107 protein-coding genes, 1 tRNA gene and 2 pseudogenes (2 of these 110 running past the window's edge) are annotated in these 115343 nt (G+C 37.0%); 30 read left to right on the forward strand and 80 right to left on the reverse strand.

Features of this window, described 5'->3' with window-relative positions:
• Both fabG and gpmI read right to left on the reverse strand, forming a co-directional pair.
• Positions 1 to 250 carry the 5' portion of a 3-oxoacyl-ACP reductase FabG gene (gene fabG, locus V7Q04_RS08635; RefSeq protein ID WP_333804596.1) on the reverse strand. Its footprint begins 494 nt before the window's first position, so 250 of the gene's 744 nt are visible here — the first part of the coding sequence; the start codon lies at positions 248 to 250; its stop codon lies off the left edge, out of view.
• A gap of 24 nt (positions 251 to 274) precedes the next feature.
• Positions 275 to 1771, reverse strand: a complete 1497-nt coding sequence (gene gpmI / locus V7Q04_RS08640) for a 2,3-bisphosphoglycerate-independent phosphoglycerate mutase (RefSeq protein WP_333804597.1) — start codon at positions 1769 to 1771, stop codon at positions 275 to 277.
• Between the two features lie 88 nt (positions 1772 to 1859).
• Here gpmI and mraY point away from each other — a divergent pair, with 88 nt between their 5' ends.
• The 4 genes from mraY (at position 1860) to V7Q04_RS08660 (ending at position 5982) form a co-directional block, all read left to right on the forward strand.
• Entirely contained in the window at positions 1860 to 2924 is a 1065-nt protein-coding gene (gene mraY, locus V7Q04_RS08645; RefSeq protein WP_333804598.1) for a phospho-N-acetylmuramoyl-pentapeptide-transferase, read from the forward strand.
• Entirely contained in the window at positions 2921 to 4114 is a 1194-nt protein-coding gene (gene murD, locus V7Q04_RS08650) for a UDP-N-acetylmuramoyl-L-alanine--D-glutamate ligase (protein ID WP_333804599.1), read from the forward strand. Before mraY ends, murD begins: the two co-directional genes overlap by 4 nt.
• A 53-nt stretch (positions 4115 to 4167) precedes the next feature.
• A tRNA-Phe gene (locus tag V7Q04_RS08655) sits at positions 4168 to 4243 on the forward strand.
• Positions 4244 to 5820: 1577 nt separating this feature from the next.
• Entirely contained in the window at positions 5821 to 5982 is a 162-nt protein-coding gene (locus V7Q04_RS08660; RefSeq protein ID WP_333804600.1) for a hypothetical protein, read from the forward strand.
• A gap of 159 nt (positions 5983 to 6141) precedes the next feature.
• Here V7Q04_RS08660 and V7Q04_RS08665 read toward each other — a convergent pair whose 3' ends face one another.
• The 40 genes and pseudogenes from V7Q04_RS08665 to ciaB form a co-directional block, all read right to left on the reverse strand.
• A complete protein-coding gene (locus V7Q04_RS08665; protein ID WP_333804601.1) occupies positions 6142 to 7500 on the reverse strand; it encodes an exopolysaccharide biosynthesis polyprenyl glycosylphosphotransferase in 1359 nt (452 codons plus the stop codon).
• 21 nt (positions 7501 to 7521) lie between these two features.
• On the reverse strand, positions 7522 to 8352 hold the full coding sequence (locus V7Q04_RS08670; RefSeq protein WP_333804602.1) for a glycosyltransferase family 2 protein: 831 nt from the start codon (positions 8350 to 8352) through the stop codon (positions 7522 to 7524).
• Positions 8349 to 9266 (reverse strand): glycosyltransferase family 2 protein, encoded by a 918-nt coding sequence (locus V7Q04_RS08675; RefSeq protein WP_333804603.1) that lies wholly within the window; start codon positions 9264 to 9266, stop codon positions 8349 to 8351. Before V7Q04_RS08675 ends, V7Q04_RS08670 begins: the two co-directional genes overlap by 4 nt.
• Positions 9263 to 10369 (reverse strand): hypothetical protein, encoded by a 1107-nt coding sequence (locus tag V7Q04_RS08680; RefSeq protein ID WP_333804604.1) that lies wholly within the window; start codon positions 10367 to 10369, stop codon positions 9263 to 9265. The genes V7Q04_RS08675 and V7Q04_RS08680 overlap by 4 nt, the downstream gene beginning before the upstream one ends.
• Entirely contained in the window at positions 10369 to 11505 is a 1137-nt protein-coding gene (wecB, locus tag V7Q04_RS08685; protein ID WP_333804605.1) for a non-hydrolyzing UDP-N-acetylglucosamine 2-epimerase, read from the reverse strand. The genes V7Q04_RS08680 and wecB overlap by 1 nt, the downstream gene beginning before the upstream one ends.
• Positions 11502 to 13754: a glycosyltransferase family 39 protein gene (locus V7Q04_RS08690; RefSeq protein ID WP_333804606.1), complete on the reverse strand. Its 2253-nt coding sequence runs from the start codon at positions 13752 to 13754 to the stop codon at positions 11502 to 11504. Before V7Q04_RS08690 ends, wecB begins: the two co-directional genes overlap by 4 nt.
• Positions 13755 to 13756: 2 nt before the next feature.
• A complete protein-coding gene (locus tag V7Q04_RS08695) occupies positions 13757 to 14593 on the reverse strand; it encodes an NAD-dependent epimerase/dehydratase family protein (RefSeq protein WP_333804607.1) in 837 nt (278 codons plus the stop codon).
• Positions 14590 to 16164, reverse strand: coding sequence for a hypothetical protein (locus V7Q04_RS08700; RefSeq protein WP_333804608.1), 1575 nt, complete (start codon positions 16162 to 16164; stop codon positions 14590 to 14592). The genes V7Q04_RS08695 and V7Q04_RS08700 overlap by 4 nt, the downstream gene beginning before the upstream one ends.
• The gene (locus tag V7Q04_RS08705) at positions 16157 to 16552 is read right to left on the reverse strand and encodes a hypothetical protein (RefSeq protein ID WP_333804609.1); all 396 of its coding nucleotides are present in this window, start codon (positions 16550 to 16552) and stop codon (positions 16157 to 16159) included. Before V7Q04_RS08705 ends, V7Q04_RS08700 begins: the two co-directional genes overlap by 8 nt.
• Before the next feature lie 20 nt (positions 16553 to 16572).
• Positions 16573 to 17148, reverse strand: coding sequence for an acyltransferase (locus V7Q04_RS08710; protein WP_333804610.1), 576 nt, complete (start codon positions 17146 to 17148; stop codon positions 16573 to 16575).
• Positions 17148 to 17519, reverse strand: coding sequence for an EamA family transporter (locus tag V7Q04_RS08715; RefSeq protein WP_333804611.1), 372 nt, complete (start codon positions 17517 to 17519; stop codon positions 17148 to 17150). Before V7Q04_RS08715 ends, V7Q04_RS08710 begins: the two co-directional genes overlap by 1 nt.
• Positions 17520 to 17523: 4 nt before the next feature.
• On the reverse strand, positions 17524 to 18459 hold the full coding sequence (locus V7Q04_RS08720; protein ID WP_333804612.1) for a glycosyltransferase family 2 protein: 936 nt from the start codon (positions 18457 to 18459) through the stop codon (positions 17524 to 17526).
• Between the two features lie 10 nt (positions 18460 to 18469).
• Positions 18470 to 18835 (reverse strand): GtrA family protein, encoded by a 366-nt coding sequence (locus tag V7Q04_RS13165; RefSeq protein ID WP_443070040.1) that lies wholly within the window; start codon positions 18833 to 18835, stop codon positions 18470 to 18472.
• A gap of 15 nt (positions 18836 to 18850) precedes the next feature.
• Positions 18851 to 19780, reverse strand: coding sequence for a glycosyltransferase family 2 protein (locus V7Q04_RS08725; RefSeq protein WP_333804613.1), 930 nt, complete (start codon positions 19778 to 19780; stop codon positions 18851 to 18853).
• An 8-nt stretch (positions 19781 to 19788) separates the two neighbouring features.
• Positions 19789 to 20886: a DegT/DnrJ/EryC1/StrS family aminotransferase gene (locus V7Q04_RS08730; protein ID WP_333804614.1), complete on the reverse strand. Its 1098-nt coding sequence runs from the start codon at positions 20884 to 20886 to the stop codon at positions 19789 to 19791.
• Positions 20883 to 21509, reverse strand: a complete 627-nt coding sequence (locus tag V7Q04_RS08735; RefSeq protein ID WP_333804615.1) for an HAD family hydrolase — start codon at positions 21507 to 21509, stop codon at positions 20883 to 20885. The genes V7Q04_RS08730 and V7Q04_RS08735 overlap by 4 nt, the downstream gene beginning before the upstream one ends.
• Before the next feature lie 2 nt (positions 21510 to 21511).
• Positions 21512 to 22213, reverse strand: coding sequence for a class I SAM-dependent methyltransferase (locus V7Q04_RS08740; protein WP_333804616.1), 702 nt, complete (start codon positions 22211 to 22213; stop codon positions 21512 to 21514).
• Positions 22200 to 23084 carry an NAD-dependent epimerase/dehydratase family protein gene (locus tag V7Q04_RS08745; protein WP_333804617.1) on the reverse strand — a complete coding sequence of 295 codons (885 nt, stop codon included), beginning with the start codon at positions 23082 to 23084 and terminating at the stop codon, positions 22200 to 22202. The genes V7Q04_RS08740 and V7Q04_RS08745 overlap by 14 nt, the downstream gene beginning before the upstream one ends.
• A complete protein-coding gene (locus V7Q04_RS08750) occupies positions 23081 to 24145 on the reverse strand; it encodes a hypothetical protein (protein WP_333804618.1) in 1065 nt (354 codons plus the stop codon). Before V7Q04_RS08750 ends, V7Q04_RS08745 begins: the two co-directional genes overlap by 4 nt.
• Positions 24138 to 24542 carry a sugar 3,4-ketoisomerase gene (locus V7Q04_RS08755; RefSeq protein WP_333804619.1) on the reverse strand — a complete coding sequence of 135 codons (405 nt, stop codon included), beginning with the start codon at positions 24540 to 24542 and terminating at the stop codon, positions 24138 to 24140. The genes V7Q04_RS08750 and V7Q04_RS08755 overlap by 8 nt, the downstream gene beginning before the upstream one ends.
• Positions 24535 to 26124 carry a hypothetical protein gene (locus tag V7Q04_RS08760; protein WP_333804620.1) on the reverse strand — a complete coding sequence of 530 codons (1590 nt, stop codon included), beginning with the start codon at positions 26122 to 26124 and terminating at the stop codon, positions 24535 to 24537. Before V7Q04_RS08760 ends, V7Q04_RS08755 begins: the two co-directional genes overlap by 8 nt.
• Before the next feature lie 129 nt (positions 26125 to 26253).
• A complete protein-coding gene (locus V7Q04_RS08765) occupies positions 26254 to 28437 on the reverse strand; it encodes a glycosyltransferase (protein WP_333804621.1) in 2184 nt (727 codons plus the stop codon).
• Positions 28434 to 30758: a glycosyltransferase gene (locus V7Q04_RS08770; RefSeq protein ID WP_333804622.1), complete on the reverse strand. Its 2325-nt coding sequence runs from the start codon at positions 30756 to 30758 to the stop codon at positions 28434 to 28436. Before V7Q04_RS08770 ends, V7Q04_RS08765 begins: the two co-directional genes overlap by 4 nt.
• 33 nt (positions 30759 to 30791) lie before the next feature.
• Positions 30792 to 32057, reverse strand: coding sequence for a hypothetical protein (locus V7Q04_RS08775; RefSeq protein WP_333804623.1), 1266 nt, complete (start codon positions 32055 to 32057; stop codon positions 30792 to 30794).
• Positions 32047 to 33744 carry a carbamoyltransferase family protein gene (locus V7Q04_RS08780; protein ID WP_333804624.1) on the reverse strand — a complete coding sequence of 566 codons (1698 nt, stop codon included), beginning with the start codon at positions 33742 to 33744 and terminating at the stop codon, positions 32047 to 32049. The genes V7Q04_RS08775 and V7Q04_RS08780 overlap by 11 nt, the downstream gene beginning before the upstream one ends.
• Before the next feature lie 64 nt (positions 33745 to 33808).
• Complete coding sequence (locus V7Q04_RS08785) at positions 33809 to 34603, reverse strand: sulfotransferase domain-containing protein (protein ID WP_333804625.1); 795 nt, start codon at positions 34601 to 34603, stop codon at positions 33809 to 33811.
• Positions 34603 to 35877: an ABC transporter ATP-binding protein gene (locus V7Q04_RS08790; protein ID WP_333804626.1), complete on the reverse strand. Its 1275-nt coding sequence runs from the start codon at positions 35875 to 35877 to the stop codon at positions 34603 to 34605. The genes V7Q04_RS08785 and V7Q04_RS08790 overlap by 1 nt, the downstream gene beginning before the upstream one ends.
• Positions 35877 to 36686: an ABC transporter permease gene (locus V7Q04_RS08795; RefSeq protein WP_333804627.1), complete on the reverse strand. Its 810-nt coding sequence runs from the start codon at positions 36684 to 36686 to the stop codon at positions 35877 to 35879. The genes V7Q04_RS08790 and V7Q04_RS08795 overlap by 1 nt, the downstream gene beginning before the upstream one ends.
• Positions 36683 to 37459, reverse strand: coding sequence for a 3'(2'),5'-bisphosphate nucleotidase CysQ (gene cysQ, locus V7Q04_RS08800; protein ID WP_333804628.1), 777 nt, complete (start codon positions 37457 to 37459; stop codon positions 36683 to 36685). The genes V7Q04_RS08795 and cysQ overlap by 4 nt, the downstream gene beginning before the upstream one ends.
• Positions 37449 to 38192, reverse strand: coding sequence for a hypothetical protein (locus V7Q04_RS08805; protein WP_333804629.1), 744 nt, complete (start codon positions 38190 to 38192; stop codon positions 37449 to 37451). Before V7Q04_RS08805 ends, cysQ begins: the two co-directional genes overlap by 11 nt.
• Positions 38189 to 38914, reverse strand: coding sequence for an adenylyl-sulfate kinase (gene cysC / locus V7Q04_RS08810; protein WP_333804630.1), 726 nt, complete (start codon positions 38912 to 38914; stop codon positions 38189 to 38191). Before cysC (V7Q04_RS08810) ends, V7Q04_RS08805 begins: the two co-directional genes overlap by 4 nt.
• Before the next feature lie 202 nt (positions 38915 to 39116).
• Positions 39117 to 39695, reverse strand: a pseudogene (cysC, locus tag V7Q04_RS08815) (adenylyl-sulfate kinase); the annotation flags it as partial.
• Between the two features lie 133 nt (positions 39696 to 39828).
• On the reverse strand, positions 39829 to 40683 hold the full coding sequence (gene rfbD, locus V7Q04_RS08820) for a dTDP-4-dehydrorhamnose reductase (protein ID WP_333804631.1): 855 nt from the start codon (positions 40681 to 40683) through the stop codon (positions 39829 to 39831).
• A complete protein-coding gene (gene rfbC, locus V7Q04_RS08825) occupies positions 40676 to 41251 on the reverse strand; it encodes a dTDP-4-dehydrorhamnose 3,5-epimerase (RefSeq protein WP_333804632.1) in 576 nt (191 codons plus the stop codon). Before rfbC ends, rfbD begins: the two co-directional genes overlap by 8 nt.
• A gap of 776 nt (positions 41252 to 42027) precedes the next feature.
• Positions 42028 to 43029: a UDP-glucose 4-epimerase GalE gene (gene galE / locus V7Q04_RS08830; RefSeq protein WP_333804633.1), complete on the reverse strand. Its 1002-nt coding sequence runs from the start codon at positions 43027 to 43029 to the stop codon at positions 42028 to 42030.
• A gap of 715 nt (positions 43030 to 43744) precedes the next feature.
• Positions 43745 to 45514 carry a GGDEF domain-containing protein gene (locus tag V7Q04_RS08835; RefSeq protein WP_333804634.1) on the reverse strand — a complete coding sequence of 590 codons (1770 nt, stop codon included), beginning with the start codon at positions 45512 to 45514 and terminating at the stop codon, positions 43745 to 43747.
• 74 nt (positions 45515 to 45588) lie between these two features.
• Positions 45589 to 46185 (reverse strand): hypothetical protein, encoded by a 597-nt coding sequence (locus V7Q04_RS08840; RefSeq protein ID WP_333804635.1) that lies wholly within the window; start codon positions 46183 to 46185, stop codon positions 45589 to 45591.
• A 100-nt stretch (positions 46186 to 46285) separates the two neighbouring features.
• Complete coding sequence (locus tag V7Q04_RS08845; RefSeq protein ID WP_333804636.1) at positions 46286 to 46978, reverse strand: ABC transporter permease; 693 nt, start codon at positions 46976 to 46978, stop codon at positions 46286 to 46288.
• A 56-nt stretch (positions 46979 to 47034) separates the two neighbouring features.
• Positions 47035 to 48480: an acetyl-CoA carboxylase biotin carboxylase subunit gene (locus V7Q04_RS08850; RefSeq protein ID WP_333804637.1), complete on the reverse strand. Its 1446-nt coding sequence runs from the start codon at positions 48478 to 48480 to the stop codon at positions 47035 to 47037.
• Positions 48481 to 48571: 91 nt separating this feature from the next.
• Positions 48572 to 50431, reverse strand: a complete 1860-nt coding sequence (ciaB, locus tag V7Q04_RS08855; RefSeq protein WP_333804638.1) for an invasion protein CiaB — start codon at positions 50429 to 50431, stop codon at positions 48572 to 48574.
• Between the two features lie 171 nt (positions 50432 to 50602).
• Between ciaB and V7Q04_RS08860 the strand changes: the two genes are divergently transcribed.
• From V7Q04_RS08860 to V7Q04_RS08870, 3 genes are all read left to right on the forward strand, one after another.
• On the forward strand, positions 50603 to 51730 hold the full coding sequence (locus V7Q04_RS08860) for a hypothetical protein (protein WP_333804639.1): 1128 nt from the start codon (positions 50603 to 50605) through the stop codon (positions 51728 to 51730).
• Positions 51731 to 51941: 211 nt separating this feature from the next.
• A complete protein-coding gene (locus V7Q04_RS08865) occupies positions 51942 to 53195 on the forward strand; it encodes a DEAD/DEAH box helicase (RefSeq protein ID WP_333804640.1) in 1254 nt (417 codons plus the stop codon).
• The gene (locus V7Q04_RS08870) at positions 53192 to 53650 is read left to right on the forward strand and encodes a YaiI/YqxD family protein (protein WP_333804641.1); all 459 of its coding nucleotides are present in this window, start codon (positions 53192 to 53194) and stop codon (positions 53648 to 53650) included. Before V7Q04_RS08865 ends, V7Q04_RS08870 begins: the two co-directional genes overlap by 4 nt.
• A 3-nt stretch (positions 53651 to 53653) precedes the next feature.
• Here the strand turns inward: V7Q04_RS08870 and V7Q04_RS08875 are convergent, their stop codons facing one another.
• The 6 genes and pseudogenes from V7Q04_RS08875 to V7Q04_RS08900 form a co-directional block, all read right to left on the reverse strand.
• Positions 53654 to 54283 carry a YkgJ family cysteine cluster protein gene (locus tag V7Q04_RS08875; RefSeq protein ID WP_333804642.1) on the reverse strand — a complete coding sequence of 210 codons (630 nt, stop codon included), beginning with the start codon at positions 54281 to 54283 and terminating at the stop codon, positions 53654 to 53656.
• Between the two features lie 153 nt (positions 54284 to 54436).
• Positions 54437 to 55225 carry a phosphate ABC transporter ATP-binding protein PstB gene (pstB, locus tag V7Q04_RS08880; protein WP_333804711.1) on the reverse strand — a complete coding sequence of 263 codons (789 nt, stop codon included), beginning with the start codon at positions 55223 to 55225 and terminating at the stop codon, positions 54437 to 54439.
• A gap of 35 nt (positions 55226 to 55260) precedes the next feature.
• Entirely contained in the window at positions 55261 to 56433 is a 1173-nt protein-coding gene (gene pstA / locus V7Q04_RS08885; RefSeq protein WP_333804643.1) for a phosphate ABC transporter permease PstA, read from the reverse strand.
• A 9-nt stretch (positions 56434 to 56442) separates the two neighbouring features.
• A complete protein-coding gene (gene pstC, locus V7Q04_RS08890) occupies positions 56443 to 57360 on the reverse strand; it encodes a phosphate ABC transporter permease subunit PstC (protein WP_333804712.1) in 918 nt (305 codons plus the stop codon).
• Between the two features lie 171 nt (positions 57361 to 57531).
• A pseudogene (locus V7Q04_RS08895) lies at positions 57532 to 57648 on the reverse strand (phosphate ABC transporter permease family protein); the annotation flags it as partial.
• 208 nt (positions 57649 to 57856) lie between these two features.
• Positions 57857 to 58897 carry a PstS family phosphate ABC transporter substrate-binding protein gene (locus V7Q04_RS08900; RefSeq protein ID WP_333804644.1) on the reverse strand — a complete coding sequence of 347 codons (1041 nt, stop codon included), beginning with the start codon at positions 58895 to 58897 and terminating at the stop codon, positions 57857 to 57859.
• 164 nt (positions 58898 to 59061) lie between these two features.
• On the opposite strand from V7Q04_RS08900, the gene V7Q04_RS08905 reads away from it, so the two are divergent.
• The 4 genes from V7Q04_RS08905 to V7Q04_RS08920 all read left to right on the forward strand — a co-directional run bounded on the left by V7Q04_RS08905 (position 59062) and on the right by V7Q04_RS08920 (position 64985).
• Positions 59062 to 60663 carry a methyl-accepting chemotaxis protein gene (locus V7Q04_RS08905; protein ID WP_333804645.1) on the forward strand — a complete coding sequence of 534 codons (1602 nt, stop codon included), beginning with the start codon at positions 59062 to 59064 and terminating at the stop codon, positions 60661 to 60663.
• A 172-nt stretch (positions 60664 to 60835) separates the two neighbouring features.
• Positions 60836 to 62437, forward strand: a complete 1602-nt coding sequence (locus tag V7Q04_RS08910) for a methyl-accepting chemotaxis protein (protein ID WP_333804646.1) — start codon at positions 60836 to 60838, stop codon at positions 62435 to 62437.
• A 9-nt stretch (positions 62438 to 62446) separates the two neighbouring features.
• Entirely contained in the window at positions 62447 to 63223 is a 777-nt protein-coding gene (locus V7Q04_RS08915; RefSeq protein ID WP_333804647.1) for a dioxygenase family protein, read from the forward strand.
• 157 nt (positions 63224 to 63380) lie between these two features.
• A complete protein-coding gene (locus V7Q04_RS08920; RefSeq protein ID WP_333804648.1) occupies positions 63381 to 64985 on the forward strand; it encodes a methyl-accepting chemotaxis protein in 1605 nt (534 codons plus the stop codon).
• 41 nt (positions 64986 to 65026) lie between these two features.
• On the opposite strand, the gene V7Q04_RS08925 is transcribed toward V7Q04_RS08920, so the two are convergent.
• Positions 65027 to 66742: a lysophospholipid acyltransferase family protein gene (locus V7Q04_RS08925; RefSeq protein ID WP_333804649.1), complete on the reverse strand. Its 1716-nt coding sequence runs from the start codon at positions 66740 to 66742 to the stop codon at positions 65027 to 65029.
• 136 nt (positions 66743 to 66878) lie between these two features.
• Between V7Q04_RS08925 and V7Q04_RS08930 the strand changes: the two genes are divergently transcribed.
• The 4 genes from V7Q04_RS08930 to V7Q04_RS08945 are packed head-to-tail and all read left to right on the forward strand — an operon-like array spanning position 66879 to position 70146.
• A complete protein-coding gene (locus tag V7Q04_RS08930) occupies positions 66879 to 67547 on the forward strand; it encodes a phosphate signaling complex PhoU family protein (protein WP_333804650.1) in 669 nt (222 codons plus the stop codon).
• A gap of 54 nt (positions 67548 to 67601) precedes the next feature.
• Entirely contained in the window at positions 67602 to 68273 is a 672-nt protein-coding gene (locus tag V7Q04_RS08935) for a response regulator transcription factor (RefSeq protein ID WP_333804651.1), read from the forward strand.
• Positions 68267 to 69667 carry an ATP-binding protein gene (locus tag V7Q04_RS08940; RefSeq protein ID WP_333804652.1) on the forward strand — a complete coding sequence of 467 codons (1401 nt, stop codon included), beginning with the start codon at positions 68267 to 68269 and terminating at the stop codon, positions 69665 to 69667. The genes V7Q04_RS08935 and V7Q04_RS08940 overlap by 7 nt, the downstream gene beginning before the upstream one ends.
• Positions 69668 to 69726: 59 nt before the next feature.
• Positions 69727 to 70146, forward strand: a complete 420-nt coding sequence (locus tag V7Q04_RS08945) for an acyl-CoA thioesterase (protein WP_333804653.1) — start codon at positions 69727 to 69729, stop codon at positions 70144 to 70146.
• A 5-nt stretch (positions 70147 to 70151) separates the two neighbouring features.
• Here V7Q04_RS08945 and V7Q04_RS08950 read toward each other — a convergent pair whose 3' ends face one another.
• The 7 genes from V7Q04_RS08950 to V7Q04_RS08980 are packed head-to-tail and all read right to left on the reverse strand — an operon-like array spanning position 70152 to position 74110.
• Positions 70152 to 70715: a GDYXXLXY domain-containing protein gene (locus V7Q04_RS08950; protein WP_333804654.1), complete on the reverse strand. Its 564-nt coding sequence runs from the start codon at positions 70713 to 70715 to the stop codon at positions 70152 to 70154.
• Positions 70712 to 72061, reverse strand: a complete 1350-nt coding sequence (locus V7Q04_RS08955) for a DUF2157 domain-containing protein (protein WP_333804655.1) — start codon at positions 72059 to 72061, stop codon at positions 70712 to 70714. The genes V7Q04_RS08950 and V7Q04_RS08955 overlap by 4 nt, the downstream gene beginning before the upstream one ends.
• Before the next feature lie 21 nt (positions 72062 to 72082).
• On the reverse strand, positions 72083 to 72412 hold the full coding sequence (locus V7Q04_RS08960) for a DHCW motif cupin fold protein (RefSeq protein ID WP_333804656.1): 330 nt from the start codon (positions 72410 to 72412) through the stop codon (positions 72083 to 72085).
• Between the two features lie 12 nt (positions 72413 to 72424).
• On the reverse strand, positions 72425 to 73054 hold the full coding sequence (locus tag V7Q04_RS08965; protein ID WP_333804657.1) for a hypothetical protein: 630 nt from the start codon (positions 73052 to 73054) through the stop codon (positions 72425 to 72427).
• On the reverse strand, positions 73026 to 73325 hold the full coding sequence (locus V7Q04_RS08970) for a nucleotidyltransferase family protein (RefSeq protein WP_333804714.1): 300 nt from the start codon (positions 73323 to 73325) through the stop codon (positions 73026 to 73028). Before V7Q04_RS08970 ends, V7Q04_RS08965 begins: the two co-directional genes overlap by 29 nt.
• Entirely contained in the window at positions 73325 to 73720 is a 396-nt protein-coding gene (locus V7Q04_RS08975) for a nucleotidyltransferase substrate binding protein (RefSeq protein ID WP_333804658.1), read from the reverse strand. Before V7Q04_RS08975 ends, V7Q04_RS08970 begins: the two co-directional genes overlap by 1 nt.
• Positions 73721 to 73762: 42 nt before the next feature.
• Complete coding sequence (locus V7Q04_RS08980) at positions 73763 to 74110, reverse strand: winged helix-turn-helix transcriptional regulator (RefSeq protein WP_333804659.1); 348 nt, start codon at positions 74108 to 74110, stop codon at positions 73763 to 73765.
• 125 nt (positions 74111 to 74235) lie between these two features.
• Between V7Q04_RS08980 and V7Q04_RS08985 the strand changes: the two genes are divergently transcribed.
• The gene (locus tag V7Q04_RS08985) at positions 74236 to 74799 is read left to right on the forward strand and encodes an NAD(P)H-dependent oxidoreductase (protein WP_333804660.1); all 564 of its coding nucleotides are present in this window, start codon (positions 74236 to 74238) and stop codon (positions 74797 to 74799) included.
• 20 nt (positions 74800 to 74819) lie between these two features.
• Here V7Q04_RS08985 and V7Q04_RS08990 read toward each other — a convergent pair whose 3' ends face one another.
• From V7Q04_RS08990 to V7Q04_RS09000, 3 genes are all read right to left on the reverse strand, one after another.
• The gene (locus V7Q04_RS08990; protein WP_333804661.1) at positions 74820 to 76538 is read right to left on the reverse strand and encodes an ATP-binding protein; all 1719 of its coding nucleotides are present in this window, start codon (positions 76536 to 76538) and stop codon (positions 74820 to 74822) included.
• Between the two features lie 63 nt (positions 76539 to 76601).
• The gene (gene queC, locus V7Q04_RS08995; protein WP_333804662.1) at positions 76602 to 77264 is read right to left on the reverse strand and encodes a 7-cyano-7-deazaguanine synthase QueC; all 663 of its coding nucleotides are present in this window, start codon (positions 77262 to 77264) and stop codon (positions 76602 to 76604) included.
• A 269-nt stretch (positions 77265 to 77533) separates the two neighbouring features.
• The gene (locus V7Q04_RS09000) at positions 77534 to 78112 is read right to left on the reverse strand and encodes a 7-carboxy-7-deazaguanine synthase QueE (RefSeq protein WP_333804663.1); all 579 of its coding nucleotides are present in this window, start codon (positions 78110 to 78112) and stop codon (positions 77534 to 77536) included.
• Between the two features lie 121 nt (positions 78113 to 78233).
• Here V7Q04_RS09000 and V7Q04_RS09005 point away from each other — a divergent pair, with 121 nt between their 5' ends.
• Positions 78234 to 78776, forward strand: a complete 543-nt coding sequence (locus V7Q04_RS09005; protein ID WP_333804664.1) for a 6-carboxytetrahydropterin synthase — start codon at positions 78234 to 78236, stop codon at positions 78774 to 78776.
• Between the two features lie 15 nt (positions 78777 to 78791).
• Here V7Q04_RS09005 and dut read toward each other — a convergent pair whose 3' ends face one another.
• From dut to V7Q04_RS09025, 4 genes are read right to left on the reverse strand one after another with little or no spacing between them, the layout of a single operon-like run.
• Entirely contained in the window at positions 78792 to 79490 is a 699-nt protein-coding gene (gene dut / locus V7Q04_RS09010; protein ID WP_333804665.1) for a dUTPase, read from the reverse strand.
• 15 nt (positions 79491 to 79505) lie between these two features.
• Positions 79506 to 80288, reverse strand: a complete 783-nt coding sequence (locus V7Q04_RS09015; RefSeq protein WP_333804666.1) for a patatin-like phospholipase family protein — start codon at positions 80286 to 80288, stop codon at positions 79506 to 79508.
• Positions 80273 to 81046, reverse strand: a complete 774-nt coding sequence (locus V7Q04_RS09020) for a UDP-2,3-diacylglucosamine diphosphatase (protein WP_333804667.1) — start codon at positions 81044 to 81046, stop codon at positions 80273 to 80275. Before V7Q04_RS09020 ends, V7Q04_RS09015 begins: the two co-directional genes overlap by 16 nt.
• The gene (locus V7Q04_RS09025; RefSeq protein ID WP_333804668.1) at positions 81043 to 82440 is read right to left on the reverse strand and encodes a PhoH family protein; all 1398 of its coding nucleotides are present in this window, start codon (positions 82438 to 82440) and stop codon (positions 81043 to 81045) included. The genes V7Q04_RS09020 and V7Q04_RS09025 overlap by 4 nt, the downstream gene beginning before the upstream one ends.
• Positions 82441 to 82615: 175 nt before the next feature.
• Between V7Q04_RS09025 and V7Q04_RS09030 the strand changes: the two genes are divergently transcribed.
• A complete protein-coding gene (locus tag V7Q04_RS09030; protein WP_333804669.1) occupies positions 82616 to 84124 on the forward strand; it encodes an MFS transporter in 1509 nt (502 codons plus the stop codon).
• Here V7Q04_RS09030 and V7Q04_RS09035 read toward each other — a convergent pair whose 3' ends face one another.
• Genes V7Q04_RS09035 through V7Q04_RS09045 form a run of 3 tightly spaced genes read right to left on the reverse strand, consistent with a single transcriptional unit; the run spans position 84125 to position 89800 of the window.
• Positions 84125 to 85537, reverse strand: a complete 1413-nt coding sequence (locus tag V7Q04_RS09035) for an efflux transporter outer membrane subunit (RefSeq protein ID WP_333804670.1) — start codon at positions 85535 to 85537, stop codon at positions 84125 to 84127.
• A 1-nt stretch (position 85538) separates the two neighbouring features.
• Positions 85539 to 88664 carry an efflux RND transporter permease subunit gene (locus V7Q04_RS09040; protein WP_333804671.1) on the reverse strand — a complete coding sequence of 1042 codons (3126 nt, stop codon included), beginning with the start codon at positions 88662 to 88664 and terminating at the stop codon, positions 85539 to 85541.
• Positions 88661 to 89800, reverse strand: coding sequence for an efflux RND transporter periplasmic adaptor subunit (locus V7Q04_RS09045; protein WP_333804672.1), 1140 nt, complete (start codon positions 89798 to 89800; stop codon positions 88661 to 88663). Before V7Q04_RS09045 ends, V7Q04_RS09040 begins: the two co-directional genes overlap by 4 nt.
• A gap of 114 nt (positions 89801 to 89914) precedes the next feature.
• On the opposite strand from V7Q04_RS09045, the gene V7Q04_RS09050 reads away from it, so the two are divergent.
• Positions 89915 to 90340 carry a bacteriohemerythrin gene (locus V7Q04_RS09050; protein ID WP_333804673.1) on the forward strand — a complete coding sequence of 142 codons (426 nt, stop codon included), beginning with the start codon at positions 89915 to 89917 and terminating at the stop codon, positions 90338 to 90340.
• A gap of 16 nt (positions 90341 to 90356) precedes the next feature.
• Here V7Q04_RS09050 and V7Q04_RS09055 read toward each other — a convergent pair whose 3' ends face one another.
• Positions 90357 to 91049 (reverse strand): rhodanese-like domain-containing protein, encoded by a 693-nt coding sequence (locus tag V7Q04_RS09055; protein ID WP_333804674.1) that lies wholly within the window; start codon positions 91047 to 91049, stop codon positions 90357 to 90359.
• Positions 91050 to 91143: 94 nt separating this feature from the next.
• Here V7Q04_RS09055 and V7Q04_RS09060 point away from each other — a divergent pair, with 94 nt between their 5' ends.
• On the forward strand, positions 91144 to 91560 hold the full coding sequence (locus V7Q04_RS09060; RefSeq protein ID WP_333804676.1) for a pyridoxamine 5'-phosphate oxidase family protein: 417 nt from the start codon (positions 91144 to 91146) through the stop codon (positions 91558 to 91560).
• A 23-nt stretch (positions 91561 to 91583) separates the two neighbouring features.
• Here the strand turns inward: V7Q04_RS09060 and sstT are convergent, their stop codons facing one another.
• Together sstT and luxS are read right to left on the reverse strand one after the other, a co-directional pair.
• A complete protein-coding gene (gene sstT, locus V7Q04_RS09065; RefSeq protein ID WP_333804677.1) occupies positions 91584 to 92792 on the reverse strand; it encodes a serine/threonine transporter SstT in 1209 nt (402 codons plus the stop codon).
• Positions 92793 to 93017: 225 nt separating this feature from the next.
• Positions 93018 to 93518, reverse strand: a complete 501-nt coding sequence (luxS, locus tag V7Q04_RS09070; RefSeq protein ID WP_333804678.1) for an S-ribosylhomocysteine lyase — start codon at positions 93516 to 93518, stop codon at positions 93018 to 93020.
• A gap of 83 nt (positions 93519 to 93601) precedes the next feature.
• Between luxS and V7Q04_RS09075 the strand changes: the two genes are divergently transcribed.
• The 4 genes from V7Q04_RS09075 (at position 93602) to V7Q04_RS09090 (ending at position 96850) form a co-directional block, all read left to right on the forward strand.
• On the forward strand, positions 93602 to 95425 hold the full coding sequence (locus V7Q04_RS09075; protein WP_333804679.1) for a Na/Pi cotransporter family protein: 1824 nt from the start codon (positions 93602 to 93604) through the stop codon (positions 95423 to 95425).
• On the forward strand, positions 95422 to 95661 hold the full coding sequence (locus V7Q04_RS09080) for a hypothetical protein (protein ID WP_333804680.1): 240 nt from the start codon (positions 95422 to 95424) through the stop codon (positions 95659 to 95661). The genes V7Q04_RS09075 and V7Q04_RS09080 overlap by 4 nt, the downstream gene beginning before the upstream one ends.
• The gene (locus V7Q04_RS09085) at positions 95654 to 96418 is read left to right on the forward strand and encodes a hypothetical protein (protein WP_333804682.1); all 765 of its coding nucleotides are present in this window, start codon (positions 95654 to 95656) and stop codon (positions 96416 to 96418) included. Before V7Q04_RS09080 ends, V7Q04_RS09085 begins: the two co-directional genes overlap by 8 nt.
• 237 nt (positions 96419 to 96655) lie before the next feature.
• On the forward strand, positions 96656 to 96850 hold the full coding sequence (locus V7Q04_RS09090) for a hypothetical protein (protein ID WP_333804684.1): 195 nt from the start codon (positions 96656 to 96658) through the stop codon (positions 96848 to 96850).
• Positions 96851 to 96964: 114 nt separating this feature from the next.
• Here the strand turns inward: V7Q04_RS09090 and nifJ are convergent, their stop codons facing one another.
• Together nifJ and V7Q04_RS09100 are read right to left on the reverse strand one after the other, a co-directional pair.
• Positions 96965 to 100531, reverse strand: a complete 3567-nt coding sequence (gene nifJ, locus V7Q04_RS09095) for a pyruvate:ferredoxin (flavodoxin) oxidoreductase (RefSeq protein ID WP_333804685.1) — start codon at positions 100529 to 100531, stop codon at positions 96965 to 96967.
• 174 nt (positions 100532 to 100705) lie between these two features.
• Positions 100706 to 101344: an HAD family hydrolase gene (locus tag V7Q04_RS09100; RefSeq protein ID WP_333804686.1), complete on the reverse strand. Its 639-nt coding sequence runs from the start codon at positions 101342 to 101344 to the stop codon at positions 100706 to 100708.
• Positions 101345 to 101458: 114 nt separating this feature from the next.
• Here V7Q04_RS09100 and V7Q04_RS09105 point away from each other — a divergent pair, with 114 nt between their 5' ends.
• Together V7Q04_RS09105 and V7Q04_RS09110 are read left to right on the forward strand one after the other, a co-directional pair.
• Positions 101459 to 102964 (forward strand): DASS family sodium-coupled anion symporter, encoded by a 1506-nt coding sequence (locus V7Q04_RS09105; RefSeq protein ID WP_333804687.1) that lies wholly within the window; start codon positions 101459 to 101461, stop codon positions 102962 to 102964.
• A gap of 130 nt (positions 102965 to 103094) precedes the next feature.
• Complete coding sequence (locus V7Q04_RS09110) at positions 103095 to 103898, forward strand: DUF4197 domain-containing protein (RefSeq protein ID WP_333804688.1); 804 nt, start codon at positions 103095 to 103097, stop codon at positions 103896 to 103898.
• Positions 103899 to 103901: 3 nt separating this feature from the next.
• Here the strand turns inward: V7Q04_RS09110 and V7Q04_RS09115 are convergent, their stop codons facing one another.
• From V7Q04_RS09115 to V7Q04_RS09135, 5 genes are all read right to left on the reverse strand, one after another.
• Positions 103902 to 104708 (reverse strand): mechanosensitive ion channel family protein, encoded by an 807-nt coding sequence (locus tag V7Q04_RS09115; protein WP_333804689.1) that lies wholly within the window; start codon positions 104706 to 104708, stop codon positions 103902 to 103904.
• Between the two features lie 12 nt (positions 104709 to 104720).
• On the reverse strand, positions 104721 to 105731 hold the full coding sequence (locus V7Q04_RS09120; RefSeq protein ID WP_333804691.1) for an OmpA family protein: 1011 nt from the start codon (positions 105729 to 105731) through the stop codon (positions 104721 to 104723).
• Positions 105732 to 105810: 79 nt separating this feature from the next.
• Complete coding sequence (locus tag V7Q04_RS09125; RefSeq protein ID WP_333804692.1) at positions 105811 to 107316, reverse strand: peptide-binding protein; 1506 nt, start codon at positions 107314 to 107316, stop codon at positions 105811 to 105813.
• A 250-nt stretch (positions 107317 to 107566) separates the two neighbouring features.
• Entirely contained in the window at positions 107567 to 108106 is a 540-nt protein-coding gene (locus V7Q04_RS09130; protein WP_333804693.1) for a YbhB/YbcL family Raf kinase inhibitor-like protein, read from the reverse strand.
• A gap of 73 nt (positions 108107 to 108179) precedes the next feature.
• On the reverse strand, positions 108180 to 109046 hold the full coding sequence (locus V7Q04_RS09135) for a helix-turn-helix transcriptional regulator (RefSeq protein ID WP_333804694.1): 867 nt from the start codon (positions 109044 to 109046) through the stop codon (positions 108180 to 108182).
• Positions 109047 to 109116: 70 nt separating this feature from the next.
• On the opposite strand from V7Q04_RS09135, the gene V7Q04_RS09140 reads away from it, so the two are divergent.
• From V7Q04_RS09140 to V7Q04_RS09150, 3 genes are read left to right on the forward strand one after another with little or no spacing between them, the layout of a single operon-like run.
• Positions 109117 to 109680: a DNA-3-methyladenine glycosylase I gene (locus tag V7Q04_RS09140; protein WP_333804695.1), complete on the forward strand. Its 564-nt coding sequence runs from the start codon at positions 109117 to 109119 to the stop codon at positions 109678 to 109680.
• Positions 109655 to 110038 carry an MmcQ/YjbR family DNA-binding protein gene (locus V7Q04_RS09145; protein WP_333804696.1) on the forward strand — a complete coding sequence of 128 codons (384 nt, stop codon included), beginning with the start codon at positions 109655 to 109657 and terminating at the stop codon, positions 110036 to 110038. Before V7Q04_RS09140 ends, V7Q04_RS09145 begins: the two co-directional genes overlap by 26 nt.
• A 10-nt stretch (positions 110039 to 110048) precedes the next feature.
• On the forward strand, positions 110049 to 110339 hold the full coding sequence (locus tag V7Q04_RS09150) for a YciI family protein (protein ID WP_333804697.1): 291 nt from the start codon (positions 110049 to 110051) through the stop codon (positions 110337 to 110339).
• Between the two features lie 102 nt (positions 110340 to 110441).
• On the opposite strand, the gene V7Q04_RS09155 is transcribed toward V7Q04_RS09150, so the two are convergent.
• Positions 110442 to 111356 (reverse strand): AraC family transcriptional regulator, encoded by a 915-nt coding sequence (locus tag V7Q04_RS09155; RefSeq protein WP_333804698.1) that lies wholly within the window; start codon positions 111354 to 111356, stop codon positions 110442 to 110444.
• Between the two features lie 141 nt (positions 111357 to 111497).
• Here V7Q04_RS09155 and V7Q04_RS09160 point away from each other — a divergent pair, with 141 nt between their 5' ends.
• Positions 111498 to 112643, forward strand: a complete 1146-nt coding sequence (locus tag V7Q04_RS09160) for an iron-containing alcohol dehydrogenase (RefSeq protein ID WP_333804699.1) — start codon at positions 111498 to 111500, stop codon at positions 112641 to 112643.
• 1 nt (position 112644) lies between these two features.
• Here the strand turns inward: V7Q04_RS09160 and V7Q04_RS09165 are convergent, their stop codons facing one another.
• From V7Q04_RS09165 to purT, 3 genes are all read right to left on the reverse strand, one after another.
• Positions 112645 to 113127 (reverse strand): DUF523 domain-containing protein, encoded by a 483-nt coding sequence (locus V7Q04_RS09165; RefSeq protein ID WP_333804700.1) that lies wholly within the window; start codon positions 113125 to 113127, stop codon positions 112645 to 112647.
• Positions 113124 to 114521, reverse strand: coding sequence for a chloride channel protein (locus tag V7Q04_RS09170; protein WP_333804701.1), 1398 nt, complete (start codon positions 114519 to 114521; stop codon positions 113124 to 113126). The genes V7Q04_RS09165 and V7Q04_RS09170 overlap by 4 nt, the downstream gene beginning before the upstream one ends.
• Before the next feature lie 70 nt (positions 114522 to 114591).
• Positions 114592 to 115343: the 3' portion of a formate-dependent phosphoribosylglycinamide formyltransferase gene (purT, locus tag V7Q04_RS09175; protein WP_333804702.1), read on the reverse strand. Its footprint extends 409 nt past the window's final position; the window shows 752 of its 1161 coding nt (coding positions 410-1161); the start codon falls outside the window, past its right edge; its stop codon occupies positions 114592 to 114594.

Below are 115343 nucleotides of genomic sequence, written 5' to 3' on the forward strand. Positions count from 1 at the left end.
GTTCTCCATCGGCATCAACAATCGTTTTAATACCTTCCACAAATGCCTCTTCATCAGCAACATCAAAACCAATCACAGCTGCAACACCACCATTTGCCTCTATCTCAGCTTTGATAGCATCCGCTTGTTCAGGGCGAGAGCGGTAATTTACCCATACTTTAAGGCCATAACTTGCAAGTGTTAACGCTATCTCTTTACCGATTCCGCTTGCTGCACCTGTGACTAAAACATTTTTTCCACTAAATTTCATTGTTTTCCTTTTACATTATTAAGTTTAAAATTCAACTATTGGTTGATCCATTTCGCGAGGAATTGGCAAACCCATCAGCTTTAATATTGTTGGAGCAATATTGTTCAATCCACCTTTTTGAACACTCTTCACACGCTTATCCATGACAAATCCATACACTTCAAATGTGGTGTGATTGGTTAGTTTTGAGCCATTTTCATTAAACATCTGCTCACAATTGCCATGATCACTGGTAAGGACAATGGAATAACCTCGCTCTTTAGCTTTTAAGAACAATCTTCCAACCTGTTCATCAACAGCCTCAACAGCTTGAATTGCAGCGTCTAAACTTCCTGTATGCCCTACCATATCGCCATTTGCAAAATTGACGACGATAAAATCATACGTCTCATCCATTGCCGTAAGAACGGCATCACCGACTTCAGGAGCACTCATTTGTGGCTGAAGGTCATATGTTTTGACTTTTGGACTGGGAACGAGCAATCTGGTTTCACCCACTTTTGGCTCTTCAATGCCACCATTAAAAAAGAAAGTGACATGCGCATACTTTTCTGTTTCTGCAGTATGAAATTGCGTAAGACCTGCACGCGAGACAACATCACAGAGTGTATTTTGAGGAGCATCCGCTTGAAACATAATAGGAAATGGATAACTGCTGTCATACTCTGTCATCGTAATACATGCAACACCATTGAGGGTACGTGAAAACTCTGCAAATTCAGAAAAGCCTATTGCGCGGGAAAGTTCACGCATACGATCGTTTCTAAAATTGGCAAAGATTACACCATCATCACTGTGCATTCCACTGTATGCTTCAAAAGCTACGGGTTCTACAAATTCATCGGTAATACCTTGATCGTACATACTTTGTAAATACTCTTTTACATGCATTATCGTTTTGGGCTTTGCATCAACCATAACACGGTACCCTTCTTTAACTCTTTCCCAGCGATTATCACGATCCATACTGAAGAAACGCCCCGATATTGAAGCAATAGTAATGTTTTCATTACAAATTGTTAAAAGCTGTTCTAAGAAAGTAATGCCCGAAGTTGGAGAAACATCGCGTCCATCGGTAATCACATGCAGATAAACTTTTTTACCTTCAGCTTCCACGATATGTGCAAGATCAATGATATGATCAATATGTGAATGCACCCCACCATCACTAACAAGTCCTATGATATGAATTGCGCCATTTACCTGTAAAAGCTCACGTAAAGCAGGATTGGATGCAAGCGAACCATCCTGCGCAGCTAAAGAGATTTTAACCAAGTTTTGGTACAAAATACGTCCACTTCCAATGCACATATGCCCTACTTCACTGTTGCCCATTTGACCTTCAGGAAGACCTACACTAAGACCTGAAGTTGCTATTAAATTGTAAGGAACTTCTTGAAAAAGCTTATCGTAGGTTGGTTTATGTGCCATTGCAAAGGCATTGGCAGTATTGCTCGTATTGTGTCCAATACCATCGGTGATAATCAGTAATGTTTTCTGAACTTCTGGTTTCAAAATCATTCCCTTTGTTATAAGCTTATAAGCAATATCTTACTAAAATGTTGCTTTTATAAAAATATATCCCTAATTACGCTGGAAACAACATACAATGTTATATGCTCTTTACAAACTTACCTCAATCAATCTGTTTCAATATATTACTGTTCGTGCAGGAATAGCCTTTTTCTTAGCCTTTGGCTTAACGATTTATTTGATGCCAAAGTTCATCAAATGGGCAAAATCCCGTAATGCAAATCAACCCATCTACTCACTAGCGCCTGAAACTCACCAAAAAAAATCCAAAACCCCAACAATGGGTGGTATAGTCTTTTTGTGTGCAGCAACGCTTTCTATCTTGATGTGCGCTCGCATGAACAATCTCTTTGTCCTCTCAGCACTAGCGTGTATTTTGCTCTTTGGACTTATTGGGATGAAAGATGATCTCTCTAAAATTTTGGGCAAAAGCAATACCGCAGGATTAACACCTCGTGGCAAACTCTTTCTACAAATTTTAGCTTCTTCGGTTGTTGCATTGATTTTATACATTGCAGTTGATCTTGACACTACTTTTTTTATTCCATTTTACAAATATCCTCTTTTTGACATGCATCTGCTTGCTCTTGGCTTTTGGGTCTTAGTGCTGATCTCTGCAAGCAATGCTGTAAACCTAACCGATGGACTTGATGGACTCGCGACTGTTCCGGCTATTTTATCCATTTTTTCTCTTGCAGTTTTTGTTTATGTCGGGGGCAATGCCTTTTTAAGTGGCTATTTACTCCTCCCAAAAGTAGGTGGTAGTGGTGAAGTAGTCATCGTGGCAACAGCCGTTATGGGCTCACTTGTCGGCTTTTTATGGTTTAACTGCTATCCAGCAGAAATCTTCATGGGTGATAGTGGAAGCCTTAGCATTGGGGCATTTATAGGTTATATGGCTATTATCTCTAAAAATGAAATTTTACTTCTTTTAATCGGTTTTGTATTTGTTTTAGAGACCGCTTCGGTTATTTTACAAGTTGGAAGTTTTAAAACACGCAAAAAGCGTATCTTCCTTATGGCGCCAATCCACCATCACTTTGAAGTGAAGGGCTGGCCAGAAAACAAGATTATCGTGAGATTTTGGATTATAGCTCTCATGTCAAATCTTTTAGCACTTACGGCATTGAAAATCAGATGATAACACTATTTGGACACGGAAAAACAACCACAGCGATCGCAAAACGCTTCGCAGGACAATGTCAAATTTTTGACGATGGATTTACAATTAATGATAAAGATGCTTTTGGCAATCTCTTATTGCCCCCATCAGAATTTGATCCAAACACAAGCGATGTAGAGATACCAAGCCCAGGATTTCCAGCACACCATCCTTTAATTCAAAAAGCACACAATGTGGTCAGTGAATATGACTTTTTTAAAGAGCAAATGCCTTTTAGCATTTGGATCAGCGGAACCAATGGCAAAACTACTACGACGCAAATGTGTGAGTTCCTCTTGCAAAAACAAGGCGCTCAAGCAGGTGGAAACATTGGTACACCCTTAGCAGAACTCAGTGAAAAAGCACCAATTTGGATTTTAGAGACCAGTTCTTTTACCTTTCACTATACGAAAGTGACTGCTCCTGATATTTATCTACTTCTTCCTATTAAACCAGACCATCTGACCTGGCATGGCAGTATGGAAGCATATATCGAGGCAAAACTTTCTCCACTAGCACGTATGAGAGAAGGAAGCGTTGCTATCTTGCCAAAAGCGCATGCCAACGTAAAAACACTCGCGCATGTAATCGCCTATGAAAATGAACATGATTTGGCACAACAAATGGGTATAGACATTACACAAGTAAGCTTTAAAACACCATTTTTACTCGATGCTGTCCTTGCAATGAGCGCGCAAAAAGTCCTTTTAGATACTATAGATTATGATCTTATTAACACCTTCAAAATCGATCATTATAAAATCGAAGAATTTAGAGATACCCAAGGTCGTCTTTGGGTCGATGACTCTAAAGGAACGAACGTTGACGCAACGATTGAAGCACTTAAACGCTATAAAGATGATGAAATTCTCATTGTATTAGGTGGTGATGACAAAGGTGTTGATCTGCAAGAACTCTTTGACTTTATGAGACCTTTAAACGTAACTATTTTCGCTATTGGTACCAATACAGATAGACTTGCATCTTTTGCGCTAAAAGAAAACATCAAACTTCATAAATGTTTTGTGATTGAAGAGGCAATGAAACAAATTCATGCCGTTCATACAACCAAAAGTGTAGCCCTACTTTCACCAGCAGCAGCGAGTTTAGACCAATTTAAATCCTATGCTCACAGAGGTGATCGATTCAAAGAATTAGCTTTAGCCTAGTTATAAGCTAGGCTTAAAGTTTTTAAGCTATAATTTCAACTCTTCAAAAGTGTGGCTGGATAGCTCAGTCGGTAGAGCAGGAGACTGAAAATCTCCGTGTCGGCGGTTCGATTCCGTCTCCAGCCACCACTCCACTAAAATCAATCAATCTTAAACACTCTCAAAACAACGATAAAATCGAAACTTTAAAGTTAATTCTAATACTAATCAACTTAAAACACTCTCAATGTATCTTATGCCTTTTGGTACATTCTATGGTACTATGTACCAAAGTATCAAAATAGCACCTAAAAAATGTACCAAAATAATCTTCAATCATTACTGCCCATTTAGGCGTTCACTTGTCTTCGCTAAGTACCTATTTATCGAGCTTTTACCGTTCATTTTTATTGCTGTTTTCTGTCGTACTCTTTTGCTGTTGATTTTTTGTTCCTTTTAGTGTTGTATTATGCTCATCAAGTAGCATTATATCGCTATTATAGTGTGTCCCCTTTTGCATTCCCAAAGTGTTGCATTTTGATGTGGATTTTTTCACAAAAAAACAAGCTTTAGCAAAATGGTTATGCTTGAAACTTTTATCAAAAGTGTAACTTTAGCTATCAGTATAACTTAATGTGCTACTTCGGATAAAATAAATCTTGCTTAATACTTCCAAAACATTGTATTTGTGGTCTGATTGAAAAAGTGTAACTTTAAGCTATTGGTATTATGGTAACGCTCTTGAGAACTTCCAAAAGAATGAAGCCAAAGAAACAAAGGGCGAAAAGAGATTTGATGATAACATAAACGGTTTTTCTATTAAGTTGAAGCACTTTTGAAAGTTCGGTAATGTTTGGCTTTCCATTTGCTTTTACATATAAATATAAACACTCTTTGACTCGTTGCATATTTTGGACGTGTTCGACTTTCTTTTGAAGTTCTCACCATCTCTTAATCTCTCTTTCACTTCGTTGGGGGGGGTGCAATGGCTTCGATATGTTTCCAGAAACAAACAGAAAAGCCCCTAAAGACTTCTTTAGCATTTCCAGACAAACACTAAGTTTATCTTTTAACACTTCGTTCATTTTAAGGGCTGTGGTGTTCATTATTTCACGATTTAAAAGCTCTTTTCTTTGTAATCACATACTGTACCAAACCAAACGCTTATAAACTTCTTTTTTGAGTGATGTAATACTCAGTCTAATATGGCTTTGGAATGACCCAAAATACTAGAGTTCAAATGGTCCATAATGGCCTTATAAAAGAGAACAAGAGAGGAAAGTGTTTCATGGAAAATCGAACAAGGTATAGTGAAAATTTAAGCAAGAGGCTGTAAATCAAGTTATTAAAAATGGCTATCCAAGAAAGACACTGCAAAAAGTTAGCAGTACATCCTGATTCGATGAACATGGATAACAATCTATAGTCATCCACAAAGTATCACACAACATCAAGCATCAAAAGACTTGGCTTCTGAAAATCGAAAGCTCAAAGTGGAACTAAAAATAGTTACGGAAGAGCGTGATATTCTAAAAAACGCAACGTACTTTGCCAAAAAACAAAAGTAAAGTACGCCTTTATCAAAGAGTATGAGCCATTCTAGCCTGTACGAAGAATGTATAAAACATTGCAAGTTTATTTTAGTGGTTATTAGGTATAGAATAAACACCTAGAATCAAACCGTGACATTGATAATAAAATTATATTTATAAATATTAAAGATAATTATGAGTACAGTAGCGTATCTATGGTTATCGGAAGTAGCTAAAGACTTGCTGACATTAGGTATGAGCGTTAATAAAAAAAGAGTCACCAGACTTATACTCATAGCCAAACTCTTTGGGGTAATGGCATTTTTACTCAATCTATCAGCTAAAACTTCTTTATGATCTTAATTTCACCTTTTTTTAACACTCAACTTCTTCCAAAAAATTGAAAATTGATTTTAACCAATTTAACTTGGTCTTTAAGGTTTTAAATCAAAATGTAACTCTCAAATTACATTTTAACTATCGAGTTTAGCACTTCGTCTGACACCAAAAATTATTCTAGTAACTTCCTTTTTTTTTCAATACTACCAGTACTGTTTTGATAAGAATTTGGATATCTAATTCTATAGACCAATTTCTTACATACCAAACGTCAAGTTGGACTCTTTCATCATATTCTATATCATTACGTCCACTTACTTGCCATAAGCCCGTAATACCTGGCGTTACTGCTGTAAAATATTCAAAATATTCTCCATACTTTTCTATTTCTTGCTCAACAATAGGTCTAGGTCCAACTAAAGACATTTCCCCCTTTAAAACATTCCATAGTTGAGGTAGTTCATCTAAAGATGTTTTTCGAAGAAACTGACCAATTTTTGTTATACGTGGATCATTTTTAAGTTTAAAATCACTTTCCCACTCTACCTTACTTTCTATGCATGAATCTAAAAGCCATTTTAATCGTTCATCTGCATCAAGATACATTGTTCGAAACTTATAGACTTTAAATTTACGACCTCTAAATCCTATACGTTCGTGCGAGAAGATAGGATGGCCTTTTGTGGCCGTATACACTAAGCTATAAAGCCAAATAAAAAAAGGAGACAAAAGGATAAGTCCTATAAAAGCGACACCGATATCAAATCCTCGTTTCATAATTTGATCCAGAGGACTTAAAAGGTTATTTTTAATATAAAAAGCCATACCTTTATGATGAATGGAACTAATCAAATCACCATTAATAATTGAAAGTCGTGTCATCTTTGGCAACACAATGACTTTTCTGACATAACGTTGTATATAATTTACCATTATATTGAGATCAAATAACTCATTGGATTCTAAATCAATCACTACGGAATTAAACTGTTTTTGATCAATAACTTTATCAATCATTCGATTCACTTCATCATTTGCTAGATCTGTAACATTAATAATTTCTTTTAGCTCATAACCAAAAGGGTTTCCTTTAGCAAACCAAGATGAAATATTTTTTAATCCCTCATCATCACAAATGGCAAATATAGGCTCTCGAAAATAATTAAATTTAAAAAAGAATTTTTTCAAATAATATGCCCACAAAGGATTAAAATTATTCAGAAAATAAAAAATAAAAATCGTTACCATGGATATAGAATCTGTCATTTTAGTAATAGCAGCAACAGTCAATGTCATAATAAGTGCAAGAATATTTGCTTTTAATGAAAGTGTAACTGCATTAACAGTTACGATTCGAGTTGTCATTAACTTTTGGTAAAAATAAGATGCCAAATAAACAAAAATCATCCAACTGTATGATGATATAATATCTAATGGCTCTATCTCAAAGAAAATATCTGCTAAAATTAATGTCAAATAAAGATTTACTATAAAATAGATTAAACTAATCGAAAATTTAAGAATAAAAAAACGCATCAGTACCCTTTACATTGATAATTATAAAAATTTATAAGCAATATATTTCATCAAAGAAAGAAGAATAGAACGTGGTATATCTAAAGGAGATTTTTTTAATAGATACATTAGTTCGGCAACTGCTTGTTTTATACCTGTAGATTCTACTTTTGTGTATTGACTTACTACATCTAAAATCCAACTATTATCTTTAAAAAAATTTCTTATTGTTCGATAACGTTTCCACACATCTTGATATGTAAAATTGTGGGAATGGTACACTTTGGCTTCTGCAATATAAGCCACCTTTTTACCATCCATAATAGCACGTGCTGCAAACTCCATATCTTCATTGGTACAAAGATCTTGTTTAAAACCACCCACTTCTTTAAAATAACTTGCTCTATACATTGCACAACTATCAGAATTAAAAAAAGTTTTGATACCCATCGTTGGTAAATCTTCTTTTGATTTCACTTTTGAAATAGCTGGGTAGTTGACAGTACGAGCAAACACTTCTATAGTATCAGCATTTTCATAAGGTATCTGCCTTGCATAAGCTACCATTATAGCAGGATCTTTAAAAGCTTTAAGAAGATTTTTCACCAGATGTCCATTGTGAGGCATAGCATCTTGTGTCATAAAAAGATAAAAGTCTGCTTCATAATTCAAGGCAAGATTTCGTGTATTAGAATGGTTAAATTCAAATTGTGATATCTCTATAATTTGACCATTTTCAACAGTTATACTCTTGCTTCCAGAATTTATCAAAATAAGTTCTAAAGACACACTCTGTTTCTGCAATAGAGGAATGATGGTATCCATAAATATTGCTTTAGGATTAAAAATGGGAATGAATATAACAATCTTCATGTGAACAAAATCAATCCAAGATTCCTCATAAAACCATTTTTCCAGATTTTATATTCGAACAGTACTTTTAGCTTTTGGTATTTATTTAACTTATCCAATGCTGAAAATTCATCTAACATTTTTCTATCACATTCATTTAGTTCTTTACCATATAGTTCTAAAAAAGCTTTGCTTTGTACTATGTATTTTTCAAATGAAGGCTTAGCAAAAATTTTTTTGACAAAATATTTAAGCCCATACTGTTTTGCGCCAGTATCATTTTTTTCATGTTGTCTATATAACATTAAAGGCTCATCAATATAAGCTATTTTTCCCAATGTAGAAGCCACCATAGCTATCCACCAGTCATGCATGATAGCCTCATCTGGTATCATTTTTACTTTTTCTGCTAAGGCTTGATTAATCATCATCGTACATCCAGTAACGACATTGTGCAATAAAAGGCGATTTAAATTGTCTTTTGCTGGGTCTATATTTTGATACTTCCAAAATGACTGTGAAATAGTTGCCATATTTCTATCTGTTACCACTAAATCACTATGAATTAAAATAGGCATATTTTCACCATAAATTTTTTCAAGCTGAACCATTTTTTGATACGTTTTTGCTATTTTATCTTGATGCCATATATCATCTTGGTCACAGAACATGAAATATTTTATAGGCAGTAATAATGCTTGATTAAGCAGAGAATTATAACTTTGCTTAATCCCCATGTTAAATTTGTTAGCTGAATACATAATAGGTAAGTTTGTTTTCTCAATTAATTCCTGTATAACTACCCTACTATTATCAGTTGAATGATCATCAATCACAAAAATGTATTCTGATTGCAAAGATTGATTTTCAATAGATTGAAATTGCTCAATTAAATATTTTTCACCGTTGTAAACTGAAATACAAACTGCGATCATGTAAGCTGCTTTAGTTTATTGAGAATAACTTGCATTCTATTATGCCAAGAATGTTTCTGAATAAAACTTTCACGCGACATAAAAGATTCTTGAATTAGCATATCATTACAACAAGTTAAAATATTGTGGTAAGAAGAATAATTATAATAAAAATGAACAAATTCTCGAAATTTTTCTAATTCAGGATAAAAAATGGAAATAATACTTTTGCCTGATGCGATATATTCATAAAGCTTTACGGGATCAACCGCTTTGATAAGGTTTGTGAGCTTAAATGGCATAATTAAAATATCTGAAGATTGCATACAAGTATACATAAAACGATGTTGGATAGTTCCTAAATAAATTAATCTCTCATGCTTAAAAAGACTCATGTTCTGTTCAATAGGCCCTATTAAAAAATAGACTATTCGAGGGAAATCATGAAGACTTTTTTCCACAATTTCAAGATCAAACCAATTTGAAATTGTTCCGATATAAGTCAAAACTATATAGCCTTCTTTTTTGTAATGTTGATACAATTGTGTAATGTCATGCTCTTCAAAATATTGATGTGCAAAGTTTATATCCATCGCATTGGGAATGATTTCAAATGGCTTATCTTTCAATAAAATGTTGCTTAACAATTTACGTCTATATAGTTCTACAGATGAAAATAGAATGAGGTTGCTCCTTGAAAGCACTCTTTCTTCAATACTTCGTAAATTATTGCCATCCTCTATTGTAAGTTCAAATTCCAAAACATCATCCATGCAATCATAGATGATGTTTTGTTTATTGTGAATAAGCGATTCAATATAGGGGAAAAGGCGTAAATCAGTCAACCAAACAAATTCATAGGTATGGATTTTATACAAATATTTTAATAGAAATTGAACATACAGAGAATTCACCATTCTTATAATTCTAAAGCGTTCATATGGTAATTTTAGTAGTGTTTTGATGTTTACATTTGTTTTATTAAATGATAAATTGGAAGTTCGATATGCTTTTGGCACAAGTACATCAACAAGCATATGCGCACTTAATTCTTCCGCTAAAAAATGTGGTCTTTGCTTAACCCAATTCCAAGGAACATGCATAATATATAATATTTTTTTCATTAAAAATTCATACTTTTAATAAAATCAACAATCTTTTTACATGCTTGTCCATCACCATATGGGTTATGTGCTTTACTCATTTTTTCATATTCTTGTTCGTTATCTAACAGCTTTTGAGCTTCATTAACAATCATGTCTATATTGGTACCTACAAGCTTTACTGTTCCAGCTTTCACAGCTTCTGGTCGTTCTGTTGTATCACGCATCACAAGAACAGGCTTTCCTAGCGAGGGAGCTTCCTCTTGAACTCCTCCACTATCGGTGATAATCAAATAAGATTTATTCATCATGTAAACAAAACTTTCATATTGTAAAGGCTCAATAAGATAAATGTTAGCTATTCCTGCAAGAATATCTTGTACAGGCTGCCTAACATTTGGATTTAGATGAACGGGATAAACAATATCTATATGTGGGTTTTTCAAAGCCAATATCTTTAAAGCCTTGCAAATATCAATAAAACCTTGTCCAAAGTTTTCTCGTCTATGCCCCGTCACTAAAATAATTCTTCGATTTTCTTCAAAGGTATAATATGGACTAATCTCTCGAACAATTTTTTCTTTTAATATTTTATTATGTTGAATTTTATCAAGCATAAGAAGAAGAGAATCTATAACGGTATTTCCTGTCACGATAATATTATTTTCATTTTTCTTTTCTGATAAAAGATTTTCTCTACTTATATTGGTTGGAGTAAAATGGTACGCTACTAAAATACTCGCCATTTGTCGATTTGCTTCTTCTGGCCAAGGGCTATATATGTCGTATGTTCTTAATCCAGCCTCAACATGTCCAATTGGAATTTTATGATAGAACGCCGCTAAACTTGCTGAAAAGGTTGTTGTTGTATCACCATGCACTAGAACAATATCTGGGCGAAAATCATCTAATACTATTTTCATCCCTAAAAGTACTTTTGAAGTAATATCAAATAAATCTTGACTGGATTTCATGATATTTAAATCATACTCAGGCTTAATTTCAAAGAGTTCAAGAACTTGGTCTAACATTTCCCGGTGCTGAGCAGTAACACAAACTCTCATATCAATCGTTTTTTCTTTTGCAAACCCTTTAATTAAAGGAGCCATTTTAATGGCTTCAGGTCGTGTCCCAAACACAATTAAAACTTTTTTCATTCTTTAATTTTCCTAAAACTTTTTTGGAAGAATCTATCCAATTCAATTTGTAAGGCTTTATTTTTTGCATTTCCAAACAATGAAAATCCATATATTTTGATTGGTGTTTGATCATGTGAAGTCAAATAAAAAACACCTGTCTTTGCTCCTAATGGTATATCTTTTAAAAGAGATGAATTATATGTAGCCCTATCTTCTGCTAAACTAAAAGGAATTAATGAAGTACCAAGGAATTTTCCATTCTCATCAAGCCAATTAATTTGAAAACGTGCCATGGCAGGTTGTGTTATATCAGCTTTTGCTACATCTAAATTAATTTTATATTCGTCACTCTTCACTTCAAATACTCTCACTTGAGGCTGAGTCGCTGTAACCATTATAGGATCTATTAATGTCTCATGTAGAATAGGTTTAAGTTGTTGTTTTACTTTGTACAATATGTGCGTATCTGATTCATAAAATACTTCTAAATTAACTTTGATAGAATCTATGTTAGGATCAAAAAGCTCTGAAAACTTTATTGGGAAACGCTTATCTATCATATAGTAATGAAAATTTAATAAAAATTCATCGGGAGATAAAGACTTGTTTATCACTTTATCAACTAAATATGTGTTGTACCAATCCAAGGAATAAAATTCCCCGGAGAACACTCCTCGATAAGGATCATTATTTGATAATACTCGCATTTTTTCTGCATATGGTATCATTGAAAGAACAGAAGTATTGTCAATTCGAGCTAATCTATTATCTGGTGTGAGCATCTCTTTTTTAAAGCCAAAATAATTCTTGGAAGTATAAATTCTCTCTATTTGCACTACTCCTAATGGCAAAATAATCAAAAAGAAAAACACTTTAGAATATTTGTGTGTTGTCAAAATATAACTAATAGGGATAATACATAAGATTAATGAGCCCATAAAATATCGAATGTTATAGGTAAATTTTGTTGCAATCCAAAATGACAATAAGCTTGCGAAAACAAAAAATATCAAGCGCTTTCTAGGAGCATATTTTGCAAAATATATCAATACCACACACGGTAATAATAAAATAAAAAATCCAACACCACCTTTTAGCATTTCAATATTATTGGTTGTTTCAAAAACGATAGAATAAAGAGAATGAAAGTTAAAGCCTAATGGATTTTTATAGAAAGGATCTAAAAAATGAGCCTGATTAAAATAAGGGCTTTTAAATACCTCATTCATAAATGGAAACAAAGGGTTTCCCGTTTTATACCAAATAACACCCATGACAGGAACAAAAGGTAAACAGGCTACCATACAACTTTTCACAATAAGCCATAAATCATTTTTCACAAAATACTTATGCTGAGACAATAACTGATACACTGCATACATCATTAACGGAATAAGATAATAAAACGCTGTTTGTTTTGCAAACATACCAAGTCCAGCTAAAAAGCCCAATGCAATCAAATTCTTTCTCAAGCTAAAAAGACTTCTATATTGTATAAGCAAATAAGCAATAAATACAAAATATAAAGGATAGATATCAACGTAAAGAATCGTCGATAACGAATAAAAAAGCGGTGTAGTTAAATATAATATCGCGATACTCGCAATAAATAAATTGTGTCTCGAAATAAATGAAGCGATTCTTAACAAGCAGATCAGTAGTAGAAAAGAAATCAGTAAGTTCAGTAATACAATGGCTTTTGTACCATTCAATGCCAAAAGATACGTATAAAGCATATGAGGCAATAAAGCATAATCCCCATACACAATTGTTTCAAGAACATTATACGGATAGTACATATGATTTATAATTTGAAAAGGAATAGCTATATGCTTAACTAATGCATCATACTGCATTATAGGATAGGATGCTGGTATAACATAGCACACTGTAGCAATAGACAAAATAACTAAAATTAAGCTATTTTTCTCATATGTATCAAGTAAGTTCCTTTTACAATCACTCACGATAAGGAAAATTTTACTTTTTTGTAAATATATTAAAAATATACTAGCAACGAGGTAAACACTTTTATGATTAATTTTATAAAATGTACTAAGCCATACCAAGCATCCTAGCATTCCAATACCAAGTGCAAGTTGTATTAATCCTTTATCCATTTTAGATACGTGAATATTAAAAACACTACCCAACCCCAATGCGGTACAAATAAAAATTGCTAATAGTGCAACATCATAAGCAATATTAAAATAGAGCACTTCAGCTAAAAAACTTAAAATGATTAATATAAAAAACGCTTTTTTCATCATTATCCTCTACAATTTTTCAATAAAACATCTTCTAACAAAGGATTAAGTGTCAAATCGCTCTGAAGGATAACATCATTTTCTTTTAATCCCTTGATGCTTGTTGTTGTAATTCCTATGTTTATCTTTAATATTTCCAATATTTTGACACAACCATAAATTAACACGTAAGGAATCGATATAAAAAATATGTTTTTTTGAAAGATTTGAGAAATACCATAAAGCAACTCTTTCATTGTCGGTTCGCTTGCATAAAATAGGTCTAAAGGCTTATGTTTATTTATTCCAGCTTCTATAACATTAACAAGTTCTTCCACTAAGTCATCAATACCTATCAACTTTACTTTTTGCTTTCCACCATCAATAAGTGGCAATATTGGATAACGTTTTACTTTATGAACGATACTGTGGAAAAGACCGCCATTTCCAACAATAAGTCCAGGTCTGACAATAGGCATATTCTGTTCGATAAACCATTGTTCAATCCCTTGTTTAGCACGAGCATATTCGGAACTATTGCCCGTTTTAACTCCAATGGTACTAATAAAAAGTTGTTGTCTTACTCCCATTTTTTTAAATTGCTGTGCCCATAATAATGTTGAATCAATGTTTTCTTTCACTGAAGAATGTTGATCATACAGACAGTGAATTACCCAATCAAAAATATTTGATTCATCAACAAATGGTTTTCCAAAATATATTTTATAGACTTGCGTATAGAAAGGTTTCGAGATACCATACCTATCACAGCCATATACTTCATGGCAACCAATTTCTGAGAGTTTTTTCGCAAGATGTGTTGCAAGAAAGCCGCTTGCACCAGTAATTAAAATCTTCATCTATTGCCACATTGTTGTGCAATTCGCATAGCATTCGCCATTAGAGTTAAACTATAATTAGTCGCAGGGATACACTTAAAGGTTGAGCCATCTGCGATATAGACATTTTTATTTTCTGGCAACTCTCCATTGACGGTTGTTTCATAAGGCGATGTTGGATTTAGACTCATTGGAAGAGTTCCACCGTAATGAATACCGTTTCCATGTGATACGCGATAGGCAAATCCTTCTAACGTTAACAGCCCTAGTGAACGTAATACTTCCACTGCCTCATGAATCAATGGTTGTGGGATTTCATGACCTGTGCCTATAATATCAATGTTATTCTCGCGATTAAGCAAAAGTTCTGCAAAAATTTCTGGATCTGAAGGTAGAAAAATTTGTGAAGCCATCATACCCGGTAAAATGTATTTCATAAAGTTAAGATTATCAGTGGCAGGGAAAGGAAATTTATCAAAAAATTCACTCCTCATAGGTGATGTTACTTCAACAAAAGCTCCAATAATTTTTTTCTTCAATAATTTGCTTTTATATATCATACTTAATTGTGTCAAACCAAACGAATCAATTTCTAATGGTTTACCAAAATGACCTGGAAAGAAAAATGGAAATTGTATCGCAGGGTTATCTGTTAATCTAAGTTTTGTTGTATAATCATTACGTGATTTTAAAACAATTCTTGCAGTATTTACTACCCCTGCTGCTATGATAATTTTTTTTGCTTTAAAACGATACTCTTCTTTAGAAGTAATATCGTATCCAACAACCTCAATTTTTCCTTCATTTTCAACCCAATGATCGACAAAACAATTTCCTTGATAAACTATTTTATCGTGCACTATTAACTCTTGTAATGTCATTACTGGCGTATATAACGCAGTATGATCTGGCTGCCAAAATTCGAGATTATCATACGAGCAACGATCACGCTGATGAAATGTATTGTCGCTTACGCCTATTCTAGGCCTTCCTAAAAAGATATTTTTTTCATGTAGCGTTGTTCGATTTTTAGAATAATAATTTGCTATTTTTTGAGACTTCTGTGATAATTTTAAAGGCCGTTGCAAAGTATCAAGCATTCCAAAAAATCTTGATAAATCATCATTTTCTCCTGAAATACCAATGTGAGATTCTAAAGTTTTATAGAATGGTACAATATCTTCAAACGTGATTGGAAGCTCCAGAAAATCTTCTTCAGAAAACCTCATGAGACCATTACCCCAAGCAACGCCAAGCCCACCTTTTGCATAGCTGGTAATAACATTATAATGTGTTTGAGAAACTTTAAAAAAATCAGGGTCATCCGTTACATATTGAAAATACGGTGATTTAAGCTTTGCAGGCAACACTTGTTTTTCAGGATTAAAATATTCTAGAGAATTACCTACTAAAAATGAAGAACAATCCTGCAATGATTTTAAAGTATAAAGATTTTCTTGATTTTCAATTCTATGCACTGGGGACAATCCAACATCAATCACTAAAGGTTTAATTCCCATATGAGAAAGCTGTAATGCAGAAGCACTGGCTGATGCACCTGACCCCACAATAATAATATCATATTCAAGCATTTGAAATTTCCTTAGCAGATGTATTATACATTGGCAATCTAGCAATACATGCCATTGTCTTAAGAACTGCCTTTATCAATATATAACCCATCATCAAGCGATTATTATTTGTATTCACAAAGCGATGATAATATTCAGGTGACGATTCACCTAAAGAAGAAGCTATTTTAAATGCAACTGTGAGCGGATTACTTAAATTTTTTCTTCGCGATAAATATTCAAGATACTCAATATCCATCTTTTTTTCAATCGCTTGCTGAATTGCTTCAAGTTGTTTTTCTGTATATTGAACTGCCAATAAACGATCTGCTTTAACAATAAGATCCAAAATTTGCCCATGTGGTTTACATTTGAAAAGTGACTGATAACAGTAGATGACGATGCTCATCTATTTCCTTTATATATATTTTAATCAGAAAGTGCATTTTCCCGAAAGCGTAAAAGTTTAGCAGGTACTCCAGCAACAACAGAATAAGGTTGTGTACTTTTTGTTACCACAGAATTTGCTCCAACAACAGTCCCTTTGCGAAGTGTAATACCTGGCATAATGACTGCCCCAGCCCCTATCCAAACATCATCTTCTATCGTTATTTTTTCTGGTATTGTTTGCCTTGAGAATATAGGTAAGTCCCATCCCTCTATTGGATGCTTACCTGAAGAGATTGTTACATTACTACCTATTAGTACATAATTCCCTATTTCAATCTCGCCGATTCCGTTGATGTATGTTCCTGAATTTATACCAAAATTTTTTCCCACGGTGATTCTATCAGTGTGAATAAAAATAATACGTGGTTGTATCCATGCGAAACCTGTACATTTTTTAAAAAAAAGTTTAGCAAATAGCCCTCTAATAATTACACCTATTGTCGTTGGAACAAGCATTGCCAATCCAAAACATAAAGATTCAATTTCTAAGCGAATTAACGTACTTAGTGAATAACCCTTTATTTTATCTTTTAAGAACAAAGCATAGTTCCACATTATGCAAGACCTTTTGATTGTGATAAAACAGCTATCCCCAAAATAATGATAGCCATACCAATAAGTTTATAAGCATCAAAGGACTCTTTGAAAACAATAAATGCTAAAAGCATATTAAAAAGATATGTCATTGCTGTTAACGGGATAATGATAGAAAGCGCATAGTTCGATAATAAGTAAAAAAAGATAAGCATAGACAATACATAAAAACATACCCCTATAATAATATTTGGTTGTATAATTAATCCCATTAATGCTTCTAGTTTTAAAACTAAAGGCTGCTTTTGGAACTGCAATTTCCAAAAAACATTAGCACATGCATTTAAAGCACAAGCAATTGTTGTAGGCAATAGTAAATTCAAAAAAGTCATTCATTTAATCCTTTTTCTTTGGTATATTATTCATGTCAATTTGAATAGCTTGTAATAAAAACTGTATCCCCAAAATAATTGGAAGTACAGCTAGCATAACAGTTCCAACAGGAGTGGAATTGGATTCTGAAGCTATTATCCAATGATAAAGACCAAAGCATAAACCAAATAATAAAAAAGGTACTCCAAAAATTAAGTATATAGAGATCATATTGAAATCATAAATAAAATATTTAAAAAAAACTCTTCTCAAAAGTCCTTTGAAAAGTTTTGGAGGAAATCCAAAAAGTGTTCGAGTAATGCTCAATGAGCTTTTTTCATCGCCATATTTTGCAGAAATTGGAATATCAACGACAACAGCATTTTCGATATTTAGATGTATCAACATATCAGATTCAAAAAAATACCTTTGTGCTATTTTATCTAATTCAAGATTTTCAATAGCGTGACGACTAATTGCCGTGTAGCCATTTGTAGGATCCATTATAGTCCAATATCCTGATGCTGCTTTAACTAAAAAAGAGAGACCACTATTGCCAAACAGTCTTATTTTGGGCATTTTAGCCAGTGCTTTAAAATCTGTAAATCGATTTCCTTTTGTATAATCTGCTTTTCCATCTAAAATAGGTTGTATTAATTGTTGCAAATAATTGATATCCATTTGCCCATCACCATCAATTTTTACAACAATATCTGCACCTAATTCTAAAGCCTTCCTGTAACCAGAGATAACAGCACCACCAACGCCTTTATTTTCTATATGATATATAACAGCAACTCTTAAATCATTCAAAAGCTCTGCGACTTTGCCACTTTCTTCAGGGCATTTATCATCAACTACAATAATATTTTTAACATATTGAGGAATATCTAAAATAACATTCGCTATGTGTCGTGCAACTTTATATGATGGGATGATAACAATAATATTTTGTTTCACGATGTTACCTCTATTGTATTTTTTTCAAAAGAACTACTCTGGATAATATAAATGTTAAAGGGATAGAAAGAAAAATAACAATTAATATCCCAATATGATTTTCTATCTTCGTATACTGATTTAACAGATAAAGTATAATGAATCCAAAAATATATTGGACTAAATAAACTAAAGGAAAACGTAAAAAAGATTTTATTGATCTATTTACATTAAAAACTATTTTAGTATTTAACAAATAAGAAATCCCTATACTCAGACAATAAGAAAGAGTGTATGAAGCTTGATAGTTTAGGATACTTAAAAATGCAATAAAAAGGATATAAGAAATAACTGTATTCAAGAATCCAACAACAATAAATTTTAAAAATAACCTCATTTTCTTCTCTCTAATTTATAATAACTCTTCTTCTATGATATATCTTGGCCTATTTTTTGCTTCATCTAGTATTCTCCACAAATACTCTGCAATAATTCCTAATATAAGGATAATTAATCCTAATAAAAAAGTTATTAATACTACGATCGTGGCATATCCTCGTACTTCCATATTACCAAATAATGCGTTAATAAATATAAATACTCCATACAAAAAACTCAAGCATGCAACCAAAAGCCCCAAAGAAGAAATAGCTCTAATTGGCATGTACGAAAAAGATAAAAAAGAATCTATCGCATATTTCAATTTTTTTCCAAATGTAAAAGACGACTTTCCTAATTCTCTTTTTTTTCTGACATAATATATTTTCTTATATTCGTATCCACTCCAAAGAATCAAGCTTAAATAATTTGTATTTTTTTCTTTCATTTCATTAAGATAATTGACAACAACTCTATCAAGGAGAATTAAATCGGAGCCATTACTAGGATAATTTGGAAGAGCAAAATTTTTCATTAGTAAGTGAAATGTATTTGAAATAATCTTCTGTAATTTTGGTTCTTCTCGATCTTCTCTTTCTGCCAAAACTATTTTATAGCCGTTTTTCCATTCTTCTAACATTCCTGTTAATAATTCAGGAGGATCTTGCATATCAGGGACTAAAACAACAGCACAATCCCCTTTAACATAGCTAAGCCCCGCTAAAATACCATTTGGAACACCAAAATTTCGTGTAAATTTTACAATTTTTATCCAATCCCTTGTTTGCTTATACTGTGACAATAACTTGAAAGAATTATCAGGAGAACCATCATCAACAAAAATCACTTCTACATCAAATTCATTGGAAATATTATTTTTAAGTGCTTCAATTCGCTCTATTGCAACAGATATATTCATTTCACTTTTATATATTGGAACAACTATACTAAATAACGATTTCATTTTACCTCCTAAAAGTTATTGATAATTTTTACTATCATTTCAGTATCAGCAATAACCTGCACTCCACTTATAGGTATGCTTAATACTTCATTGTGAATTTGCTCACTTATCGGATAATTATCGCCATTCCACTCTTTATACGCTTTTTGTTTATGAGCAGGGATTGGATAATGAATTAAAGTTTGAATCCCATGCTCAGCAAGATATGCTTGTAAATTCTCTCTTTTTGATGTTCGAATAACAAATAGGTGCCAAACATGATTATCTACGCCTCGAATAGAAGGCAAAATAATATTGTTATTTTTTATATTTTCAAGATAATAGTTCGCAACTTCACGTCTCTGTTCTATTTCTTTATCCAAGTACTTTAGCTTAACTCTAAGCATGGTAGCATGAATCTCATCAAGACGACTATTGATGCCTTTGTATAAATTTTCATACTTTTTCTGACTTCCATAATTGGCTAATACTTTAACGGTCTCAGCCAATGCTTCATCATTAGTTGTAACGGCACCAGCATCGCCTAGTGCTCCAAGATTTTTCCCAGGATAGAAACTAAACCCGCTAGCATCTCCCAAATTACCACTTTTTTTATCGTTAAAATATGAACCATGCGACTGAGCGGAATCTTCTATAACTTTTAGATTATATTTTTTAGCAATTTCATTAATTTTATCCATATCGCATGTTTGTCCATAAAGATGTACTGGTAAAATAGCTTTTGTTTTAGAGGTAATTTTCTCTTCTATTCTATCTGGATTAATAAGATATGTAGAGAGATCAGGTTCTATTAAAACTGGTACAAGATTATTTTGCGAAATTGCTAATATAGATGCTATATATGTATTTGAAGGAACAATAACCTCATCACCATCTTTCATAACACCTAATTCTTTATAAGCTCTCAATATTAAAATCAGTGCATCAAGTCCATTTGCTACACCAATGGCACATTTCGTGCCACAATATTGCGCAAATTCAGACTCAAATGCTTTGCACTCATTTCCTTGAATATACCAACCACTGTCAATCACTCTTGTGCAAGCTTCAATTAATTCAGATCTATATTGAGCATTTAATTTTTTTAAATCTAAAAATGGGATCATCTACACTCCAAGGTTCGAAAATCAATATCTTGAATTTCTTCATAATAATAATCTGCATGCAAAAATTCTTTTTTTCTTAGTCCATTTGTAATACCAATCGACTTGATATTTAACATTCTAGCTGTTTTTATATCTTCTTCTGTGTCACCAATGAAAATAGCATTGTTAAATGTTCTATTTTTAAGTGCTTCATATTTTGTATTTTCTCTTTGCGGTGGACAATCTATTATCTCATCGAATAAACTATATAGATTAAAATACATAAGTTGCTGTATTAAAAGATCACGATTTTGCCTCATTGTAATCAGTACGATACTCTTTGCAAGTTTTTTCCATGTTCCTAATGTTTCTATGACATTAGGTTTTAAAGTATCCAAACTTAAATATTTTTCATTTTCAATATTTTTCATCCATTCATCGAAAAATATTTTGTATGTACCATGAAAATTACTTCTTTCCAAAAGAATATCCCGTGAGATCTTGGACCTCTTCATATCCCAATAGGTATTTATATCGAGCACATCTCCACCATATTGCTCAATAATATCTCTATAACAATGATAATGCCTTTTATTACCTTCAAAAATTGGACCATCTAGATCTAGAAAAATATAGTCAAGCATCATTATTTCTGACAAACTACATAAATTTCAGCTGCATTATCAGGAAAATCTTTTCCTAGTTGATAAAAGCCCTCAATCATATTTTCGTCCCAATTTTGTTCTATTTGCCCATTTGAAAGAGGCTTGAAAAAGACACCACCTTTTTCAAGAACTTTTAATCCAGCATTTTTTATATCTCTAAGAAAAGTTTTCATGCAATAAACTCTTTGATGCCCTAAAGCATGATCTCTTGAATTTAACTCATCCGGAGATTGTAATAATCCCATTTTAACGGCTACTAATCTATGAATGGAAAGAGCATTAGGAACACCTAAAAGTATAATGCCATCATCTTCTAGCCATTCTTTTGCAAGTAACATAATATCAACTGGTTGATCAACATGTTCTAAAATATGTTCCATAATGATAGTATTAAATTTTTTATTCGGCTTAAAATCTTCAAAAAAACTGTGTATTTTGGTATGATTTGGATATAAAGGGATCATATCAAGCAGTTCTTTAGAACCATCAACACTTATTAAATGCTCAAAATCATTAATCAAGTATTGTGTCATTTCGCCTTCAGCAGAGCCAAGTTCTAAGCCATATGGGCCTTTAATATGATTTTTAATGGTTTGATATCTGTAATATATCAATTTTCTATCAAAGTCTAATTGTCCTTGGATATACCATCGCCCATCTAAGTTTTTTTCAGTTATATTCATCTTTTAATCCATCCTCTATACTTACTTGCTCATATCCTAATAATTGATTCATTTTTGAAGTATCAAAAACATAGTCTATCCCTTGTAAATGAGATTGCTTATATTCAATTTTTAAATTTGAATTCGTGATTTTTAATAGTAATTCGATAATTTCTTTTATAGTATATGATTTGTTAGAACATAAATTAATGACACCCTCGTATCTTTCAAGATCCAAACTTTTTATAATAAGATTGCAAACATCATCTACATGAAGAAAGCTTCTTTTTTCTTTACCACTTCCAAATATTTGTGGATTTTCCCCATTTTTTATTCTTTGTAAATTAACAGGAATAACTTTTTTATATGCTTCTTCACCTTTACCATAAATATGCCCCACCCTTAAAAGCTGTATTACAACCTTATTGTCTAAAGCCCAGGACTCTATCATTTTTTCACAGTAAAGTTTTGACCAACCGTACATTGTTAAGGGGGTCGGTTGCTTATATTCATCAATAATTGTATCCATTGCACCATAGACATCTATCGTACTTAAAAAAATAAATTTCGATGGAATATTTGGTAAATGATCTAATAAATATTTTGTGTTAGAAATATTAGAATTTGATTCTTTTATATTATTTGCTTCAGGCCCTGATTTTGGGATAAACGCACCTATATGAAGAACTATGTTTATGTGAATGATTCCAATTTGATGAAAATCATCTTTTGTAAATGTATAATCATTATGCAATACTGTTTTAAAAACATCATGTGAAGTTGATGACAATAATACTATATCGTATTTATCAGCATAATTCTTTTCTAAGCATTCGAGCAGGTGCTTTCCGATAAACCCAGTTGCTCCAGTTATTAGTAATGTTTTTTTCATAATTCAATCAAACTATCTGAAATTGCATTTTCTGTTGTAAGCAATGGCTCACAATCCATTCCACGTAGCCACAAAAGACCATCGGGTAAAGGATTTATCTTTTTATCTAAACATGGAAATTCATTGTAAAGAGCAATATCTTTAAAGATTTTTGGCATATTTAGGCCTGCTTTTGTAAAAAATAAAACCGTTGTGAAAAAGCGAGATATATTAATTTCTGTAGGATTTGGAATATTGTTTTTATCATAAGTCATATCCACGCCATATATTCCATGTGGTTTTTTATCAATTGAAAAAATGGCATCTTGTGCTATTTGATCAACTTGATCCGAAGAATATGTTTCGCCAATTTTTGTCACACCTGTCACACCTGACAAGGTTCTATTTCCAAGATTCCATGCTTTTCTTCTTCTCGTTTGGGCAACAACAAGCTCTCCCTCATACCAAATAGACAACCATGTTACCGTTCTTTCAGTTAAAAGTTCAGCTCCTGTGAATTCGCCCCATCCCTTAAACCTATCAATCCATTTTTTTGCAAATTCATAATCATTTGTAGGTAAAGCACCTCTTCCGCCCCCTCCAACATTTGCTCTAAGCCAAATTTGACCATCACTATCACCAAGAAGATCAAATGCTTTTTTTAAATCAGCTTCTGTGTGGATGTTAAAGGTTTTCGGTATTTTTATCCCTTCTTGTGCCCAAATGATAGCTGATTTTCCTTTGTCAACACAATTTTCAATTACTTCATGGCTTGGCATATATAATTTAGTTCCTGTAGCCAATATATCATTTCGTATTTTTGAGGCTTCAAGAATTTCTATATCATTTTGAAAGTGAACTAGATCTGGTTTTTCAATGTCTAAAAGATTTACTAGCTTTTCTTTATATCTTGCATCAATAGCATAAGGAATAACATATTTTTTAGATGCTTGTGAAAGCATAAGATCACTTGCTTCACTCCCCATACCTATAATAATTTCATTTTTTGCACATTCAAGTAATGATTTTATTACATTTTCTGACGGTGTACCCCCAGCTCCAGCTATGAGAATTTTAGACATTTTTTACCTTTTGAAGAAATTTGTTATAATCTCTAATATAATCAGTTTCATCATAATGCTTATTTGCAACTACCAATAAAACACAATCTTCACTAAAATTTTTCATGTCTCGCCATATAAGTCCCTCAATAAAAAGCCCCTTATTTGGGTTATCAAGTAAAATTTCTTCTTTGGTTATTCCATCATCAAGCACAAAAACACAAGAGCCTTTAACTGCTATTGCTATTTGTTTAAGATCTATATGTGCATGAGAGCCACGAACAACCCCATTTTTTGTATCAAAAATATAATACACTCTTTGAATATGAAAAGGAGCATTATAATCTGCTTCAAGTGCAATCAAAGAGCCTCTCTCATCACCTAAGGTTTTGAAGCTAATTAACTTATAACTATTCATTTCTTTCCCTTTTTATAATTGCATAACCATTGATTATAACTTGATGCTGAAAGTCATATCCGATTTTTTTCATTCTCTCAATCATACAATTATCTACAGCTCTAATCTGGCTTGGAGTCAAAACATACGATGTAAACCCAGAATATTTATATTCATCGTTTTCTTTTACTACTTGCATCACAACATAATCTGCTTGATCTAAACCTAGTGGAAACATATAATGGATTCTATCTTTCCATAAATTAGCAATGATTATTTCAAAACTTGATACAACAGCTCCTGGAGGAATAATTTCGTTCATTTTTTCAAAATCATTCAGGTACTGTCGCGTTGAGCTATGTTGATTAAATAATTCTTTATACAGATGAAAATCTTTAAATAATACATTTTCATTAATTACATTTATAAAAGCCAACTTTCTATTATAAGGACTATATAATGAACTAAAGCATATTAATCCTATCATAACTAGTGCAGCCAAAGATCGATGGGTATTTGTTTTTAAATAAGTAACGATTTTTATATAACCCAAGACAGACAAAAAAACTGCAAAAGGAAAGTATAATGTATGATAGTGGGTGAAATAACCATACTTTTCTGCTCCACCAATATTCCCTATAATATTAGGTACTAACATTACAGTAAGCATTACAAGGTATTTCCAATGAACAAATGTAAAAATCCCTAAAAATATAAAGCTACATAATAAAAATACATACAAGTTCTCTAAGAACATCGCATTTGACAAGCGGCTTATTAATTCCGTAGCTGTAGTGGGCAAATAAGTAGAAATTTGATTGCCCATTAATGTCTTAATATTATTTAATGCAAAAACTGTATAACTTAATAATATAGTGGTTAAGAAGATTAAATGCCATCTTTTATTCGATTCAATGCTTTTCCAAAAAAGAAGAATATACATAGTCAAAAAGATACCTATATACATAGGCGCTCTTTCAGTAAGTAAGCATATAAAAAAACTTACTATGTATAATAGTGCTAAATTTGATTTTTTTTCATGCATTAAGTATAAAAACATCATAGCGAAAGCTAGAAAAAATCGCTCTACATAAAACTGCCCTGATATTGAAATAGAAAAAGCCGGATGTATAAAAACAAGTAATAAAAACAAAACTGACGCAATAATAGGAACATCACTTTCGCGCATAATCCTATAAGTAAAATATAGTAATACAAAAAAACTTGTCACATGCAAACAATAAAATAAAAGTTTAGTATCAATAACACGTGCTAATTGTGCAATAATATACAATACATAATAACTATGATTTCTCATTACATCTATTGCTTCATCACTAAAGCGATTCAATTCTTGTGTACATAATATATCTGCTGTTTTTGATTGAATATTGCCAAAATTAAAATGATAAAATGCCCCAAAATCATATGATTTTGTTGTATTTTGTTTGGCAATATTTTCTGTAACTTCCAGTAGAAAGGCTGAATCCCCTCTATGAGGACTATCAAAAATCCATTTTGTATATTGAATGTACGTAATTAACCCTGCTAAAGTACATATAATAATAAGAAATAATAAATTTTCTTTTTTACTAAAACTCAAGACAACTCCCTTATTTATTAACTACTTTCTCTTTAGACCATTTTTTAACTCTTTGCAACCAATGATGCTTATAAAAATTCTATTAATACAATTTCTTTAACACCTATTTTAGTTTAAAACAAACCTATACTATGTATTGATTGTATTTAATCCTAATGAAGAGATGGAATGTTCTTCAATAAATTTACAAATATTTGTGATCTTTTTACTCCATACATTTTCTTCTAAAAAAGCTTCTATTTCATGTTCATTAAAAATTGTTGGGGCACTTAATTTTGCAATAAAAGCATCGTTAGAAGAAGCAACATCGATAACCTGAATTTTTTTGCACTCTACAATATCAACACTTATAACCGGCTTTTTGGCAGCTAAGTATTCATAAATTTTTACAGGAGAAACAGAATTAGTAATACTATTTTTTATAAAAGGCAATATACAAATATCGAACATTTTCAAATAAGGTATAAGTTCCAATCGTGGTTTTTGTGAAAATAAGAAAAAATTCTTATATTTATTTTGAAGCGCATAAATTTCTTGAGAAACATTAAAAACTGGTCCAATGAAAACAAAGGCATAAGATGGATATCGTTCAATTAAAGCATTTACCAAAGAAAAATCCATCCATTCAGCTATAGCACCATAATATCCTATAATTTTTTGATAACCTTCATTTTTAATATTCACAATCTCTTTAGGAGTATTATAAGAATCTTTCAAAGCATCCAAAAATTCTATATCTATCCCATTACTAATAGTTAATATTTTATGCCTATACGAAAGTGGCAATTGGTCTGCTAATTTTTCAGCTGATACTGTGATTAAATCAGAAAATTTTAGGAGATCTTCATGATTTTGTTTAATAATATCTTTCTCTATTTCCAATAAATCCAATTCATCCATAAAGTCATAAAGGAGTGTGGTATATTTTAGATAAGGTAAGTGCTTAATATTATTTGCCCATAAACAATAATAAACTACTTCATGTTTTTCAAAAACATGCGAAAGTATGGGAAGAAATTTTTCATTAATTAAAAATAATGATGGATGCATTTCTGAAAGGGTAGAAACTTTATCTGTTTGGTGGTTCAACGTACTATAAAATACTAAATAGCCATTCTGAGCTAAAGCATCAGCAATGTGTTGAGGTCTTTGCTTCATATAAGTATAATCTATTGTTGCTGGAAACAAAACAACTTTTTTATATGACTTGAATGCCTTTATTTTTTCCAATTCATACATCACATTAACATCAGAATTTGGCATTAAAAACTTGAAAACTCTTTTGATGATTCGTTTTACATACTCTTTTTTATCATAAAAAGTTCCGTATAAAAATTCTCGTTTGAAGTTATATAATCTGATCTTCCATCGTGCTTTTTTTATATATGGAGAAGTATTTACAGGTATATGAATTGAATTGTGGTCTTCTACAGTTTTCATTTGGAGTAATAAATGCTCAAAATTTACCATCCGTACCAAAACCCTCTGTAAAATATGGTCTTGCTTAGTGATACAAAAACTTTTTAAATCATCTTCAAATTTATGCCAATAAGAAAATGCTATATCACTCAATGACCAATCAACATGATGTTTAGAGAGGAAGTAAGCTTTGTTCTTCTGAAATAATGCTTGATACTTCTCTGTCGCTAACTTCTTAAATGAAACACTCCCCTTATGATAGATAAAACAACCCTCTACAAAAACATTCTTGAATCCAGCTTGGATACTTCGCAAGCAATAATCATCATCTTCGAACATCCCTATACCAAACTGTTCATCTAATAGACCAATGGTGTCAATTACATTTCTTTTAATAGCTACACAGAAAAAACCCAAACGTTGTGTCTCACAAACAACATTATGGTTCAGGGTTGTATATCGTTTTGAAATCTCATTATAATTCTTCTCTGTCAATCCATCAAGATTTACTCTCTGTTCGTTACCAACAGAATTCGAAATAGGCCCTACCAACCCTACTTTACAATCATCGTGAAATGGTCTCAATAATCTCTCAAGCCACCCCTCACTCACCAATGTATCATTATTTAATAAAATAACATACTCTCCGTTGGAAGCTTTAATCCCATCATTATTTCCGCCGGCATACCCTTTATTAATATCATTTAGGAGTACTTTTATATTTGGATATTTTGACTCTATAGATTTTAGGTATTCTTTTGTCCCATCTTGTGAGTCATTATCGACAATAATTAGCTCAAATTGCTCTTTATCTGTATATTCGTATATACTCTTTATACACGATTTGGTGCAATCCTCTAATTGGTTATATGTCAACACTACAATCGATGTCATAACCTCAATATTCCTTCATTAAGCATATTTGCACGTTCTCTCCATGAATTTTCTTTTGCCAATTGAATACGTTCTTGCTTTTTAAGCTGGCTGTTTTCGGCCAAAGCTTCTTCAATGTATTGGCAAAAGGATTCTTTATCATTGGCTAAAAAACAATATTGTTTATATGCTAAAAGTTCAGGAAGCTCAACAGAAACAACGGGTTTACCAGCACTTAGATACTCGTAAAATTTAACAGGATTGGTGGCAAGAGTGAGAGGTATGATTTTGAATGGAATTAGACAGACATCAAAATATGCGAAGTATCCGGGTAACTCTTTATAAGGAATTTCTCCTAAGAAAAAGATGTTTTTTATAGTTTCTACTCTACTTATATCACAACCAAATGTTGAGCCAATCATCACGAAATTATAATCAGGAAGCTTTTTTGCACAATATTCAACAATATCCATATCAAACCAATCAGAAATGGCACCGTAATACCCGATTATAGTCTTCTTGGCCAATTCATCAAGCTTCCCATTAGACTGTGCATTTCTAAAATGTTCAAACTCTGTTCCATTTTTGACATGAATAGTTTTGTGATTTAGCTGTATATTTTTATCAAAAAGGAGCTGCGAGGATGCTATAACTAAATCTGCTTTTTTAATTAATTCATGCTCTTCTTTTAAAGATTCTCGCGTATTGGTACTAAAACCAGAGTGATCATCCATACAATCAAAGATAACTTTCCCAGATACTTTAGATTTTACATCAAAAACTAAACGACTCCACCCTGGAAACTGAACCATATAGGTAATATCGCGAATATTTAACATCTTCAAAGCTGACACTATTGATAAAGACATATTATGTAAATTTTCTACTGTTATAAGATCTTTATAGATATTCATTTTAGTGTAACTGTGTATCCATAGTTTATAAATATTATGATCCAACTTTGAAAAATGAATGGTTTGTCCAGCTTCTTCAATTGAGTCAAAAAGCCGTCCTTTAGGCTGAACGTCCATTGCAAGATAGATAATTGTATACCCTTTTTTAGAAAGCTCTTTTAAAATATGCTGCGGTCTTTGGAACCTAAAGCCCCATGTGATAATAGGAAATGCAAGAATCACTTTTTGATGATTACGCACAGAAACTAATGCTTCTTGAAACTGATTTTTTGATTTTCTAAACTTATAATGATCAAGCCATTTTTTTGGCACACTTTTTTTAATAATTTGTTTGATCGATAATTTACCATCAAAGTATTTTTCAAAATTTCGAAGCAAGAAGTGACGATCAATTTTTTCTAAACGTAATTTCATAGCACATGCCCAATCCGACATAGTCATTAACTCATTATGTTTTACACTTAATTCATTCGTTTTTTCGTCTAAAGACACTTTGAGCTGTGTTGCCCAATCGGACATCGCCATAAGCTCTTTTTTTGACGATTCAACATAAGAAATATCACTGCTCTTTTCAAGCTCTTTGAGAAAAAGTAATAAATTCTTAAAATCATTTTGACGTACTTCAAAATTCACTTTATTTTGTACCGTCTCAAAATAATTAAAATACGCAATGAGCAAGTCAGAATAAGACCAATCAACATGATGTTTAGAGAGGAAGTAAGCTTTGTTCTTCTGAAATAATGCTTGATACTTCTCTGTCGCTAACTTCTTAAATGAAACACTCCCCTTATGATAGATAAAACAACCCTCTACAAAAACATTCTTGAATCCAGCTTGGATACTTCGCAAGCAATAATCATCATCTTCGAACATCCCTATACCAAACTGTTCATCTAATAGACCAATGGTGTCAATTACATTTCTTTTAATAGCTACACAGAAAAAACCCAAACGTTGTGTCTCACAAACAACATTATGGTTCAGGGTTGTATATCGTTTTGAAATCTCATTATAATTCTTCTCTGTCAATCCATCAAGATTTACTCTCTGTTCGTTACCAACAGAATTCGAAATAGGCCCTACCAACCCTACTTTACAATCATCGTGAAATGGTCTCAATAATCTCTCAAGCCACCCCTCACTCACCAATGTATCATTATTTAATAAAATAACATACTCTCCGTTGGAAGCTTTAATCCCATCATTATTTCCGCCGGCATACCCTTTATTAATATCATTTAGGAGTACTTTTATATTTGGATATTTTGACTCTATAGATTTTAGGTATTCTTTTGTCCCATCTTGTGAGTCATTATCGACAATAATTAGCTCAAATTGCTCTTTATCTGTATATTCGTATATACTCTTTATACACGATTTGGTGCAATCCTCTAATTGGTTATATGTCAACACTACAATCGATGTCATCAAATACCTTTAATATTATTTTATTTAAATATATTATCTAATTCTTGATAATATTTTGATTAGTTTTCCAAAACGCGTACTGCAAGTTAAGTGCTTTTCAAAAAATATTAAAATTCTGCTACTTTCAATATTTTGTAATCGTTTTTTCATGTCATTAGCCCAATCTGACATTTGCATTAATTCATGTTGCTTTTTTTGAAGTTGGTGACTCAATGATTGTCCCCAATCTGATATTTGCATCAATTCATGTTGCTTTTTTTGAAGTTGATGATTCAATGCTTCCAACTGATCATTGAGTTCGCGTTTATTATTTTCAAGGTCTATAACACGTTGATTTAATCCTTGCCCCCAATCTGACATTTCCATAAGAAGCTCTTGCTTTTCTATAATCATTTGATCTCTTATTTCTAATTGATCCGACTGTGATTTTATATGCTTGGAAATTCGTTGAATATCTTTATTGAATTCTTGAATATCCTTATTTTGTCTTTCAATAATTTTAAGTGACTCAAAGAAAAGTAATTTTTTATACTTTTTCAGCATTTCACGATAGTATATTTCTACATTGTCAGGAATTTTTTTGGTTAGTACAGAAAAGTCCAATGTATTAGCCTCTTTTGAAATAATCAAAAATTCTCTATAATAAGGCTTGTTAAAGTCATAATCCACTAAATTTTTATTAAATTCTCGACTCATTTCAAATAAAATGTTATGCAATTCTAAAGAATCCCATGTGGGGATTAATAAATTCATCATCTCTTGAAGCCATGGGGCATAACCATGCCCTATAGAAGAACACTCCCAGCCTAAAGCTTTAAATTTTGCCTTGATTTGCTCAACAGAAGGCAATGAATAAGTAAAATGTTCTTCCAACCATGGATAATCAATACCATAAGTTTTTTTATAAGATTCATTCACACTTTCATCTATCTGCGTTGAGGGTTTATTCTCACTTGTAGGGAATGCTAAAATGATACAATTTTCTGCTAACTCACAAAGTCTTTCAATAAAGCTATTTCGTATAGCAAAGGGAATATGCTCAAGCACATCAATAGCAGCCACGAAATCAAATTTTTTATTATTTAGCTTTTCTGAAAAAATATTGCCTTTGATGATATTCATACTCTCATTTTTAGATATCAATGGATCTACATAAGTTACATGCTCACTATCAATAATAGAGCCAAGTAAACATTCAGGTCCACTTCCGACATCTAAAAGAGTGTTAATTTTGTTAAATTTTAGTAAATTCAATATTTTTTTTAGTGCATTATATCTACTATACTGATCAAATAGCATTTGTTGGTTTCCTTAATAAATATGGACCTATCGCCAATGCATCAAGTTCTGTATTAGCAAACATATCTAAGGCTTCCTTTGGAGTATTAATAATCGGCTCACCTTTTCTATTCATTGAAGTATTATTTACAACACTTATACCTGATAGCTGACCAAATTTACTAATCATGTCATAATACAATTCATTATCTTCTTTTTTTACAGTCTGCACTCTAATAGTATTATCAATATGCATTGAGCCAACAATATTTTGTTGAGCTTTTTTTGGTACATCAAATGTAATAGTCATAAATGGAGAATGTATATCACATCCTATATACTTTAGTCTTTCTTCATATAGTATAGAAGGAGCAAATGGTCGCCATGGCTCTCTAAATTTTACTTTAATATTTACATTATTTTTATCCTCTAAAGAAGTTGGATTTGACAATATAGATCTAGCTCCTAATGCTCTTGCACCACCTTCCATTTTACCTTGAAACCATGCAACAATTTTATGTTCATGTAAAAGCTTTGCAACTTCTTGTGCTAAATCATCTGGTTCTTCAATCACATATGGGGAATCTTTTAATGCTGCAAATATTTCAAATGGTGAAAATTCAGGGCCTGTATATATCGTAGTTATAGGCTTTATTTTATTATATCCATACAGATTTTCATACCACATAGCTGCACCAATAGCACAACCTGCATCATTAGAAACAGGGAAAGCATAGATATCTTCTAGATTTAGAGCTTTATATATTTTTCCATTCATTTTCGAATTTTGAGCTACCCCACCAGCCAAACATAATTTTTTTATACCTGTTTCATTAATAAAATGAGATATATACTTAATAACTATTCGTTCAAGGAATGCTTGTAATGAAGCTGCTATATTTTCATCTATCCCATTTCTAGGGTCTGGATTAAAATCACGAGGAGGTCCAAACGCCTTAATTAAAGGAGATTTAATATCATCACATAGAGGATCAATTAGAGAATTAAAAGATATTTCAGGCATTAAACTAAACTTAAAATCTTCTTGTTTAATTAATGAATTAAAAAAGTCAGAGTAAACATCCTTACCATAAGCAGCTAAGCCCATTACTGTACCTTCTCCATCAAAAGGTGTGTATCCTAAATATTTAGTCACACTTGCATATAATAGTCCTAAACTAGTTGGGAGTAATATCTCATCCAAAATCTCTATTTGGGTACCAATACCTTTAGCAATGACCATGCTGTTTGTATCACCCCTGCCATCAATGGACAATATTAGTGCTTCGGAAAAACCACTTCCAAAAAAAGTACTTGCTAAATGCGCTTCATGATGAGGAGCAAAAATAGCCTCTTTAATACCTTTTTCTTTAGCAAATCTTAAAAAATTGTTTTTAGCATTAAAAAAAATAGAGTTATGCTTAGCTTTTAACTCAATATTTTTATCCATTAAGCTTTTATATGGCTCTATCAATTGATCATTATTTATTATAACATCCATATCATGTTCACATACTATTGCATCAATATCTGAAAATTTCAAACCAGCTTTTTTCATACAAAATTCAATTGATTTTTCCGGAAATATTGTATGAGCATGTTTAATTCGTATTAGCCTTTCTTCCTCAACAAATGCAACTAATTCTCCATCAATTAATAATGCAGCTGATGTATCATGAAAAAATCCAGTTATACCTAATATGTTCATATTGATCCTCTTAATTTAGTATCCAAGTTTTTGCAAATTTTTAAAATAGTTTTTATAGTTATTTTTACCATTGATAATCTTTCTCATATTTAAGAGTTATCAAATCCTGACCTATACTTTTTTTACATAATGCTTTATGCAACTCAGTATAATAATTTTTGTAATCGCCAATAATGCCTTTTCTAAAATGAGATGCTTTATCCTCTTCACCAGGATTTCTTCCATTGGAAAATTTCGAAAATGAGAACTCTGATAATGTATGCTTTAACTTTTCATCGTTTAAATCTAGTTTTTTTTCAATAAAAATATTTTTGATAGTATCAAAGGGATTTACAAAAAAATCTTCATATTTTATTGAGCAAACATCTTTATTTGTAATCCAGGCTAAAGTATTTTTTGTAAAATAGGCAGCCCCACCATAATCTACTAATTCATTATCTATAGTAGTTATCAATCCACCACTTAACATCAATGCAACAGCATCACTTTCTGACATACGTGATAAAGTATTATGTAATGCATGATGAGTTAATGCATTTTTAATATAAAAAGTCGCTGACAATTGAGCATCTCTTGGATCTCTATAAAGGTGTATTGTTAATGTTTCCTTATTTTCAATGATAGCCTGTATTTCATCGGTTAGTTGATAATGAGCACATAAAATTTGTCCGTCCTTCAATTCTAAGTAAGTTTTGTCAAATTTGTATGGATCCCATTCAGGAGCCCTTGGCACTAAACCATCTGCAAACCTTGGCTCTATCTTTTCAAAATTAAATAACTTCGCTAAAAAATCAAAAAAAAATGTTGTTCCAGACCTTGGCATTGTTGTTAAAAGGATTCTTTTTATATTTTTGGACATCAATCCTCCACTAAATAATTTGTATCTAAGCTCATCAATACATGAATTTGCTTCTTAGAATATAATTCAATACATATTGCATTTTCAACCCTATCTAACAACTCAATACTCTCTTCTGTTAACATTCCTACAGTAGGTGTAAATGTATATTGCCCTGGATGCAGAAACGGAATTTTTATTTCGATTTTAATAGTTCTCTTTGCTCTAATACCTATACTACCTATTTTTGTTTGTTCCATTTCATTATTGTTACTAGCTATTTCGATACCTTTGGAGGTTTTTAGGATATAGCCAACTGTTAGGTTATGAATGTGGTAATCCGTAGTATTTTGAAAAGTCATTCTTAAAATAATAGTTGAATTATTATTTATACTTTGAATTGGATTCATATTTTTGTCATATAATCCAATTCCTAATACTTGGCAACGTTGGTTTCCAAGTCTTTTTTGGAGATTTGGAATATAATTTTCTTCATTTTCTTTTAGATAATAAAAAAAATTTCGATTTATATTATTTTCACTTGATTGATTGATTCGCCTCTGAAATATATGTGCCAAATAATTATCAGTTACCTCTATCGCATTTCCTTGAATAACCAACTTGCCATTGTTTATAAATAATGCCTTATCGCAAATATTCTTTATGATTGTGCTATCATGTGAAACAAATAAAATTGTTTTCCCACTATTTTTTAAATTCTTTAAATGAGCCATGCATTTTTGAACAAAAAAGACATCTCCGACAGCTAAGGCTTCATCCACAATCAAAATATCAGGATCAACATTGATTGCTATTGCAAATGCAAGTCGCGCAAACATTCCACTACTATAAGATTTAACCGGCTGATGTATAAAATCACCAATATCTGCAAAGGCCAAAATTTCGTCTACTTTTTGGTTTATTTCATCACGGCTGTAGTACATGAGAGTACCTTGAAGATATATATTTTCTATCCCAGTATATTCAGGATTAAAGCCAGCTCCTAATTCCAAAAGTGAAGCTATACGTCCATTAACATTTACACTGCCAGATGTTGGAGTTATAACTCCTGTAATAATTTTTAAAAGTGTACTTTTACCTGCTCCATTTTGTCCGATAATCCCAACTGTTTCGCCTCTTTTTATTTCAAAGTTTATATTGTCTAATGCATAAAAAGGCTTATGATATTGCTTTTTCAAAGGGTGCAACGCTTCTTTAAGCATATCAATGGGTTTATCATAAAGTTTATATATTTTTGTCAGATGATTAACTTTAATCGCTGTTGATTTTAGCATTAGATAACATCCGCAAAGTGAGGTCTTAGTCTTCTAAAAATAATTGCACCTGCTATAAAAACAACTAAAGATATACCCCAAAATTGTAAGGTTTCAAGTGGCTTTTCCCAAAACCATATATGATTTATGAATGTATCACGATAGCCTTGCGTTATATAGTAAGCTGGATTTAATTTGAACCATACTAGATATGTTTGAGGAATCATATCTAATGACCAAAAAATAGGAGTTAACCAAAAACCAAATTGCATTGCCATCCCAATAAGTTGTTCTAGGTCGCGAAAGAAAACAATGATACTACTTGTTATCCAAGCAACACCTAGTAAAAAAACGAGTGTCGCAAAAAAATAATAGATGATTTGTAGCCAAAAAAGCGTAGGCTCAAAGCTATAAGCTAAGTACATGAACATCATGAAAAAAATGAAAAAAAGATGAATAGTAGCTGATGAAATGATTTTTACTATGGGTAACAAGTGTATTCTAAATACAATTTTTTTTACTAAATACGCATTATCTAAAATAGCTTTTGACGAAGAAACTACCGCTTCAGCAATAAAAAACCAAGGTAAAATACCAGCAACAAGCCATAAAATAAAAGGAGTCCCTTCTATAGGAGTTGCTCTAAATCCGACTTGAAATACAAACCAAAAAATAAGAATGGTTATTGTTGGTTGAATAAATGCCCAAAAAATACCAAGATAGTTATTTAAATAGCGTGATTTGAAATCATTTTTTACTAATTCAGCAAGCAATTGTCGATTTTGATAAATATCCCGTAAAAAACGATAAAGCATCTTAATATATTTCATAATTTTTCTACCACTACAAACCAAGGATTGACTAGCTTTTCTTTGTTGTATTCTAATAAATTATTGCTTTTATACTGATAAACTATTTTTCCGCTTTCTCGAACAATCGCATCAGCAGCTGCAGTATCCCATTCCATTGTCGGAGCCAAACGAGGATAAACATCAGCAGTACCTTCTGCAACCATGCAAAGTTTTAGTGAACTGCCCGTAGAAATTCGCTCAATCTTCTCAGACGGAAGAGCATCAATAAAAGCTTGCGTTTCAGCTGAAAGATGTGATTTAGAAACAACAACGCAGAGTTTTTTTGCAGGTGAAGTATTGGTCAAAAAAGGCAATTTGATGCCATTTTTGTAAGCACCTTCATTTTTTTTAGCCCAGAAGATTTCACCTAAAGCTGGCGCATACACAACTCCCAATACAGGAGTCTCGTGATAAATAAGAGCAATATTGATTGTAAATTCTCCATTTTTCTTAATAAATTCCTTTGTTCCATCAATGGGGTCAATACACCAGTAGTATTCCCATGCTTTACGTATCGAATAAGGAACTTCTTGGTTTTCTTCACTTAAGATAGGCACCAAAGGGTATAATCGTTGTAAAGAATCACAAATAATGCTATTGGCTTTTTTATCGGCTTGTGTCAATGGACTATCATCTGCTTTATACTCTATTGTAAAATCTGTTTGATAGATTTGCATAACTGCAGTACCTGCTACAATAGCGATATCCTTAATAGCTTCAATATCTATCGAAACTAAAAAATTATGATTCAATTTCTTCCTTTTTTTCATCAATATAATGGAAAATTGCTTCTTTAATACTCTCTAGTTTATTTGGATTTCCTTGAAGTGTAGCAAAATGTTTATGCGCATCTTCATTTTTTTCAATATGTATATGAGCAATCGCTGAACAAATATCTAAAAATACACTATAGGGAACATCATCCCCTCGTTTTAAAAAATAAATTGCTCGTTGTAAAGAAACAAAAGGATTATTGCTAATTCTTGATAAATGATTTATTTTTGTATTGATGTAATGCACAAACTCAGCACGCATATCACATTCAATTACTTTTAGTACCCTATAACGTGTATCATAATGGCATTCAAATGCAATTTTCGTTGAATCAAAATCAAAACCATCAACAACTTGCGTCAACGTTGCATTGTCAAATCGTTCTCTGTATATCAATTGATAGATATCATTTTTATACCTATACGTATAAGAATTATTTTCATATTCGAAATACTCCCTATTTAAGGCATCATGAACGATTTCTCGTTCATCTTTCGAAGGAAAAAAAAGATCCAAATCTCTGAATGTATCAGCCTTTATACAAGAACCAGCTAAGTAAAAACGTATGGTTTCTTGCTCAATATCTTTAATTAAAAGTCTTTGAAAAAAACTATTGAGCTTTAATATAATATTATCCAAACGGTAATCAAACTGTAATGCCGTATCATAGTGAATAAAACTTTCATAACGTTTCCAAAAATCAAATATCATTTGATATATCTCTTTTTAATAAATTTAATAATATGTTCAGCCGCTTCTTCCGCAGAAACCTCATCTGTATCAATGACGATATCAGCATGCTTTGGTTCTTCATACACATCACTGATACCTGTAAAATTTTGGTATTCTCCACAGATAGCTTTTTCATACACGTGCTTATAGTCTCTTTTTTTGCATGTTTCAATATCTGCTTTGATGTAAACAATAATATTGTTTTTCACCATGTTAGCAATAATTTCTCTCGATTCTTCATAAGGCGATACAAACGATGCCACGGTGGAAATAGCATTTTTTTGCAAAGTACAAATAAGATGTCCAACTCTATGTAGATGCTGATTTCTAGAATTTCGTGTAAAACCAATATCTGGAATCAGCTCGCGAATATCTTTAGAATCAATGCGCTCAAGAGGGATATCTAATTGTCTTAATTTTTGATGCACCAAATCGCCAACAGTCGTTTTACCACAAAGAGGTAATCCTGTAAGCCAAATGTTAAAAGGCTCAATTTTTTTTCTGCCCCATCTCACTTTGAGCCAAACACGTTCATGTAACCAGTACAATCCTATTTTAGAGAATGTTTCTGCAAGGCCTGTATAAAATGCCAAATCTAAACGACCAACAAAAAGAAACACAATTAACATCGTTGTGCATGTACCAGCCACTCTATAAGTAATTCCTTTAACAACTGATCGAATATTCGTTTCTTTTAACATCTTAAATTCTCTCGCATTTCCATTCAGGATAATGCTTTAGAATATATCTATTTAAATCAACTTCAGCAAGTGTATACTTTTTGCTATTCACTTTTATTTCTGTATTTTTTGTTTTGCTCATTGCATTATGTGCATCTTGCTGTGGTAACGTGATTAGTGTAGCAGAAGATAAATTTTTATCTTGAATGTAGCCGTTATGAACAAGATAATTTAATATAAAACTACACGCCTCATCTACTGTCATCTGATCACTTTTAACATGAAGCTCAGGGGTAATTGGCTGTTCATAGGGAGAATCTATACCTGTGAAATTTTTAATCGCACCCTGCCTTACTTTTTTATACAATCCCTTAGGATCTCTTGCTTCACACACTTCTAATGGAGCATCAACAAATACTTCAATAAATTCTCCATAAACAACTAAACTTCTTGCAATGTGCCTATCAGCTATAAAAGGCGAAATAAACGCAGAAATAATAATATGCCCACTTTCAACAAAGAGTTTAGCAACTTCTCCTATACGTCTTATATTTTCAACCCTAGAATGTTCATCAAACCCCAAATCCTTATTGAGTCCATGACGTATATTATCACCATCTAACACATAGGTTTTATTACCATTTTCAAATAATTTTTGCTCTAAAACATTTGCGATTGTTGACTTTCCGCTACCACTTAAGCCTGTTAACCAAATAATACATGGTTTTTGTTGGTAATGTTCAGAACGTTGCTCTTTCGTTATATTAAGTTCATGCCATTGAATATGTTTTGAATGTATCATTTTAATCCTAAAATATCTTTTGTAATGCAGATCAAAGATACAATAAACTGACTATTTATACTATTTAAAGGCATTTTTATTCCTTGCTACTTTTAGCATATGTATATTTATTATCTATCGAACTATAAAGATCTCAAAGTTTTCGTAAGCATTGCGCTAAACTATCTTTCCAAAAAGGAATTTCAATATTAAAATTATTTTTGATTTTTGATTTATTTAATAATGAATAATGTGGTCTTTTTGCTGGAGTTGGATATTGAAAAGTTTCTATAGGATTGATTTTGCATTCAAGATTCATTATACTCATAATCTCTTTAGCAAAATCATACCAGCTACATACACCTTCATTTGAATAATGGAATACGGCTGTTTCATTTGTATTTATTTGAGGAACAATTTCCAATATGGTCTCTGCTAAATCATGTGCATACGTAGGTGAACCCACTTGATCATAAATAACTCCTAAGCTTTTTTTCTCTTTTCCTAATCTAAGCATTGTCTTAACAAAATTATTACCATAACTGCTATAAACCCAAGATGTCCTAATAATAATTGAATTTGGAACATTGAGCTTTTGTAAGGCCTTTTCTCCTGCTAATTTGGTAGATCCATAAACAGATTGGGGGCTAACATTATCTGTCTCAGTATAAGGCAAATAACTTTTACCATCAAAAACATAATCAGTAGACAGATGAATTAATTTGATCATTTTTTCTTTAGCACAACTTGCCAAAAGATGTACTGCATAGTGATTTATTTTATCAGCATTAGCGATATCTGTTTCAGCTTTATCAACAGCTGTATAAGCTGCACAATTGATAATAACATCAATACAATATGTTTCAAGATATTTTTTAATAGTTATCTCATCGGAAATATCAAAATTGGCTTTATCTGTGAAATAAAAATTATATGGATAGGTCTTTGAAATAGCTTTTAACTCACTTCCTACTTGTCCATTTGCTCCTGTTACTAAAATATTAAGCATAATAATCTACATCATAGGAAAAAAGATCTTTTACCGCTAAAAGCTTCGGTTGATTTAAGTCTTTGGCAGAAAGACTTAAATCCTCATGCGGCATTTGCCAATTAATATTAAAACTAGGCTCATCAAATGCAATTCCACGGTCATATTCTGGGGCATAATAATTGTCTACTTTATATGTGAATGTACATGTATCACTCAAAACAACAAAACCATGAAGGAACCCTCTTGGAATGAACATTTGACGTTTATTCTTTCCATTTAGCTCCACAGCCACATGTTTTCCAAAGGTGGGACTGCCTACCCTTATATCTACAGCAACATCTAGTACTCTACCATCAATCACGCGAACAAGTTTAGACTGGCTAAAGGGTGCTAATTGGTAGTGTAGTCCCCTTAAGACCCCGCGATGGCTTCTGGATTCATTGTCTTGACAAAAGTTTACTTTAAAACCTAAAAATTCTTCAAATTTGTCATGTCTATAAGTTTCTACAAAATAACCTCTCTCATCTCCATGTACTTTGGGGTCAATAATAATAACATCGGGTATGACTGCTCTTATAAAATTCATCTTAATGCTTTCCTTACATTGGCATGTATTATAAAGGTACTCAATATACTAGTTTTAACAGTAGTTTAGCGAGTTCTAAAGGTTTTATTTACTGATATAATCCTTTTCTTAAGCTATCTCTTCCAAACATGCCACGTTAAGTCCTTGTCTATATTCAATGGTCTGCCTAAACATACTTATATCAAATAAGCTTTTGTTAATTTCCGTATCTAACCATACATATCCCTTGTCCAATTAATTCAACCTTAAGATTTTTGTACGCAAGATAAGCTCGATTAACTGTCATGATTTTTAGTTCACATTTAGAGAATATTTTGTACGATTTTGACAACAGAATATTTACGCTTAGGCTTTTTTTGTTTTTCTTCTATTCTGCTGACATTGCCCTCTTCTTCAACGTTTTAAACCAATTTTTTTCAAAGCTCTATAAGTCCTTGACCATAAAGAGAATATTGTCACCAACAATCAAACAGGCACACCATCATCTCCTATAAAATCAGTTCATAATATATAATGTTTACATCAGACTATCAGGACTTAGCTGAACAACATAACTAAATTGTATTCCGAAATCTGCACTATCTCCTAAAAACTTTTTAGATCATGGTAAATCGTGTGGAGTATCAATGATCTAAAATCTTATAATATCATCTAACATAAATATCGAAAGTGGATAATAAATTATCAGTTTATCTGCAAATCTAGGCACTAATTACTTGGCCACGCTCTTTGTAATACGTTAAAACCTTGTTTCACTTTTTTACTCTTCTCACTCATCATACATAACCTTTTGGATTTTTTACTTGAAAATTCCACATATCTGTACACATAGCATCTAAATTACGCTTAGCTTCCCAAGAAAGCATCTCTTTTGCTAAAGTAGGGTCTGAATAAAATTCTGCAATGTCTCCTGCACGTCTTGGCACAATCATATAAGATACATTTTTACCACAAGCTTTACTAAAAGCATGAATAACATCTAGTACACTATAGCCTTTTCCTGAACCAAGATTAATCGCTGTACATTGAGGTTTATTTATTGTTTGTAGAGCTTTAACATGCCCAAGAGCAAGATCAACAACATGAATATAATCTCTTATTCCTGTACCATCTTTGGTGGGATAATTATCACCAAAAACGCTCACTTTTTCTCGTTTGCCAACAGCTACTTGGGCAATGTAAGGCATAAGATTATTGGGAGTTCCTTTGGGATCTTCGCCTATAAGCCCACTTTCATGTGCACCAACGGGATTGAAATAACGAAGAATCATTATTCTCCAAGTTTGGTCACTTACATATAAATTGCGCAACATTTCTTCGATAACAAGTTTGGTTTGGGCATAAGGGTTGGTTGTTCGTAAAGGATGTTCTTCTGTAAAAGGTAAAAATTCTGGATCACCATAAACGGTAGCAGAAGAACTAAAAACAAGCTTCCTAACATGTAATTTTTGCATAACTCTTACTAAACACAGTGTTCCATATACATTAACATCATAATATTCTAAAGGTTTTTCAACCGATTCACCTACTGCTTTAAGACCTGCAAAATGAATAACGGCATCACATCCAAAAAGTGCTTTCTCAATTGCATCTTCATCTCGAATATCACCGTTTATAAACAAAATAGATTTACCAGTTATTTTTTCTATGCGTTTTAATACTTCAGGGGTACTGTTAGAAAAATTATCGAAAACGACAAGATCATAACCTACGTTAAGGAGTTCTACACATGTATGGGAGCCTATATATCCTGCTCCACCTGTTACCAAAACTTTCATACAGTTCTCTTTCTTCCTCAAAATACTTACATGTTTGACAAATTTACAATAAATATTTCTTACATTAATATTGAATAAATTATAACTGACTATTACTTTATTGTTAGTTAATCTCCCTCTCCACTATTGAATGAGAAATTACTCAAATCTTTATAAATATATTACTAACAATCTATAAACTATCTTAATATTTTTCAATCAAAACGTTTTAATTTATAAAAATATTTAGTATTTTTCCAAGTATGCCTCATAATGTACTTCCCAAAAAGCACATTATGAAAAAAATTTCGATGGTACACAGAAGAGGCCTACTCCAAAACTGATCTGTCAACACAAAATGATACACGGGTACAAATATGTCTAAGTACTCATGTGGTTTTTGTAATAGTTTATTTTCAAAATAAACTATTACAAATGACCATTACTAAAGGGGTAACCTCTCTCTATTATAAAACACTTCAATATATGCAAATATAGTTTGATTTGCTTGACTCCTCGTTTTAATTTTTATGGTGTGTCAGTTCTGTTTTTAATGAATGACAAGAACTTTCTACAAGAGTATTATCATAACAATTTCCCTTAGCACTACTCATACTTTAAACGATACCATACTCTTTAAGCAGAGATTTATGAGTATCGGAAGCATATTGACTGCCACGATACCAGATTATGTTTTAATATTTTACAAACAAATTCACAATCTAATAAATTTTACTTAATGTTTAATCACACCAAGATCTACACATGAAATATGTTTAGGAGAGGCTTTAGCACTTTTTTTCAGCACGCCAAAGATTTCATTGAGTTCATTATCGTCAAAGTCATGTTGGTAACCAAAGCCATGGCAAATGACTGCTGCGCTTACTGTCATCAAAGGGAAAGGCTGTATAACGCCATCACGATTTTTAGCCATGATGTAGCCCGAACTGAGCCCTTGCTCGCAATAAAAACTCTTGATGTCTTCTGAGAATTTGGTGACAATCTCTAAAACAATGTCATACACCTTCTCAAATGTATCGTCCTCTTTGAGGCTCCATCCTAAGAAAAAATCATCCCCACCAACATGTCCAACCAAACACTCATCAAACCCTACAGAGCTTTTAAGAATGTCCGCAAAAAGGGTAATGGCACGATCACCCTTTCGAAACCCATAGTAGTCATTAAACGGCTTAAAATTGTCAAAATCAAAGTACGCCATCATCACTTTTTCTTTTGAGTCCATTGCATTGGCTACAAACTCGTTGATAATGCGGTTACCTGAAAGACCAGTGAGAGGATTTTGATCTTTGGCATCGACAATATTTTTCTCATTGATAATTTCTAAAAGCACTTTAGAACTAAGATAACCAACATATTTTTCATTTTCGGTAATCATAATGGCATCGTTGTCATCATCAAACGCGTAAATTTTTAAAATCTTTTCTATGGGATCGTTAATGTCCGCACGACCACAATGCGAAATGATATTTTTAAGACTCCCTTGTGTAATATTTGAGAGTAAGGCTTTGCCATAGTTAGAATAAATATACGCCTTAATATCGCCATCTTTGATAATACCAAGCGGTGTCATATCGCGCGCTAAAACAGGTACAAAATGCGTTTTTTTATCGCTTTTTAGCACATCATAGACTTCATTGATATGCGAATCAACAAAAACAGTATGGCTTCTTTGAAGGTATTTATCGATGTTGGAAATTTTACCACTTTTGCGTTTGTCATTTTGAGAAACCAATTTGAGGTGTTCATAACTGCTCATTATTTCAGTCACATCAAGGGTTGGTCTTTGAACAAAATAACCTTGCACCATATTGCAGCCCAGTTTCTTACACTCAATATACTCCTCTTCGCATTCCACACCTTCCGCAATCGTAAAAATCCCCATCGCTTGAGCGATCTGAACAATAGAGCTGACAAAAAGGCGTTTCTTTTTACTAAGGTGTATTTCACTGATGAAAAAGCGATCAATCTTGATGAAATTAGGATCTGCATTAAAAAGCATCTGAAGCCCTGAAAAACCGACACCAAAGTCATCGATTGCCATCTTATAGCCTTGTTGCTTGTAAAGATTAAGAACAAGCTTATCCACACCAGCATACATACCAACTTGATGCTTCTCGGAGAGTTCAAAACAGATATTGGAAGTATCCATTTCATACGTTGAAAGAAGCTCACAGGTATAGCCTGTCTTAAAATCAGGCATCATCGTAATACGATTATCAAGGTTGTAAAAGAGTTTAGTGTGTTTAGAAAAAGGTAGAAGTGAGAATTTATGAATCGCTTTTTCACGCAGTTTAACATCAATTTGATAGAGTGTTTTTTCGCTATATGCCGAATCAAAAATACAATCAATCGTAGTAAATCCAGCAGATTCATAGTTACGAATTAACGCTTCAACGGCATAAAGTTTTCCGGTGTAAATATTGACAATAGGTTGAAAGGCAAAGTCTGCCACTTCAATAAGTTTTTGCCACTTTTCGTTTAACATTGAGTATGATTCCTTCATTGGAAATGAAGGAATCATACTCTCACACGATTACTAAACCATTACAGTTAAAGAGTTTAGTCGCAGTTCTCCACGCAGATTTTATGTGGTATCACTTGACCGCCACAGCCTACAAAACAGTTGTCATAGCTTTGTTCACATCCACAATTGGTGGTACAAAAGCTTTGTTGATTGACTAAGATTTGCTCAAATGTCGGTCTTGCAGGAACCCACGGTTCACGAGGACGATCATGGCTTAAGCGCTTCATATAACGTTGTAACTCATCACGTTTTTGACAGGCATACGCATCTCTGTTTCGCTCACACTGACTTTGATAATGGCTAAGATCACGACTGTAATCGTAATAGTCTCTCTGCCAATTGCGCAATTCATGCTCATACTGCATCGCATCCATTCGGTAACGGCTATATGCTATTTCATATGCCCGTTGTTCTTCTACCTCAACAGCTTTAGCTTTAGCATACGCATCATCAAGGCAATATTGATAATTTTGTTGGCATAGATTTTGACACCCTTGCCTGATACTCGAACATTTATTAAGGCATGACTGCGACGCAGACGAAGCAGGAGGGATGTACTGATTTTTAATCATATATCGGGGTCCACATCCAACAAAGAACAGTGCGATAAATACCCAAAGAAAATGGTGCATAGAGCCTCTTTTATAAGTTTTCACGTATTATAGAATAAAATTACAAAGTTTATTTAAAATATTAAGGTTGTATACATCATCAAAACCTAAGACCTTACGTTCAGCGCTCTTTTCGTGTCACATACATGAGGTAGAGAATATTGCTCATAGCACCACTGCTCAAAATCATCGCCATTACTACGATTTGATAGCGGACGGCAATGAGAGGATCAACACCTGAGAGTATCTGTCCTGTCATCATGCCAGGTAATGAGACAAAGCCAACGGCTAAGAAAGAGTTGATTTGAGGAATCATAGAAGCCTTAAAAGCGATGGCTCTGGCTTTTTCACTGTCATGGTTTTCTCGCTCTTTCTCGTAACGCTCTGCACAAAGAGAGATCGCATTCATGGCATTCGCATAAATCATACCAGCAAGAGGAATCACAAAACGAGGCGCTAGTGGGTTTTCAAGATCCAAAACACCCCACAAGACAAGTGCAAGATTAAACGTTCCGCCAAGAGCAATGGCTCCTAAAATGACAAAATACGTCTGTATATCTTTATTGCGGATATTGCGTCTGGCAATCAATGAAGCAGTGGTTACCATCACGACAACAAGCAGAGCCAAAAGCCAGAGCGCATTTGTATTAAACAGCGACGTTAAGACATACCCTATAACAATGAGCTGTATGCTCATACGAAGGGTTGCAAGCGCTATTTCTGTTTTTTTACCCACCCAAATATAATAATAAAAAGCAACTAATATAAGAGGAGGAAGCATATAAAGGAGATTGAGAAGAGAAATGCTCTGCATAGTGTACCTTCAAAAAGAAAGAGGTATGCATAAAGCATACCTCTTAAACGCTGTAGTTATTTGCCTTGGTTTTTAAGTGCCGCAACAATCGCAGCAATGTGCTCATGTTTGGTCTCATCTTCTTCAATATCAAGGATTGCGTCAAGCGTAAATGTAGGAAGTTTTTTATCTAAATAGGTCGTGTTAAAGATACCATTTTTAAAATCTTCATCACGGACAATTTGACGGTGCAATGGAATATTGGTAGGAATACCAGAGATAAGAAATTCATCTAAAGCACGTCTGGCTTTTCGTACAACACCCTCCCAATCAAGTCCCACAATAATCAATTTACCAATCATTGAATCATAATTAGTAGGCACAACATAGTCTTTGAAGCCAATTGCATCAAGTCTTACACCAGGGCCACCAGGAGAAAGATACGTTGTAATGCGACCAGAAGATGGAATAAAGCCATTTTTAGGGTCTTCTGCATTGATTCTAAATTCAATCGCATAACCTCTAAATTTGATGTCTTCTTGCATCACAGACAGCGGTTCACCCTCTGCTATACGAATCATACTTTGAACAATATCCATACCGGTAATCGCTTCGGTAATGGTATGTTCTACTTGAACTCTGGTATTCATCTCGATAAAGAAGAAATTGTCATCTTCATCAACAAGGTATTCAACCGTTCCAACGCTCTCATAGCCTAATTTAAACATCGCTTTTTTAGAAGCTCTGAGTAGCTCATTGCGCACTTTTGGGTTGAGTCTAGGGCTTGGTGCGATTTCAACCACTTTTTGGTGACGTCTTTGAATCGAACAGTCACGCTCACTTAAGTGAATGACGTTACCGTATTTGTCTGCCATGACTTGAACTTCAATATGACGAGGATTTTGAACATATTTTTCAATAAACGCATCCCCACGTCCGAAAAATCGTTCAGCTTCTTTTGTTGCCGCTTCAAACATCGCAACAAACTCTTCCTCTTTTTTGACAATTCGCATACCTTTTCCACCACCACCAAACGCTGCTTTGATGATAACAGGAAAGCCAATCTCACGTGCCACCTTAATCGCTGCATCCATTTCCAAAATTGGCTGATCGGTACCACCAAGAACAGGTACACCTACAGCTTTCATTGCTATTTTTGATGCCATTTTGTCACCAAAAAGCGCAATGTGATCAGGTTTTGGACCAATAAAAATGATGTCATGGTCAATACAATACTGAGCAAAATCAGCATTCTCTGACAAGAAGCCATATCCTGGATGAATCGCGTCTGCACCAACCTCTTTGGCAAGTGCTACGATATTTTTATAATCCAAATAGACTTGAATAGGATCACCTTTAAGCAGATAGCTCTCATCTGCTTTACGGACCCAAACACCATTCGCATCAATGGTTGAAAAAACACAAACACTCTTAATCTCCAACTCTTTACATGCTCTAATGATCCTAAGCGCGATTTCACCGCGATTGGCGATCAATACCTTTGTGATTTTTCGTGCGTACACTTGACAACTCCCACTACAAAATTGAGCATAAATTATAGCACTAAAATATTAAATTAACCTCGGCATTCTATACATAATTTTGACATAACTCTTAAAGCCAATCTGAACGCTTCACACTCTCGTCAATATCTCGTCCTATACGTTGGTGCAATGCCCAATAATGTGCTACGAATGCTTTAATATTTGCCTCTTTTGGCATATAAACCCCTGCTTCTTTTGTGGCATAACGCTCTAGGAAAAGTTGTGCGTCTTCTTTTGCAAGGTAATGCTGTAAAAGCTCAGTATAAGTTTTGAGATACCACGTTTTAAGCCTTTCATACGCCTCAGAAGAGAGATCAATCTGTAATGTCGCATCAAACGCCAATACACCACTTTCAAAAAGACCGGTAAGGTGGATCAATCCTTCGCAATAATAGGGCTCAACTTCACCTGTTTTCATCCAACCGATCAATCCAACAGAGCGTTTAATGACATCACGTAAAAGGGGTAGTTTTAGGCTCTCGTCTTCATCCATAAAGAAGGCAACAAGCCCACCCGTTGTCGCTTTAAACTCTTCTATATTTTTAAAAACACCGCTTTGGTTCATTCGCATTTCGGTATCATGGTCCATCCACAAGATATGCCCAAATTCATGCCCAATGGTACTCACTTCATATACCTGATGCCATAGTGCAGCTTGGTGAAATACAATTTCTCTCTCAGCATTCATAAACGCTTCACCAAAAACCTCTTGATTTATTTTGAGAAAAGGTTTGGCGCGCAGAGAATCTAAAATATTGTCCGCAAAAGCAAAGATTTTTTTGCCAAGTTCACGACTGACCGTTTCATCATTGGGAACCACTTGCGCCGAAAAAAGCCCGTTAAATTCAGCCGCATAAAAAAGAGCAGGCCTTCCAATATAAAGCTGAACACGTTTAAGGTTTGATAGAACATTTTCTTTGATATGTAAAATACCATCACCATTTTGTTCAAAAAGGCGAATAAACATTTTAAGAATACGCTCAAATGTGCCATACGCCCCTTTATTTTCAGGATTTGAAACCCTCACATCCCACTCTAGCGCAACTGCTTTTTTGTAGTGATCTTCGTAGTATTCCAAAGGATGCCCAATCTGAATAGGTGCCGTAATTTTCATCCATTTACGGTCTACTTCTGCCCATTTTGCTATCAAGTCAGCTCTATCTTCTTCCCCAAATGCCTCGTCGAGGGCTTTAAGGTAGTCAATGTAAAATGCTTTTTGACCCCAATCAGGATCTTCCATTTCAGACAAATCGTCGCATAAACTCTGCAAGGTATTGCGTACAGAATCCACTTCAACCCCAAAAGCACTCGCATACGCTTTTGCTTTGTACCCGCCCTCAACTTTTTCCAAAACAGAATACGATCTATCACCATCTTGTCCGGATGGATCTGGATCAAGTAACCCTTTTGTCTGCAACATATGCGCAATAGCTTGAGAATCTTTAGCATATTCCAATTCGAGCAGTGGATTGATCGTATTGATGATGTGTTCCGTCCACGCAGATTGCCACGTACTCATTGCAACACCTACTTCATGAACGCCACGCAAAAGACGTCGGTAAAAAGGTGAGAACAGCCACTCTTTTTGCACTTGCATGATAAGATCGCTATGTGCTTTGATATAAAACTCTTTGACCCAAAGGTAAGCCTTCTCTTTGGCCTGAGAGATAAAAACCTCATCTTTACCCTCTTTTTCGAGCGCTTGAACCATCTGTTCATCACGAAGGTTTATCAAACGGGTAAGTGCCGCAACTCTGTTTTCGCGAATAAGGCTTAGTTCTATACTGGCTAAAAACGTATCTATAAACATTTCAATGCGCTCATCATAGTTTTCAGATTCCACAATGCTAAAGTAACTTCCCAAGGCTCTTTGACGTTCTCCCAAAAGATCGTAAAAGCGCTGTAAATCATTTTCAAATTTTTCACTCATCGTCATTCTCTCATTTTTCATAGTTTTTTAAGTATAATTTTAACTTCCTTTATATCACGAAGAGATTAACTATTCCCTTAATCATGAGCTTTCTTGCATGATTTTTTCGCAATCGCTCGTCTGTGCCATAACGGGATTTACAATGATGCATACTTTTTAGAAGGAACTACGATGTCTGGACGCTATGAAGCCATTAATACCTATCTCAACCGAGGGATCATTGAAGCCAATATTGCTTATGCAAAGATGCATCAAACCTCTTTTTCGATTGTCAAATTTGGATTTGATGTTGATTTGGAAGACGGCTTTTTCTTTAAAGATTTGATTACATTTATCCATACTGAGCTTGGTTTTCATACCTTATTGCAACAAGGTACTGACACATTCTTAATAGTACTACGCGATATTAAAATTCATCACGCTAAAAAAGTGCTCAAAAAGTTAGAACATAACATCAAACAAAATTTCAAAATAGACCTCAAACACATTGGTATGACACTCTTTGATGCTACAGATTCTTATAAAAGCTTACTCGATCGTTTGGATAAGTATTATGTTATGTCACGGCTCTCTACACGTAAAAAGATTTTTTACGGCACTCTCGATTTTGATTTTTACGAAACCCAAAATAAAAACGATGTCTTAGCCTCCATTTTGCGCAAAGACAATACAGTGACTCTGTTCAATCTCTACAATGGTATTCCCATCAAAGAGCAAGCGACGATTGCTAAATTTGATGAGGGCATTGCTCAAATCAAAATCACGACACCTAAGATTTTTTACTACACAAAAGAAAATTTTACGTTTATACAGCATGACAAAATTCCAAGCATTATCAAAGCTAAAATCATCAAAGTTGACCCCGAAAAAGCACTGGTTGTATTGTCGCATTTGGAGTTTTTAGACGCTTCCCCAATGGACCGTATCTATACCAGAGTGCAGCCTTCAAGAGCTATTAATGCTGTACTGCTTCTCAATAAAATCAGGCTTTTGGATGGAACAATAGACACGATTTCAGAAAGTTCGGTTGTTTTACATGTCAAACTTGAGGATGTTGAAAAGATCATTCACAAAGACCTTACGCAAAAAGAGTTTGACATCACCTTTCAACTCCCTACTGAAAAAGGATTTTTAACACCAATTTCGGCAAAGGCAACTATTTTTAGCCTCATCAATGAAACTCTTGTACTCAATATTCAACCCAATACTTTGATGAAATCTAAAATAAAACAGTTTGTCATCATGCGCCAAAATGCTCTTTTAGTGGATCTTAGGCAACAGCTCAAACATCTGGGATAAAGCACTTTACGCTACATTCAATGCATTAATAAACATTTGATGCGTAAAATTAATGAAGAAAAAGCTATGATTATAAGACTATCTATCCAAAGGTGAGCTACGGCTCAATGTAACGTGGCTTCAACCGATTCCATCATAATCTGCTCTTAAGATAGACCAACCGCTGTGACACCATGTCCATTTTTGACACTCAAAAGGAAACCCAAAATTTATGTTATTTTCACAATTAAATCTTAGTGCGCCCATTTTAAAAGCAATTGAGGATGAAGGCTACACAAACCCAACACCCGTGCAAGAAAAAGCTATTCCCCCTATTTTGGAGGGTCGCGATATGCTTGCAGGTGCGCAAACAGGAACCGGAAAAACGGCTGGTTTTACGCTTCCCATCTTAGAACTACTCTCTAAAAAACCTCACAGTAAAGGCAAACCGCTTCTTCGTGTGCTTATCCTTACCCCAACACGTGAACTTGCGGCGCAAGTCGGAGAGAGCGTTAAAACCTATGGTAAATACCTGCCTTTTAAAAGTGCGGTCATTTTTGGAGGGGTTGGCATTCAGCCTCAAATTCAAACCTTACGCGCTGGCATCGACATTCTTGTGGCAACTCCTGGCCGTTTACTTGACCATGTTTCTCAAGGTACGATTGATCTTAAACATATCGACACCTTTGTTCTCGATGAAGCAGACCGTATGCTCGATATGGGATTTATCAAAGATATTCGCCGTGTCATTTCCATACTCCCCGCAAAACGTCAAAACTTGCTCTTTTCAGCGACCTACTCCGATGACATCAAAAAACTCTGTGAGTCGATCTTGAAGAATCCTGCGATTGTTGAAGTGGCACGCCGCAATACCTCCAGTGAACTTGTCAAACAACGTGTCATTTTGGTCGATTGTAAACGTAAAACAGCCCTTTTGGGCAAACTGATCAATGAGAACAAATGGGAGCAAGTACTGGTCTTTACCAGAACCAAACACCACGCCAATAAAGTCTCTGAATACCTTGTAAAAATCGGTATCAGCTCCGCTGCAATTCATGGCAACAAAAGCCAGAGTGCGCGTACCAAAGCTCTCTCCGATTTTAAAAATGGCTCGATTAAAGTTCTTGCGGCTACAGACATCGCAGCACGTGGTCTGGACATCGACCAATTACCTCATGTCGTCAACCTTGAACTGCCAAACATTGCCGAAGACTATGTACACCGCATTGGACGAACAGGACGTGCTGGAAATGCAGGTGAAGCCATCTCTTTAGTCTGTGTGGATGAGCATGAGTATCTACGAGGCATTGAAAAACTGATCAACAAAAAATTTGAGCGTGAAATCATCGAAGGTTTTGAGCCAGACCCTAACATCAAAGCAGAACCGATTCAGCAAGGTCGTGGACCAAGACCACAGGGGCAACCTAAACGCAGAGACAACGCACCTCGTGAATACGTGGAAAAAAGAAGAGAAAGACAGCGATGATGATCTACGTCGATGCCGATGCCTTCCCTAATACGCTCAAAGAAATTCTTCTTCGAGCGGTCTTTAAACGCGGCATCACCACCCATTTTATCGCCAATAAAAAGATACCGCTTCAAGACTCTCCTTTGCTTACGATGATTATCGTCTCACAAGGAGCGGATGAAGCAGATCACTACATCGTCGAACACGCGCAGAGTTCAGACTTGGTTATTACCGCGGATATCCCTTTAGCCGACAGACTGGTCAGCAAAGGTGTGCTTGCGCTTGATCCTAGAGGGAAGATTTACGATGAGAGCAACATTAAAAGTCTACTCGCTATGCGCAATCTTATGCAAGAGCTTCGTGACGCGGGAGAAATCACTGGAGGACCAAGTGCCATTGGTGAAAAACAAAAAAGAGCCTTTGCAGATGCACTCAATGCACTTTTACAAAAAATTCCTACCAAACGTGACTAAGATTTAAGAGACTGCCAATACAGGCTTTTCTGGCTTGGATAAGACATAAAACCATGAATGTTTGAGCGATTCTAAATGCATTTTGATGTATGGATTATCGCTTGGTTTGATATATCGAAACAACGGTATGTCCAACAAATTGCCGACATGTTCAAAATCTTCCAGCGTGTTAACACTTTCAAAAAAAGCATGGGTCTCTTCTAACTTCTCGACAAAATTTTCCAATCTTTTCGTTGCAAACGCACTGTTTAATTTTCCATCACAGCAGACCGAATATCCAGAATCCTGATTGATGGAAGGACAAGCAGTATCGACAAGAACATGCTCAAAATAGGGACTAACAGGGTAAAGTTTACACGCAGGTGGTCGTTGTAAGTAGATGCTACATTGCTGATTGATATAATATTTACAATAATTTTTGCCATCATTCAGAAGTACATATGCAACCAATTTTTGCTCTTTGAAACTAAATAAAATAGGGAAATTCTTATACACTTCTTCAAAATCTTCTAAAATCAAAGGCGATGCGGCAAAGCCTTTGTGTCCATTACAACAATCACCTTCACAGGTTGAACAGCCGTGAAAATGAAAATTATGACGCTTAATATTGACAAAACTTCCTACATTTTCCATACATTCGCTTTATTTTAAAGATGTGCAGTGTAAAAATCGAACTTTTTTCAGAACATTTTACTCTCTGCAAAGCCAAATAAAGCATTTTCAATTCCATGTTATTTGAAAGAGTTTTACATGTAAAGCTTTTTGGCTTTACATGTAATCTTGAAATTATCCAAAACGTCCGGTAATGTAATCTTCAGTTTTCTTCTCTTTTGGGTTAACGAAGAGTGTTTTAGCATCGCTATACTCGATCAAATTTCCTAAATGGAAAAATGCGGTGTAGTCTGCGATACGCGCTGCTTGTTGCATATTGTGAGTGACGATAACGATGGTGTAGTTTTTCTTCAAATCGAGCATCAAGTTCTCAATCTTCTCGGTTGAAATCGGATCCAGTGCGCTGGTTGGCTCATCCATCAAAATAACATCAGGTTCAACCGCAATAGCACGTGCGATACACAAACGTTGTTGTTGCCCACCAGAAAGAGCCGTACCTGGGTCTTTGAGTTTATCTTTAACTTCTTCCCAAAGGTTAGCGCCCCTTAAAGCTCGCTCAACCAACTCATCGCACTCTTTACCTTTTTTGACAATGTCGTGCATCAAAGGAGCATAGGCTACGTTTTCATAGATACTTTTTGGAAAAGGGTTTGGCTGTTGAAACACCATACCCACGCGCTTACGAACCGCTACAACATCAATGTCTTTGTCGTAAATATCGTGCCCATCAATACCAATAAATCCTTCTACTCTACAGTTTTGAACCAAGTCGTTCATGCGGTTGATACAACGCAAAAATGTCGATTTTCCGCATCCGCTCGGTCCTATGAGTGCCGTAATTTTTTTGGTATAAATATCCATATTGATGGAATTCAGCGCTTGTTTTTCACCATAAAAAAGGTTGAGATTTTTAACTTCAATTTTGACCGTTTCTTTAGCGATATTGCTCTCTTCGCGATCCATCATTGTTGTGTGAATAAAACCATTTTCCATATCTGTTACCACTTTCTTTCAAATTTTTTTCGTAAATAAATTGCTACCGCATTTAGAGAAAGCAAAAGCGCAAGCAGGACAATAATCGCTGCGGCTGTTCGCTCTAAATAGGCTTTTTCAGGCATTCCAGCCCACGTAAAGATTTGTGCCGGAAGCACGGTTGCCGAGTCTGTAAAGCTGGTCGCGGCATCTGGTACAAACGCGATCATTCCTACAATAATCAAAGGTGCCGTCTCACCAATCGCACGGGCTATGGAGATGATAGAACCTGTCAAAATTCCAGGCATCGCAACCGGTAAAACATGATCGCGTACGATTTGCCACTTGGTAAGCCCCAGTCCAAATCCCGCTTGACGAATACTCGCAGGAACAGATTTGAGTGCCGCTTTGGAGCTTACGATTATAACAGGTAAACTCATCAATGCCAATGTTATACCACCCACCAAAGGTGAGCTTCGTGGTACACCAAAGAAGTTAATAAAAATTGCCAATCCTAACAGACCAAAAAGAATGGAAGGAATAGCCGCTAGGTTGTTGATGTTCACCTCAATAATATGGGTAAATTTATTTTCAGGCGCAAACTCTTCAAGGTAAATAGCGGTCATAACGCCAATAGGAAACGCAATGGAGATGGTCACAATCATCGTCATAAGACTACCGACAATCGCTGAGTAAATACCTGAATTTTCAGGTATTTTAGAGTCACCTTCAGTTAAAAAGCGACCATTGAACTGTAGTTCAATCTTACCCTCTTTTTTAAGTTCATCTACAAAGTTTCTATCACGTTCTGACGTACGAGACTCTTTGCCTTTTAAGTATTGATCGACTTCAGAATTGGCAAGTGCCCAAAACTCTTGTTTGGTATTCATCCATGCTGGATTCGCTTTGATAAGAAGTGGAAGGTCTCTTAACCATGCACGGCTGACGATTTTAAGCTGTTTGCCATTGACTGCACCGTAAGGATTTTCTATCATATCTTCGGTAATTTGAACTTCAATTTTGACTTTTGTTTGCATAAAAGCAGGATACCCCGCACGTACAATGTCCACCAAAAAGAAAAGAAGAAATGAGATAGAAAAGATAATGGCAAAAATAGTAAGGTACTTAAAAATAGCCGCTTTCTGGTTTCGTCTCTTGATTTGAGGAATGTAAAAATAGTTATCGGTTGTCTCTTTCACGGCTGTCCTTTAGAGTGTTGAAACTTTGTATTTTCTGTGGAAACTTCGGATGGTATTGACCGAAATAATATTAATCACTAAGGTTACGACAAAAAGTACAAAACCAAGTGCAAATGCTGAAAGCGTAAGCGGGTTGTTAAACTCTTGATCACCTGTGAGTGATTCGACGATTTTAACGGTAACCGTTGTCATATCTTCCAGTGGATTCCATGTTAAGTTTGGTCTAAGACCTGCTGCCATGACCACGATCATCGTCTCACCAAGGGCGCGAGAAACCGCTAGTAAAATCGAAGCAATAATACCTGGCATCGCTGAGGGTAAAACAACAAAGCGGATGGTTTCTGCTTTATTCATACCCAAGGCATACGCACCATTACGCATATTCTGTGGTACGGAGCTAATCACGTCATCGGAAAGTGATGAAATAAAAGGAATAATCATAACACCCATGATAATACCGCATGAAAGCGCGTTTTGGTACTGTGCTTCAATGCCAAAGAGTGCAAAAAACTTTACGATAGCAGGCGCAATGGTAAGTGCGGCAAAAAAGCCATAAACAACGGTGGGAATGCCCGCTAAGATCTCTAAAAAAGGCTTAACTTGAGATCTTAATTTTGGCGTTGCGTACTCTGACATAAAGATTGCAGACATAAGCCCCACAGGAACGGCTAAGATCATCGCCATCATCGTGATGTAAAATGTTCCTGCAAAAATGGGCACAGCGCCAAATTTTGCTTGAGCAGATCCAGCATCAGAACGTCCAGCACCTTCTAAGAATGCAGTATCGGGAGACCATTCTGTTCCAAATAAAAAGTAACTCACACTTTGTGTTTGAAAGAAATGTAGCGCTTCAAAAATGATGGAGAGTAAAATACCAAAGGTTGTCATCACTGAAACCAAAGAGGCAAACAGCAACATTCCCTTGATGAAATTTTCAACCGAATCACGCGCTCTTGTTTTTGGCTCAACCTGTCTGAAAAAAAGCCATAACGATACAGCGCCTACACTTAACGCTCCTCCTACCAGTAAAAAAGGAGGAATAGCATTGATGCCAAAAAGATATAAAAATACTCCCACAAACCCAATCGTAATGATAGGAAGCCCTGTGTAGAGTGCGACAAACCAACCGTATTGGTCGGGTTGAGAATGCATTTTAATACCTTTAGAGCGAATAGCAACAGCACGTGTTTTACCGATGATATAACCTATAAACATCAAAGGGAAAAGTCCACCAAAAAAGATAAGATAGAGAGTTTGAGTGCTCACCAGAGTCCTTTAAAAAAAATAGAAAAATGACCAATGCATATTCCCTGCACCAAAGGTACATGGGCTCACTGCCGAAGTGAACCCAGTGTTAATGTAGCTTTTAGAGCTTTGCTTTAAAAGCGTGTTGAGAGTTCTTACAAGAACCCTCTGTATTGCATTAAGGAAGAATGGTGTTTTTCTTAACCATATCTTCGGTTAGTTTTGTTTTTGCTAAAACTGCCGCTTGAACTTTTTTAAGATCTTCATCTGTCATTGGAACTAAACCAATGGTTTTAAGAACACCTTTTGAACCGATCATTTTTGCATCAACATACAATTTCATAAACTCGTCCATACCTTTAACTTGAGCACGGTGAGAGTTTTTTGCGTACATGTAAAGACTTCTTGCAATTGGATATTTTGCAGAAGAGATCGTGTCAAATGTTGGCTCGATTCCGTCAATTAAAGCACCGTTGATTTTGTCTTGATTCTCTTCTAAAAAGCTATAACCAAAAATACCAAACGCCGCAGTATCTTTAGTCAGTTTTTGAACGATCAAGTTGTCATTCTCACCAGCGGGAACATACACACCGTCTTGACGAATGGCTTTATACTTACCTTTTTTGTCACCATACGCATCAAATTTGGTTGAGCTGTGCTCCATAACCATCTCTTCAAATGAATCTCTTGTACCTGATGTGGTTGGAGGACCATAAACCGTAATTTTTCTATTTGGAAGCGCTGCATCGATCTCATTCCATGTTTTGTATGGGTTTTTAATCAATGTTTTTCCGTCTTTACTTGGAACTTCTTCAGCCAACGCTAAAAACATCTGTTCGCGTGTAAAGTTAACTTTTCCATTGGTTTTTGATTGTGCAAATGCGATACCATCAAAACCGACCATCATACCGGTAATATCAGTAACACCGTTATCCGCACATGTTTTAAACTCAACCGCTTTCATAGGACGTGAAGCATTTGTAAAATCAGGAGTATCAAGACCATCGCCTGCGCAAAAGAGTTTCATACCGCCACCTGTTCCTGTTGATTCAACGACAGGTGTTTTGTTACCTGTCACTGATTTAAACTCTTCAGCAACATAACTTGTAAAAGGATACACTGTGGATGATCCAACAATTTTGATCTGATCTCTCGCAACCGCAGTCGCACTTAAAGCAGCAACACTTAAAAGCGCTATTGCGCATGTTTTGATAGTCATTTGTTTACTCCATTTCTAAAATTTGGTAGTGTCATTTTAGAAGAATTTGATTACAACTTGGTTACGATGAGAGCTTCCATTGAGGAAGTAAAAATCTTACTATTACTAACTAAATGCTATAATTTCTCTTGTTTTAATATTACTAAAGTTAGAAGGATTTCTAAATGTTACAAACCATACGCGCTAAACTGTTTTTTCTACTTATCATCGTTCTTGCAGGTATTTTATGCCTAGGATATATCTTGGTATCCAATACGAATAATGCTCGTTTGATCGCTGACAAGATACAAACAACGGGTGAAATCGCAAAACACGCTTCCGAACTTTTGGTACATGCCAGAGGATTTCAAATCTCAAATAAACAACAATCTATCGATAGTTATAACAAATCCCAAAAAGAACTTATGGAGCATGTGAAAGAGCTAAAACCTTTAATTCAAAACAAAGAGAATTTGACACTGTTAAATGAATTAGAAGCGGCTGCGATCGAGCTTGAAAAAACAGCAGGACCGCGTTTTGACCTTATGAAAAAATACACAACAGCACTGACAACTCCCGAATTTCTTGCGACTGCAGATGGTAAAGCCTTTGATGAACTCACCAAAAGACGTGCGGTTGCTTATAAAACATTGGATGAAACATCTGGACACCTTTCAAAAGCTATTAATGAATACGAAGGTAAGGTATTAGAAAATGCAGAAATATTGGGTATTGTCATGGCAATACTTGTTGCGGGTGGCGCATTTGCTCTCTTTATTTTTGTTGCGAATCAAATCAGAACATCTATCAACACGGCAGCAAAAGAGTGTGACTATATTGGCATCAATAAAGATCTTCACCATAAAATTACAACATTTGGTAATGATGAAATTGCGCAGATGATGCAAACAGTAAATGCACTTCTTGCACAATTACGTAGTGCTATTGATGATGCTAAACGTACCGCTTTGGAAAATGCAGCGGTTGCGGAAGAGCTATCATCAACCTCGCTTCAAATCGGCAAGCGTACTGAAGATGCCGCCAAAGAAGTTGATGAAACTGTTCAAGCGACTCACATGGTTGCTACTATTTTGAAAACCAGCGAAGAGAGTTCCAACCATTCAGGAACGGTCATTCAAAATGTTGCAAATGAACTTGGCGATGCTTCCAAAGAAGTGCTTGCCGTCTCTTCTGATCTTCAAATGATTGTCGTTGGACAAACCGATCTTTCAAGTCGCCTTGAACACCTTGACCAAGAAGTGGCACAAGTACAACAAGTGCTTGGTGTTATCTCAGATATTGCAGAACAAACCAACCTTTTAGCCTTAAATGCGGCTATTGAAGCGGCACGCGCTGGTGAACATGGACGTGGGTTTGCTGTCGTTGCCGATGAAGTACGAAAACTCGCTGAACGCACTCAAAAAAGTCTTGTGGAAAGCAATGCTACCGTTGCGGTGATCGTTCAGTCTGTCAGTACAGCAACTGAGATTATGAAAAAAAGTGCAAGTGAGATTCAAGGACTAGGGCATCGTGCTGAAAACACCCAATCTTTAATGCTCAAAACGGTTGATAATATGAATGAAGCCAAAGACTTGGCGTTGGGCACCGCTAAAGATGCCCAAGCAGGCAGTGCTAAAGTAAATGAAGTACTCAGTCGTATCAATAACATTCATCAGCTCTCCACAACCAATGCTAGAAGTGTCGAAGAAATTGCCTCTGCGGCGGAACACCTCGCTAAACTTTCTGACAATCTAAGCCATGCACTGAATGCATTTAAAACAGCCTAACAATAGCTTCGTTAAAAATGACGCCTAGCCTACTATTGGCTAGGTTCTCCATCTCTTTTAGAAAAATTTGATTACGATTTACTTCTGTCATTCATATATTATCTCACATGAAATAGCAAAAATTGTTGATATAATAGGAAGCTATTGATATTTTACTTTTTAAGGACTCTGTATGTTATCCACCATTCGCGCCAAACTGATTTTTCTGTTGGTTGTTGTACTTTTAGGCACTGCCAGCCTTAGTTATCTCCTCATCTCCAATTCCATAAAAACAAAAGTGACTGTAAACGAAGTGCAAGCAGCAGATGATATTGCAAAACGTACCAATGAGCTTTTAGTACATGCAAGAGGACACCAAATTAGTTTTAATCCTAAAATGATGGAGAGTTACTATAAATCGCTGGATGCCCTTCTTCAGGATGTCAAAGAGCTAGAACCCGTTTTGTTAAATAAAGAAAATATTGCTCTTTTAACTCAAATTAAAAAAACTGCTCTTGAAACAAAACAAGCAAGTGACGAGCGTTTTCCAATCGTAAACAAATATAAAGAAACTATCAATAGTCCAGAATTTTTAACTACAGATGATGGCAAAAAATATACACTGGTCACAAACCAAGGACGCGAAAGTTTTGTAAAGCTTTTAGAAGCATCTGAGAAACTTTCTGATTCGATCGAAGCTTATGAAAACGACTTAGTAGATAGATCTATTCTTTTGGGTATCATCATGTCTGTAGGAATTTTTATTGCCGCCATTTTAGTTTTTTGGTTTGTTGCCAGTCAAATTAAACGCTCGATTGAATCAGCAACTAAAGAGTGCGAATACATTGGCAATACGAAAGATTTAAGTCATGGTGTTTCTATCCAAGGAAACGATGAAATCTCTCATATTATGCAAACGGTCAATAACCTCCTTAAACAACTCTGTCTTACCATTGATGATGCCAAGCGTACCGCTTTGGAAAACGCAGCTGTTGCAGAAGAACTCTCATCAACCTCACTTCAAATCGGCAAGCGTACGGAAGATGCGGCCAAAGAAGTGAATGAAACCGTACAGGCAACCAATGCCGTTGCCTCTATCTTAAAAACAAGCGAAGAGAGTTCAAACCATTCAGGAACGGTCATTCAAAATGTTGCTACAGAGCTCAATGATTCTTCCAAAGAAGTGCTTGCTGTCTCTTCTGATCTTCAAACGATTGTCGTTGGTCAAACCGATCTTTCAAGTCGCCTTGAACACCTTGACCAAGAAGTGGCACAAGTACAACAAGTCCTTGCGGTTATCTCAGACATTGCAGAACAAACCAACCTTTTAGCCCTAAATGCGGCTATTGAAGCGGCACGTGCAGGTGAGCATGGTCGTGGATTTGCTGTTGTTGCAGACGAAGTACGAAAACTAGCAGAGCGTACACAAAAAAGCCTTGTGGAAAGCAATGCTACCGTTGCCGTCATCGTCCAATCCGTCAGTACAGCAACCGATATTATGAAACGAAGTGCGGGTGAGATTCAAGCCCTTGGTGTTCGTGCTGAAAACACACAAACGCTTATGCTCAAAACGGTTGATAATATGACTGAAGCCAAAAAGCTTGCCATTGATACGGCAAAAGATGCACAAGCAGGCAGTGCCAAAGCAGATGAAGTACTCAATCGTATCAATAACATTCATCAACTCTCCACAACCAATGCAAGAAGTGTCGAAGAGATAGCCTCTGCGGCGGAGCACCTCTCTAAACTTTCTGACAATCTAAGCCATGCGCTTAATGCATTTAAAACAGCCTAAGGAGGGGTAATGTCAGAAATCATGCCTAGCCTCTTTTTGGGGCATGGCTCTCCCATGAATTTAATTTTGGAAAACAGTTTTACGGAAGCACTGGAAGCACTCTCACACGAGCTTCCTAGCCCCAAAGCCATCCTTGTTATTTCAGCACACTGGTACACCAACCAAACAGCTGTGAGCATGAGCTCAGGCATTGCGTACGAAACGCTGTACGATTTTTATGGTTTTCCTCCTGCTTTATATGAGTTAAGCTACGCATCACCTAGTAACAACACACTTTCAAAGCGTATTGCAGCCCTTTTAGATGCACCTCTGGTAGAGCGTGGACTTGACCATGGCGCATGGATGCCTTTGTACTATCTTTTCCCCAAAGCCAGTATTCCTGTTATCCAACTGAGTATCAACAAAAATTTACCCTTGATTGCACATGTCAAAATCGGTGAACAACTGCAAGTGCTCAGAGAAGAAGGTATTATGATCATCGGAAGTGGCAATCTCACGCATAATTTAGGTATGGTCGATTTTTACAATATCAATGCCCCTGCCGTAGCGTGGGCTAAAAATGTCGATACTTTCATCGATAAAGCCTTTACGTCTAACGATATAGAAAGCCTTATACGCATTGAAGAGCGATGCCCTGATTTTAAAATGGCACATCCAATCATTGACCATTATTTGCCGCTACTCTATATTGCAGGAACACGGCATGAAAAAGATGCCCTCACCAGCATCACACCTCTTTTTCAAAATGCCAGTCTTTCTATGAGAGGATTTATGCTTCAAAGCTAAAGGAATGTAAAAAAACCTTCAATCCAGCACACGTTCATTGAAGGTTTTTTTCCTGATATTACGCATTTTACTATGCCTATCTCACGCTAAATCTCACACACAACAACTACAATTTATGCTAATATATAAATTAAATATGAATTGTAAGGAATATTTTATGTTTAAGACAATCCGCTCAAAACTTGTGATGTTATTTCTCATCATTTTAACAGGAACTATCTGTTTAAGTTACCTTCTCATTTCAAATACTGCTAGTGCAGAAGTTGCCGTCAAAAAAGTTCAGGTCATTGAAAAAATCACACGTGACACGGCTGAGCTTTTGATGCAATCACGTGGCTATCAAATTACATTTGTGCCTGTATTTATGGAAAAGTCCATTGAGGCGGAGAGAACCCTTGCACGACACCTTAATGAATTGCAACCTTTACTCACCAGTGAACGAGACATCGCTCTTTTTAAAGAGATTAAAACAGGCGTTGATGCCTTTGCCGAATCGACCCTCCCTCGTTTTGAACTTCTCACAAAATACAAAAAAGCAACCGATACACCAGAGTTTTTAGCGACAGAGGATGGTAAAAAGTTTACTGTGCTGACCAATAAAGGAAGAGATGGGTTTATTATCATCTCTAAAAAAGCCGATGAACTTTCTAAAGCCATTGAAGAAGAAGAAAAAGCATCTTTAGCAAATGCTCGAATATTGGGTATTTCGCTTGCTTTGAGTGTACTCATTATCACCAATTTCTTCTTCTGGTTCGTAGCTTCACACATTAAAAAATCGTTAGAAATCGCGACCAAAGAGTGCCAATACATTGGTCAGAGCAAAGACTTAATGCATACCATAGAGACGCATGGTGAAGATGAGATTGCAACCATGATGCAAACGGTCAATGCTTTGCTCACCCAAATAAGCCAAACCATAGACGATGCTAAACGTACCGCTACGGAAAATGCAGCAGTTGCGGAGGAACTTTCATCGACATCCATGCAAATAGGAAAACGCACCGAAGAGACTGATCAAGAGGTTGATCATGCGGTCGAGACCACTAAAAGAGTTGCTACGATTTTACACGCCAGCGAAGAAAATGCGGGACATGCAGGCAGCGTGATGCAAAATGTGGCAAATGAGCTTAACAACGCTTCCTCCGAAGTCCTTGCTGTCTCCTCTAACCTTCAAACGGTCGTTGTCAATCAAACCGATCTCTCGGCTCGTTTAGAACAACTCAATCAAGAAGTCAATCAAGTACAACAAGTGCTTTCTGTCATTGCAGACATCGCTGAACAAACCAATCTTTTAGCCCTCAATGCCGCCATTGAAGCAGCCAGAGCGGGAGAGCATGGACGTGGTTTTGCTGTCGTTGCCGATGAAGTACGAAAGCTTGCTGAACGTACCCAAAAAAGCCTCGTGGAGAGTAACTCAACCGTAGCCGTCATCACCCAATCGGTGGCTACCTCTTCAGAACTTATGAAGAAAAATGCCAAAGAGATTCAATCGCTTGGAAACAGAGCAGAAAACACACAACAACTCATGCTTCAAACCGTCAACAATATGAATGAAACAGCTGCTATTGCAGAGGGTGCAGCCAAAGAGGCAAAAAATGGAAGTATCGAAGCCAATTCAATGTTAGAGCGTGTCCATACCATCCATAAACTCACCTCAACCAACGCACGAAGTGTCGAAGAGATCGCTAGTGCCGCAGAGCATCTCGCAAAACTCTCCACCACACTGAGCAACGCCCTCTCCGTCTTTAAAACAAACGCGTAACATACTACTACGGCTAAGCCCTATTTTAGGGCTTAGCGTGTTTATTCCCCTTTGATATACCGCGCTTTTTTCGCCTCTTTTATCTTCGTAATATCCACTAAAATAAAACTGTCAACACAATTCGCAAACTCTTTGTCAATGTTAAAGTCTAAAAAGCAGATGCCACCCTCTTCGCAAAGCTCGGTGTACTGTTTGTAAAGTGTTGGCACACTTAAGTCCATATGCGAGAGTTGTTCTTTGAGAGCGGTGAAATCCTCTTTATAGTCATCTCCTTTAAAAAATGCCTGCGCCTCTTCACGTTCGATCTTACTCATAAAAAAGCCATTTCGAGCACTCACTAATGTCTTGGGCGAGGTAAAATAAAGCGAGTAAAAAGTAATGATCAGATTTTTAGCAATCTTCGGATAAACATCACTCAAACTCACAGGTCCATACATATAGCGAATGTGGGGATTTTTAAACAGATACGCCCCAATACCTTGCCACAGATAATCAAGCGCCCGTGTCCCCCAATAACGCGGTTGCACAAAACTACGACCTAACTCGATGGAATTATGTAAATAAGGCTCAAAATCGGGGGTAAATTCAAAAAGTGTTTGCGAATAAAACCCATCTACTCCAAAATATTCGCTGACATAATTGGCTTCACCAATGCGGTATGCACCAACAACTTCAAGTTCTTCGTCATCCCACAGCACGATGTGTTTGTAGTGCTTATCAAACGCGTCCACATCTCGTTTTCCACCCGTTCCCTCTTCCACTTTGCGAAACGTAAACTCTCTTAAACGCCCTATCTCTTTCATTAAAATAGAACCACTCTCACACTCGTACAAGTAGATCTTTTTGCCATCATTGGTTTGTCCCAAAAGAGTCGATTTTTTAAGCTCAGCCCTTATGGCTTTACGCTCTTCAGGATGAGCAATCGCTGTTTGTGTCGCAAAAACTCCCTTTTTCCCTCGACTGATTTTGTAAAGGTGTTTCTTTAAAAGATTAATCAGTGTTGTATCGCTCAGTTCAGACTTCTGAAGCGTTTTAAAGGTAATCATCTCACCGATTTTAAAGCTAATGACTTTCGAGCGTTTTTTAAACATCTCGCTTGCAAGTAAAAACGTTGAGAGTTTTTTGTTAATCATCGAGAGTGTGTAAAAAAGAGGTGAATTTTTCGCATCAATAAAAACAGGAAGAATGGGAGAATTGCTCTTTTGTGCAAATTTCAAAAACCCTTTTTTCCACTTCGCATCCTTAATGCCAGTCGGATGCGCACGTGAAACTTCACCCGAAGGAAAGACGATCAACGCTTCGTCATTCTCCAGTGCATCGTAAACCTTTTTGATCGACTCTTTAGCGGTTGTACCACTCAGATTGTCAATCGGAATAAGAATACCACTGAGCGGTTCTATCTGCATGAGCACATCGTTTGCTAGGACTTTAACATCACTTCGTATCTCCTTGATGAGCGCAATAAGCGCTAACGCATCGAGTGCCCCCAAAGGATGGTTTGCAATGATGATAACACGACCGGAGGATGGAATGTTGGCTTTATCTTTATTGGAAACAGTGTATCCAAAATTAAAATACTCTAACACTGCCTCAACAAAATCAAACCCACGATACGCCTCTCCATGGACTAAAAAGTCGTTGATCTCATCTTGGTGCAATAGCTTCTTGAGCAGATAAACAACGAAATTTCTCACCATACTGGGATAATACACGATACTAGGGTACTTGAGACTTAACGTTTTTTCTACATCGACCATTGAATACTCCTTGGTACTTTTTTGGTAGATTATAAAAGGAGCTGATTACGATGTGGTAACGTTGGAGGCGTTTTTATGTTACCATATTGTAATGAATTAAAACTACAATAATGTCAAAATATTGTAAGGAAAACGTATGCTTCAAAAATATGAAGAGAGCCTCATCGAAATCAAAAAAATGCTTTTGGGGCTAGGTTCTGAAATCATTATGGCAAGTGAAAAAGCATTGAGTGGTATGGAAAGTTTAGATGTTTCCCGCTTTGAATCTGCTCGAACATTGCTCAAAAATATTGAAAACCAAGCCAATGCTATCGACAATGAAATCGTTGTAACACTTGCACTTTTTGGTCCTGAAGCGAAAGATCTTCGCAAAATGGTAGCATATTTAAAAATCACAAATGAGCTTGTCAAAATTGCTGAAAACATTCGTAGCTTTAGTAAACGCATGGCACTGCATCTTAAAGGTGATGTACCTTTTATCTCGCTGCATGAGTACTCATCACACCTGTGCAAAACTGCCTCTAAAGCCGTTACGTTATCGATAGGAACTATCGATATGGGTGACAAAGACACCCTTGAAGATGTTTACCGCAAAGTTAAAGTTGAAGAGAGTAAGAGTGATGATATTTATTCTATTTTGGAAAAAAACATCTTGAGCGATATGACAAAAACCATTGACCAATCGGCTGATTTTATTCAAATTTTAAGTACTATGCGTAAACTAGAGCGTATGGCAGATCGTAGTGTCAACATCGTTCAACTCATGATTTTTTCACGTGTTGGTGGAGAGATGAAAACGTATTAAATTCTATAAAAAACTACCATTAAAGTGGTAGTTTGTGTAAAAATGAGAGGCTAAATGAAGCAGACTATTTTAATTATTGAAGATGAAGAAGATTTACTCGAACTGTTAGAGTATCACTTGCAAAAAGAGGGATACGAGACATTAGGGTTTTTAAATACCAAAAATGTCGAAAAATGTTTACAAGAAGAGCCTATTGACCTTCTTATCGTTGATCGCAATTTGCCAGGCATTGAAGGAAGCGAATTTGTTGAGTCTTTGCGTAAAAAAGGCTTCTCTCAAGCTGTCATTTTTGTAACAGCTAAAGACAGCGATGCCCACATTGAAGAGGGTTTTTTAAGAGGTTGCGACGATTATGTGACAAAACCTTACAACATGAAAGAGCTTTTGCTCCGCATCAAAGCCATCCTTTCACGCACATCGCCTGCAAGCAAAAGCACACTTTCATACCGTGACCTTCTTCTCGATCTTGAAGCACACCGCTTATCTGTCAATGATAAAGAGGTCGAACTTACCAAATTAGAGTTTGATTTACTTCGCACCATGATCGAAAATAAAAATGCCGTTTTAAGCCGCGAATTCTTATTGGAAAATGTCTGGAAAAATGAAGACTTCTTTCAAGATAAAACAGTCAATGTTGCCATCAATCGCCTCAAACAAAAGATAGACCCGCATAAAGACAAAGAGTACATTAAGTCCATTTGGGGAGTAGGATATAGCTTATGCTAATGCTTCACCAACACTTCACACGAGCGCTGCTGACACTGTTTTTATCCACCCTAATCCTCTCAGGGCTTGTCAGTTACTTTACGATTAAGAGTGACAATATCGAGCGCTATGAACATGAACTCGAATCACATATCAAAATTATCAAATACCAACTACCAAATATTCAAAACCTCGAAGAGTTTGCAAGAGTAGTTAAAGAAAATACCAATATGCGTTTTACACTTATCACCCAAGAAGGTAATGTTTTGGTTGATAGCGATAAAGAGCATGAAAAAATGGATAACCACGCGCACCGCGAAGAAATTATCAAAGCGCAGAAAAATGAATTTGGACACTCTATACGCTACTCTGATTCGATCAAAAGTAACTTTTTGTACGTTGCGCACCACTTTAAACAAGGCGATGAGACACTCTTTATCCGTTTAGCGTCTAATATTGACACCGTTATGCACAGCTTTTATGAACTCTGGATCAAATTAACCATTGTCTTTTTACTCAGCATTATGGTTGGGCTTTATGGTGCCTATATTCTCAGTCAAAAAATTCGTCGTGAAATCGATAAAATCGTTGAAAACCTCCAACAAATTGCCGATAAAGACTATAAAATAAGCCTTTCATCTCACTTTAGTTTAGAGTTTTTAGAGATCGCAAACTACCTTAAAAAGCTAGCGGCAAAACTGGAAAAGAGAGCCAAACAAAAACGAAAATACACCGCTAAAATCAAGCTGATCAGCCAACAAAGAAGCGATGTCATCTCCGCCATTAGCCATGAATTTAAAAACCCTATTGCTTCCATTATGGGGTATGCTCAAACACTTTTAGATGACCCTAATGCAAATGCACAAATCAAAGAGCGCTTTTTAGGTAAAATCGTCCAAAATGGTCAAAAAATTTCCAACATGATCGATCGTTTAGCGCTTACGACTAAGTTTGAAAATGGTGATTTTACAACCCAAAACAGTACCTTTGATATCGCTAAACTCTCCCAAGAATTAGCCCAAAGCTTTCGTGAAAAACACCCTAATCGTACCATCATATGCGAGCTTCCAACAACATTGAGTGTTACAGCGGATCGAACAATGATGGAAATCGTCATCTCTAACCTCATCGACAATGCCCTCAAATACTCAGAAGATGCCATCACCATTGTGTTGGAAAATGAGTCGTTGCATGTTAAAGACAGTGGTGTGGGAATCAAAACCGAAGAAATCGAAAAAGTAACGCAAAAATTCTACCGCTCAAACTCACATTCTTGGGACAATTCAATGGGCTTGGGACTTGCGCTTGTGAACTACATTCTTAGGTTGCATAACACCAACCTAGACATACAAAGTAGCTTAGGCGTTGGATCTGATTTTTCGTTTAAATTACCTGCAAACAATACTGTATTATGATACGCCCATCAAAAGAGGCAAAAAAGCTTTAGCCTCTTTTTTCACTACAAAGGTTATATATGTACAATATGGGTGAACCTCGCATCAAAATCGTTGCAATGCCAAAAGACACAAACCCCTCTGGCAACATCTTTGGTGGGTGGATTATGTCGCAAATGGATATAGCAGGAAGCCTTGCTGTGCGCGATCTCAATGTCGGACGTGTTGTAACGGTCGCCGTACAATCCATGGAGTTTCGTGAAGCAGTTAAGGTGGGTGATGTTTTGAGTTGTTACGCCAAAATCATCAAAGTCGGCAAAACCTCGATTACAGTACAAATCGAAGTTAATGCCGAGCGGTCTGTTGAAGGAACGCATCGCTGTTTACATGTCACCAGTGCTGTAATAACTTATGTGAACGTCTCGCCTGAGGGCAAAAAAACGCCTATTCCTTATACTGAAAATGAGTTACTTACGCTTGGTATTGAACTCAAACCGTAATGCTTTTAATGGGAGAGCACGAACTGACTCAAAGGTGTCTCTCCCACCATTAACTCCTCGATAACACCCTTGCCATTTAAAACCCTTAACTTCGCATTCACGCTCACGCCACTACGAGCCCTGAGCACTTTTTCTGCTTTAGGAGCAATCTCTTCGCGCATGTAAAAACGATCAAACGGTAAAGAGATGTTGGCACTGATGTGATTGTCTTTTTCGTGATTGATGTAATTGATCGCTACTTCTATAAAATTGCCAGAGGAAGGCTTGTTTAACTGCACTTCTTTGACGATATCCCTAGAGTCTTTGTGCTCTAAAATTGCGTAGCCTTTGGAGGCTTCATTGTCCACATTATCCCCTACCAATGGCACTTTGCTTGCATTTTCAAAACGAAGCGAAACATAGCGCCCACGAAAAGCATCGTACGGATCAAGTGGCACAACTTTGAAGTAAAACACTTCTCCCTCTTTTAAAATGCGCTCATAACTCGTTATCTGAAATAAAATGACACCCAGTTGCACCAAACACAAAAGCCCAAAAAAAATCCATGAAAAAAGCTTGATAGTTTTCATGCTTTTGCCCTCAACTTTCGTCTTACCAGAGCATTAATCACTAAAAATAAAACACCCGTTACAATAAAAGCAACACCCTTTGCCACCAAGTCAAAATTTGCATCTATAAAATGAATCCAGACCGTTAAAGCAATCAAAATCATACCTTGATTGATCAGTCCTATTTTCGACTCTTTTGCACCGCTTACAATCATCACAATTGCCCCTAAAATCAACGAAGCATTGATAAAGAGCATGGCAATATACCAAGACGTTTCCGAGCCGTTTTGCAACGCATTGTAGACAAAGAAGATAAGGGGAGTAAGTATGACAAGCACCTCAGCAGGGACTCTCTTTTCTTTTCGTATCACAAGCGCCAACAGGATGACATAGAGCACAACGAAGCTTATCATCAGCCACCCCATATGAATCGGTTCATGGAGATAATCATTGGTGTTATCTATCCAATCCCACAGTCTAAATGAGGTATGCAAAAGTATCAAAAGCAATGCCCCAAATTTCCCGATACGATCAAAAGGTCGCTGCCACGTTTTTTCACCGTGCGACAGGAAAAGGATTCCTGCCATGTAGTACATCGCAAAGAAAAGTGATACGTAATTAAGCGTACTTCGCACATGAAACGTCGAATGAAGTTGCATCGCGATTTCAACGCTAAAGATAAGGAACAATGACAGCGCAAGCCCCCAGCTTAGAAGTAACGTAGAATTTCTCTTTTTAGCCGTTTTAAGTTGCCATACATAGTAGCCAAGCCAAAAGAGTGCCATTCCAAGAAGTAGCCATGTACTGATGAAAGAGCGTGAATTCATATCCATCACGGAAGCAAAGTCATTGCGATTGCTGATCCAGACTATCGTCCATAAAATGATTTGTAAAAATGCCGCACTTGAGGAAGGAAGTAACCATGCGATGCCAAATGAGAGCAAAAGCCACGCACTTAGAAAATCATAAAGAGTACCACCTAAATGATAGGTCTGTCCGATGATCGCCAAAGAGGCTCCCATCATCAAAAACCAAAGAATCCCGCTCCCTTCTAAAAGCGACGTGTCGTTTGGCTTGTAACGCTTCACCCAAAAACTAAACGCTTGCGCACCCACTAAAAGCACTATGGACAAAAGTGTACGCTCAAGATGCCCCAATTCGTCCCAGTTGTATGCCAAAATGGAGATAATGCCAAGCCCCACAAGCGCAAATCCCAGCAGGCTAAAGGCCATGCCCGAAGAGCGATGAGAAGCATTGTCGCCTTCATAACGACCCAAAAGTACTTTTGCATTTTCTTCTGTAATAATGCCCTCACGCACCCAAGAAGGAAGCTCTCCCTCTAACCATGTGTAATTTTCTCTGCCCATAAATACCTTTATATGTAAAGATTAATCAACGATAAAAAGCTTTGCACCCATTGACGTATACGAACGGTGTGCCATTGTATCATCTGCCACTTCATAACTCATGCCCGCTTTTAGCAAATGCACTTCGCCATTTTCAAGCTCGATGTAAAGCTCGCCCTCTAAGCACAAAAGAATGTGTCCTTTTTGACACCAGTGATCAGCCTTATACCCTGCGGTATACTCGACCATGCGCACGCGAATGGCCCCACACTGTTTGGTTCGCCAAAATGCACTTCCACTCTCACCTTTGTGTTCAACACGCTCTATATTCGCCCAATCAGTTGTGCCAAAAGGGATGTTGGTCATTTGCATTGTTATATCCTTTTAAGATGGATCAATAACTTTCCATTTTTCTTGCCATGCTAAATAATTAAAATTCTCATTATAAAAAGACAATGTGCCTACTATTTCATCTATAAGTATTTCCATGTCAGTAATAACATCAGCCCCAACCATAACATAAACTATAGTTCCACTTTGAAATTTACCATTTGGCATATGCTTTGCCCAATGAAAACTGAATCGTTTTTTTATATAGTCATTAATATATTCTTCTGAAGTTTTACCTTCAAAATTATGTGATGTATAAAATTCTGACAGCTTGAGCCATTCAACTTTTAAAAATTCTATGACATCATAATTACCTTCTCTCATTAAAGAGGTAACTCCTGTATCCCATTTTTTATGAGCATTTTTGTAAGCTAACGCCCTTTCTTCAGGTAAACTCTCGATAAATTTTAAATTACTAATATCAAATACATCTCTTTTAGCTTCTTGCATCTTGGGAACATTGTCGACATTCAAAATATTAATAATTTGCTTTTTATTTTCATTTTGTCGTTTTAAATAATAACTAAAAGCCTTTTCTATTAGATAGCCTATGCCTGTAATTACCCCTAAAATAGTCGCAATTATTCCTAGGATTTCAAGCATATATCTTTTCTCCACCCTCATCTATCGCCTTTTTCAACGCATCATCGCTGATTTTATCGTAGACAATCACATCAAAAAAATACGGCAGATTGATCTCTTCTTCAAGAGTATATTTGAGTTTTGAAAGGGCATCAAGGTCGATGTTTTTGCCTTTGATGGCAAGGTCAACATCGGAAGCTTTTTGGTGAGTTCCAAGAGCGCGAGAGCCAAAGAGTATAACCTCTTCGATGGCATCAAATTGGGTGAAGACTTCGCGCAATTTTGCAAGCTCTTTTTCGCTAAGTCCCACCATCACTTCATCGCCAATACATCTTTAAGTTTTTCCATCATTGGGTAGTAGGTATGGACGATGAGCTTTTCAAGTTCATCTAAGATAGATTCATCATAAGTGTGTGCGCTTAGGTTGCGTTTTTCGAGGGCTTCTAGCCACAAAGCACCATCCTCAATAAGTCCATACTGATAGGCTTGTTTGATCGTCTCTCGTGGACTTTTGACCTCATAGCCCTCAGCCACAAGGTAGTCTTTCATTACTTTCCATGCCAGCTCAAACCCAACTTCAAAAAATTGAATAAGTCCTGCTTTTTCTATCTCATTCAGGTTCTCTTTTTCCACGGTCATTTTAAGATGCCTAAGAGACTTTTGGTAATTCGTAAAACGTTGCCTAAAGCGCATTAATGTATCGCTCATCACTTCACCTTTTTCAATCAATAGAATTTTTACATGTAAAGCTTATTTACAAACTCTGGTACACCCATACTTTGCAGAATAAACCTCTCCGAAAGCATGCATAGAAGCAAGTACTTTTTCAAGCTCTCTACCCATAGGACTGAGTGCATACTCCACGCGAGGAGGCACTTCCGCAAATACGGTACGCTCGATGATATGGTCAGCCTCTAACTCTTTGAGTTTTTGCGTCACTGTTTTTTGTGTCACTTGAGAAAAAGCTTCACAAATGTCTTTAAACCGTTTTTGACCACTAAGCAATATATAGACAATAAATATTTTGCTTTTGTCATTAATAATGTCCAATGTTAATGCTACAGGGCATTGCAACTCTTTTACGTCTGTTGTTATCATCGTTATCACCTCTTATTTTGTATTATACCACAATAATCATTTTTGTTCTTTACTTACTTTTTTTATTGTAATAAACTTTAAGGTGGACATTGGTATATTTCTCTAAATATTTTAAGGAGAAAATTATGAAAAAAACATTAATTATCTTAGCACACCCCAATATGACAGAGTCAAAAGTCAACAAAGCACTCATTGAAAGCATCAAAGACGAACCAAACATCACGGTACATGATCTTTACGCTACATATAAAACTGTTGAAGCCATTGACGTTTCAAAAGAACAAGCACTCTTAGTCCAATTTGATCGCATCATCTTTCAATTTCCACTTTACTGGTATAGCGCGCCTGCTATCTTAAAAGAGTGGCAAGATAAAGTGCTTGGCTATGGTTTTGCATACGGTCCAGAGGGCAGTAAGCTTGCAGGAAAAGAGAGTAAAATCATCGTAAGTACAGGATCTCCTGAGTACGCATACCAATCAGGTGCCTACAACAACTTTACACTCAGTGAATACCTCAGACCACTTCAATCAACTATTCTTTTTACAGGTATGGAATTTAAAGGGATTTTTGCAGCTTATGGTGCGATGAAACTCACAGCTGAAGCACTTGATAAAGATACCAACACTTACCAAAAAATTCTTAAAACAGATGACTGGAGCACGTCTCTTTTCAAGTTTCTAGCAGAGTAACGTAAAGGGGATTTTCCCCTTTACGTTACTTTTTCCTTGGGTAAAACCAGCGTTACAACCAATCCCCCGTTTTCATTCACAGCACTAATGGAGCCTTGCATACTCTGCTCAACGATCTGTCTAGCCACATAAAGCCCTGTTCCATTTCCACCCATTGGATCTTTGGTTGTAAAAAATGGATCAAAGATGGCAGGTAATTGAGCATCCTCAATCCCGCCACCATTATCGGAAACTTCAAGAATGATATAGTGTTCTTGGGCATAGCCTTTAAGGGTAATCGAGCCATTTTGAATTTCTCTTTGAATGATCGCATCCTTGGCGTTATTGATAAGAACTAAAAGCACATGTGAAAGCTCTTTTTTAAAGCCATATATCACGATTTCATTCGGACAATCAACATGAAAAACAATGTTCTTATTGGCAATGCCACCATCGGTAATTTTGATACTCTCTTCAATGGATTTAAAAAGAGGAAAAACGACTTTCTCGGTATCGGGTTTGAAAAAATCTTTAAAATCATCAATAGTTGCAGACATGTTTTGGATAAGCTCACGCACTTTGCGAATCTCATCTTCGAGCAGCTGAGGTGTCAATTTGTCCGTTTTACTGTCCAAGTAAATTTTACTCACAACCACACTGATGGTATTAAGCGGTTGTCGCCACTGATGGGCTATGTTGCCGAGCATCTCACCAAGGGCAGCTAATTTGGCTTGCTGAAAAAGCATACGATCTTTGAGCCTGCTATTTTCAACCTCTTCATGTACTTTTGCTTCCAAGTTTTTATTGAGGTATTCTAGTTCTACTTTGGTATCAAACGATTCACATAAAGCAACTGCAATCGCTCCATACTCATTCTCTTTAAGAAGGTATTTTCGTAGAGGCTCTTTACTTTTATGTTCTAAAGCATTGGTAATATCACGTAATGGGAAAGAGATAAATTTGGCAATCAAAAGCGATAAAACAAGCATAAGAAGAGCAATATTGAGAAAAGAAACTTGGATGTCTTTTGCACCATAACCATCTAAAACTTCACTCATGCGGTTACGCAGATGCAAATACAGCGTACCGACTTTTTCACTTTGAATCCCTAATAAAGGAATTTCGCTCGCAATGGAGTAGTCATTTTGGCTTTTCTTAAATGGGCTCAAATGCGCCTCTGCAATACCAAAATCACTTAATTCATCTAAAAATGCTTTATCCCAATGTTTTGCGATGATTACAAACCCTTTGGCTAAAGCGTTTTGGCTTACATTTTCATCGATTCGGTGAATGGGGGCTACAAAAAACTCAACAACATCTTCGGGTGCTTTGGCAAAAAAGTGGAGAAGTTCACCATTGGTATTGTCCAGTAATTGTAAAGGAATCAGTGTAGAAATATTTTCTAAAAAAGGTTTATCCACTTCACTAAAAAGAACATTTTGAGCACTATCCAAGATATAAAAACCATCAATCCCGAACTGCACCGTGCTACCCTCAAGATTGCCTTTTGTCCATATTGGATCTTTTTGTTCTGTAAAATTTGCAAGATCATTCCACGCGGCATAGTCCATTGCTTGCTTTTTGAACGGATCGGACTTTAATGCCATGAGTTTTTTAAAACCTTGCATCATCTCTTGCCCATGTTGCTCCGCCATCACATTGACTTCTTCACGTTCATCAGACCAGTTGATAAGCTCAAAGCCAATAGAAACTAAAAATGCCAGCATCGTGAAAATTAAAAAAGAGGACTTAACACTCATTGCAGTTCTCCTTAATTATTATGCAAACATAGCATAACAATCTTTACATGTAAAAATTTAAACCTATTTTTCGAAAGTTTCCCAGCCCTGTTTTCGCAAGATACAAGCAGGGCATTCGCCACAACCGTATCCCCATGAATGTTTATGCGTATGGTCACCATTATAGCACGTATGTGACTCGTTAATTACAAGGTCAAGAACGCCCTCTTCCTTTGATAGTGCAAACGTTTCCGCCTTTGTTAAATGCATGAGCGGATAGTGAAACGTGATGTTTGCTTCACTGCCAAGATTAAGGGCTAGCTCTAACGCTTTCACAAACGGCTCTCTACAATCAGGATACCCCGAATAGTCCGTCTGATTGACCCCAATGATAATATGTTCAATCCCTTGCTTTTGAGCAAAAGCGTGTGCCAGCGTAAAAAAGATGGCGTTACGATTGGGAACAAACGAAGCGGGGAGATTGGTATGGGTTCTGTGGTGCGCAGCAATGTCTTGCGTTCCATCGATCAATGCAGAGTCATTGAGCTGTGAAAAAGCATCTAAGCTTAACAATGTATTCTTGACATCTAACACTTCCGCAATTTTCCCCGCTTGCGCGATCTCCACACGATGTTTTTGACCATAATCAAACGTAATGCTCTCAACATAATCAAAACGGTTCTTAGCCCACCCAAGGCATGTGGTACTGTCCTGTCCACCACTAAAAACAACCAATGCGCGACTCAAAGTGCCTCCTTTGCCCCTATAATATTTTTTGATGAAAGACTTTTGCTTTAGATTCTAGGCAAATTTATGAAAACTTGCTTATTGCAAGTTGAGTAAATTTAACGACGAAGATGATGCAAAAGCCTTTCACCCGTAGGGCATTTAAAAAAGGGTATATCTACTTCGTTAGATTTTCTTGATTTACAATAAGTAAACCTGTAAAAATCTGCCTTGTATCTACACCCTTTTTTAAATGTCAAAAGGTATTATAGGGGCAAAGAGACACTTTATTACTCGACTCCTAAAAACTTATGCAACTGCACACTTAAGATAAATTGAGGATGTGCTTTGACAAAAGCAATACAATAGTTTAAATTTTCTTGATTGGGACGATCCATCTCATTTTGAGGCTGAATAAAAATAGGCTTGTAGCTTTTAAAATCGAGAATCTTCTCAACAGGAGATGTTTTGCCTACAACAAACTTGATCTCGTCATACCCATTTTTTTCGATCTTATCCCAATCTTTGGGGCTATAGGTCACCCAGTTTGCATTGACAATATTGGAAAAGTTATAGCCATTGGTCTCAACGGCAACCGAGTACATATGGGCTTGCAGGTATTCGATAAAACTGTTTAAATTATAGATGGTAGGCTCGCCACCGGTAATGATAACATGCATAGAAGGATACTGCTTGATGCGCTCTAAAACATCACTGGAACTAAGGCTCTCATACTCACCTTTGTGCAGTAATTCATCACAAAAACCACAACTAAGGTTGCATCCGTGCAGACGAATAAAAATAGAAGGAACACCGACCTGCGTGCCCTCTCCTTGAATGGAATAAAATATTTCGACGACTTTTAACATAACACTCTTTCTTTAATTTTATACTTATATCATAATATATTTTCACTAAAAGGCACGTCAAGAATTTTCTTTATATCTCTTTTTAGGTATCATTTAAGGATTAAACACTGAAGGTAGAGTAATGATTTGGCAAATAAGTAAAGAGTTTGATTTTTGTTATGGGCACCGTGTTTGGTCACAAGAGCTGGATGCTGAGTTCTCGCTGAGTGGTTGTTTAGCATGTCGCCACTTGCACGGACATCAAGGTAAAATCATCGTTTTTCTACAAAGCAGTGAGCTTAAAAATGGCATGGTGACAGACTTTCATCATCTCAACTGGTTTAAACTCTTTTTGGACAATACCTTAGATCATAAATTTATCATCGATATTCACGATCCACTCTTTGAAACGTTGCTTCCACATTTTGCCGACAAACAAAATCTTCTAACCCACGAGAGTGGCTACAAAACACCTGATCTTACGAAAATTGAGAAAGGACCAGGCCATTTGATGGAGATGTATGAGGGTTATATCATCGTTGATTTTGTGCCAACGAGTGAGAATATTTCGACATGGTTATTGGGTATTATTCAAAAGAAAATGAGTCGTTTGGGAGTGGAAGTCTCACACGTGGAGTTTTTAGAAACCCCGAAAAGCAGAAGTATCGTTTACGCTAAACCGTAGGGAAATCCCTACCGTTTACGCCTTTGGATAGGCTTTCTCAAGTTTTTTATAAAGAGCATCAATGGTTGGTGCAGACTCTCCTTGTAAGAAAGTAAGCATCACTTCATTGTCTTCTTTGCCATTCCACACTTTAATGTAATGACCCTCTTTATAGCCATGATCTTGTCTAAATTGGTTCAGAACATTTTTAGCCACATAAAATTTGTAGAGGATTTTAAGGTTAATACCACATTTGCGCGATAAGTTAAAATACTCGCGTAACAGACCATCAAACATATCCATCTCAAAGCCTGTCGTGTCGTGAATAATGCTTTCAATGTCGTTAATAAGTTCCATCATAGCTGCTGACCCGATAGAGAGTGGCTCTTTGGTAAAGGCTTCAAATCCTTGAACATCTAAAACATCCGAAATTAATTTATCGAGATCGCCTTTGTTATTGGTTTTATAATCTTCAAGTAACAAACTCATAATAAAATGCCAAATATCAACGATTTCAACGGTAACATTGTCCCAATCGGTTGGCTTGTTAATATTTTTCCAATGTTTCCAACTAAAACTATCAATGAGTTCCGCACACTCCATATAAATACATCGCTTCCAATTAATCATGCGGTTATGTTGGGTATAACCATTTTCCCAGCCAATACCATTGGTTTCGTCGTTCAATTTTTGCTGTAACGCAAACATTTGCGTTAAATATTCTTTACTTGTCATTCTATTCCTTCGATCTTAAAAGGGTTTCATTATACTTTTTTGTGACATAAAAGTCAAAATGGATTCACTGCCTTTGCGGTATCCTAGCTCAAAACATGCTTCTAATTGACCAAAAGTAAACAATCCAAAATCATTCAAAGCAGGATCACTAATACACAAATCACTCTGTTCTATTTGATGTTTGGAAGAGGCAAGAATGGAGAGATAAATCGCCCGCTCAAAACTGGAAAAAAGTGTCCCTTTTGATTTGACATGTAAAGGGAAAAGATTGACACTCACGATGGGATTACCAAGCTCTAACAGTGGTTCGACAGGTAGATTATCCATAAAACCACCATCAATGAGCATGTATTTTTCATAGGCAATAGGGCGAAAAATAGGAATCAGCGCAGCACTTGCAACGGCAAGCTTGACCGTTTCCCCTTCGCTAAAACGCACAATCTCACCACTGGGCAAATCTACACACGTCACAAAAGTGGGAATGAGCATCTGCTCCAATCTCTTTATGGGTGCAATCTCTTTTAAGATTGCCGCTTTTTCATTGATGCGAAAAAAGCCTTTTCGAAAATAGTTAAAATGAAACACTTTACGAAACGCCTTGCTTTGAAAAATACGAATCATATCAAAAGCACTCACGCCAGAGCCCACACCTGCTGCAATAACAGCACCAATACTCGTACCCGAAACAGCGGCTATCTCCACATTGTTTCGCTCAAGTGCCGCAATGACGCCTAAATGAAACGCACCCCTAGCGGCTCCGCCTGAGAGTGCTAAAGAAATTTTCAATGTCCCAGCCATCGTATGATCCTAAATTCACCCTCTAAGGTTTCTACAATTGCGGTGCATGACTCGACCCAATCGCCACAGTTAAGATACTTTATACCCTCAATGTCGCGTATCTCAGCCTTATGGATATGCCCACAAATCACACCATCATAGTCGTTTCGTTTGGCATGCTCACTGAGGATATGTTCAAAATCGGTGATGAAAGATATGGAGCTTTTAACATTGTCTTTCACATACTTAGAGAGCGACCAATGACTGTGATAACGCATTTTTTTGCGAAACCAGCCAATGACTTGGTTGACATTGAGCAATAGGTCATACCCAATGTCGCCCAAGATGGCGAGCCATCGCTTCGTCATCGTAATACTGTCAAAAAAGTCTCCGTGTGTAATGAAAAAGCGCTCGTTCTTCAAACTCATATACTCCACTTCATCAACCACTTTGATGTGATCGCCCAACCCTAAAGGCAAGAAAGAGCGTAAAAAGTCATCGTGATTGCCGGTGATGTAGTAGACATTCGTGCCTTTACGTGCTTTTCTGAGCACTTTTTGAATCACATCCGTATGCGACTGTGCCCATTTTATCTTGCGTTTGATCGCCCAACCATCGATGACATCACCGACTAAGTAGAGGTTTTCCGAGTGCGTGTATTTTAAAAATTCTAAAAGCTCCTCCGCTTGGGAAAAACGTGTTCCCAAGTGGAGGTCGGAGATAAAGATAGATCGAAAAACTATCGGGTCTTCATCGCCGCTAAATTGGTATTTCGTCATTTGTGTTTATCGCCATCCCCAAAGATATCATCGGCAAAGTGTGAGAACTTACCCCGTACCGATTTGTCTAACTCAATCGCAAAGAGCGAAATGTGCGTCTGTGGCTTTTTGGTCTGTTTTAAGAGTGATGTCAAACCGTTGTTAAAGCGGTTTAGGTACATGTTATCGATCTGTCTGTTTGAACCAATGACGATAGCTTTACAGTTGTTATCCAGACGCGACAAGATGAGCTGCGTGGTGTTGTTTGAGCTGTTTTGCCACTCATCTAAGATCACGATGGCATTTGAAAGTGTACGACCACGTGCTTCACCTGGCCAGAGCTTTTCGATGTTATACTTTGTGATGAGCTCTTGCACTTTTTTCTCGATTGCCACTTGCGGTTCTTGGGTGTTATCTCGTTTTTTGATGCGCTTTTTGGCGATAAACTCTAAGGTATCGTAAAGCGCCATATTGTAAATTCTAAACTTCTCATCATTGCCTGAGAGATAGCCGACATCAGCACCTTTATCAACGCTTTCGATGGAGTTTCGCACATAAACAATTTTCTCGTAACTGCCTTTACTCACCAACCTCATCGCCGCAATAAACGCCATCAAGGTTTTACCACTACCCGCACGCGCGTCGATGACGTGAATGTCGTACATATTGGAGAGCAGTGCTTTCATAAAATACTTTTGTTTGAGATTGATCGGCTTCACTTCTAAGCCCCTAAAATCAAGCTCTTCATTGAGCATATGGATAATGCCCCCTGGGGAGATAATCGCATGTTCTGAGTTACCATCTGGGCTTATAAACTCATAGCAGTAGTTTCCGCTTTTATAATCTGGGTCATACTCCATAATCAGCTTTTTATCGAGCGTATTAAACAGCGCTGATTCGATGGGAAGCTGTTTGACAAACTCAAACTCAGGCACATCGCTCCTGTCTTCACGCAAAGACTCTACGGTGACATTGTAGAAAAGCCCAAACATACGGGCATAAACGTCCAAGGAGAGAAAAATAACTTTGTAATCAGGATAGTACGTCTGCGCACCCGAAGCCACTTCGAGAATGCGTTTGTCGTTGGATTCGTTGATGAATTGCGAGTCTATGTCTGAGTTGTACACTGTTTTAGAGAAGAGATGAATCGCAATATCGTCTTCGTACTGCATTTTTACCACACGAAATGGCTCTTGGATGTCCACTTCGATGACTTTGCACGTTGCCAACATTCTGGCAAAACTTCTGGCTTGATAGCCAAGTTCCGTGAAGTTCTTTTTAAAGTCTTCCAGCTCTATGAGCACCGTTTCTGGGATCACAATGATGTTGTTTCCGCCATCACACAACTCTTTGATAAAATTGGTATTGTGCAAGATAATGTTGGTATCGAGCACATAAACTTTGTTGACTGACATCTGACTCCCTTTCATGCGAGAATTCTATGCAAACATTATATCAACTTGGTAACAAAAGGGGTGTTGTTTTATTGAGCAAAATTTTTACATATAAAGATCCGTGACTAAGCTGATCTTTGGTACTATTCTATTTTGTAATAGTCATTACACTTTTAGAATTTAGGAATATATTCACATGCCTTATACGTACGAAAAAAGATGGACAGGACTTGGCGCACTTTGCCTTGCTATGTCTATCATCACTCTGGACAACACGGTCCTTGATGTCGCCCTCCCCTCCATTTCAACCGATTTAAAAGCAAGCATGAGTGAACTGCAATGGATTGTCGATATTTATATTTTATTTTTTGCTTCTATTTTAATTACCATTGGCGCATTGGGTGATCACTACGGACGAAAACTGTTTCTCAAAATTGGCATTGTACTTTTTACACTCGCTTCTTTAGGGGCAGGCTTTTCAACCTCGACCACCGAACTCATCTTTTATCGAAGTCTAAGTGGCTTTGGTGCTGCTTTCATTATGCCCTCCACACTCTCCATCATTACCCACATGTTTACGGATACCGATGAGCGCATGAAAGCCATTGGTCTTTGGTCAATGATCTTTGGACTTAGCCAAGGATTAGGGCCTCTCATAGGTGGATTCATCATTGAACACGCGTCATGGAACTGGGTCTTTTTTATCAACCTGCCTATTGGTTTTGTTGCCTTCCTTTATGCCTCATGGGTACTTCCCGAATCCCATAATAAAAGTGCGAAAGCAGACCTTATCGGGATGGTATTTTGTGTGTTGTTTTTATTTGCGCTCACGTATGGCATTATAGAAGCGGGTGTTCAAAGCTGGAACACTCCTGAAGTAATGTTAAGCCTCATTATAGGGCTTATATTCTGCGGTGTCTTTGTCTTTTGGGAGAAGCGTTGCACCTATGCGATGATTCCTTTTGAACTTTTTGAAAAACGTACCTTTACCATTCCCTCCTTTGCCATCGCTTTGATCGTTTTTGGAATGGTAGGCTCTATGTTTTTCTTCTCACAACTTTTTCAAACTGTTGAGGGGTACAGTGCCTTAGAAGCTGGGTTGCTCTTAACACCAATGACACTGGGCGTAGCGCTGGGATCTAAGCTAGCACCAGATGTGGTGAAACACTATGGATCACCTCTGAGCATTGGAGGGGGTATGATTATCTCGGCACTGGGTATGGCTATTTTTGTTGGCACTATCGATGTTCATATGCCACTTTGGGCAATTCTCATTGGCTTTTTGATTCAAGGCTTAGGAATGGGTTTATCGATGCCACCATCCACCGATTCTATCATGGGGTCTATTCCCAAAGCACAAGCAGGTGTGGGAAGTGCGCTCAATGATACAACTATCGAGTTATCTGCGGCAATGAGTATTGCTATTTTAGGCAGTTATGTTAACAGAACCTATTTATCGCATATCAACGAGATGGACGTAGAAAACTCGCTTTTACGCTCCCTTAAAACATCCATCCAATCAGCGCATAATGCCATTGCTTCGCTCAACGATACGCTGCTTCAAACAAAGCTTTTAGAGCTTGTCAATAAGGCCTTTATTGAAGGTGTTTACCACACCATGATTTTAGGATGCCTTATCTCTGTGTTGAGTGGTGTGATAGCTATCTGGCTCTTACCCAAAACGAATAAGAGCGCAGATACGTGATTATTCGCTTTTTTGTGCTAAGCCACCGCCTAAAACACGGTACAACGTCACACGATTGTTGAGCTCTTCAAGACGCACACTGATGCGTGTTTTCTCTGAACTGTACCATGCACGTTGCGCAAGCAGTGCATTCAAAAAGGTGTCGATTCCTTTTTGATAGCGCGCATCGTAAAGCGTATAACTCTGCTTGTTCGCTTCCACTAACGCCTCTTGCGCTGTGTATTGCTCAGAAATAGTCGCACGGCGCGCAAGAGCAGAAGCTACTTCGCTAAAAGCGGTCTGAATGGTAGCTTCATACGTTGCCACATACACATCACGCTTGGCTTTTGCATAGTCTAAATTAGCATCACGCTCACCCGCATCAAAGAGTGGCAAAGAGATGTTGGGTACAAACGACCAAATGGTAGAAGTTCCTCCACTGAAAAGCCCTGAGAGTGTACTTGAGCCTACGCCTCCTTTTGTCGTGAGCGTGATTGAAGGGAAGTAAGCCGCTCTCGCCACACCGATGTTAGCATTGGCGGCTTTGAGGTTATGTTCGGCTTCCAACACATCAGGACGGCTGAGCAAAATTTCGGAAGAGAGTCCTACAGGAACATCGGCTAACCACCTGTGTGACGCATCTTCTAGCCCTTCTGGTAAAAGAGATTCATCGACATGTGCACCCACAAGTTGCTCTAAAGCTGCAAGGTCTTGCGCAACTTTGGTTGTATAACTTGCAACATCCGCTTTAGCTTGTTGGAAAATACTTTGGGCACTGTAAAGTGAAACTTTAGAGTCAATGCCAAGATCAAGCCTCTTTTGAACAAGTTCCAATGAACGCTTTGCACTCTGTTCCGTCTGTTTAGAAAAACTCAAAAGGCTCTGATCTGAAGCATAGGCGAGCCATGCACTGACCGTTTCAGCGATAAGGGTAATGCGTACCGAACGCTCCGCTTCCTCTACACCTTTATACGTTTCAAACTCAGATTCACTCAAACTGCGTGTTTTTCCGAAAAAATCGAGTTCATAACTGCTAAGCCCAACAGTGGCAGAAGAGCTTTGTGAAATTGCCGTACTGTTTGCACCTGTCACAGAACGTGCCTTAGAACCTGTTGCGCCTGCTTCAATAGTTGGCAATTCACTGCTTTGCGTCACACGGTATGTCGCACGTGCTGCTTCAATATTGGCAACAGCTTTTCGCAGATCCCTGCTTTGATCCAGAGATTGTTCTACTACTTTTGAGAGTCTCTCATCGCGAATAAACTCTCTCCATGAAAGCGCTAAAACGCTCTGGTTGTTCTCACGAACTCCTTGCGCTAGAGTAGAAGGAATAGGGGCAAGTGGTCTTTCATACTCAGGAGCAAGCGTAACGCAACCGCTTAGTAAAAAAGATACTACGGCTATACTGAGAGTGCTTTTATAAACTATACGCATCTTAAACCTCCCCTACCATCGTCGCATGGTGCTGACGTTTTGAAAACATTCCTCGAACCAACACAAAAAAGAGTGGTACGAGAAAAATCGCTAAAAAAGTTGCACTCAGTGTCCCTCCAATAATGCCCGTACCAATCGAAATACGACTATTAGCACCCGCACCCGTAGAGAGAGCCAGAGGCAGAACACCTGCTATAAACGCTAAGGATGTCATCAAAATAGGTCTTAACCTCAACTTTGCACCCTCGACGGCTGCTTCTAAAAGTGTGGCTCCTCTGTTGTAGGAAGCTTCCGCAAACTCGACAATCAAAATGGCATTTTTAGAAGAGAGCCCGATAGTGGTTAAAAGAGCCACTTGGAAATAAACATCGTTTTCTAACCCTCGAAGCGAAGCGGCTAAAACAGAGCCAAAAACACCCAAAGGAATAACCAATAGAACGGAAAAAGGTACAGCCCAACTCTCATAAAGGGCGGCTAAACATAAAAAGACGACCAAGATAGAAATGCTATAAAGTTTAACCGTTTGACCACTGGAGAGTCTTTCTTGGTACGAAAGTCCACTCCACGCAAAGCTTGTACCTGCAGGTAAAGCCTGTGCTAGGGCTTCCATTTTATCCATTGCCACGCCTGAACTCACACCGGGTGCGGCTGAGCCTTGAATTTCATACGACGCAAGACCATTGTATCGGGTCAAACTTTGCGCGCCATATGTCCATCCTGTGGTTGCAAAAGCAGAAAAAGGCGTCATCACATCTTGGCTGCTTTTCACATACCAGCCATCCAAATCTTCAGGCTTGGAGCGAAAATCCACATCCCCTTGTGCATAAACTTTTTTGATGCGTCCACGATCAACAAAGTCATTGACATATTTACCTGCCCATGCGTAGCTGAGGGTATCGTCAATGTCAGAGAGCGAAAGTCCAAGTGCTACAGCTTTGGCTTCATCAATTTTCACTTTGAGTTGCGGTGTTTCACCCAAGCTTCCTAAACGAACCGCGCTAAATAGGCTCTCTTGACGCACATTGCTGAGCAAGGTGTCACGAAATGTTTTAAATTGTTCACGATTGGTATCGGAAAGCGCTTGAAGTTGAAAGCTAAAGCCATTGCTTTGTCCTAAGCCTTGTATAGCAGGAGGATTGAGCGAAAAAATCTGCGCATCTCGCACACGTGAAAGGTTTTGAGTTGCGCGATTTGAGATGGTATCGGCTCTGTTGTAAACGCCTGGTCTTTGATCCCAATCTTTAAGTGCTATAAACGCCATACCTGCATTTTGACCACTTCCGCTAAAGCTAAACCCTGAAATGGTAAAAAGGGCTTCGGTATTGTTAGACTCATCATTTAAAAAGTAACGCTCAATTTCACGGGCTACCGCATCACTACGTTTAAATGAAGCACCTTCTGGCAAGCTGAACTGCACCATACTGTTACCTTGGTCTTCACTCGGTAAAAAGCCTGTTGGAAGGCGTGTGATTAAAAGTGCCATCACAGAAGCGATAATGCCATAAAGAAGCATCCAACGAAGTGGTTTTATGATAATAGCGCCTACATGTCCTTTATAACGCTCAATCAAAGCATCAAATGTTTGATTAAACCAGCCAAAAAAACCATGACTATGGGTTTCAACATGCGGCTTTAACAATGAAGCGCAGAGTGCTGGTGTTAACGTCAACGCCACGATAACGGAGAGAATCATCGAAGAGACGATGGTAATGGAAAATTGACGGTAAATAACCCCCGTTGAGCCTCCAAAAAACGCCATAGGAAGAAAAACAGCCGAAAGCACTGTCGCAATACCAATCAGCGCACTGGTGATTTCTCGCATCGACTTCTCCGTCGCTTCCACAGGAGAAAGATGTTCTTCGCGCATAATACGCTCAACGTTTTCAACGACGACAATCGCATCATCCACCAAAAGACCGATGGAAAGTACCATACCAAACATCGTTAGGGTATTGATGGAGTAACCAAAAACCTCTAAAACGCCAAACGTACCTAAAAGAACAACAGGAACAGCAATAGCAGGAATCAACGTAGCACGCCAATTTTGCAAAAAGACAAACATAACGACAACGACAAGTAAAATCGCTTCAAACAGGGTTTTAACGACCTCTTCAATCGAAATGCGAATAAACTTTGTGCTATCTCTCGGATACGCCACTTTATAGCCATCAGGCATCGTAGGTTCCATCTTCGCAACCATTTTTTTAATGCGATCAGCCGTGGAAAGCGCATTGGCACCAGGAGCCAACATAACCGCAAGTCCCGATGCAGGGTGCCCGTTGAGTCTGGTCACATTGTTGTAACTCTCGCTGCCAAGCTCCACACGCGCTACATCACTTAAGCGAACAATAGCGCCGTTACTATCGCTTTTAACGATAATATTAGAAAACTCTTCCGCCGTTTGCAGTTGCGATTTTGCCGTTACGGTTGCATTAAGCTGTTGATCTGCATTGCTTGGGAGCGCACCAATACTACCCGCAGAAACTTGAACATTTTGTGCGATAATAGCGTTGCTGATATCGGAGGGCATTAAGTTATACGAAGCGAGTTTATTAGGATCAAGCCAAATACGCATGGCATACTGACCGCCAAAGACCTGTACGGTACCAACACCCTCTAAACGCGCAATCGGATCTTGCATATTACTGAGCAGGTAATCGGCAACATCCACCGACATTTTGGTATCGGTGGTGTCATACAACGAGATAATCATCAAAAAGTCATTTTGTGCTTTGGTAACGCGCACACCTTCATTTTGAACGGACTTTGGAAGACGCGTGGTAATTTGGGCGACTTTGTTTTGCACTTGAACTTGTGCCGTGTCCGCATCCGTGCCTTTTTGAAAGGTCACATCAATACGTGCTGAACCAGAAGAGCTACTGCTCGATGTAAAATACAAAAGCCCATCTAATCCCGTGAGTTGTTGCTCAATAATCTGAATAACACTGTTTTCAACGGTTTGTGCCGAAGCGCCTGTATAGGTTGTGTCAACACGAATGGTGGGAGGTGCGACATCGGGGTATTGAGCAACAGGTAAGCTCAAAATTGACCCTATACCTGCAAGCATAATAACGATGGAGATAACCCACGCAAAAATGGGTCTATGAATAAAAAAATGTGCGATCATTGTGCTTTACCCAAGGTCGCAGTCACATCAACCACGCGAACGGTATCGCCAACACGTACCTTATTGGTACCTTCGACAACAACACGGTCCGTAGCATTTAACCCACTGTTAACAAGCCATGTATCGCCTATGACACGATCCGTTATTAACACACGTTTTTCTATTTTATTCTCAGCGGTCACAATCAGTGCGGTTGCATTGCCTTTAGGATCACGCTGAACCCCTTGTTGTGGGACTAAAACAGCATCGGCATCAATCGCTTCATCTATGACAGCTCGCACATACATGCCGGGAAGTAAAATTCCATCAGGATTAGGAAATGTCGCACGAAGGGTTACAGAACCTGTACTTTCATCAACGGCTATCTCTTGAAATTGAAGATTACCGCTGTGCTGATACACACTACCATCTTCCAGTTTTAAAGAAAGCTTCGTACTACCATGCGTTACACCTTTTCGTGCCAAAAGGGCTCTCAACTTCAAAAGTTGTGTACTCGACTGCGTAAGGTCCACATAAATAGGGTCAAGCACACGAATGGTCGCAAGGGAAGTCGTTTGCCCTGCTGTTACAAGTGCGCCAACCGTGTCACTTGATGTACCAATACGCCCACTAATAGGTGCTTTTATTTTTGTATATTCTAAATTAATACGTGCGCTCTGCAATGCTGCTTTTTTCCCTTCTACCGTTGCGAGTGCTTGTAAATAGGCGGCTTTTGCATCTTCCATATCTTGTTTTGAAACACCGTCTATTTTGACAAGATCCGCATAACGCTCACTTTTCAAACGTGTTGCTTCCAGTGTTGCTTCCGCATTTTGCAGTGTTGCTTTGGCTTCATCAAAGGCAGATTGGTAACTAGCAGGGTCGATTTGATAGAGCACCGTCTCCTTTTTTACAAAAGAGCCCTCTTCAAAAAGACGTGCTTGAATAATGCCGCCTATTTGCGGACGAATTTCTGAACTGAGTGTTGCTTTTGTCCGACCAGGAAGCTCACGCGTCAATGTGACATTTTGAGAGCTGAGGGTATAAACACCTACTTCTACTGGCATAGCAGACTTGACAGATTTGTTCTCCTGCGAACAACCAAGCCATAAAAAAGGCAACAGTAACAAAAGAGATTTGAGGGCTTTAAAAATCATATTATTTCCTTGTAAATTATGAACGCCATTTTACACCACTTATGTTAACCGAACCTTGCACAAATAGAGCAAAAGCGTGCTAGAATAGCATAAATTATTTTATGAGGAATATCAGTGACCATTGAATGGGATGAGCGTTTTAGCCTGCATCACGAGCTTCTCGATAAACAGCATCAAGAACTTTTTGAACTTGCTAACGCAGCACAAAAACTTGATCCGAACAACGCAAATAAAGAGGAACTGGGAAGGCTTTTTAAAGAGTTTTATGACTATATGGCAAAACATTTTAAAGAGGAAGAGGCGTATATGCAGAGCCTTGATTATCCTCTCTTGGAAAAACATAAGAAATTTCATGAGAGTATCATTGATGGGATGACTAAAATTTTAAAAGAGAAAAAAGGGGTGGCTGAACTTCAAAAAAGCATCCAAATGATCGCTAAGAAATGGCTCGTTGAACATATCTTGGAAAATGATCTCCAAATTGAAAAATGGCGTAAAAGCATTACGGTCACAGATGAAGATGTCGTTTCCTTTCTTTAATCCCTTTACATGTAAACTACTTTTGAGGCTGAATCACACTCAATCCAAGTGCTAACCAATCTTGCAAGCCTCCTCGATACCACAACAGCTTTTCTTTTGGATAGCCTATTTTGATCAGCTTTCCCATCGCCATACTAGACTGTGCGCACCAAGGACCATTGCAGAAAAAAAGTGCTGTTTTAGCGTGACTAAAATCATACGTATCGCCTTTTTTTTCAAACCCTAAGAGTTTTTTTACCCGCTCAAAATCTTCAGGAATCGCTTCATCATACTCAATCTCATCAAAGGGAATATTGACACTACTAGGTATGGTCATCTGCTCATACCAATCCCGTTTACGAGCATCGACTAAAATATAAGCATTAGGATTTGCATTGGCTTTGTTCTTAATAAAATCAAGCACTTCAAGCTCTCCAACCGTCACGATGCCTTCTCCCATACTCATCGGCTGTATCTTACCCACCGTTGTTACGAAGCTTTTTTGGCATGCAGGTGGAACATTGTTACCTGCATAATTTCCACTAAAAACATCATCAGGATTGATTCCCACAGGCATACACGCAGCAGGAACAATACGTTCTATGAAAACCTCTTTGAGTGTTCCATTGTCCCGTTGATGGGTTGTTTTCACACCTGTGAGTTGTAAAACCATTGGACTTTCAGCCAAAAGCATACTCGATAAAAGAGATAAAACTAAAATTCTACGCACGCGTGACTCCTTGCAGTTTCTAACGCTATCGTAACCCGTTTAAAATTTAAAAGAGAGAAAGAAAATATGTTATACTTTTTTCCAAAGGATAACCATGTTAGACTCTGCTATTAGTACTTTTATCACAAAACACCATCTTCTTACATTGGCCACATGTAAAGACAATCTCCCTTATTGCACCAGCTGTTTTTATGCATTTTTGGATGAAAGTGCCACTTTTGTCATCGCAACCGATATTCATAAAACAAGGCATGGCAAAGAGGCATTGGAAAACGCTCACGTAGCAGGGACAGTTGCCTTAGAGACCAAAATCGTGGGAAAGATTCAAGGAGCACAATTTACGGGGATATTTAAAGAAGCAAGTGAAAGTGAGAGAAAGGCTTATTTTAAGCGCTTTCCATACGCCTTAGCGATGCTGCCAACCCTTTGGAGCATCGAGGTAACGTATCTTAAATTTACCGATAACACATTAGGTTTTGGCAAAAAATTGGAGTTTATAGCCTCCAATTAATGCCAAATAGTCTATCTGTAAAATTATAAGTTAAGTGGTTTATCGGAACATGCCGCTGTAAACACAACGTCCGTTGAACTGTTAAGCGCTGTCTCTGTTGAGTCTTGAATAACACCGATTAGGAAACCAATCGCCACAACTTGCATCGCAATCTCATCACTAATACCAAAAAGACCGCACGCAAGAGGAATCAAAAGAAGTGATCCACCTGCAACACCTGAAACACCCGCAGCTGCAATACTTGCAACGACACTGAGTAAAAGTGCGGTTGGGATATCTACTGAAATACCAAGGGTATTGACCGTTGCAAGCGTTAAAACAGTAATGGTTACCGCTGCTCCTGCCATATTAGCAGTTGCCCCTAAAGGAATAGAGATAGAGTAGGTATCTTCATGAAGCCCTAATTTTTTGCACAATGCCATATTTACGGGAATATTCGCTGCCGAACTTCGTGTAAAGAATGCTGTTACACCGCTCTCTTTTAGACATGTGAACACTAAAGGATAAGGGTTGCGTTTGGTTTTGACATACACAATGATTGGATTAAGAACAAGCGCTACAAAAACCATTGTTCCGACAAGAATAATGAGTAACTTTCCATAACCAAGGAGTGCTGCAAAACCCGTCTCTGCAAATGTTTCAGCTACTAAACCTAAAATACCAAATGGTGCAAGGCTAATAACCGCTTGAACGATTTTTGTCATCGCATCACTGACATCTTTCATCATTTGCTTTGTGTGGTTACTGCTATGGTGCAGTGCAATACCTGCTGCAATTGCCCAAGTTAATACACCAATATAATTGCCTGTAGAGAGTGCTTTGATAGGATTGTCAACCATGCTAACTAAAAAGCCTTTAACAACGGCAATAATGCTACTTGGAGGAGTAAGTCCAGCATCTGAAACATTGGCAAGAACCAAAGTGACAGGAAAAGAGAAGCTCACAATAACAGCGATCAATGCTGATAAAAGTGTTCCAATAGCATAGAGCTGAACAATAGGTTTAATGTTTGTCTGAACACCTACTGGTTTTGTAGCAATTGCTGTTGCTACCAGTACTAAAACCAGCACAGGCGCAACCGCTTTAAGTGCACCAACAAACAGTTTTCCTAAAATCGAAACAGCCATCGCAGCTGTCGGAGAAACAAGAGCGATAATAACGCCCACTACCATACCAATCAGTATGAGAACAATCAAGTTGCCCTCTTTATACTTTGCGACTAAACGCTCCATATGAACCTTCCTTACTCAAAATGTGTGTATCTAAACTAATATTCTCTTTAAAGAAAAGTACTAATCATATAAAAAAGGTTCTTATGGGTGTGTTAAAATGATTAAAATTTGTGAAAAATATAAAGTATTGAAAACACGTGGGCTTTCTACAGAAGAAAACCACGTGTTCATGGAGTCTTTAAAGCTTTGGATTTAAAGGGATGTCAAGAGTCTAAAATCACTTACTTACAGCTTGGACGTATCAAGTTTTAAGGCTTCGTTATTCATTACGCCAATGTCTGTGCTTAAAATGGTTGAAGCGATAGTGTGAGCCTCATCCAATGAGTGCATTTTATAGGTTCCGCACTGATACACATTAAGCTCTGGAATATCGTTTTCACTCTTAACCTGTAAAATGTCTTTCATAGAAGCTTTCCATGCATCGACAACGCGTTGTTCATTTGGTGTGCCAATCAAACTCATATAAAAACCTGTTCGGCACCCCATCGGTGAAATATCGATAATCTCGACACCTTGACCATTAAGATGGTTACGCATAAAGCCCGCAAAAAGATGTTCTAAGGTATGAATACCTCTTTCTGGAAGTATGGCTTCGTTGGGTTTACAAAAACGAAGATCAAATACGGTGATCTCATCGCCATGAGGTGTTTTCATCGTTTTAGCAACTCTGACCGCGGGTGCTGGCATTTTGACGTGATCTACACAAAAACTGTCTAGTAATGGCATAGTAACTCCTTTTTTTATTCTATTTTCTTGAAAAAAGTGTACAATAATTTGCCATACATCCTCTTTACATGTAAAGGAATATTGTGAAACGACTGTTCCTCCTTGTGGTTATTCTCGCATCGTCATATGCCTTTATTCAAAGTACAAATATTCTTCATATTGCAGCAGGTGTGGCTATCTTTTTATTTGGTATGCGTAATCTTGAAGAGGGATTTCGTTTCTTTGTAGGCGGACTTCTCGACAAATTTCTCAAAAAAATCACGAACAATCTCTATAAAAGTATTCTCTTTGGTGCCATCACAACAACCCTCATGCAATCCAGTGGGTTGGTTGCGGTTATCGCCATATCCTTTATCAGTGCAGGGCTCATCAGTGTTGCACAAGGTATTGGCATCATTTTGGGTGGAAATATTGGCACAACAACAGGCGCTTGGCTTATTGCAGGACTGGGGCTTAAGATCAACATCGCGACTTACGCACTTCCGATGCTCGTCTTTGGAACACTGCTGATTTTTCAAGAGAGTAAACGCCTCAAAGGAATTGGTTACGCCCTTACTGGGCTTGGCTTCTCTTTTTTGGGAATAGCGTACATGAAAGAGGGTTTTGATGCTTTTAAGGAGACCATCGATCTCACACAATACTCTGCTGATGGCTTTAGTGGTCTGATTTTATTTACATTAGTTGGTGCGGGCATGACGATCATCATGCAATCCTCGCATGCATCGCTGGTACTCATTTTAACAGCACTTTCTGCTTCGCAAATCACCTATGAAAATGCGATTGCACTCACCATTGGTGCCAATATTGGGACAACTATCACAGCCATTTTGGGCGCATTTGGAGCTGGCTATGAAGGTAAAAAACTTGCGGGTGCTCATTTTTTAATTAACAGTCTCACAGGCTTTTTACTCATCTGGTTTGTGCCACAATTCATCCATTTCATAGACCTTACAGCACCTTTTTTAGGCATTGCTCAGCATGATTATACGCTTAAACTTGCCCTTTATCATACCTATTTTAACCTCATATGTGTTCTCTTGTTTGCACCGCTCGTGCATGGATTGGTTGCCTTGCTCAATCATCTCTTTAAACCTGCGCCAACGCTTGAGAGTGAAAGCGATGATGTCATGTTTATCAACGAAAGCGCATTAGATTTTCCAGACACGGCACAAGCAACACTTCTCAAAGAGACTAAACATCTTTACAACAATGTCTTTGACATTATCGCTCAAGGACTCAGCGTTACAAAAGAAGACATCAACTCAGGCATGGAAATTGATGATATTTTAAAGCTACGCAATGTGGCAATGTATGTCAATATGGATGAGTATTATGAAAAACGTATCAAAGAAATTTATGGCAAAATCATAAACTTTGCAATTCTAGCACAAGGCAAGTTTTCCAACGAAAGTAACACCCAACTTATTCCGATTAAAAATGCTACTATTGAAATTGTTGAAGCATTTAAAGCCTCAAAACATATGCAAAAAAACATGCTTCGATACATCGACTCCGAGAATGAAGACATACGAAACGAATACAATCATATTCGCAGAAATCTTATTAAACATCTGCGCAACATGCAACTGATCGTCAATACATCTGAAGAAGATATCGCAGTTTTACTGCTCAGTAAACTCCAACTCGATGCTCAAAAATATGACATAGCCGCAAACAAATCGCTCGACAATCTCATTCGTACCAATAAAATAACCTACACGATGGCAACGTCCCTAATGAACGATACGACATATGCCTATACCATTGCATCAGAACTTACCAAAGTGGCGCATACCCTTTTCATTCATACCGATACCGAGTTTTCAGAAGGTCGTGAAGCTTTGATCTTAGATGAGACAGAAGTAACCGATTTAACGCATCCAACTGAGCCAAGGAGTAACACATGAATGGCTTAAAATTTATTCATAAAATTCAAGAGTTGTTTGGGATCTTGTCTGTAAATGAAGAGAGTTCAAAAAAACAGACCATCAAAGAACTGCTTAAAAAACTCAAACTTAGACATATTTTTCTTAAGAAAGAACTCAAAAATGAGACCGATATTATCAAGCGTGAAGCCATTCATGACAGCATCAAAATTATTAAAAAACAGATAAAAAAAGGCAAGGACATCTTGGATGATTAAACTCTTCTTTATCTTGCTTCTCTTTTTTTCGGGTTGTTCTACGACCAATCCCCAAGAGAAAATAGGTGAAGTCCTGCAATCCCATGGGGCTGCGTCCTTGCATTATGATTACAGCAAAGTTGTTGAAAATCTTATCCTTTACAAAGAAAAACTCGACCTTCGCAATCCAAAAGGTTATAGTAAAGAGACGCAAAACTACATTCAAAATGAGATGCGTACCTCAAAAAACACCATTCGCATGAAATACAATGGAGTACATCTCAAATCCTACGATGACTATTTGCGTATTGCTTTTGATAAAAACAACCCTATCCCCGATCGTAATGACTTTTTGATCATTGGACTTTATAAATTGATCTGGGAAACCTATAAAATAGGTGAAGGTCATCAAATTACGACACTCTCCTATAACCAAGAGGCGTTTAATAAACTTTACTATTACCTTGAAGTAGTGAAGTGGAAAGTTAAAACAGCTAAAGATAAAAATGACAATTACCTTTTCCTCACGTGGCAAAACAACTGGCAAGTCGAGTTTCAAAACAGGCTTCATGCAGGAGAAAGCCCTTCTTGGGAGATGCTTGAGAATCTTGCTTTCATCAAAAATCATAAAGAGAGCATTTTGGATTCTTCTAACTTCAACTTTGAAATACTGCTCAGTCAAATCATTTTTCAAGTTAAAAACAGTGCCAGACTCATTGGTAAAGAACCCGTTGATATAGGCATTGATGCCATGATCAGTCTGGTTTTATTTTTATAGGCGTTTTTTCAAAACGCTTTTACGCCACAAAGCAAAGCATTTGTGCCTACGTTACACTGGGTTACTAAAGCTTGCCAACGTTGTTGGCAGAAATAAATTTACAGGTATTTTTTCAAAACGCTTTTACGCCACAAAACAAGTATTTGTGTCTATGTTACTAGGTCTAAAGCTTGATCTCGCTCAATCTTTTTAGTATTTTTTTTAACTATAATACACAAAATTAACAAGGAGTCATTTATGGAAATCAACAATATTCAAGTATGTAACGTCTGCTTAAGATCAAGCGATGAGAGCCAAGGTTCTGTTTTTATCAAAGCAATGAAAAACGGTGAAGAGATTCACGTGTGTACAGGATGTATCCCTCATATTATTCACGGTAGTGGTGATGTGGTTAAATCAAATGCTCAAGTAGCTTCTGAAATTCAAAAGTAAAAAGTGTAAAAAAAAGGTGTTTGGCTCGAACGAGCCAAACACCTTTTTTAATGCAATCGTAAAAGAGAGGAGAATCACTTCTCCTCACCTCTCTTCTCTTTCAAACAATAAGGCTTATTCAGCCGCTGGTAACTCATTTGAAAAATCTGCACTTGCTAAACGGTTAAGTTGTCTCCATCTTCGTTGAGCATCTTTTTTATTGTGATCAAAAAGTGCTTGTGCATGTTCAGGATTTGACTTTTTAAGTGACGCATAACGTACTTCGTTCATCAAGAAATCATCATACAATGACCAATCAGGCTCTTTTCCTGTAATTTTAACAGGATTTTTACCTTCTGCTTCTAAACGAGGGTCATAGGTATAAATTGGCCAGTAACCACATTTGGTAGCAAGTTCACCTTGGTTACCAGATTGTCCAAGACCGCCTTTAATACCATGTGCAATACATGGTGAGTACGCGATGATAAGAGAAACACCTGGATACGCTTCAGCTGCTTCAAATGCTTTGATGGTTTGAGCTGCAGATGCATTAGAGTTGATTTGCGCAACAAATACGTTACCGTATGTCATAGCGATATAGCCAAGATCTTTTTTCTGACTTGGTTTTCCAGCTGCTGTAAACTGAGCAATAGAACCAGCACGTGATGATTTTGAGCTTTGACCACCAGTATTTGAGTAAACCTCAGTATCAAGTACTAAAATATTTACATCTTCACCACTGGCAATAACATGATCCAATCCACCGTAACCGATGTCATATGCCCAACCGTCTCCACCAAAAATCCATTGTGATTTTTTTGAGATGTACTGTTTTAGACTTAAAATAACATCTGCACCAGCAGCTGTTGGATTTGCTTGTAAAAGAGGTACTAAAAGATCACGAATCTCTTCACTTTTTGCTCTATCGTCTCTAAATTCAATCCAATCTTTATAAAGCGCTGCAATAGCATTTGGAGCTTTTTCAAGCGATGAATCCATTACAGAGTGAATTCTATGACGCATTGTCTCATTTGCTACATGCATACCAAGACCAAACTCAGCATTGTCTTCAAAGAGTGAGTTTGCCCATGCTGGACCATGACCTTTATCATTTTTACGGTACGGTGTTGATGGAGCAGAACCACCATAAATTGATGAACATCCTGTTGCATTGGCAATCATCATGCTATCACCAAAGAGTCTGGTTGCTAATGTAATATAAGGCGTTTCACCACAACCTGGGCATGCCGCATGGAACTCAAAGAGTGGTTTAGCAAATTGAGCACCCTTAACAGTATTTTTAGAAAGAATATCATCTTTATAGGTCACTTTTTTGAAGAGGTAGTCTGCATTGACTTGCTCACCTGCTTCAATGCTCTCTTGCAATGGAACCATAACCAAAGATTTCTCTTTTGTAGGACATGCTTCCGCACAAAGATCACATCCGGTACAGTCAAGAGAAGAGACTTGGATTTTGTATTTTAGACCTTTAAGTTCTTTTCCTTTTGCTTCCAAAGCATGTGTTTTAACACCCTCAGGAGCAGCTGCAAATTCTGCATCATTGATAAGGAATGGACGAATAACGGCATGTGGACACACAAAAGCACATTGGTTACATTGAATACAATTTTCTTCAATCCATTTTGGAACCATGACGCCAACACCACGTTTTTCGTATTCAGTTGTTCCATGTTCAAACGTACCATCTTCGTAACCCTTAAAGACAGAAACTGGCAAAGTATCGCCACGTGCTGCATTAATAGGTTTTGCAATTGCTTCAACAAATGGAGTACCTTTATAGCTTACAACGTCTTGTACTTTGACTTCATCTTTGAGATTTGCCCATGAAGGATCAACCTCAACTTTAATCAAACCATTAGCACCAACATCAATTGCTTTGTAGTTAAGCTCAACAATTTGTTCACCTTTTTTGTGATAGGTTTTGTATGCTTGTTTTTTCATAAAAGCTTGTGCTTGTTCAAAATCAATAATCTCTGCAAGTTTAAAGAAAGCAGATTGCATAATGGTATTGCTTCGATTACCCAAACCAATATCACGCGCTAATTTTGTAGCGTTAATGATGTAAAACTTGACTTTTTTAGTCGCTAAAATACGTTTTACTTTGTTAGGAATTCTCTTAATTGTCTCATCCGCATCCCAGATAGAGTTAAGCAAGAATGTACCATTTTCTCTGATACCATCAATAACGTCATATAACTCAAGGTATGCAGCCACAGAACAGGCGACAAAGTGTGGGTTAGAAACTAAGTAAGTTGAGCGAATTGGGTGTTTTCCAAAACGCAAGTGAGAACGGGTAAAACCACCTGATTTTTTGGAGTCATACGCAAAGTATGCTTGTGCATACATGTCTGTCTCATCACCGATGATTTTAATAGAACTTTTATTCGCACCAACCGTACCATCAGCACCAAGTCCATAGAATAAGCACTCTTTTGTCTCAGGCTCACCTAAACTCATTTTTTCTTTAACGTCAAGTGATTTGAAAGTAACGTCATCAACGATACCTACGGTAAAGTCATTTTTAGGCTCCGCCAATTTTAGGTTTTCAAAAACAGCCAACATTTGTGCTGGATCAACGTCTTTTGAAGATAGACCATAACGTCCACCTACGATGATAGGTGCATTTTTATGACCATAAAACGCTGCTCTCATATCAAGATACAATGGCTCACCAATAGATCCTGCTTCTTTTGTTCTATCTAAAACAGAGATTTTTTTAACAGATTCTGGCATAACATCCATAAGATATTTGATGCTAAACGGACGGTAAAGATGTGGTGTAACGAGACCAACTTTTTCACCTTTACTCATTAAATAATCAATCGTTTCTTTTAAACACTCTGTCACGGAACCCATTGCTACAACAATGTGTTCTGCATCTTTTGCACCATAGTATGTGAAAGGTTTATAATCACGTCCAGTCTCTTTTGAGATCTCAGCCATATAATGCGCTACGATATCAGGTAATGCATCGTAAAATTTGTTTTGAGCTTCTCTACCTTGGAAATAAATATCATCATTTTGCGCAGTACCACGAGTCTTAGGATGCTCTGGGTTAAGAGCTTCATCACGGAAACGCTGAACAGCCTCTTTGTCCAATAATTTATCAAAGACAGCATAATCCATCACTTCAATTTTTTGAATTTCATGTGAGGTTCTAAAGCCATCAAAGAAGTGCATAAATGGAACTCTTCCTTTGATCGCGCATAAGTGAGCAACGCCCGCTAAGTCCATAACTTGTTGAACTGAGCCAGATGAAAGCATTGCATAGCCTGTTTGGCGTGCGGCATAAACATCTTGGTGATCCCCAAAGATAGAAAGTGCATGAGTCGCTAATGTACGAGCACTAACATGAATAACGCTTGGTAACAACTGACCTGCCATTTTATACATATTCGGGATTTTGAGTAATAGACCTTGAGAAGCTGTATACGTTGTGGTGAGAGCACCTGCTTGAAGTGAACCGTGTACCGTACCAGCGGCACCACCTTCACTTTGCATTTCAACAACTTTAACAGGCATTCCAAATAAGTTTTTTTTGCCTTGACTTGCCCAAATGTCGGTAAAATCCGCCATTGGAGAAGAAGGTGTAATTGGGTAAATACCAGCAACTTCGGTAAAGGCGTAAGATGCGTGTGCCGCAGCTTCGTTACCATCCATAGTTTTCATGACTTTAGCCATTAAATTCCCCTTAGTTTATTTTCTCATTCATTCTTTGGTTTGATGATTTTCTCATTCTACTTGGCATTCTCTTAATAACTCATAAATGAAACTTAAGAGCCTGCAATTTAATGAAAGTTTAACCAAGCCTTACGCAAAATCATAGTCTAAAAATATGATAAAGATATAACAAAACTATAGGTGTTTAGCAATCTCTTTAACAGCATCTAATGCATCATGAACTACAAGGGAAGTGTGCTTTTCAAGCTCAAGTTTCGTACTGTAACCACACAAAACACCAATACTTTTCACCCCAGCTTCTTTCGCGCTGATAAGATCCATAGGGGTATCGCCGACCATCCATGTCTGAATGGGATCCGCGTTAAGTGCTAAGAGCGCTTTTTGAATAGGTTCAGGGTGAGGTTTAGGATGCGTAACACTCTCTCTCCCAATAAGCACCTTGAAGTGGTGCATCACACCTAAATGTTCTAAAAGTTCTTCTGAATACTGCGCTGTTTTAGTGGTTACAACACCTAATGTTGCAATTTTAGAAGCGTGTTTAATGGCTTCAAATGCAAGAGGCAAAAGCGTCGTTTTTTTGCGAGAAATAAGTCTGTAATGCCCTTTATAAGCATTAACATAATCATTGGCTTCTAAGGCATCAATTCCAAGCATCATAAACATTTTATCCAAAGGATGTCCGATAAGCTTTTTAATCTGCTCATTCTCTGGTACAAAGCGTCCAAATGTCTCATACGCTACACCAAAACTCTCTAAAATTGCATCGGTCGAATCAATCAACGTACCGTCTAAATCAAATAAAATTGTCTTCATCTTCACCCTTAATATTGCTTTTACTTGTAAAGTATTATTATAACCCAAACTACTAGTAAAACAAAAAGCTTTATTGTTTTACCAGCAGTTTATTTGAATTTATGGAGGTTTAGAATGGGCGCTTTTTTAAAACAGTATGGCTTGTTTGTATCGTTGATAATTTTATGTATTATCATTTCATTGCCAACACCGGAGGGACTAACCATAGCAGGGCATAGAATGCTAGGTCTTTTAGTTTTCTCTGTTATTCTTTGGATGACTGAATGTACTTCTTATCCAGTGAGTGCAGCGATCATCATAACATTGATGGTATTGCTTCTTGGTTTTGCACCAGACATGGCACAACCAGACAAATTTATTGGCACATCGAAAGCATTGACCATGTCACTAGGTGGATTTTCAAATACGGCTTGGGCATTGGTTGGAGCAGCACTTGTTATTTCTATCGCCATGATGAAAACAGGACTTGATAAAAGAATTGCTCTTAATATCCTCTCTATAGTTGGAGCCAAAACAAATCGCATTTTAATTGGTATCATTTTGACAGGGTGTATACTTAGTTTTTTTGTACCATCAACAACGGCTAGAGTTGCCTGTATGGTACCGATTGTTATGGGTGTCATTTCAGCGTTTGGTATAGAAAAACGCACCAAATTTGCAGCCATTTTAATGATAGCTATTGCGCAAGCTGATAGCATTTGGAATGTGGGCGTCAAAACGGCCGCTGCACAAAATATGATTGCAACGAACTTCATTAAACAGATTTTAGGACATGACATTAGTTGGGGTGAATGGTTTATTGCAGCTCTACCTTTTTCAGTTTTGATGTCTATTGCACTCTATTTTGTTCTTCTAAAAATCATGCCTCCTGAAGTCAAAGAGATTGAAGGTGGAAAAGCCGTTATTAAAAAAGAGCTGGAAGCTTTAGGAAAAATTACAGCACAAGAGATCAAACTTGTTGTCATTTCTGTATTTCTCTTGCTCTTTTGGGTGTTGGAGCAGAAAACTTTTGGTGATTTTGGGATAAAAGGTGATTTGGCAAAGACTTTAATTCATCGTTTTGACACTTCATCTATTACTGTTGTCGCTGTTACTTTGATGTTTTTACCTAAAATCGACATCTTAACATGGGAAGATGCAAGTAAAAAAATGGCTTGGGGAACGCTTTTTTTGTTTGGAGTTGGTATCAGTTTAGGAAGTGCTATCATAACAACAAAAGCGGGTGTTTGGCTAGCAAAGTCCATAGTCCCATTCTTTGGACTTTCATACTCTTCTGCATTTATGATACTTGCTATTTTGGCACTTTTTTTGATCATTATTCATTTAGGTTTTGCATCAGCAACAGCTTTGGCAGCTGCCATGATTCCTATTATTATATCAATGCTACAAGAAGTTAAAACACCAGGACTCAATATAATTGGTATGACCATGATTTTACAATATGTTATTAGTTTTGGTTTTATTTTACCTGTCAATGCTCCACAAAATATGATAGCCTATGGAACCGATACATTTACGGTAAAAGAGTTTATTAAGACGGGTATTCCACTTACGATTATAGCGTATGGCTTGATCTTGTTGCTCGCTGCAACGTATTGGAAATGGATAGGACTTGTTTGATAGACAAGAGATGGTTTTTAAAATTGTTACAAAAATCTAAAAGATCTACCAACCACAAAATTTTTATACGTGTTGGTAGATCTTGTTGTTTTCAAAACAATAGACTTTCAGAGCATTATAAAGGAGAAATATGTTATCCAAAAAACTGATTCTTTTGGCACCACTTTTACTGTGTGCCGCCAACTGGCAAGATGCTGTCAATACAGCAATCAACGAGACATCAACCCCTAAAACAACCTCACAAGCGGGAGCGAATACCTCGCAAAGCAGTGCAACTTCAGGCATCAAAGAAGCCCTGAGTCTTGGTGCCCAACAAGCCGTTTCTCTTCTTGGCAAAGAAGGAGGATTTCTCAACAACAGTGCTGTGAAAATTCCACTCCCCGCATCTATGAAACCTGTAGCAACCGCTGCTGAAAAATTGGGTGGAAAAAGTTACGTGGATGATTTTGTTAAAACTATGAACAGTGCGGCAAGTAAATCCGTACCAAAAACAGCTTCTATTTTGAGTGATACCATCTCAGCGATGAGTGTTGAAGATGCGAATGCTATCGTCAAGGGTAGTAATACTGCCGCAACAGATTATTTCAAAACAAAAGCTGGAACGAAATTGCTCAGTGCCATTATGCCGATTATCAAAGAGAGTATGAGTGAAAGTCAAGTCATGAGTTCTTACCAGAGCCTTAAAGGTTTTACAGGTGGAAGTAGTGCCACATCAGGACTTTCCAATAACGCAATGGTTGGACAAGCGTCATCTATTGCAAAAGGATTTGGAATGGGAGATGCCGTTCCGAGTGGAGATGAAAATATTGAAGATTATATTGGTCGCAAGACGCTTGATGGACTTTTTTATATGATAGCAGAAAAAGAAAAAGCCCTTCGCAGCAACCCACTTGCTAGTGGAAGCTCCATTATTCAACAGGTATTTGGAAAGTAGTAATTAAGACTCGGACAAAGGAGGATGAGGAATACTTATCCTCTTTTCATCAAACGCAAGCTTCACTTTCTCTGTCATAGAAAAACTCACCGTTGCAGTGTCTTCATTTTTCACCCAAAAACGTACCACAAGTTTTACACTCGTTTGTGCTAATTCGCTTACGGCAACAAACGGAGCAGGTTCATTTAGGACTTTTGACTCTTTATCAACAATCTCTTGCAATGTCTCTTTTGCCAAACGAAGGTCATCTTCATAACCAATATTAAAGGTCAAATCAACACGAGAGGTAGGTTTTGCGGAAAAATTGATGATATTTTTACCAATGACAGCAGAATTGGGGATGATAATTTGTTTATTATCACCTGTTTTAAGAACGACACTGAAAAGATTCAACTCTTCAACCGTGCCATTTTCTCCTGCAACTTGTACAGAATGACCAATTTTAAAAGGACGGAAAAATACGAGTAAAATGCCAGCACCGACATTAGAAAGAGTACCTTGAAGCGCTAAGCCAATCGCAAGTCCTGCAGTACCAAGAACGGCTAGAAAAGAGGTGGTGTTAATGCCTAAATTGCTTAAAGCCGCTAGGATTATCACCACCAAAAGACCAAAATAAATTACATTGGAAAAAAAGCTGGTAATGGTTTCATCAATTTTTGACTTGCGCATTCCTTTAACAACAATCGCTGTTAAAAGAGCGGCTATTTTCTTACCAATAAAAAAAATCAGTAAAGAAGCAAGTACTTTCATCCCGTAAAGAGTGACAAAATTGACAATAACAGTCCAGCTTAAATCCATATGTAAATTCATTATAATCCTAAATTATTTTTTGAAAACGGCGTCAACTCTTCTGTTTTCCGCACGACCAGCTTCAGTGTCGTTAGTTGTTACAGGTTTACTCTCACCAAACGCTTCAGTCGTGATTTTTGCATTAGCAATACCAAGTGTTGATAAAGCTTTTGCAACTGCTTTTGCACGTTGGTCTGAAAGTTTTTGGTTATAAGCATCACTACCTTTAGAATCGGTATGTCCTTCAAGTACAACACTGTAACCTGGATTTTGTTTCATAAAGTCTGCAACTTTTTGAATCTCAGGCATGAATTCAGGTTTTACAGCTGATTTGTCAAAATCAAATTTTACATGTAAACGAATGATTTTTGGACAACCATCAGCGTCAACAACGGTACCTTTTGGAGTATTTGGACATTTATCTTTATCATCGTATACACCATCACCATCGCTATCAATTGGAGCTGCTTTTGCTACAACTGGTGCTACAACTGGTGCTGCTTTTGCTGCAATTGGTGCAGATTTTGCGTCGAAAGGAATGGTAAAGCCAAGGCTGTAGAACATGTTGTTATCACCACCTTGGAATTTAATAGCATGACGAACTTCCGCTTTAAGTGCAAAACTATCAGTTACCCAATATTTTACACCACCACCGTATTGTGCGAACATACTGTCTCTATTTTGAAGTTGTACATTGCTGACATCTTCATAACCAAGACCAATTAAAGCATACAAACTAGCTTCTGGAGTAAGTTTATACTCTTTCACGATGTTTGCATAGTATCGGTTGAAGTCTGTATCATCCGTTCTACCTGCTTTGTAATCAACATTGTCTGTTCTATCGTAACCAAGCTCAATTTGACTTACAATATTGTTGTCAAGGTTGATACCAAATCTCAAACCGTATGTCAATTGATTTTTAAGATCAAGATTTCCCTCTGATAAAACACCACCGATAGTTGGTGTTACCTCATAGTTGTATGCAGTTGGTGCTGCAAATGCCATAGATGCTACTGCCGCTAATGAAAACAAAGTTTTTTTCATGTTTTTTCCTTTAACCTAATATTTCTAAGATTTTGTGTGTGAAGAGGAGAATTATAGCACAGATTTGAGTATATGAAGATTAATATTCTGGTTTAATCCAATCAATGGCATTGTGCATAACCCCAATTATCGAGGTTGAAACAGGTGTGATCTCTTTATTAACAACCGTGATTTCATTAGGAATTACCAAAAAGAGATACGGATTGTCGGCAACGATTTTTGCAAAAATTTTCCGATAGAGCGCATCAAATTTTTCTTGGTCAACTATTTGTTCAGCTTCTTTAATCCATTGATCTACTTCAAGATTTTCATAACCAATAAAATTAAACCCACCTTTACGGCTTGACTCACTGTGCCAAATGCTGTAGGCATCAGGCTTAAGCCCTAAAGACCAGCCCATTAAAACAGCTTCAAACTTACGAGGTGTTATAACTGTATTTAAAAATGCTTGCCACTCCATAATACGAAGTTTCATCACAACACCCGCTTTTTTGAGTTGATGTTGGAGAATTTGTGCCGAGTAACTGCCACTTCCATTGGCACTCGTACTCAGTTCAAACGCAAAAGGATGCGACTCATCATAGCCTGCTTCTTTCAAAAGAGCTTTTGCTTTTTCAATATTAGGTCTTGGCGCTTTAACGCTTTCATTAAAGGCACCTGTTCCTGGTAAAAAAGGTCCTGTGCAAACTTTGCCATGTCCAAAATATAAAATATCGACCAACTCCTGACGATCAATCGCTAAAGAGAGTGCTTCACGAACGCGTGGGTCTTTAAATTTCTCAGATCTTAAATTAAATCCCATATACGAAAAATTATGAGCGATGTCTTCATAAATAGCATAGTGTTTGCGAAAATTTGCATCAATTTGACGCTCTAATTGCAAAGGGGAAAGTGAACCAACATCAAGCTTATAAGACTTGAGCATCAAAAATTCTGCCGAACGATCCGGTAAATAGTGAAAAATAATCTGATCAAGATTAGGCTTGTGAATAAAATAATGTGGATTGCCATCTAAAACAATATCTTTAGAGATGTTAAATTGTGTGAGTGTGTAAGGGCCTGTTCCCAGTGGATTTTGATTGAATTTACTTGTCATCAGATCCGCTTCATTTTTAAGCTTATGTTCTGGCAATATCTCCATCATCCACACTTCAAGCGCTTTAAAATAAGGATATTTGTATTTCACTTCTACCGTAAATTCATCTAACATTTTCACGTATTTAATGTGCATAAATCCTGATGCATACGGTGTAAAAATTTTAGGAGAAATAATTGTCTCATAGGTAAAGAGAACATCTCGTGCAGTAAAAAGTGTTCCATCACTCCATTGAACATCATGCTTTAGCTCAAAGATCAATGTCGTGTCATCCACAAAGTGGTAACTTTGCGCAAGATCGGGGATAATATTCGCATCTTTATCGTATTTGATCAATCCATTAAAAATCCACTGTGCAACATCTGAACTGGTTTTATCGGTGGAAAGGATAGGATTGAGACGACTGGGATTGGCTGAAATGGGAAGATGCAATGTGGCTGCAAAAAGAGGATACGTAAAAAAAAGGATGATGATTAGAAGTGTTTTCATAGAGAGGATTATAACATATTCAGCTTTGAGGCAAAAAAGCTTTTATTTTTAAAATTAGGCATAAAAAAAGCTTCCAGACCGGGCAATCTGGAAGCTGATTTTTAAAGTTGTTAAGTGATTCACAAAAAGGAGGTAATTGTCTTGGTAGTGAAAGTATAGAGTAGTTGTTTAAACGCTCTATTAATCTTTCGTAAACAAAAAGTTAATAGGAGTCTTTTTCTCTCTTTTGTGATTCAAATAACGTAAAAACTTAACGTTGATAGTACGAAACCAATGTCGCTTTTGAAAGCGTATGTGCATTGAGCATAAAACCAACAAGGGCAGGTGAAGCAGAAGCATCCAACGGGAGCTTATCGACGCTTAGAGCATGAACCGTAAAAAAATAACGGTGCGCTTTATCTCCTTTAGGTGGGCATGCCCCTGTAAAACCTCCTTTTCCAGCATCCGTGATACTTTGTACCGCTGAAATACTAACGGGCTTGCTCATATCACCAAAGTTTGTTGGTAAAGATACTGTGGTAGATGGAATGTTAAAAACAACCCAATGCCACCAGCCACTTCCCGTTGGAGCATCGGGGTCGTACACGGTTATTGCAAAACTCTTCGTGCCAATTGGCGCATTGATCCAATGCAGTTCTGGTGAGATACCTAGTCCATCACACCCAAAACCTGAATCTTCTTGTGTTTTCGTTAATTGTCCAGCAAGATCACTACTCAAAAGCGTAAATTCGCCTGAAAATAGTGAACTGACACCCAATAAGAGCGCTATGATACCATGTCTAATTTTCATAAAAATCCTTTTATTTTAAATTTCAAGGATTATTTTACAGGTAAAAAGAACTTCAGCGTTAGTCTGTAAAGTTCTACTTTTTATCTGTGAAGTTTTTCGGTGCTTGTGCATAGCGCTCTTTGAAGAGTCGTGTAAAGTGAGACTGGCTTTTAAAGCCTGCCCTAAATGACGCCTCCCCAATACTAAGTCCTCCTTTTTTAATTAAGAAATGTGCCCGTTCCACTCTCTTATCTAATATCCACTTCATAGGTGAGGTATTTAATTGCAATGCAAACTCTGTTTTAAACGCACTCAAACTTCTGCCACTGCGTTTCGCAAACTCTGCAATGCTCCAATTTTGGGTAAAACATTCTTCCATAAACACTTTAAGATCAATCCCTCGGGGAAGGAGTGTCTGAAAGAATGAGACCAGTTTTTCGCCCTCACGAGAGCCTAAGAGCAACAGTAACAGTTCTTGCAGTTTTAATGCCAAAATCTTATCCACAAAGGCAGGCTTCTGTTCAATAAAAGGTAAAAGAGAAAGTGCAGTACTTTTCATGATAGGCGTGAGTTCTATCTTACAAAAAGGCTCTGGCTTGGCGTTGAGCATCGATACGGGTAAAGGCATTTCTTGTAAAACTGACGTTAACCAATGGGCAATAATGTTTTCATCAAAAAAGATGAGTAAACATGTATAATTTCCATTTTCACACACCTCGCTCATCACATACTCACCGCGTGATAAAAAAAATGCCTCTCCTGCTTTGACCTCAACATCACCATTGTGAGTATGAAGCATCTTTTTGCCCTCTAAAATGATATTGAGAAGATTTTGTTCCATATATGCTTCGGCTTTGTAGTGATCTTGCACCGAAAAATAACGCGCTATCACGATACCATTGGCTTCAATCGCATGATCGTTATAATTTTTTTTAATGTAATCGATGACGTGAATGGACATCAGCTTTCCTGTTCGTTAACTCTATTTAGCTACAATTTTAGCACGATACTTCTTTAAGGAGAAGAAAGAAATGGTACCAAATTTTTCACGTTGTGGCTGGGTCAAACTCAGTGATCCTACCTATGTAGCGTACCATGATGAGGAGTGGGGAAAACCTCTTCATGATGATCGCGCACTCTTTGAACTTTTTTGTCTTGAAACCCAATCTGCAGGTCTAAGTTGGCTTACGATTCTTAAGAAACGTGAAGGTTACCGCAATGCCTTTGCAAGCTTTGTTCTTGAAAAAGTGGCGCATTTGGGTGAAATGGATGTTGAACGCATTTTAAGTGAAGGTGAAGTCATCAAAAGCCGACCGAAAATTGAAGCGATCATTGCCAATGCAAAACTCTTCCAAATCATCATTCAAGAATTTGGCTCAATAGATGCCTATTTCTGGGCTTATGTAAATGGAAAAACGATTGTCAATGATGTGCCTGATTACAAAACAGCTGCATGCACCTCACCCATTTCAGATTCACTTACCAAAGATCTCAAAAAACGAGGCTTTAAATTTGTAGGCTCAACAACCCTCTACGCGTTTATGCAAGCATGTGGTATGGTAGATGACCATGAAAACAGTTGCGGATGCAAATAAAATGACAACTGAGATTTTAGAAAACTACTGTCTAAGCCACATGGGTGCGCTCAAAGAGTACCCTTTTGATGAAACAACAGCGGTCTTTAAAGTCGGTAACAAAATCTTTGCCTTGGTCGATGAAGAGAGTCACCCTCCTCGCATCAATCTGAAATGCGATCCTTTTTACGCCAGAGAACTTCGAGAAATGTATCAATGCGTCATTGCGGGATATCATATGAATAAAAAACATTGGAATACCGTCATCTGCGAGGGTGAAATAGACGATACAATGCTTTTTGAATGGATCGATGACTCATACGACCTTGTTTTTGGCTCTCTGACCAAAAAAGTACAAAACCAAATTTATACTACGTAGGACAACTTTCATGTTTATTATCTCCCTTAGCTACCAAAAGTCTCTCGAAGAAGTCGATAAGCACTTAAGTGCCCATGTCGAATTTCTCAAAACATACTATGAAAAAGGTATTTTCATCGCTTCGGGGCGTAAAGTTCCACGTGATGGTGGGCTGATTATGGCGCTGTCGTCATCGCGTGCTGACATTGAAGCAGTCATAACCCATGATCCTTTTTACATTCATGGCGTAGCAACCTATGAGATCACCGAGTTTGTACCCTCAATGACTTCATCCAAACTGGCTTTTTTAGCCAATCGTTAGAGTGGACAGGGAAAAGTACCTTCAAAGCAAATACTACCAGCGATGAAGAGTCGCTCAACCATTTACCTGATTATACGAAAATAACGCAGATGAAGTCTTTGTTTACGCTGACGCAAAAGAGCCTCTCAAACGCTTCACATCACGCATCGGAGGAAGTCCGAAAAGACGCGCGTACTCGCGGCTAAACTGCGAAGGGCTTTCATAACCTACTTGAAAGGCTACATTGCTCGCTTCCATCTCTTCGACCATTAAAAGCCTTCGTGCTTCTTGCAAACGCAAGGACTTTTGAAACTGCAAGGGACTCATCGTCGTCACACGCTTGAAATGATAGTGCAAGGATGAAGCACTCATATCAACCTCTTTTGCCAGTGTTTCAATGCGCAAAGGCTCTGCCAAATCATTTTTTATCTTCGTAATTGCTTTGGCAACACGCTGCGCAAGGCTACCATTTTTAGCAAACTGCCGAATAACCGCACTGCCTTTATCTTGCACGATGCGGTAAAGAATTTCTCTCGTAATCATCGGAGCGAGAATGGCTATATCTTTAGGTGTTTCAAGGAGCCTAACCAATCTTAAGATGGGGTCAAGTAGCTGTGTGGAATTTTTTCCAAAGTAAAGCCCACATTGTGATTGACAGCTCTCTTTATTTTCCTCTGTATCAGATTCGTTAAGAATCTCCAAGATTTGATCCATCGAGAACTTCAGTTGTAGCGATAAATAGGGCTTTTCTAATGATGCTTCTTGAATTTGAATACGCGCAGGCAAATGCACTGAGGAGATCAGATAGGCATTTTTATCATACGAAAACATCTCTTCCCCTAATCCCACTGCTTTGGAGCCTTGAGCAATAATACACAAAGAAGGCTCATAGAGTGTATGCAAAAATTCTGTAGGCTCAGTGGTACAAAAAAAGCGTAAAAAAGGCACGCTAGTAGGACTGCCACCCATTTTTGAAGCGTATTTATCTATTAATTGTACAAGTTCTTCTTGTTGCAGATGCATCAATTCATTGCTCATGGCCATTTATCTCACTTATGAAGTCATTTGAGTGTATTATAAAACAATTTGGAGGAATAGGCAAGAACTACACTAAAATGTTCTACCGCTTATTGACGCTTTAAGCCTATAATACACTCATAAAAAAACGAAGGAGAACGTATGGTTGATTTTACCTATCATAACCCCACCAAAATTGAATTTGGAAAAGAGAAAGAGAATATTATAGGTGCAGAGATTGCAAGTGCTCACATCACAAAAGTCTTGCTCTGCTATGGCAGTGAACGCATCAAAACAGATGGTCTTTATGAAAAAGTAACCTCTACACTTAAAGCAAAAGGCATCGCTTGGGTCGAGCTTTCAGGCATCGTGAGCAACCCAAAACTGAGCAAAGTCAACGAAGGTATTGCTTTGGCTAAAAAAGAGAATGTGCAAGCCGTACTTGCAATTGGTGGAGGATCTGTGCTTGATAGCGCTAAAACCATCGCCGTTGGAGCGCTATACGCAAACGATGTGTGGGACTTTTTTATTGGAAAAGCAATCATTGAAAAAGCGTTGCCTATCTATGCCATCATGACGTTAGCCGCCACGGGTAGCGAGATGAACGGTTTTGCCGTTGTAACAAACGAAGCAGCAGCGCAAAAGTATCATATTCACTCAACACTGATTTATCCACGTCTTTCTATTCTCAACCCAGAGCTGACCAAAAGCGTACCAAACGACTACATGGCGTATTCAGCCGTTGACATCATCGCTCACGTCATCGAGGGTTATTTTACAGCACCCGATCAACCACATTTTCAATCACGCATGGTTGAGGGCATCATTCAGACCGTTATGGAGACAACTGAGATTTTGCTCAAAAATCCTGAAGATTACAACGCGAGGGCTGAGTTTACATGGGCGGCGACACAAGCACTCAATGGCTCAACAACCGCAGGAACAAACCCTCCAGGCTTTCCTAATCATATGATCGAACACTCACTTTCAGCACTTTTCAATGTAGCCCATGGTGCAGGCTTGGCGATAGTTATTCCTGCATGGATGAAATGGTTTCACACACACAATCCTGCTCAATTTAAACGTTTTGCAGAAAAAATATTTGGAAAAAGTAGTGCAGAAGAAGGAATAGATGAACTCAAAAAATGGTTCTCTAAAATCGGAGCACCTGTCAGTTTAAAAGAAGTTTCTATCGCACACGATTCAATTAGTGCCATCGCTGCAAATGCTGCACAATCTGCCATCAGAGAAGGTGCAAACGAGCTTTACACACAAAAAGCTATCGAAGCTATTTTAAACAATGCCTAACTCAAAGGGGATTTTTCCCCTTTGCATTCCAAAATGCTTCCGCTAAGGCTAACTCTTCTTCACCAAAAACAGCAATGCCACTCTCTTGCAGTACTTTACACGTAATCCCAGAATCATGGACTCGCGTACTCGTAAAGCTACCGTCGTAAATAATATCTTTACCACACGATGGACTTCTGGCTTTTAAGATGGCCATGACAACACCCTCTTCTTGGGCAATGCGTAGGCTTTCATGCGCCCCTTTGTCAAACTCGTACGTCACATCTTCCCCCGTTTTACAGATGACCGTGCGCGTTCCTTCAACCACTTCACACGCAGGGCGAGGCACACTTAACCCGCCTAAGACTTCAGGACATAAAGGGACTAAAACGCCCTCTTCGTGCCATTGTTGAATGATTGCCTCATTTAGACAATTATCATTACCATCGTATTTAACTTTTTCGCCAATCAAACAAGCACTTATAAGAATTTTGCGCTCTTTCATTTAAAATCATCCTTTGCATTTTTGACTTGCCAACGTAAACGTTTATACCGCAACCTATTTTTGAGCCGCTTGACTTTGTCAATATCTTTCATATCAATGCTAATGGACGTATCGTCAAGGTCTGTTCCTTCTCCAATAGAGATATTATCGGCTTTTTTAAGGGCTAGTTTTTGAGACTGAAAAATACTGCGATGCCCTGTAATTAAAAAAGCGATGACCACACTGAGTGCTGCATAATTTGCCATATGCACTCCAAAAAGTTCCACTGCCATAATGATCGAAGCAATAGGCGAATTGGTTGTACCTGCAAGCACACTGACAAACCCTAGTGCCGCAAACAATGCAACATGGTGCCCAAGTATATCCCCAAAAATTGCACCACTTGTAGCGCCCACATAAAAAACAGGAGTAATAATACCCCCACTTCCTCCTGCCCCCAAGGTCAAAGAGGTAAAAATAGTCTTCAAAATAAAATCATACCAATGCACATTGCTTGAAATCAAAGCGTTAGGGCTTAATGCATCTCGAATAGTCAACAGCCCCAGTCCTAAGTAGTTTTCAGAGAGAAAATACGACACAACAACCATAATCAAACCCGCAATAAAGGCTTTCAAATAAATATTGTAAGGAATTTTTTTCATCCATTTTTCAATTTTATTGACACTCGTAATAAATAAATCCGACACAATACCAAAAAAAATACCTGCAAGAATGACTTGTGCAATAAGCGACACATCTAAATTAAAAGCACGATACGCATTAATATCATAATAATGATACTTTACACCCAAAAATTGCGCTGTGGTAAATGCGGCAAATCCTGCGATAAAAGAAGGAAGCAAAACATCGTACATAATCACCCCGATAATAAGCACCTCAATACCAAAGATAGCCCCTGCAATGGGTGTCCCAAACACCGAAGCGAACCCTGCACTAATGCCACAAATGACGAGTTTTCTACGATCTGATTTTGAAAATTTAAGCAGTGTTGCCACAAACGAAGCAGCACCCGCACCCAGTTGAGCACCCGGTCCCTCTTTACCTACAGAACCACCTGAAAATATAGTAATAACGGTTGCAAGTAATTTCACAGGAATGATTTTAGCATTGATATAACCATCTCGTTTATGCACTGCTTCAATGACTTTTTCAGTGCCATGCCCCGCGGCATTTTTATCAAATGTCCGCACGATCCACAACGAGAGCATCAATGCAAACGGAAGCGTAAAATAGTAAGGAAAAGGAAGTGTTCCCCGCGTCTGTTCAGCGATGGAAAGAATTTTTAAAAAAACAGAGATCAGTCCGCCTATCATAATTCCAACAGCAGAGGAGAGCAAAAGCCATTTGGAAACGCTGAAAAAAATAACCGTTTGTTCAACAATATGTTTATTCATAAAAACTCTTTAAAAGTGGGCTACTTTAATTATAGCCCTCTTTTATCAATATTTTGTTAATTTTTTAGCATTATCCAATAATTTTTGAAACAATCTCTTTCGCTTTTTTCTTCGCCGCTTCGACTTCATCAAGCACAAGCGCAACCGCCATACGACGACCCACATGACTTACGGGTTTTCCAAATACACGTACAAAAGAGTTTTTAGAAAAGGCATCCTCTGGAATGCTCAGAGTTGGTAAATGCTCTTCTTTGAGGCTTTTAAACGCACCACTCGCACCTGCTCCGTAAAACGTAAAATCAAGTGGCAAGCCAAGAACGGCTCTTACATGCAGGGCAAATTCACTTTGACTTTGGGTAATGAGTGTCACCATGCCTGTATCGTGTGGACGAGGACTCAGTTCACTAAAATAAACTTCATCATTTTTCACGAAAAATTCCACGCCAAAAAGTCCTCGACCGCCTAAACCATCGGTGACGGTTTTTGCCATCACTTGCGCTTTGGCTAGCACTTCTGGCTTCATCGGCACAGGTTGCCAACTGAGCACATAGTCCCCATTTTCTTGGATATGACCTATTGGCTCACAAAAGACCGTCTCTTTGCCATTACGAACGGTTAAAAGCGTAATCTCATAATCAAACGGCACAAACTCTTCCACGATGAGTTCACTCGCATCGCCTCTGGCTTCTTTGGCGATCTCCCATGACTTTTGAATATCTGCCTCACTTTTGATGACACTTTGTCCATGCCCAGATGAACTCATAACTGGTTTAACCACACATGGAATACCCAGTTTTTTAGTCGCTTGATGTAACTCTTCAA

The sequence above is a fragment of the Sulfurospirillum sp. genome, from assembly GCF_036802865.1.
Taxonomy (GTDB): Bacteria; Campylobacterota; Campylobacteria; order Campylobacterales; family Sulfurospirillaceae; genus Sulfurospirillum.

Bases quoted from the DNA above. Each gene is read 5' to 3' on its own strand.
- gpmI (WP_333804597.1), bottom strand. From the start codon at position 1,771: ATGATTTTGAAACCAGAAGTTCAGAAAACATTACTGATTATCACCGAT.
- mraY (WP_333804598.1), top strand. From the start codon at position 1,860: ATGTTATATGCTCTTTACAAACTTACCTCAATCAATCTGTTTCAATAT.
- murD (WP_333804599.1), top strand. From the start codon at position 2,921: ATGATAACACTATTTGGACACGGAAAAACAACCACAGCGATCGCAAAA.
- V7Q04_RS08660 (WP_333804600.1), top strand. From the start codon at position 5,821: ATGAGTACAGTAGCGTATCTATGGTTATCGGAAGTAGCTAAAGACTTG.
- V7Q04_RS08665 (WP_333804601.1), bottom strand. From the start codon at position 7,500: ATGCGTTTTTTTATTCTTAAATTTTCGATTAGTTTAATCTATTTTATA.
- V7Q04_RS08670 (WP_333804602.1), bottom strand. From the start codon at position 8,352: ATGAAGATTGTTATATTCATTCCCATTTTTAATCCTAAAGCAATATTT.
- V7Q04_RS08675 (WP_333804603.1), bottom strand. From the start codon at position 9,266: ATGATCGCAGTTTGTATTTCAGTTTACAACGGTGAAAAATATTTAATT.
- V7Q04_RS08680 (WP_333804604.1), bottom strand. From the start codon at position 10,369: ATGAAAAAAATATTATATATTATGCATGTTCCTTGGAATTGGGTTAAG.
- wecB (WP_333804605.1), bottom strand. From the start codon at position 11,505: ATGAAAAAAGTTTTAATTGTGTTTGGGACACGACCTGAAGCCATTAAA.
- V7Q04_RS08690 (WP_333804606.1), bottom strand. From the start codon at position 13,754: ATGAAAAAAGCGTTTTTTATATTAATCATTTTAAGTTTTTTAGCTGAA.
- V7Q04_RS08695 (WP_333804607.1), bottom strand. From the start codon at position 14,593: ATGAAGATTTTAATTACTGGTGCAAGCGGCTTTCTTGCAACACATCTT.
- V7Q04_RS08700 (WP_333804608.1), bottom strand. From the start codon at position 16,164: ATGCTTGAATATGATATTATTATTGTGGGGTCAGGTGCATCAGCCAGT.
- V7Q04_RS08705 (WP_333804609.1), bottom strand. From the start codon at position 16,552: ATGAGCATCGTCATCTACTGTTATCAGTCACTTTTCAAATGTAAACCA.
- V7Q04_RS08710 (WP_333804610.1), bottom strand. From the start codon at position 17,148: ATGTGGAACTATGCTTTGTTCTTAAAAGATAAAATAAAGGGTTATTCA.
- V7Q04_RS08715 (WP_333804611.1), bottom strand. From the start codon at position 17,519: ATGACTTTTTTGAATTTACTATTGCCTACAACAATTGCTTGTGCTTTA.
- V7Q04_RS13165 (WP_443070040.1), bottom strand. From the start codon at position 18,835: ATGAGGTTATTTTTAAAATTTATTGTTGTTGGATTCTTGAATACAGTT.
- V7Q04_RS08725 (WP_333804613.1), bottom strand. From the start codon at position 19,780: ATGAAATCGTTATTTAGTATAGTTGTTCCAATATATAAAAGTGAAATG.
- V7Q04_RS08730 (WP_333804614.1), bottom strand. From the start codon at position 20,886: ATGATCCCATTTTTAGATTTAAAAAAATTAAATGCTCAATATAGATCT.
- V7Q04_RS08735 (WP_333804615.1), bottom strand. From the start codon at position 21,509: ATGCTTGACTATATTTTTCTAGATCTAGATGGTCCAATTTTTGAAGGT.
- V7Q04_RS08740 (WP_333804616.1), bottom strand. From the start codon at position 22,213: ATGAATATAACTGAAAAAAACTTAGATGGGCGATGGTATATCCAAGGA.
- V7Q04_RS08745 (WP_333804617.1), bottom strand. From the start codon at position 23,084: ATGAAAAAAACATTACTAATAACTGGAGCAACTGGGTTTATCGGAAAG.
- V7Q04_RS08750 (WP_333804618.1), bottom strand. From the start codon at position 24,145: ATGTCTAAAATTCTCATAGCTGGAGCTGGGGGTACACCGTCAGAAAAT.
- V7Q04_RS08755 (WP_333804619.1), bottom strand. From the start codon at position 24,542: ATGAATAGTTATAAGTTAATTAGCTTCAAAACCTTAGGTGATGAGAGA.
- V7Q04_RS08765 (WP_333804621.1), bottom strand. From the start codon at position 28,437: ATGACATCGATTGTAGTGTTGACATATAACCAATTAGAGGATTGCACC.
- V7Q04_RS08770 (WP_333804622.1), bottom strand. From the start codon at position 30,758: ATGACATCGATTGTAGTGTTGACATATAACCAATTAGAGGATTGCACC.
- V7Q04_RS08775 (WP_333804623.1), bottom strand. From the start codon at position 32,057: ATGCTATTTGATCAGTATAGTAGATATAATGCACTAAAAAAAATATTG.
- V7Q04_RS08780 (WP_333804624.1), bottom strand. From the start codon at position 33,744: ATGAACATATTAGGTATAACTGGATTTTTTCATGATACATCAGCTGCA.
- V7Q04_RS08785 (WP_333804625.1), bottom strand. From the start codon at position 34,603: ATGTCCAAAAATATAAAAAGAATCCTTTTAACAACAATGCCAAGGTCT.
- V7Q04_RS08790 (WP_333804626.1), bottom strand. From the start codon at position 35,877: ATGCTAAAATCAACAGCGATTAAAGTTAATCATCTGACAAAAATATAT.
- V7Q04_RS08795 (WP_333804627.1), bottom strand. From the start codon at position 36,686: ATGAAATATATTAAGATGCTTTATCGTTTTTTACGGGATATTTATCAA.
- V7Q04_RS08805 (WP_333804629.1), bottom strand. From the start codon at position 38,192: ATGATATTTGATTTTTGGAAACGTTATGAAAGTTTTATTCACTATGAT.
- cysC (WP_333804630.1), bottom strand. From the start codon at position 38,914: ATGTTAAAAGAAACGAATATTCGATCAGTTGTTAAAGGAATTACTTAT.
- rfbD (WP_333804631.1), bottom strand. From the start codon at position 40,683: ATGCTTAATATTTTAGTAACAGGAGCAAATGGACAAGTAGGAAGTGAG.
- rfbC (WP_333804632.1), bottom strand. From the start codon at position 41,251: ATGAATTTTATAAGAGCAGTCATACCCGATGTTATTATTATTGACCCC.
- galE (WP_333804633.1), bottom strand. From the start codon at position 43,029: ATGAAAGTTTTGGTAACAGGTGGAGCAGGATATATAGGCTCCCATACA.
- V7Q04_RS08835 (WP_333804634.1), bottom strand. From the start codon at position 45,514: ATGTTAAACGAAAAGTGGCAAAAACTTATTGAAGTGGCAGACTTTGCC.
- V7Q04_RS08840 (WP_333804635.1), bottom strand. From the start codon at position 46,185: ATGCACCATTTTCTTTGGGTATTTATCGCACTGTTCTTTGTTGGATGT.
- V7Q04_RS08845 (WP_333804636.1), bottom strand. From the start codon at position 46,978: ATGCAGAGCATTTCTCTTCTCAATCTCCTTTATATGCTTCCTCCTCTT.
- ciaB (WP_333804638.1), bottom strand. From the start codon at position 50,431: ATGAGTGAAAAATTTGAAAATGATTTACAGCGCTTTTACGATCTTTTG.
- V7Q04_RS08860 (WP_333804639.1), top strand. From the start codon at position 50,603: ATGTCTGGACGCTATGAAGCCATTAATACCTATCTCAACCGAGGGATC.
- V7Q04_RS08865 (WP_333804640.1), top strand. From the start codon at position 51,942: ATGTTATTTTCACAATTAAATCTTAGTGCGCCCATTTTAAAAGCAATT.
- V7Q04_RS08870 (WP_333804641.1), top strand. From the start codon at position 53,192: ATGATGATCTACGTCGATGCCGATGCCTTCCCTAATACGCTCAAAGAA.
- V7Q04_RS08875 (WP_333804642.1), bottom strand. From the start codon at position 54,283: ATGGAAAATGTAGGAAGTTTTGTCAATATTAAGCGTCATAATTTTCAT.
- pstB (WP_333804711.1), bottom strand. From the start codon at position 55,225: ATGGATCGCGAAGAGAGCAATATCGCTAAAGAAACGGTCAAAATTGAA.
- V7Q04_RS08900 (WP_333804644.1), bottom strand. From the start codon at position 58,897: ATGACTATCAAAACATGCGCAATAGCGCTTTTAAGTGTTGCTGCTTTA.
- V7Q04_RS08905 (WP_333804645.1), top strand. From the start codon at position 59,062: ATGTTACAAACCATACGCGCTAAACTGTTTTTTCTACTTATCATCGTT.
- V7Q04_RS08910 (WP_333804646.1), top strand. From the start codon at position 60,836: ATGTTATCCACCATTCGCGCCAAACTGATTTTTCTGTTGGTTGTTGTA.
- V7Q04_RS08915 (WP_333804647.1), top strand. From the start codon at position 62,447: ATGTCAGAAATCATGCCTAGCCTCTTTTTGGGGCATGGCTCTCCCATG.
- V7Q04_RS08920 (WP_333804648.1), top strand. From the start codon at position 63,381: ATGTTTAAGACAATCCGCTCAAAACTTGTGATGTTATTTCTCATCATT.
- V7Q04_RS08925 (WP_333804649.1), bottom strand. From the start codon at position 66,742: ATGGTCGATGTAGAAAAAACGTTAAGTCTCAAGTACCCTAGTATCGTG.
- V7Q04_RS08930 (WP_333804650.1), top strand. From the start codon at position 66,879: ATGCTTCAAAAATATGAAGAGAGCCTCATCGAAATCAAAAAAATGCTT.
- V7Q04_RS08935 (WP_333804651.1), top strand. From the start codon at position 67,602: ATGAAGCAGACTATTTTAATTATTGAAGATGAAGAAGATTTACTCGAA.
- V7Q04_RS08940 (WP_333804652.1), top strand. From the start codon at position 68,267: ATGCTAATGCTTCACCAACACTTCACACGAGCGCTGCTGACACTGTTT.
- V7Q04_RS08945 (WP_333804653.1), top strand. From the start codon at position 69,727: ATGTACAATATGGGTGAACCTCGCATCAAAATCGTTGCAATGCCAAAA.
- V7Q04_RS08950 (WP_333804654.1), bottom strand. From the start codon at position 70,715: ATGAAAACTATCAAGCTTTTTTCATGGATTTTTTTTGGGCTTTTGTGT.
- V7Q04_RS08955 (WP_333804655.1), bottom strand. From the start codon at position 72,061: ATGGGCAGAGAAAATTACACATGGTTAGAGGGAGAGCTTCCTTCTTGG.
- V7Q04_RS08960 (WP_333804656.1), bottom strand. From the start codon at position 72,412: ATGCAAATGACCAACATCCCTTTTGGCACAACTGATTGGGCGAATATA.
- V7Q04_RS08965 (WP_333804657.1), bottom strand. From the start codon at position 73,054: ATGAGGGTGGAGAAAAGATATATGCTTGAAATCCTAGGAATAATTGCG.
- V7Q04_RS08970 (WP_333804714.1), bottom strand. From the start codon at position 73,325: ATGGTGGGACTTAGCGAAAAAGAGCTTGCAAAATTGCGCGAAGTCTTC.
- V7Q04_RS08975 (WP_333804658.1), bottom strand. From the start codon at position 73,720: ATGAGCGATACATTAATGCGCTTTAGGCAACGTTTTACGAATTACCAA.
- V7Q04_RS08980 (WP_333804659.1), bottom strand. From the start codon at position 74,110: ATGATAACAACAGACGTAAAAGAGTTGCAATGCCCTGTAGCATTAACA.
- V7Q04_RS08985 (WP_333804660.1), top strand. From the start codon at position 74,236: ATGAAAAAAACATTAATTATCTTAGCACACCCCAATATGACAGAGTCA.
- V7Q04_RS08990 (WP_333804661.1), bottom strand. From the start codon at position 76,538: ATGAGTGTTAAGTCCTCTTTTTTAATTTTCACGATGCTGGCATTTTTA.
- V7Q04_RS09000 (WP_333804663.1), bottom strand. From the start codon at position 78,112: ATGTTAAAAGTCGTCGAAATATTTTATTCCATTCAAGGAGAGGGCACG.
- V7Q04_RS09005 (WP_333804664.1), top strand. From the start codon at position 78,234: ATGATTTGGCAAATAAGTAAAGAGTTTGATTTTTGTTATGGGCACCGT.
- dut (WP_333804665.1), bottom strand. From the start codon at position 79,490: ATGACAAGTAAAGAATATTTAACGCAAATGTTTGCGTTACAGCAAAAA.
- V7Q04_RS09015 (WP_333804666.1), bottom strand. From the start codon at position 80,288: ATGGCTGGGACATTGAAAATTTCTTTAGCACTCTCAGGCGGAGCCGCT.
- V7Q04_RS09020 (WP_333804667.1), bottom strand. From the start codon at position 81,046: ATGACGAAATACCAATTTAGCGGCGATGAAGACCCGATAGTTTTTCGA.
- V7Q04_RS09025 (WP_333804668.1), bottom strand. From the start codon at position 82,440: ATGTCAGTCAACAAAGTTTATGTGCTCGATACCAACATTATCTTGCAC.
- V7Q04_RS09030 (WP_333804669.1), top strand. From the start codon at position 82,616: ATGCCTTATACGTACGAAAAAAGATGGACAGGACTTGGCGCACTTTGC.
- V7Q04_RS09035 (WP_333804670.1), bottom strand. From the start codon at position 85,537: ATGCGTATAGTTTATAAAAGCACTCTCAGTATAGCCGTAGTATCTTTT.
- V7Q04_RS09040 (WP_333804671.1), bottom strand. From the start codon at position 88,664: ATGATCGCACATTTTTTTATTCATAGACCCATTTTTGCGTGGGTTATC.
- V7Q04_RS09045 (WP_333804672.1), bottom strand. From the start codon at position 89,800: ATGATTTTTAAAGCCCTCAAATCTCTTTTGTTACTGTTGCCTTTTTTA.
- V7Q04_RS09060 (WP_333804676.1), top strand. From the start codon at position 91,144: ATGTTAGACTCTGCTATTAGTACTTTTATCACAAAACACCATCTTCTT.
- sstT (WP_333804677.1), bottom strand. From the start codon at position 92,792: ATGGAGCGTTTAGTCGCAAAGTATAAAGAGGGCAACTTGATTGTTCTC.
- luxS (WP_333804678.1), bottom strand. From the start codon at position 93,518: ATGCCATTACTAGACAGTTTTTGTGTAGATCACGTCAAAATGCCAGCA.
- V7Q04_RS09080 (WP_333804680.1), top strand. From the start codon at position 95,422: ATGAATGGCTTAAAATTTATTCATAAAATTCAAGAGTTGTTTGGGATC.
- V7Q04_RS09085 (WP_333804682.1), top strand. From the start codon at position 95,654: ATGATTAAACTCTTCTTTATCTTGCTTCTCTTTTTTTCGGGTTGTTCT.
- V7Q04_RS09090 (WP_333804684.1), top strand. From the start codon at position 96,656: ATGGAAATCAACAATATTCAAGTATGTAACGTCTGCTTAAGATCAAGC.
- nifJ (WP_333804685.1), bottom strand. From the start codon at position 100,531: ATGGCTAAAGTCATGAAAACTATGGATGGTAACGAAGCTGCGGCACAC.
- V7Q04_RS09100 (WP_333804686.1), bottom strand. From the start codon at position 101,344: ATGAAGACAATTTTATTTGATTTAGACGGTACGTTGATTGATTCGACC.
- V7Q04_RS09105 (WP_333804687.1), top strand. From the start codon at position 101,459: ATGGGCGCTTTTTTAAAACAGTATGGCTTGTTTGTATCGTTGATAATT.
- V7Q04_RS09110 (WP_333804688.1), top strand. From the start codon at position 103,095: ATGTTATCCAAAAAACTGATTCTTTTGGCACCACTTTTACTGTGTGCC.
- V7Q04_RS09115 (WP_333804689.1), bottom strand. From the start codon at position 104,708: ATGAATTTACATATGGATTTAAGCTGGACTGTTATTGTCAATTTTGTC.
- V7Q04_RS09120 (WP_333804691.1), bottom strand. From the start codon at position 105,731: ATGAAAAAAACTTTGTTTTCATTAGCGGCAGTAGCATCTATGGCATTT.
- V7Q04_RS09125 (WP_333804692.1), bottom strand. From the start codon at position 107,316: ATGAAAACACTTCTAATCATCATCCTTTTTTTTACGTATCCTCTTTTT.
- V7Q04_RS09130 (WP_333804693.1), bottom strand. From the start codon at position 108,106: ATGAAAATTAGACATGGTATCATAGCGCTCTTATTGGGTGTCAGTTCA.
- V7Q04_RS09135 (WP_333804694.1), bottom strand. From the start codon at position 109,046: ATGTCCATTCACGTCATCGATTACATTAAAAAAAATTATAACGATCAT.
- V7Q04_RS09140 (WP_333804695.1), top strand. From the start codon at position 109,117: ATGGTACCAAATTTTTCACGTTGTGGCTGGGTCAAACTCAGTGATCCT.
- V7Q04_RS09145 (WP_333804696.1), top strand. From the start codon at position 109,655: ATGAAAACAGTTGCGGATGCAAATAAAATGACAACTGAGATTTTAGAA.
- V7Q04_RS09150 (WP_333804697.1), top strand. From the start codon at position 110,049: ATGTTTATTATCTCCCTTAGCTACCAAAAGTCTCTCGAAGAAGTCGAT.
- V7Q04_RS09155 (WP_333804698.1), bottom strand. From the start codon at position 111,356: ATGAGCAATGAATTGATGCATCTGCAACAAGAAGAACTTGTACAATTA.
- V7Q04_RS09160 (WP_333804699.1), top strand. From the start codon at position 111,498: ATGGTTGATTTTACCTATCATAACCCCACCAAAATTGAATTTGGAAAA.
- V7Q04_RS09165 (WP_333804700.1), bottom strand. From the start codon at position 113,127: ATGAAAGAGCGCAAAATTCTTATAAGTGCTTGTTTGATTGGCGAAAAA.
- V7Q04_RS09170 (WP_333804701.1), bottom strand. From the start codon at position 114,521: ATGAATAAACATATTGTTGAACAAACGGTTATTTTTTTCAGCGTTTCC.